We start from the raw sequence: 113,213 nt of genomic DNA on the forward strand, positions 1-113,213 counted from the left end.
GACTTCATGACGTTGCGCTTTTCCATCGAGCAGACGCGGTTGTTGCGGGTGCGGGCCAGCTCGAAGGCGACGCCGGCGATGCGCTCGATCTCGTAGGTGTCGTAGACCTGGGTGTCGATGCCACGCTTCTGGCCGTTGCCGAGATCGACGATCTCCTTCGGTTCGCCGAAATAGACGCCACCGGTCAATTCGCGCACGATCAGGATGTCGAGGCCTTCGACCAGTTCCGGCTTGAGTGACGAGGCGGCGGAAAGCGCTGGGTAGCAGATCGCCGGGCGCAGGTTGGCAAAGAGTTCGAGATCCTTGCGCAGACGCAGCAGACCGGCTTCCGGGCGCACCTCGTAGGGCACCGCATCCCACTTCGGACCGCCGACGGCGCCGAACAGCACCGCATCGGCGGCAAGCGCCTTCTTCATGTCCTCTTCCGAGATCGCCTGACCGTGGGCGTCATAGGCCGAACCGCCAACCAGGCCCTCGTCCGTCACGAAGCCGGCACCAAGCTCGGCATTCATGTAGGCGATGATTTTGCGGACTTCCGCCATGGCTTCCGGGCCGATGCCGTCGCCGGGGAGGATGAAAAGTTTGCGGGCCATTGTCGGCACTCCTGTGGTTTTCAGTCGGTGTAAAGCGGCACGGCCGCGTTGATAATGATGCGGGCTAGACCGCTGCCTTCGCGCCTTCGATCTGTCCGATGCGCTCGCGCAGCGTGTTGGCGACAGCCTGCGAGGCCGGAGCGAGGGCGATTTCAAGATTGGCGTTGCCGCCGTCTACCTCGATCGCGAGTTTCGAGACGCTGACGCCGAGCCGGCGAACGATGTCGAGCAGGCGGGAAACGATGTTTTCGAGATCGCCGCTTTCGATGGTGTAACGCATGGTGTCGCTCATCATGCGACCTTTGGCCATGGGCGCTGCTGAGGGCGCATGGTCTCGAAGGCACGCGCGAGGCGCAGCACGCCGATGTCGTCGAACTGTTGGCCGATGATCTGCAGGCCGATCGGCAGTCCGCCTGAGGTGTAGCCGCAGTTGAGCGAGATTGCCGGCTGGCCGCCCATGTTGACGGCGACTGTGAAGGCGATGTGTTCGAACGGCTTCTGCGGGTCGTTGACCGGCGAGGCCCATTCAGCCGGATAGGAGGCCGTCGGTGCTGTCGGCGACAGGATGAAATCATAGCCGGAAAGTGCCGCATGCAGCGCGTTGCGCATGGCGTCGATCTGGGCGAAGCCGGTATAGACCTCGCGGCCGGAGAAATTCTCGGCCGTTTTGATCCAGTCGAAGATATAGGGCAGGATCTGCGCCTGCTTTTCCGGCGAAAGGCGCGACACGTCTTCCCAGCCGCGCGCCCGCCAGAAGCGGTCGAGACCGTCGATCATTTCGCGCGTCAGGAAGGGGCCGATCGGCTCGATGATCGCGCCGGCATCGGCAAAGAGCTGTGCCGCCTTCTTGACCGCCTGTTCCGTTTCTTGCGTGACCGACTGGCCGAAGCCGGCGTCGAGCCAGAGGCCGATCTTCAGACCCTTCAGATCACGATCAAGATCGAGCCAGGGGAGATCGGCATAGGGCAGGGACATCGTGTCCCGGGCGTCTGGCTGCGACAGCACCGACATGTAGAGTGCCGTGTCGGCGACCGTCCGGGTCATCGGGCCGGCAACGCGGCCGATAAAGGGCGGGTTGATCGGCACGCGCCCCGCAGAGGGCTTCAGACCGACGACGCCGCACCAGCCGGCCGGCAGCCGGACCGAGCCGCCGATATCCGTGCCGATGTGCAGAGGGCCATAACCGGCCGCGGCTGCCGCACCCGCGCCGGCGCTCGAGCCGCCCGGATTGGCTGAGAGGTCCCAGGGGTTGCGGGCCAGCTTGTGGAAGCTGGAAAGGCCGGAAGACAGCATGCCGTAGTCCGGCATGGTGGTCTTGGCGAGAAGGATGCCGCCTGCCTCGCGGGTGCGGGCTGCCGGCGGCGCGTCGGCGGTTGCAGGCGTCAGCGACACGGCAGCACAGCCGAGCGGCACGGCGGTGCCCTTGGTTGCGATGTTTTCCTTGATCGTCACCGGCACACCGTCGATTGCGCCCAGAGGTTCACCCTTTGCCCAGCGCTCTTCCGATGCCTTGGCGGCCTTGCGCGCCTCGGCGGGGTCATAGGCCCAAAGCGCGTTCAGCTTTGGCTCGGAAGCGTCGATGCGGGCAATCACCGCTTCGGTGACCTCGACGGGGGAAAGCTTCTTCGAGCGGTAGGCGTCGACGAGATCGACGGCGGAGAGATCGGCGAGTTCGGACATGGGGCACTTCCTAGGCAAAATGGCAGCGGGCGGACCAGGCCGGCGTCACCGGCTTGGCCTCAGGCGTTCGGGTCAGACAGATCTCCTGCCTGCGGGGACAGACGGCAGCATAGGCGCAGCCGGCTGCGGTCGTCGCGGTATGGACGGGCGTTTGCGGCGGCCCAGCGGAGCGCACCCGCTTGCGCCGTCCGGAAAACGGTTTCGGCACGGCAGCGACCAGCGCCTGAGTATAGGGATGGCGCGGGTTGTCGAAGACCTCGGCCGTCGGTCCTTCCTCGACGATGCGGCCGAGATGCATGACGGCAACCCGGTCGGTGATGGCGCGCACGACGCCGAGATCGTGGCTGATGAACAGATAGGAAAGGCCGAGCCTTTCCTGCAGGTCCATCATCAGGTTCAAAACCTGCGCCTGGATCGAGACGTCGAGTGCAGACACTGGCTCGTCAGCGACGATCAGGGCCGGCCGGGTGATCAGCGCGCGGGCGATGGCGATGCGCTGGCGCTGGCCGCCGGAGAATTCGTGCGGATACTTGTCGGCCGACGCCAAGGGTAGGCCGACGGCCTCCAGCACCTCGGCGATGCGCCGGTTGCGCTCCGTGGTGCCCGTTCCACGCTCCAGCGAAACGATCGGCTCGGAGATGATCGTCCGAACCGTGTGGCGCGGATCGAGCGAGCCGTAGGGATCCTGGAAGATCGCCTGAAACCCCTTGCGCGCCTCTCGCAGTCCGGCGCGATCGAGCGCGTAGATATCCTTGCCGGCGATCGACACCTGGCCCGATTGCGGTCGCTCCAGCCCCATCACGGCGCGGGCCAGGGTCGACTTGCCGGAGCCGCTTTCGCCGACGATGCCGAGGCTCTGGCCAGCGGCGAGTGCGACGCTGACACCATGGAGCACGCGCAGGCGGCTCTGCTTCGAGAAGATCGACGGGCGTGGCAGGTCGTATTCGCGCACCAGATCGGTGGTTTTGAGGATCACCTCGCTCACGGTGCCACCATCCTTTCGCGCGGATGAAAGCAGGCGGCGCGATGCTGCACATTTCCATCGGAATTGATCAGGTCGAGTGCCGGGATCGCCTGACGGCAGTCGGCCTCAGCGAAGGAACAGCGGTCCGCAAAGGAGCAGTGGGATGGACGGCCAAAAGGATCCGGAACGATACCGGGGATGGCATTCAGCCGCGGGCGCCCATCGCCTTGATGGCGGGAGCCAAGGGCTGCGCCATGCGGCGACGCGGCGAAAAGGCCGCGGGCATAGGGATGCGCCATGCGCGCAAAGACATCGTCCGTGCGCCCGGTTTCGATGATGCGGCCGGCATACATGACCGCGATGCGGTCGGTCATCTCGGAGACGACGCCGAGATCGTGGGTTATCAGCATCAGCGCTGTGCCGGTGTCTTCGATCAGCTCGTCGAGCAGATCGAGGATCTGCGCCTGCACCGTAACGTCGAGCGCCGTCGTGGGCTCGTCCGCAATCAGTAGATCCGGTTCGCAGGCGATCGCCATCGCGATCATCACGCGCTGCCGCTGGCCGCCGGAGAGCTGGTGCGGGTAGAGATCGAGGTCGAAGCGCGGTGCCGGCAGGCCGACGCGGTCGAGCAGCGCACGCGCTTTCTTCTCCGCATCGGCTTTCGTTTCGCCGAGATGCAGCCGCCGTCCCTCGGCGATCTGCGCGCCGATCGATTTGACGGGATTGAGCGCCGTCATCGGCTCCTGGAAGATCATCGCCGTGCGCCGGCCGCGATAGCCGCAATAGTCGGCTTCGCCCAAGCCCGCGAGATTGCGGCCGTCGAAGGAAAGTTCGCCGCGCACCCGCATGCGCTGCGGAAGCAGGCCCATGACGGCAAGGGCTGTCATCGACTTGCCGCTGCCGGACTCACCGACGATCCCAAGCCGTTCGCCGCGGTTGAGTTCGAGATCGATGTCGCAGACGATATCGACCGTGCTTTTGCCCGCGGTGAGTTCGACCGACATGCCGGCCATGTGAAGCAAGGGTTTGGTCATCGTTGCCGCCTCACGCGCGGGTCGAGAATGTCGCGCAGGCCATCGCCGAGCAGGTTGAGGCCGAGCACGGCGAAGGTGATCGCCAGTCCCGGGAAGATCGCGAGCCAGGGCGCCTGATAGATGAAGGTCTGGGCGTCGTTCAGCATCTTGCCCCAGCTCGGCATCGGCGGCTGCGTGCCGAGGCCGACATAGGAAAGGCCGGCTTCGGCGACGATCGCCAAAGCGAACTGGATCGTCACCTGAACGAGCAGCACGTGGTTGATGTTGGGCAGGATGTGCAGAAACGTGATCGCGACGTCGCCGCGGCCAGCGCAGCGCGCGGCCTGCACATATTCGCGTTTCCAGAGGCCCATCGAGGCACCGCGGGTGACGCGGGCAAAGACGGGTATGTTGAAGATGCCGATCGCGATCATCGCGTTGGTAGCGCCCGGACCGAAGATCGCGGTGATGATGACGGCGGTCAGAAGCGCCGGGAAGGCGAAGGCGAGGTCGCTCATGCGCATGACGAGACCATCGACAAAGCCGCCGCGAGCAGCCGCCCAAGCGCCAAGCGGCACGCCGATGCCGGCACCGACGAGAACCGCGACGATCGAGACGCTGATCGAGTTGCGGGCGCCGACCATGATCATCGACAGGATGTCGCGGCCGAAGTTGTCGGTGCCGAACCAATGGGCAAGGCTCGGTCCCTGCAGCTTGTCGCGGAAATTCATCGCCGTCGGCGAATAGGGCGTCCAGACATAGGAGACGAGCGCCATCGCCACGAGGATGACGGTGACGGTGGCGCCGATCGTCAGATTTCGGCTGCCGATAAGCTTGGAGATGAGGCTGGGTTGCGCGGCGGCTGCAGGAGCGGACATCAGTGGCCTCCCCTCGACAGGCGCGGATCCAGATAGCCGTAGACCAGATCGACGAGGAAATTGATGGTGATGACGGAGGCGGCAAGCAGGGTCACCAGCGTCTGCACCGTCACGAGATCGCGCTGCGCGATCGCCTGGAAGACGAGGCGGCCGATACCCGGCAGGTTGAAGACATTTTCGATGATGATCGTGCCGGCAAGCAGGAAGGAAAATTGCAGGCCGATAATGGTGACGACCGGAATGAGCGCATTGGGCACCGCATGCTTCCAGAGAGCGCCCGAACGGCTAAGCCCCTTGGCGCGCGCGGTGCGGATGAAATCCTCGCCGAGCGTCTCGATGACGGCCGAGCGCGTGACGCGTCCGAGAATGGCCGCAAGTGGCAGCCCGAGTGCGAGCGCCGGCAGGATGAGCGAATGCAGGCCGTTCCAGATGCCGCCTTCCCAGCCGGCAAAGCCGGAGGCCGGGAACCAGGCGAGCTTCAGCGCGAAGAGCAGGATGAAGAGAAGCGCCAGCCAGAAGTTTGGGATGGCGACGCCCACCTGGGCGATGCCCATGACGACGGTGTCGCCGGCCTTGCCGCGGTTGGCGGCGGCATAGACGCCGATGGCGATGGCGACGGCGACCGAGATTGCCATGGAGAGCAGCGCCAGCGGCAGCGTCACCAGGATGCGCGGGCCAAGCAGCTCCCGGATCGGAACCGAATAGGTGAGGCTCATGCCGAAATCGCCGACGACGAAGCCGCCGATCCAGTGGAGGTAGCGGATCCAGATCGGCTGATCGAGGCCGAGCTGCCGGTGCAGCGCCGCGATCGCATCTGCGTCGGCATTCATGCCGAGCATCAGCACGGCCGGGTCGCCGGGCAGCACCTGCATCAGCAGAAAGACGATGACTGAGGCGACCAGCGTCGTCAGCAAGAGCGACACGAGGCGACCGCCAATGAAGGAAATCACATCAACCTCCCGGAAAGAGCGAGCGTTGACCGGCGCCGGGTGCGTCAATCAACGGCAGATCTGCGTCCGCCCCAACGAGGGGCAGATGCTGGAGCGGGGTGCGGATTTCCGTCCGCATCCCGCTCAATGAAAGTCGATCAGTTTTCCCAATAGGTCTGGGTCTGGTCGTCGGCCGGCACCGGCATGTTCTTCCAGAGACCCTTCACCTTCTTGTTCCAGACGCCGATCTTCGGCAGCGCGTAGAGGAAGACGTTCGGTTCGTCCGCTGCGAGCTTGCGCTGGAGCTGGCCGATCAGGTCCATCTGCTCGGCCTCGGTCGCAGCCAGCGTGTAGGACTTGTAGAGCGCCTTGTATTCCGGGTTCTGGTAGTTGAAGTAGTACTTGTCGCGCGCATAGATATCGAGGTCGCGGGCTTCCGCATGGGCGATGATCGTTGCGTCGAAGTTCGAGTTCTTGAAGACCTGATCCAGCCATTGTGCGAACTCGATCGGAACGAGGTTCACCTTGATGCCGACTTCGCTGAGCATGGCCGCGATGATCTCGCCGCCGCGGCGGGCATAGGCCGGCGGCGGCAGCATGATGGTGATTTCGAGGTTCTGAACGCCCGCTTCCTGCAGCAGTTGCTGCGCCTTGCCGGGGTCATAGGGGTAGGTCTCGTTCAGATCGACATAACCGGGTTCGACCGGCGAATAATGCGAGCCGATGGTCGTGCCGAAGCCCGAGTAAGTGCCTTCGACCAGCGTCTTGCGGTCGATCGCATGGGCAAGCGCCTGCCGCACGCGCACGTCGTCGAAGGGCTTCTTCGCATTGTTGAGCGCAAGCACCACCTTGCCCGAGGTGCTGCCGACCTCAACCTGCAGGTTCGGGTCGCTCTGGAACTGGCTGACCAGTTCTGCGGCCTGGAACATCGGGAAGGCATCGACGTTGCCGGCAAGAACGGCGGCCGCTGCAGCCGAGGGGTCACTGATGAACTTGAAGGTCACTTCGCTGAGCTTGGCCGGTTCGCCCCAATAGTCGGCGTTCTTTTCCAGCACCACCTTGTCGCCCTTCGCCCATTCCTTGAACTTGAACGGGCCGGTACCGACCGGCTTGGTCTTGTTGTCGGCGGCCGACGACGGCGCGATCATGACCGCGTCGCCCCAGGCCATGTTGAAGAGGAAGTTGGAGGCCGGGCGCTTCAACGTCACGACCGCGGTTGCCGGATCCGGGCATTCGGTCTTTTCGATCGGCTCGAACAGGCCCTTCTGCGCATTGGTGGAATCGGCCGAGACGGCGCGCTCATAGGAGAATTTCACCACCGAACAGTCGAAAGCCGCGCCGTCATGGAACTTGACGCCCTGGCGGAGCTTGAAGCTGTAGGTCTTCTGGTCGTCGGAGATCGTCCAGCTCTCGGCGAGCAGCGGCTTCACCGTGCCGTCTTCCACCACCCGGACGAGACCTTCGAAAAGGTTGCCGTAGGTGATGTAGCGGATGGGTGCGGCGGCGCCCGCGGTCGGGTCGAGGCCCGGCGGCTCGAGCACCTGGCCGACGGTGATCGTATCCTTGGCCATCGCCGGCGTCAGCGACGCGGCAATGAAGCACGAGGCAAGCGCCAGTTTCGTCAAATTCATCATGGTTCCCCCGCTTTGCGGTTTCGTTGTTTATGGTCCCAGAAATCAGGTCGAAATAATCAGATCGAGCGGCCGCCGTCGACGTCGAGCGCCACGCCGGTGATCATCGACGCCTGCGGCGAGGCGACGAAGAAGGCGGCCTCCGCAAGGTCTTCCGGCTTCAGCAGGCGTCCGAGCGGAATGGAATCGCGGAACTTCTTGCGGATTTCGTCGGAGTCCTCGCCCATGAAGGTGGTCAGCAGCGGCGTTTCGCCGGCAACCGGGTTGAGCGCGACGACGCGGATGTTGAAGGGCGCGAGCTCGATCGCGAGCGCCTTGGTGGCAGAAACGACCCAGCCCTTGGTCGCATTGTACCAGGCAAGGTTCGGACGCGGCCGGTTGGCGCCGGTCGAAGCGATGTTGACGATAACGCCCGCCTTGTTTTCCTTCATGTGCGCCAGCAGCGCCCGCGTCATCAGGTAGACGCCGCGCACATTGACGCCGAGGATACGGTCGAATTCGTCGGGCTCGACCAGTTCGGCGTTCTGCGGCTTGTGGCCGATGCCGGCATTGTTGATCAGGATATCGACGCGCCCGAACTGCTTGAGACCCGCCGCAACGGCCGCATTAACGTCGGCTTCCTTGGCGATATCGGCAACCACGGCGATGGCATTGCTGCCGAGTTGCTTGGCGACGCGCTCTGCGCCTGCGGCATCGCGATCGACGACGATGACCTTGGCGCCGCCTTCGACGAAGCGCTTGGCAATGCCTTCGCCGAAACCGGAGCCTGCGCCGGTGATGAGAGCGACTTTACCTTCCAGTGACACTTTGTTGTTCCTCCCAAGGAGACTTAGATCATGGGTTGGAGCGCGATGCGGGTGGAACGCCGCCTGCGGTTTTGCGCGCTCTAGCCGTGGTAGACAGAGATGGTTTTCATGCTGGAAAAGCCGTAGAGGGCCTCAAAACCCTTCTCGCGGCCATGGCCCGATTTCTTGACGCCGCCGAAGGGCAGCTCGACGCCGCCGCCGGCGCCGTAATTGTTGATGAAGACCTGGCCGGCGTGCACGGCGCGCGCCATGCGCAACTGCCGGCCGCCGTCATTGGTCCAGACGCCGCAGACGAGGCCATAGGCGGTGCCGTTGGCAAGTCGAATGGCTTCCTCCTCGCCGTCGAAGGGCATGATCACCTGAACCGGGCCGAAGATCTCTTCCTGCACCGTGCGGTGTTGGTGCGGCACGTCGCGCAGCAACGTCGGCGCGACATAGGCGCCCTCGGCCGGCGCGTCGGCGACGATCTCGCCCTGCGCCGCGACCTTCAGGCCATCCTTGGCGGCGTCGGCAAGGAAGCCCTCGACGATCGCCTTCTGCCGCTGCGAGACGACCGGGCCGACCGAGAGATCGCTGCCAGCAGGACCGACCTTCAGGGCGCGGTACCGTTCGCTCATCCGCGCGACCACTTCTTCATAGACGGCACGCTCGACCAGAATGCGAGACGAGGCCGAGCAGGTCTGACCGGCATTCTGGATGCCGGCATTGACGAGGAAGGGGACCGCGCGGTCGAGATCCGCATCGGCAAAGACGATCTGCGCCGACTTGCCGCCGAGTTCCAGCGTCACCGGCACGGCGTTCTTCGCCGCGGCTGCCTGCACCATCTCGCCGGTGCGGACCGAGCCGGTAAAGGAGATGTGGTTGACATCGGGGTGTTCCGAAAGCGCTGCGCCCGCCTCCGAGCCGAAGCCGGTGACGATGTTGAGCGCGCCCGAGGGCAAGCCCTCTTCTTCGGCGATGCGGGCGAACTCCAAGATGGTGAGGCAGGCCTCTTCGGCCGGCTTGACGACGGCGGCGTTGCCCATGGCAAGGGCCGCGCCGAGGCTGCGGCCGAGGATCTGCATCGGGTAGTTCCAGGGGATGATATGGCCCGTGACGCCATGTGGCTCGTAGACGGTCAGTACGGTGAAGCCGTTCTGATAGGGGATGGTGTCGCCATGAACCTTGTCGGCGGCGCCGCCATAGAATTCGAGATAGCGCGCAAGCGCCACGACATCGGCGCGCGCCTGGGTCAGCGGCTTGCCGACATCGCGTGCTTCGAGCTCCGTCAGAAGGTCGATGTTGCGCAGCACACCGGCCGAAATCCGGGTCAGCACCCGGCCGCGCTCGGTCGGCGTCAGGCGTCCCCACTCACCTGAGAGTGCCGCGCGTGCCGAACGCACGGCGAGATCGATATCGTCCCGAGTGCCCCGGGCGATGCGCGCAAATTCCAGGCCGTTGGAAGGATCCCTGACGGCGATGAACTCGCCGCCCGTTGCGTCCTGCCACTTGTTCGCGATGAAATTGCCGTAGGTCTTCACAGTCATGCCTCTTTGTCAGTCCCGCGCTCTTCAAGCAGCGCCTTCAATCTCATGGCCGTCGCGTTGATGTGGGCGCGGGCCAGTTTCTCGGATTCATCAAGGTTCCGTGCGGCGATCGCCTCGACGATCAGCCCGTGTTCGGCGACCGCAGTGCTCGCCCGCTCGCTCGAAAGCGAAAAGGCTGGGGCAAAAACCTGCGAGGTCATGCGCAGAAGCGGCCCGAGCGGCGCCAGCGACGCATTGCGCGAGGCCGCAACGATCGCCTCGTGAAAGACGACGTTGGACTGTGTGTAGGCGCCTGGATCCCAGTTTTCGACGGTCTTGCGCTGGCGCTCCACCTGCTTTGCCAGATCCTTGATCTCGGCATTTGTCGCCCGCTCGGCGGCGTTGCGGGCCGCCACGCCATCCATCGCCTCACGCACCGCGTAGGCATCCAGCAGTTTCGGCAGGTCGGCGGTTGCGACCCGGACACCGCTGCCCGGCTTGTTGACGACCAGCCCGTCGCGCTCGAGCACGCGCAGCGCCTCGCGCAGCGGCGTGCGGCTGATGCCGAACTCGGCGGCGATCTTTTCCTGGCGCAGCGTCGCGCCCGGCGCATAGACGCCGGCATAAATACGTTCGCGAAGGGCCTGGGCCACTTCGTCGAGCAAGCGTGACTGGCTTCGCCATTCAAAGGATTGGTTCATCGATCCCTCCCAAGATCGAGGCAAATTGTATCCAGGATACAGGCCGAGTCAATCCGGTGATGACACATAAGTCCCAGGGATTGTCAGCAAGTGCTGGCGACGCCGTCGGCTTCGGCAGTCCCGACTTGCGCCGCCGCGTTGACGCGCCGCTCGCCGCGGCTTCTATTAGGAACTGCTATGGTGGGAGGCTGGCCGTGCAGATGCTTGATTGGATTGCGATTATCCTGTTCCTCGTGACCTGGGTGGGACTGGAGCCGATGATGGCGCTTGGTTGGCCGCGCCGGACAGACAGCCTGATGCTGGACATGGTGCGTGTCCGGCAGGCCTGGATGCGCGAGGTGCTGACGCGGGATACCAACTTCATCGGTGACGCCGCCATTCTCGGTCACACGATCAATTCGGCCTCGTTCTTCGGCTCGGCCAATCTCATCGTCATCGTCGCCATGAGCAGTGCGCTTTTCATCCAGCCGACGATTGGCCTTCAGTCGGGCATCATCGCGATGTTCGCGCCGATCGAGCCGTTGTGGCTGTTTCAATGCAAGGTGCTGCTCGTCATGGCGACCTTGCTGCGCGGGCTGTCCGAATTCATCTGGGCGGTGCGGCAGATCAACTATTGCCTCGCAGCGATCGGAGCGAGCCCTTCGCGCGAAGAAGCCCGCGACATCGCCGCATGGGCCCACGCCCTGTCGCTGATGATCAATCCGGCCCTTCGATCCTTCAGCCAGGGTGTCCGCTCCTATTACTTCACCGTTGCCGCCGCGCTCTGGTTCCTGGGGCCGATCGCCTTTCTTATCGCCATCGTCGGCTCGGTCGCGCTTCTCGTCTGGAGACACAGCTGGTCGGATACGGCCAAGGGCGTGATGGAGGTGCGCAAGCTGCTCGACGAGAGCCATCCGACGGCGGCCGCGGTAGAACCCTCAACAGCCGTCCGTTCTCCGGCGGCAAACAGCTGAGGGTTTTTGGCGTGACCGGTTGGAATTGGCCGGCGAGGTAACCACCTAGTATCCGTAACGTTCTGGAGGCGGTCGCCCATGTCAGACAATCCGATCAAGATCCCCGGTCCCGATCATCCGATCACCATCGAGCAAAACCAGGCCCGTGTCGTCGTCACCCTCGGCGGGCGCGTCATTGCCGACACCCGCGATGCGCTGGCTCTGCGCGAGGCAACCTATCCCGCTGTGCAGTACATCCCGCGTGAGGATGTCGACATGTCCTTGCTTGAGCGCACCGATCATTCGTCCCATTGTCCCTATAAGGGTGACGCCTCCTATTTCAGCATCCCCTTGGGCGGCGAGCGGTCGCGCAACGCCGTCTGGACCTATGAAAACCCGCACGCGGCGGTGGCCGCCATCAAGGACCGGTTGGCCTTCTATCCGGATCGGGTGGATAAGATCGAAGAGATCCAGCCCTAGCATCCGCGCTCAAGTGAGGGCTACTGCGCTCGTTCGAACGCACGGTGCCCTGGCCGCGAGGTCACGCGTCGCGAATCCGAAACGTTTCGCGCACGGCCTTCAAGAATTCTGCCACTTTCGGCAGATCGCCGAGTTGCTGGTGGAAGAGATAGTAAAGATGGGTGGATGGCCCCGACCACTCGGGAAGAACCGGAACGAGCCGTCCGGCGGAGACGCCATCGGCGGCGAGCGCATCGCTCAGCATGCCGATGCCGAGGCCCTCGGCGATCAGCCGCTCGCTGATCGCCGGATCGTCGACGACGACCGATGGCGGGCGCTCGAGCGTAAAGTGCCTGTTGCCGTCTGACAGCACCCAATGGGCAAGCTCCCGTCGCATGCGCGTCCGGTGTGCCACCAGGGCGACGTGCATGAGGTCCTCGGGCGAAGACAGCGCCAATCCTGCGCAATAGGCGGGAGAGGCATAGAGGCGCTGCTCGATCGTTCCGATCTTGCGGTAGATCATCTCGCTGTCGACGGGTTCGCCCATCCTTAAGGCCACGTCGACGCCTTCGCCGATCAGATCGACATTTTGGTGGGTGGTCTGCATGTCGACCTGGACTTCTGGGCAGAGTTCCGCATAGCGCTTCAGGATCGGTGGCAGGAAGGTACGGGCAAAGGCGACTGACGTCGCGACCCTTAGGCGCCCGCGCGCCGTACCGTCGGCCGGTTGGAAGCCGGCGATGCCGCGGTCGATGAGCTCGACGGCGCCCCCGACCGATTCCAGCAGATGCTTTCCGGCCTCGGTCAAGGAGACCCGGCGGGTGGAGCGCAGCAGCAGGGCGACGCCAAGCGCTGCCTCAAGCTCGCCCAGGCGCCGGCTGACCGTGCTCGGTGGCAGGTGCAGGCGAAGCGCAGCTGAGGAAAAGCTCTCTGAGCGGGCGACCTCGAGGAAAATCCTGAGGCTGTTGAGATCGGCAGATTGGGGGGATTTCATGCGTTTCCGGAACAATTACTTCCACGATCGCAGGATAATCGACCGACGGTTGAATTGATAGCGTCTCGGCATCCAATCGAAGGAGCCGATCATGACCACTCGCAGACAAGCTTTGGGCCTTCTTGCCGCCGCGGCCCTGTTGCCGCTCGCACCGCGGATCGCCTTTTCCGCCGCGCCATTATCGACCGTCGCCAATGCCGGTTACTATCGCTTCCGCTTCGGAAAGTTCGAAGTCACCGCCTTGTCGGACGGCACCTTGGCGTTGCCGATGACAAAGATCTATCAGAACGAACCGGAAGGCGAGCTGCAGCGCAGGCTGGACGAAAACTTCCTCGGCAAGGAGCCGCATCTGTCGATCAACGCCTATCTCGTCAACGACGGCGAACGGCTGGTGCTGATCGATGCCGGGTCGGGGAGCCTGCTCGGCATTGCCGCCGGCAAGCTCTTGAGGCATCTCACGGCCTCCGGCTATCGCGCCGACCAGGTCGACGCGGTGATCCTGACCCATGTGCACGCCGACCACTCGGGCGGCCTCACCATCGACGGCAAAGCACAATTCCCGAATGCCGAGATCCATCTCGCCGAGCGCGAATACCGCTACTGGATCGAGCGGGAGGGCGTGACGGCGCTGACCGAGGCGCAGAAGACCGACTTTCAGCGAGCGCACGATGCCCTGGCCCCCTATATCGCCGCCGGAAAAGTGAAGCGTTTCGCCGACGACGCGGACGTCTTGCCGAACCTCGGATCGACCCTGCGCGCCGGGCACACGCCCGGGCATTCCGCGATCGTGCTGAAAGCGGATGACGGCCAGCGCCTCGTATTCTGGGGGGACGTCATTCACGGCGACTACATCCAGTTCGACACGCCTGACGTCTTCGTCAGCTTCGACGTCGACGGCACCGCGGCGGCAGCGACGCGTGCCGTGGCGCTGGCGGATGCGGCCGATGGGCGATACCTCGTCGCCGGTGCGCATCTGCCGTTCCCCGGTGTTGGCCATGTGGCGCGCGACGAGACGCTCTATCGCTTCGTCCCCTGGAACTACGTCGAGTAGCGGGTGGCAGCTTAGGCCTTGTCTACGAGATGACGTTGCGGACGAAGGCCACGACGCCGTCGCCGTCATTGATGTAGGCATAGGCCTGCGCCGAGCTGTAGACGGTGCACCAACCTCGCCATTCTCTCGGACTGAGTGGGTGCTTAGCCGTTGATCGCCTGGATCAAGCCGCAGTCGGGCACGACGGCGCTTCTGAAATACGACCTGCCGATGACTTCAGAGGCATTCTGCCTGCAACTGCTACAGCGAACCGGCGTGATGTTCACGCCGGGCAGCGCCATGGACATGGGAGGCTATCTCAGGATCGGCTACGCCAACAACGAAGGCATTCTACGCGGAGGCTTGAGGCGCGTCTCCGCGTTCCTGCGGGAGCACCAGGCGGCGGCCGCCTGAGGGGAGTTTCCGTCAGGGCGCGATATCCAGTTCCGGGTAATTGCGGAAGATGCCGTCTTCATTGAAGGCCAGCCGTCGCGATGAGGCGAGATAGGCGGCGATGTTCGGCCGGGCTTTCACCGAGGCGTGCAGTTTCATGAGATTGGGGTAGTCCTCCTCATAGTGCCGCATCGCTTTGGCAAAGGCATAGCGTAGCCCCTCGATCACCTGGAACAGCGAAAGGTCGACATAGGTGACGGCGTTCCCGACTGCATGGCCGCTGCCATCAGGGTTTTGCGCGAGAATCCGCTCGAAATAACCGAGAAACTTCGGGATGCGGTTGGTGACGAATTCGAATGCGCGGTCCTTCGCCTCCGCCTTCTGCTCCTCATAATATTTCGAAGTCGCGATCGGATGGTGCGTGTCATGCACTTCGGCGATTAAGTCGGTGACGGTGAGCTGCAGGCCATTGGCGAACCACTGCAGCGCCTCACCGTCAGGCGCAAGGCTGAGCTTGGGGCCGAGGTAGAAGAGGATGTTGGCGACATGCGAGATGATCTGGTTGCCATCTTTCAGAAAGGGCGGCGCAAATGGCACGTGCGCCTCGGTGGCGCTCTCCATCAGCTTCATCATTTCACCGGTGCCGCGGCCCGGTTCACGGGTGACATCGATGTAATCGGCGCCGGCATCTTCGAGCGCCAGCCGCACGAACTCGCCGCGGCCCTGAATGCCGTCCCAATAATACAATTCATAAGTCATGGAAGCCTCGATCCGGTTCGATGTCCCGATGCATATAGGTGACGTTGCGACCTTGGCGAGCCCAACTTGAGCCGATGCTCTGTCGAGCGAGCGCTCTCTCGTGCTAAAGCGCTTTGAATATGTGTCGATGCCGAGGATAGGTCTCCGTGAGCAAGCCGAACTACCGAGACATCGCTAAGCTCGCAGGCGTCGGTACCGCGACGGTCGAGCGGGTCTTGAACGGCCGCGGTGGTGTTCGCCCGGACCTCGTCGAAAAAGTCGTCGTTGCGGCGCGCGCGCTGAATTATCCGCGAACCCTTCCCGAGACCCATCGCGGGCTTTTGCGCATCGATGTGCTGATGGTGCGGCCGGAGACGACCTTCTATCGCCGCCTGTCGCAGGCCTTTCAGCGGATCGCCGAGACGCTGGATCCGCTCGTCGTCGTGCATCGCAGCTTTACCGAGGAAATGAAGCCGGAGGAGATCGCCAGGCGCATCCTTTCAGCCGAGGTTAGCCGCGCCGGATTGATCCTGGCCGTGCCCAATCATCCGCTGATCAGCGCCGCTGTCGAAGCCGTGATCGTGCGCGGCGTGCCGGTGGTCCATGTCGTGACAAGGGCCTCGCACGACTTGGGCGAATTCGTCGGCATCGACAATCACGCGGCCGGACGAACGGCGGCACTCTTCATCGCGCGCATGGCGCGCAAGGCGGGGCCCGTCGTCGCGCTCTGCCACCCGATCTATCAGGTCCATCGCGACCGCCTCAGTGGCTTCTCGGACTATTTTGAGGGGCATCCGGGCGACCGCCGGTTCGAGTGGCTGGGTTTTACCCGCGACGAGGAGCACTATGGCGCCGAAGCGTTGCGATGGGCGCTCGACATGTATCCGGATATGGCCGGGCTCTATAATGCCGGCGGCGCGAATGCGGCCCTGATCGACGTGCTTCGCCGACATAAGCGTGGCACCGAAATCTTCTTCGTCGGCCATGAGCTGACCGACTACACCCGCAAGGCGCTTAGCGACGGCATCATGGACGTCGTGCTCGACCAGGCGCCGGAGGCACAGGCCCGTCGCTCGCTTGACCTGATGCTGCGGCGGATCGGGCTTTCCGAGATGGAGCCGGACACCGCCCCCATTCGCTTCATTACCATCACAGCCGAAAGCCTTTGATCTGATTTGATCAAACAAGCTTTCGCCGTTCCGACCGCCTCCTGCTAGATTTTTATCAAGAAGGAGGCGCTCCGACAGACCCGGAAAGCAACCTCCTTCGAAGGATTTAGGGCGGAGCGCATGCGGTCCACCGGGAGGAGAGCGCCATGGACGATCTGAAATATGGAACCCGCAACAAGCGCGGCGACTGGGCGCCGAACGAGCCGATCGAAACGGCGCCGCTGTTTGCCTTCCCGCCAAAACTGCTGGCGCTCGTCAAGTGGCTGCCGCATTACTTCTTTCCTTGGAATGCGATCTTCGCGGCGTCGGCCGTCGTCTATTGGGCCTGGGTGATCCCGCCGGTCGAGGCGATGCAGAGCTTGAGCGTCGGCTGGATCGCCTGGCTCTATGCGGTCAACGCGGTTTGCGTCTTCTTCTTCTACGGCGCTTTCGAGCTGCATCTCTATGTGCTGAAACGGCAGGAAAACCGGTTCAAGTACAACGGCAAGTTTCCGGCCGAGCAGAAGAGCAAAGCCTTCTGGTTCGAAAGCCAGAATCTCGACAACATCCTGCGCACGTTCCTCTCAGGCGTGACGATCTGGACCGCCGTCGAAGTCGCCATGCTCTGGGCCTACGCCAATGGCTATGCGCCGTGGCTGAGCTTCGCGGACAATCCCTGGACGCTCGCGCTCGTCGCATTGGTGGTGCCTGTTATCCACGAGTTCCATTTCTTCTGCATGCACCGGCTCATCCACACGCCGCTGCTCTACAAGTGGGTGCATTCGGTCCACCACAATTCGGTGAACCCGTCGCCCTGGTCGTCGCTGTCGATGCATCCGGTCGAGCACCTGCTCTACTTCGCCACCGCCTTCTATCACCTGATCCTGCCGTCCAACCCGATCCTGATGCTTTACCAGCTGCACTACGCGGGCTTCGGTGCCATTCCCGGCCATGTCGGCTTCGACAAGGTCGAGGTCGGTGAAGAGACGCTCGTCGATAGCCACGCCTATGCGCATTACCTGCACCACAAGTATTTCGAGGTGAATTACGGCGACGCCCTGATCCCGCTCGATCGCTGGTTCGGCACCTGGCACGACGGCTCCAAGGAGGGCGAGGCGCGGATGCAGGAGCGCTACCGCAAACGCAAGGAAAAACTCGCAGCCCGCAAGGCACGCAACACCATCGGGGAGGCAGCAGAATGAGCAACGTGATCACCTGGGTACCAGCCTGCAAGCTGGACGATATCGAACAGGAAGGGGCGATCCGCTTCGACCATGGCGGCCGAACCTACGCCGTCTACCGCGGTCCCGACGATAGCGTCTATTGCACCGCCGGGCTCTGCACCCACGAGGCCGTTCACCTCGCTGATGGCCTCGTCATGGACTACGAGGTGGAATGTCCCAAGCATTCCGGCGCCTTCGATTATCGCACCGGTGAAGCCATCAGGCTTCCGGCCTGCGAGAATCTCAAGACCTATCCCGCCGAAATCGTCGACGGCGAGGTTCGTGTGGCGCTCGGCTAAGGCCACCACGCAAGCATTGATCAGGCCCATCGGGCCTCCGGAATGCGATCGGGTGATCCGGCACCCTCGGGAGGAAATCATGAAATCCATGTACCTGGCGGCTGCGCTTGCCGCCTTGATGGGAAGTGCTGCCTCGGCGGAGACGATCGGCGTCTCGATGCAGAGCTTCGACAACAACTTCCAGACGCTGCTGCGTGAGGGCATCAATGCCCGCGCTGCCGAAGTCAACGGCGCCACCGTTCAGATCGAAGACGCACAGACCGACATCTCCAAGCAGCTCAACCAGGTGAACAATTTCATCGCGGGCGGCGTCGACGCGATCATCATGACGCTGACGGATACCTCGGCCGCCCCCGGCATCAGCGAAGCCGCTGAGAAGGCCGGTATTCCGCTCGTCTATCTCAATCTAGAGCCGGATAACCTCGGCAAGCTGCCGGAAAAGCAGGCCTATGTCGGCTCGAAAGAAACGGACTCCGGCAGATTGGGTGCGGAAGCTGCCTGTTCGCTGCTGAAGGAAAAGGGCAAGGCCAGTGATGCGCAGGTCTATATCCTGATGGGAGACCTTGCTCACCAGGCCTCGCGCGACCGCACCTCGGCGTTCAAGGAAACGCTCGCTGCCGGCGACTGCAAGGGTGCGACGATTGCCGACGAGCAGTCGGCCGCCTGGACGCGCACCAATGCGATGGATCTCACCACCAACTGGATCACCGCCGGACAGCCGATCGACGTGGTCTTTGCCAACAATGACGAAATGGCGATCGGCGCCATCCAGGCGCTGAAGGCCGCCGGTGTATCGATGGACGACGTGATCGTCGTTGGCATCGACGCGACCCAGGACGGGCTTGCCGCCATGGCCGCCGGCGACCTCGACGCAACCGTATTCCAGAACGCCAAGGGGCAATCGGCTAGCGCCGTCGACACGGCCGTCTCGCTGGTGCGCGGTGAAAGCGTCAAAAAGAACGTCTGGGTTCCCTTCGAGCTCGTTACGCCGAAAAACATGGCCGATTACGCGGCGCGCAACTGATCCTCCTCCTGCATGTTTCCTTAATCGTCGCCGATTGAAGCACAGAAACATGCAGGAATTCAGAGTTTTACAGCGACCTTTGCGCGTCTGAACGGATGCGCGGCGCTGTGGGCCGGCGCACTTCTCCTGCCTGCGCCGGCCACCTTTTTGAACGGGCTGACAAATCTTGCGTGCGGTTTTGCGACCGCCCCGCACGTCAACGCATGATCTACGGAGCAAGCCATGGATCGCATCGTCATAATCGGCGCCGGGGAATCCGGCACGCGCGCGGCCTTTGCCCTGCGTGAAACTGGCTTTGCCGGCAGCGTCACGCTCATCGGCACGGAACCGCATCTGCCCTATGAGCGGCCACCGTTGTCGAAGCCGCTCAATGGCGCCGTACAGATGAAGCCGATCTGCGGCGCTGAGGCGCTGGAGGCCGCCGGTATCGACTACCGGCAAGGTGTTTCTGCATCCCGACTGGATGCCGGTGACCGCTCCGTCACCTTGAGCGATGGCCGGACGCTCACCTATGACAAGCTGTTGCTCGCCACCGGCGCCCGTCCGAGGCGCCTCGCTTGCATAGGGACCGAGCGCGCACTGGATTTCCGCACCTACGCCAATGCGGCGGCGATCTTCGCCCGTGCCGAAGCCGGCAGACACGTTGCGATCATCGGCGGTGGACTGATCGGCATGGAGCTTGCGGCGGTGCTGCGCGGCAAGGGCATCATGGTTAGCGTTATCGAAATGGCGCCGAAGCCGCTCGGTCGCGCGGTGCCGCCGCGTTTTGCCGCGAAGCTTCATGCCCGGCATCAGGATGAGGGCGTCACCTTCCATCTGGGGCAGGGGATCGCCGAAATCACCGGTGATGCGGTTGTTCTTTCCGACGGCACTCCGGTGCCGGCCGATATCGCCGTCGCCGCCATCGGCGTCCAGCCGGATACAGCACTCGCGGAGGCGGCGGGGCTTGCCGTCGGCAACGGTATCCTGACGGATGGCTATCTGCGCACCAGCGATCCGAACATCTATGCATCAGGCGATTGCGCCGCCGTGGCCCAGCCGGGTGGCGGGTATGTGCGCTTCGAAAGCTGGCGCAATGCACGCACCCAGGCCGAGGTCGCGGCCCTCAACATGGCCGGCGGCAAGGAGGCTTTTTCTGCCATCCCCTGGTTCTGGACCGATCAATACGATCTCGGCCTGCAGGTGGCGGGCCTGCCCCATCCGGACCATCAAAGCGTGACACGCCAGCTCGATGGTGGCGAACTCGAATTCTACCTCGATGGCGGGCGTCTCGTCGCCGCCGCTGGCCTCGGTTTCGGCAATGGTCTCGCCAAGGATATCAAGCTCTCGGAAATGCTGATTGCTGCCGGCGTCAGTCCCGATCCGGGAGCGCTCGCCGACGCCAGCGTGAACCTCAAGGCGCTGCTCAAAAGTGCCAGGGCCGCCTGATGCAGAAGCTGCTTGTCTTTCAATCGCTCTGGGCGATGGAGCGCCGGCATGCGGACGGCTTTGAGCGCAGTCTCGAAGAGAACATCGCAATGATCGTCGAGGCCGGGTTCGACGGCATCAGCGCGCATTATACCAATCGGCGCGATGTCGAGCACCTCAATGCCGTGATCCGCGGAACGGGCTTGAAGATCGAGGGCGTCTGTTTTCCTCGAAGCGTCGAGGATTTGCGCCTGACGCTGGAACTGGCCTCGGAGTTTCCGGTGAGCCACATCGATCTGCAGGCCGATGTTCGCCCGCGCCGGGTCGAGGATTGCCTGCCGCTGCTTGACGGCTGGGCCAGGCTTGCTGAGGAAATGGATGTTCCCGTCTATATCGAAACCCACCGTCACCGGATCACCAACGACCTCCTCTTCACGCTCGACCTGCTCGACCGGCGGCCCGATCTGCCGCTCTTGGCCGACCTCTCGCACTATCTCGTTGGCCGGGAATTCGCCTTTCCGGTGGAAGACGAAAGCCACGCCCAGATCCAACGCATTCTGCGCAACGCCGGCGCCTTCCACGGCCGTATCGGCTCCTGCCAGCAGATCCAGATCGAGCTTTCCTTTCCCCACCATCTGCCCTGGGTCGCTCTCTTCCGCGAGTGGTGGGACTACGGCTTCCGGCACTGGCGCTCCCACGCTGCCAACGATGCCGAGCTGGTCATGACGTGCGAACTCGGCCCAAGGCCCTATGCCATCACCGACAGGGACGGTAACGATACGACTGATCGCTGGGCCGAGGCGCTTTTGCTTCGCGAGATGGCCTGCGAGATCTGGGCGGAAAGTGCCAATTCCCCGACGGGTGAAGCACGGGATCTGAGGACGCCTGAACTCGTCATTTAACGAAGGACGGCCGGAACGGCAGATTGTGCTCGAGGCCGAGCCAGGGCGGGTTTTCCGCATACATTTCCACGATCAGCGCCTTGATCAGCTCGATGTAACGGGAATTGTCGCCGACCCGATGGTTGAGGATGACGGGTGAGGTCGCCCGCTCGCCCTCGATCATGCGATAGTGCAGATCGGAGCGGACCTGACGCGCAGAGGACGGGACGATACAAAGTCCGGCATCCGAGGCGACGAGGCCAAGCGCACTCTGGATCTCACGCACCTCATGCACCTCGGCCGGGCGCACATCCTGCGCGTGGAGCAGGCTCAACACGTGATCGGCATAGCTCGGGCGCGGTTCCTTCGGGTAGACGATCAGTTTTTGCCCGGCAACCGCACTCAACGGAAGCGGAGATGTGTCATCGGCAAACGGCGTGCCCTGCGGTATCGCCAAGGCGAGGCGCTCTTCCCGCATGAGGATGCCGGCGACATTGGGATCGTTGTGATGCAGCCGCCCGAAGCCGACATCGATCCGGCCTTCCTTCAGCGCCGCGATCTGCTGCACCGACACCATCTCCAACAGCCGGATATCGAGTTCCGGCGCGTTCTGCCTGAGCTTGCGCACCAGCGTCGGCAGCCCGCCATAGAGCGTGGACGCGACGAAGCCGATCGACAGCACGCGGTTCTGGTTGAGACCGACGCGGCGGGTCGCCTCTACCATCTGTTCCACCCGGCCGAGCACTTGCAGCGATTGTTCGTAAAACAATCGCCCCGCTTCCGTCAGCCGCACCGGCCGGCTCTTGCGGATGATCAGCGGCACGCCCAGTTCTTCCTCAAGAAGCTGGATCTGCCGGCTCAAGGGCGGCTGGGCGATGTGCAGCTGCTCGGCAGCGCGGGTGAAGTTGCGCTCGCGGGCGACGGCGACGAAGTAGCGAAGCTGGCGCAGATCCAATGTTACAGCCCCCATTTTCCTACCGTTGCGGTATGTTGCAGTGCGGCAAGCGCATGAATGCGCGTAATCTTTGCCATACTATACCGTCAAGGTATCATAGGTAACCTATTTGGTGTTGGACGTCACCCGCTGCGTGGGCGCACATTCAGGTCATGAACACGACCCTTGCACCCATCGCCCCGACAGCAGCCCTCTTCCCCGTGATCGAACGGGTCGAGACCATGCTGGTCGACCTGCCGACCATCCGGCCGCACAAGCTGTCGGTCGCGACCATGACCGGCCAGACGCTGATGCTGGTGAAGGTCCATTGCAGCGACGGAACGGTCGGCATTGGCGAGGGTACGACGATCGGCGGGCTTGCCTATGGCGGCGAGAGCCCGGAAAGCATGAAGCTTGCGATCGATACCTATTTTGCGCCTGTCATGGTCGGTGAGGACGCGACCCACGTGAAGGCGCTGATGGCGCGCATCGGCAAGGCGATCAAGGAAAACCGTTTCGCCAAGAGCGCGGTGGAAACGGCGCTGCTCGACGCCCATGGAAAGCGCCTGGGTCTGCCGATCAGCGAACTGCTCGGCGGGGCACTGCGCAAGCGCCTGGCGGTCGCCTGGACGCTGGCGTCGGGTGACACGGCCAAGGATATCGCCGAGGCCGAGAAGATGCTCGAGCTACGCCGTCATCGGATCTTCAAGCTGAAGATCGGTGCCAGGCCGCTGAAGGACGATATCGCCCATGTGGCGGCGATCAAGAAGGCGCTCGGCGAGCGCGGCGCGGTGCGCGTCGACGTCAACATGGCCTGGAGCGAATTTGAGGCCGCCTACGGCATGGCAGCGCTCGCCGATGCCGGATGTGAGCTGGTCGAGCAGCCGGTGGCTTCGACCGCAGCGCTCGGTCACCTCGTCCGCCGTTTCCCGCTGGCGCTGATGGCCGACGAGTCCCTCACCGGACCCGAGAGCGCCTTCGAGATCGCCAAGACCAAGGGGGCCGACGTCTTCGCGGTCAAGATCGAACAGAGCGGAGGTCTGTTCAATGCGCAGCGCGTGGCGGTCATCGCCGATGCCGCGGGCATTGAACTCTATGGCGGCACGATGCTGGAAGGTGGTGTCGGCACAGTGGCGTCAGCCCACGTGTTTTCCACCTTCGCCAAGCTGCAATGGGGCACGGAGCTCTTCGGTCCGCTGCTTTTGACCGAGGAAATTCTGGCGACGCCGCTCGACTACAGCGACTTCGAGCTGACGGTGCCGGATGCTCCAGGGCTCGGGATCGAACTCGATGAAGATCGGCTGAACTTCTTCGCGCGCGACGGGCTGCGCAAGACGATCAGCGTTGCGAAGTAAGGACTGAGCCATGCTGTTTCACGTCAGAATGGATGTTCGCATTCCCCACGATCTGCCTGCCGAGCAGGCGGCGGAGATCCTCGCCCGGGAAAAGGCCTATTCGCAACAGCTGCAGCAGAGCGGCAAGTGGCGGCATATCTGGCGGATCGCCGGGCAGTACGCGAACTACAGCGTCTTCGACGTGAAGGACAATGCCGAGCTGCACGAGATCCTCTCGGGGCTGCCGCTGTTCAAGTTCATGCAGATCGAGGTCACGCCGCTGCTTCGGCACCCATCCTCGATCCGCGAGGACGATAGCTGAGAATTTGTGCGTGCCGCGGCCGGGAGGTTTGGCAAGCGGCTTGAGCTTCAAGACAATCCAAGTGGAGGAATTGATATGAACGTGAAGATTTTCGACAAGCCGGAGACTCAAGCTTTCCTGAAGGTTCTGAGCGGCCTCGACAAGGACGGCGGCAACCCGCGTGTCAAAGAGATCGTGCACCGGCTGATGTCTGACCTGTTCAAGGCGATCGACGATCTCGACATCACCCCGGACGAATACTGGACCGGTATTGCCTGGCTGAACGAGATCGGCGCTGCCGGCCAGGCCGGCCTGATCTCGCCCGGCCTCGGCCTCGATCACTTCCTCGATGAACGTCTCGACGCGATCGACGAAGCGCTCGGCATCGAGAATCAGACGCCGCGCACCATCGAAGGTCCGCTCTATGTCGCCGGCGCACCGGCCTCGGAAGGCTTCGCCCGTCTCGACGATGGCCGCGACACCAATGGCCAGACGCTGATCATGCACGGCACCGTCTATGATGCCGACGGCCAGCCGCTGAAGGGCGCGACGGTCGAAGTCTGGCACTGTGACACCCGCGGTTTCTATTCGCACTTCGACCCGACCGGCCTGCAGGCGCCGTTCAACATGCGCCGCACGATCGTCACCGACGCCAAAGGCTGTTACAAGTTTCAAAGCATCGTGCCGCACGGCTACGGCGTGCCTCCGGGAAGCCCGACAGAGCAGCTGCTTTCCGCCCTTGGCCGTCACGGCCAGCGCCCGGCCCACATCCATTTCTTCATCAGCGCCGATGGGCACCGCAAGCTGACGACCCAGATCAACATCGCCGGCGACCCGCTGGTCAACGACGACTTCGCCTATGCGACGAGGGATGGCTTGGTGCCTGACGTCACCGAGCGGACCGACGAGGCGAGCATCAAGGCGAACAACCTCTCCGGCCCCTTCGCCGAGATCGAATTCGACATCCATCTCACCTCACTGGTGAACGGCGTCGACAACCAGATCAACGAGCAGCGTAAGCGCGCCGCCGCCTGATCACCTCTGCGGCGGCCGACTGAGCCGCCGCCCCCTGACATCAGACATTGTTGCAATCGCTAGAGCCGAGCACGGATCAGCCGTTTGCGGGAGAAGAACCATGTCCGCCGTTATCGACAAAGCCCAAGCCCTCGACGACCTGCTCGCCACCGCGGTCGAGGACGATCATGAGGCCGGCACGTTCCGCTGCCGCCGCGACATCTTCACCAACGAAGACCTCTTCGAGCTGGAGATGAAGCACATCTTCGAGAGCAACTGGGTCTATCTCGCCCACGAGAGCCAGATCCCCGAGAACAACGACTATTACACCACCTATATCGGCCGGCAGCCGGTTGTCGTCACCCGTGACAAGACGGGCGAACTGCACGCCGTCATCAATGCCTGTGCCCATCGCGGCGCCATGCTCTGCCGGCGCAAGCACGGCAACAAGGGCAGCTTCACCTGTCCCTTCCACGGCTGGACCTTCTCCAACACCGGCAAGCTCCTGAAGGTGAAGGACGAGAAGACGACGCAGTATCCGCCGCAGTTTGCCAAAGACGGTTCGCACGACCTGAAGCGCGTTGCCCGTTTCGAGAGCTATCGCGGCTTCCTGTTCGGCAGCCTCAATCCTGATGTCACCTCGCTCGAGGACTATCTCGGCGAAACGAAAGTCATCATCGACCAGATCGTCGACCAGGCGCCTGACGGTCTCGAGGTACTGCGCGGCAATTCCTCCTATATCTACGACGGAAACTGGAAGCTGCAGATGGAGAACGGCTGCGACGGCTATCACGTCAGCTCCGTTCACTGGAACTATGCCGCCACTATGGGCCGGCGCAACGAGGAGGGCACAAAGGCGGTCGATGCCTCGAGCTGGAGCCGCTCGATAGCCGGCGTCTACGGTTTCGACAACGGCCACATCCTGCTCTGGACCAACACCATGAACCCGGAGGTCCGGCCGATCTACAGCCACCGCGAGGAGATCAAGGCGCGCGTCGGCGAGGTGCAGGCGGATTTCATCGTCAACCAGACCCGCAATCTCTGCCTCTATCCGAACGTCTTCCTGATGGACCAGTTCAGCACGCAGATCCGCGTCACCCGTCCGATCAGCGTCGACAAGACCGAGATCAGCATCTTCTGCTTCGCGCCGAAGGGTGAAAATGCGGCCGATCGCACGCTGCGCATCCGCCAATACGAAGATTTCTTCAATGTCTCCGGCATGGGCACGGCCGACGATCTCGAGGAGTTCCGCGCCTGCCAGCAGGGTTACGCCGGCATCACCGCGCTCTGGAACGATCTCTCTCGCGGTGCGCCGCTCTGGATCGACGGTCCGGATGAGAACGCCAGGCGCATGGGCATCGCACCGCTGCTCTCGGGCGAGCGCAGCGAAGACGAAGGCCTCTTTGTCCGCCAGCACGAATATTGGGCGAAGGTGATGCGCACAGCACTTGCCTCCGAAAAGCAGGGAGCGGTCGCATGACGATCTCCTATGACACCGCCTGCGCCTTCCTCTATCGCGAAGCGCGCCTGCTCGACGACCGGCAATGGGACGAATGGCTGACCTGCTATGCGCCGGACGTCAGCTACTGGATGCCGGCCTGGGACGACGACGATCAGTTGACCGAAGATCCGCAGTCGCAGATCTCGCTGATCTATTACCCGAGCCGCGATGGCCTGGAAGATCGCGTCTTTCGCATCAAGACCGAACGCTCTGGAGCGTCCACGCCGGAGCCGCGCACAAGCCACAACGTCACCAATGTCGAGCTTGTGGCCGATCGCGGCGAGGAGGCGGACTTCCGCTACAACTTCCACACGCTCAACCACCGCTACAAGGTCACCGACCACTTCTTCGGGACCATGTTCGTCACGCTCCGCAAGAGCGGCAGTGAACTGCTGATCTCACGGAAGAAGATCGTGTTGAAGAACGACTACATCCGCCAGGTCATCGACGTCTACCACATCTGACGGCCGTCGCCTGACAGGAATGGGAGGAACAACCATGGCCAGCTACAGGATCGCTTTGAATTTCGAGGACGGCGTCACCCGCTTCGTCGAATGCAGGGACGATGAGAAGGTGCTCGACGCCGCCTTCCGCAACAAGATCAACCTGCCGATGGACTGTTCGGACGGGGTTTGCGGCACCTGCAAGTGCCGCGCCGAAAGCGGCGCCTACGACCTCGGCGACGACTTCATCGACGATGCGCTGACAGCGGACGAGGCGGCAAGCGGACTGGTGCTGACCTGCCAGATGAAGCCGTCGAGCGACTGCGTCATCGCGGTGCCGACGACAGCAGCGGCCTGTAAGACCGGACAGCAGAAGTTTACGGCGAGTGTGGCAAGCGTCGTCCCGCACAACGATGCGGCGATCGTGCTCGAACTGGATATCGAGGGCGCTGCAGCGCCGGCCTTTCTGCCGGGGCAGTACGTCAACATCGACGTGCCCGGCAGCGGCCAGAGCCGTTCCTATTCCTTCTCCTCGGCATCGGGCGAGACGCGCGTCGGCTTCCTGATCAAGAAGATCCCGGGCGGGCTGATGAGCACGTGGCTGGAACACGCCGAAGTCGGCACGAAACTGGAATTGACCGGGCCGCTCGGCAGTTTCTATCTGCGCGAGGTTCAGCGCCCCCTGCTCTTCCTCGCCGGTGGCACCGGTCTTGCGCCGTTCCTGTCGATGCTTGAGGTTCTGGCCCGCACCAACCCGGAGCAGAAAGTGCATCTGATCTACGGCGTCACCCGCGACCTCGATCTGGTGCTTGTCGACGAGATCGAAGCCTATACCAAGCGGCTTGCCAACTTCACCTTTGACACGGTGGTGGCGGATGTCGCCTCCAGCCATCCGCGCAAGGGCTGGGTGACCCAGCACATGCCCGAGGACGTGCTGAACGGCGGCGATGTCGACGTTTATCTCTGCGGCCCGCCGCCTATGGTGGACGCAGTGCGCAAGCATCTCGACGACACCGGCGTAAGGCCCAACAGTTTCCACTATGAGAAGTTCACGCCCAATGCGGTGGCGAAGGAGGCAGCATGACCTCCGCTCGTTTCGAAGGACGGTTTGCCGGCAAGGCAATCGTCGTCACCGGTGCCGCGCAAGGGATCGGCCGCGCCGTGGCGCTGCGTGCCGTGGCTGAAGGCGGCAAGGTTCTCTTTGTCGACCGTGCCGATTTCGTGTCCGAGGTGGCGGCGGAGGCCGGCAGTGAATGGGCGGCTGCCTTCGTAGCCGATCTTGAAACGCACGAGGGGGCAGCCGCAGCAATGCACTTTGCCGCGGAAAAATTCGGCGGCATCGACATCCTGATCAACAATGTCGGCGGCGCCATCCGCATGCGTCCCTTTGCCGAATTCGAACCGGTGCAGATCGATGCAGAGATCCGCCGCTCGCTGATGCCGACCCTCTACTGTTGCCATGCGGTGCTGCCGCATCTCTTTGCCCGCGGTGGCGGCACCATCGTCAACGTGTCGTCCAATGCCACGCGCGGCATTCACCGCGTGCCCTATTCGGCGGCCAAGGGCGGCGTCAATGCCATCACCCAGTCGCTGGCGATGGAGCTTGCCGACCGCAACATCCGCGTGGTCGCGACAGCACCGGGCGGAACCGAGGCGCCGCCGCGCCGCATCCCGCGCAATGCCGAAGGCGACAATGAGGCCGAGAAGGCCTGGATGGGCGACGTCGTCGCCCAGGTGAAGCAGTCGAGCTTCATGAAACGCTACGGCAGCATCGAAGAGCAAGCGGCGCCGATCCTGTTCCTGGCCTCCGACGAGGCCTCCTACATCACCGGCAGTGTTCTGCCGGTCGCCGGCGGCGATCTCGGCTGACGGACCTTTTTCAACGCGCTAACACCTGGGGAGGAGATGATGCGCACGATCGATGTGAATGAAGCAATTGACGGGAGCCCGCTTGGGAGCTTCCAGTGGATGGTGGTAGTGCTCTCGGCGCTGCTGTTGATCGTCGACGGTTACGACGTCTTCGTCGCCGGCACGGTGCTGCCGACGCTGATTGCCGAATGGGGCCTGAGCAAGCCGCAGGCCGGCGCGCTGCAGGCCTGGGCGCTGTTCGGCATGATGTTCGGGGCGCTGATCTTCGGCCCGCTCGCCGACCGGATCGGCCGCAAGAAGGGAATCGCCATCAGCTTCCTGCTGTTTACGCTCTCAACCCTTTTGACCGGCTTTGCCAATTCGCCGGAGCAATTCAAGATCTTCCGGTTCTTCGCCGGTCTCGGCTGCGGCGGCTTGATGCCGAATGCGGTGGCGCTGATGAACGAATATGCGCCGAAGCGTCTGCGCGGCACGCTGGTGGCGCTGATGTTCTCCGGCTATTCCGTCGGCGGCATGGTCGCTGCCGGCCTCGGTATCGGCCTCATCCCGTCCTATGGCTGGAAGCCGATGTTCTTCATCGCCGCCGTGCCGCTGCTCCTCTTGCCAGTGATCCTCTGGAAGCTGCCGGAATCGCTCGGCTTCCTTATCCGCCAGGGCAAGCAGGAAGAGGCCAAACGCATCTATGCCAAGATCGATCCGAACGCGCGTCTCGGTACCACCGACAGGCTGGTCTTCTCCGAGAGGAAGGGGGCCTCGGCATCGGTGCTGGAACTCTTCCGCCATCAGCGGACCCTGCGCACCGTGATGCTCTGGGTCGCATTCTTCTGCTGCCTACTGCTCGTCTATCTCTTGTCGTCCTGGCTGCCGAAGGTGCTGCAGGAAGCTGGCTATGCCGAGAAGGCGAGCCTGCTCAGCCTGTTCTCGCTGAATTTCGGCGGCATGGTCGGCGCCATTGCCGGCGGTTGGCTCGGTGACCGCTTCGGCTTGCCCAAGGTGGTGGTCGGTTTCTTCGTTGCCGCCGCCTTCTCGATCGCGCTGATCGGCTTCAATCCGCCGACGGGTGTCCTGTTTCTGATGGTCTTTGTTGCCGGCGCCACCACGATCGGCACGCAGATCCTGCTCTATGCCAGCGTGGCGCAGCTCTACAACCTGTCGGTTCGCTCCACCGGTTTGGGCTGGGCCTCCGGTGTCGGTCGCATCGGCGCGATCGTCGGCCCGACGCTCGGCGGCGTGCTCCTGGCACAGGAGCTTCCGCTGCAGCAGAACTTCGCGATCTTCGCCGTACCGGCGGCGATCTCGGCTGTCGCCATGCTGGTCTTCGCGGTCAGCAACGCCCGCCGCGTGGAGATCGCGCGACTGGCGGCGGCATAGATCGAGGCGAGGCGGCCGGGCCGCGAAAGGATCGGTTGCCGCCCCTTGAGCGCGCGCTGTCGATATCTACCTATTGCAGCGCGCGTACCACCCGAGGCGCGATGTTGCGCCAAGAACGACAAAGCCGCCATTGCTGGCGGCTTTCCCGATTGGAGTTCCTGTTTCATGGCCTATCTCGACTTGTCCAGCCATCGCCTTCACTACCGCATCGACGGCGACCAGAACGGCAACGCGCCCTGGCTGCTCTTCTGCAATTCGCTCGGCACCGACCTCTCCATGTGGGACGCGCAGATCGCTGATCTGTCGCCCCACTTCCGCGTGCTGCGCTACGATCGCCGCGGTCATGGCCAGTCCTCGGCGCCGCCGCCGCCCTATGCGCTGTCCGACCTCGGCCAGGATGTGCTCGCGCTCATGGATGGCCTGGGGATCGAGCGGACACATTTCTGCGGCCTGTCGATCGGGGGCCTGACCGGAGAATGGCTAGGTATCCATGCCGGCAAACGTCTCGACAAGATCGTGCTCTGTGCCACGGCGGCGCGGATCGGGACGCCCGAGAGCTGGGCCACCCGCATCGACAGCGTCCGGGCGGACGGTCTCGCAGGGCTCGCCGCGGCCACGGCAGAACGCTGGTTCAGCCCGCATTTTGCAGCCAGCCATGCAGAAGCCGTCGATCGCATTCTGGGCGCCTTCACCGCCACTTCGACGGACGGCTACATCGGTGGCTGCACCGCGCTCGCCGGCGCGGACCTGAAGGAGGAGATCGTAGCGATTGCCAACCCCGTGCTCGCCATCTCCGGCAACGGCGATCCGGTATGCCCGCCGGCGGACCTCGAATATATCGCCGCCCGGGTGCAGCGAGGCCGGCACCTGTCGCTGCCTGGTCGGCATATCGTCAATATCGAGTCGGCAAAGGCCTTCAATTCGGAGCTTCTCGACTTCCTTCGGCCATAGGTGCCGCGCAGATCCGTCACTTGATCGGAACGAGCGGCGACGCCTTCGCCGACGGTGCCAGTCGCAAGCTCAGACGTGGCTCCGAACAATCCTGAAAGCGGTCAATCATGAAGGCGGCGACCAACGTTCAGGCGGGCCGCGTCAGCCATCGAGCCAGGCGGCCAGACTGTCAAGCGTCTGCAGCCCGTACTCCACCGCGCCGAAGTCGATGACCGCTTGGCGGCGCTCGCGACTTGGGTGAAGCTGGCGCAGGGTCAGCACGGTCTTGCCGTCGGCCTGTTCATCGAAAGTAATCGTCATATAGAAGCGATCGGGGTCGTCGGGCTCAGCAGTGCCATAGTCCACCACGATCAATTCGTTGGGCACGATCTTCAGGAAGCGCATCAGACTGGGGAAGCGCTGCTGCCGACCATCAAACTCGCCCACCATGTCGAAGCGCCATACCCCGCCCTCACGGATGTCAGCCTCATGGTTCTCGATGCTGAAGCCAGCCGGGCCATACCATTGTGCCAGCGCTTGCGGGTCCATCCAGGCGGCGAAAACCTTTTGTCGCGGGTGCTTCAGCACCTTGACCAAAACGATTTCGCGGTCGGGCGACCAGGTCTCAAAAATCGGTTCCATTGCCGTTCCCTACGTCTTGTCCAGATAGGCTTCCAATCGGTCGAGCCGTTCGGCCCAACGTCGTCGCTCCGCTTCCATCCAGGTTGCCGCCTCTTCGAAGCGCCCCCGCTCCAGTCGACACCAGCGGCTGCGGCCACGTTTCTCGCTTGCGATAAGTCCGCAATCTTCAAGCACCTTGAGGTGCTGGGCGAAGGAGGGCAGTGCCATGTCGAAGGGCTCGGCAAGGACACTCACGGGCATCTCCCCGTCCGCAAGCCGTGAAACAACGGCGCGGCGCGTCGGGTCGCTGAGTGCGTGGAAGGCAAGGTCAAGCGGGGTCGAATGATAGGGCATGCGCCACACTAAAGCGGACCGCGCACACGCGTCAATGATAATAAGGTACTTGCCTTTGTATTCGGTTGAAATTAATAAGGTATCTACCTTACTATTAGGAGAGGCCAATGGCAGTTCGTGTCGATCTCAACATTTCCCTGGACGGTTTCGCGACAACCACAGATCAGACCCCGGAAAATCCGTTTGGCGCTGATTGGCCGCGTCTGGTTGCGGCCTATGCTGCGACCCGAACGATGCGGGAGCGCGTGTTCAAGGACACGTCCGGAGCGGGCACCACGGGCGTCGATGAGCAATATGCGCAGTCATACTTCTCAAACATCGGTGCTGAGATTATGGGCGCCGCCATGTTTGGATTTCACGCTCACCCAAACGATCCCGACTGGCGCGGCTGGTGGGGGGAAGAACCTCCGTTTCGCGTCCCGGTCTTCGTGCTCACGCACAAGCCGCGGCCTCCGATCGAGATGGCCGGAGGCACCACATTTCATTTTCTGAACACGTCCCTTGCCGATGCACTCCAGCAGGCGACGAGCGCCGCTGACGGTAAGGATGTCCGTATTGGCGGCGGACCCACGGTCGTGCGCGCCTATCTCAAGGCAGGCCTTGTCGATAGCTTGCATGTGGCGATCGCACCCATCCTGCTCGGGCGGGGTATCCGTCTTTGGGACGATCTGCGCGGGTTGGAGGCCGGCTACACCGTCAAGGCAGAAACGGCCGAGAGTGGGACTGTCCACCTCACGTTTCAGCGCTAGCAGCGGACCAGAGCGATGGCAGCTTCTCGTCTCCTCGGACGATGCCATCTCTTAAGACCGAAATCGAACAGACCGAGCGCAGGGCGGCTTGTGTCAACACCCTGCGGCAAAATTGACAATGCTATCGATGCGCCAGTGTTTTCTGCAGGGCCCCGCGGGCAAGCTTGACGATATCCGCATGGATCTCCACGCGAGGGCGTTCGGTCGGTTCGCAGATCGGATCGACCTCGCCGAAGGATTTAAGCAGCTCGGCAGCGCCGTCCTTGCATATCGGCAGGAAGCTGAAGTGGTCCGCTCCGGCGACCGTGGCATAGGAGCCCTTTGGCGTCAGCGCCGCCAGCGCCTCGGAAGCGACCGCAATCGGGATCGTCTCCTTGCTGCCGAGATTGATGAAATGCATCGGGATCGCGATCGCCTTGAGGCTGTCTTCCACATAGGCCTGGGCGAGGCCGGGGTCGACGAGTACGGCGGCTTTGATCCGAGGATCCCGGTTCGACTGCTCGAAACGCGCCTTGTCGACGGTGCGAAGATCGAGCTTGTCGACGTCGACCGGCGTGTCGTCGACATAGCCCCTGCCGCCGACGAACCAGGCACAATCCCACTTGCCGTAGCTGTCGCAGTAGCCGGCATAGGCCTCGAGGCTCGCTCTTGCCCCTGAAATCTCCATGGCGGTCGAGCCGCCGAGAGAGAATCCGAGGACGGCGATCCGCCCGGGGTCGATTGCAGCGCTCCATTGCGGATCCCGGGTGAACGTGTCGATCAATGCCGAGAGGTCGGCCGTCCTTTCCCAAAGCTTCGGCGTGTTGGCAGGCGTCGAGTCGCCGCTGGTGGTGCCGGGATGGTTGGGGCCGGCGACGATGAAGCCGGCCGCCGCGAGCTCGGACGCAAGCCAGCTCATCGCCTCGACGCGGCCGCCCGAACCATGGGACAGAACCACCAGCGGATACCGGCCCTCGCGCAAGGGGGCGTTCTTCGCTGCGGGCGATCCCTCGAAGATGCGATTGTCGCCGACAAGCACCGGCTCACCGCCGGCTTTGGCGGGATACCAGACGGTGACGGCGAGTTGGCGTTCCCGCTTCGGTGCGGCAACGTCGATCTCGCGGACGCCGACGTCATCGGCTTGCGCCGAGGCGGCCAGGCTCAGAAGGAAGGCAGCGGCGGGAATGAACTGGAGGAGGGGCATTGGGCATCTCGCTGTGTTGGAAAAGACGGCCGATCGTCACCGACGCCCCGCTTGTCCGCGTCCTCGATCGCGATTGAGGTCGTCCCGAATCGCGATCTGGGCAATGATCCGCCCATCGAAATGCCTGCTTGCCGCTCGCCTGCCTGCCGTTTGTCTGCCCGCCTTTGTCTGCCCGCCTTTGTCTGAAGGACATGCCTTGATCTTTCTGCCGCTCCCGTTCGTCGTCGCCTTGCTGCTTCTTATCCTGCTTGCGTTCATGCTGCATGGCGACGAGCCAGGGCGACGCAACCGGCCGTTCCTCGCTCTGGTGGCGCTCTGTGCGCTCCAGTCGGTGATCGTCGGGCTGCGCTGGGGCTATGACGTCACTGCGTTGAAGTTTGCGCTGCCGGTGCTTGCGAGCGGTGTGCCGCCGCTGGTGCTTGCGAGTTTCCACAGCCTGATCCGCAGAGACGAGCGCAGTGCTGCTGCGGCGGGGTGGGTCCATGCGGCGCCGACGATCGGTATGTTCGCGCTCGTGCTGTTCGCGCCGCGCTACATCGATTTCGCCTTGATCGTCGAATATGTCGGATACGCGCTGGCGCTCCTGAACCTGGCGCGCGTCGGTACGGATGCGCTGGAGGAAGCGCGCTTCGAAGGTGCGGCCGCGGCGCACCGCGCCTTGCTCATTGCCGCGTTCTCGCTCTGCCTTTCGGCGCTCTTCGATCTTGCGATCCTTCTGGATTTCGAATGGACGAGGGGCGCGAATATCGGCCTCATCGTCAGTAACGCGAACTTGCTGGGCCTGCTCTTCATCGGGCTGACAGCCATGGTCGCGGACCGTGCGCGTGCGCTTCCGGCCGCCGGCGCGGTCACCGACGAGGATCCTGTTGCAAAGCCGCAGGACCGCGAAATCCTCGACAGGATCGATCAACTGCTCGTCAGTCAGAAACTGGCCCGCGACGAAAACCTCACCTTGTCACGTCTGGCGCGGCGCGCGGGCCTGCCCGCCCGGCAGATATCGACCGCCGTCAATCGGCTGGCGGGCAAGAACGTCTCGCAATACATCAACGATATCCGGATTGCTGAGGCCTGCCGGCTGTTGCGCGAAACCGACATGTCGGTGACCGCGGCCATGCTGGAATCCGGCTTTCAGACGAAATCGAATTTTAATCGCGAGTTTCGCCGCGTCACCGACTTGAGCCCCGTCGCCTGGCGCGAGCAGAACCGGACCGGAGCGCTTGCCGCCTGACTGATGCCATGGCGATGCCCGGCCGCGGTGCGGCCGGGCTGGTTGGAGGCAACGTGTGCGGTGACGTACTTGCGACGGTTACTGCTGGTCTGCGGCATTGTCGCCGATCGTGATCGCAACATCCTTCGTCTTGCCGGTCCGCCATAGGCTCAGGTTCTTCGAGGTGCCGGGCGAGAGGTCGGCGACCATGCGCGACAGGTCACGCGGCGACTTCACCGGGTTGCCGCCAAGCGCGATGATGATGTCGCCGGCCTTGATGCCGGCCTTGGCGGCGGGCGTTCCGCCATTGACGCCGGCAACGAGCGCGCCCTCAGGCTGGGCAAGGCCGATGGCGTCGGCGATATCAGCCGTGACCGGCTGTATCTGCACGCCGATGAAGCCGTGCTGGATCGAACCATCCTTCATCAACTCAGTGACGACCTTTTGCGCCTGGTCCGAGGGGATGGCGAAGCCGACGCCGACGCTACCGCCGTTCGGCGAATAGATCGCCGTGTTGATGCCGACCACCTGGCCCTTTGCATCGACCAGCGGTCCGCCGGAATTGCCGTGGTTGATCGGGGCGTCAATCTGGATGAAATCGTCATAGGGACCGCTGTGCAGGTCGCGGCCGCGCGCCGAGACGATCCCCGACGTGACCGTCGTGCCGATGCCGAACGGGTTGCCGATCGCCAGCACCTGGTCGCCAACCCGCAAGGTGTCGGAATCGCCCCAGGCAACTGTTGCGAGCGGCTTCGGCGCCGTGATCTTCAGGACTGCGAGGTCGTTCTTCGGGTCAGCGCCGACAAGCTTGGCCGGCACTTGCGTGCCGTCGTCGAGCGTCACCATGATGCTCGATGCCTTGTCGATGACGTGGTTGTTGGTGACGACGTAGCCGTCCGCGGTCACGATGAAACCGGAGCCGAGCGCTTCGGCCCGTTGAGGCTGACGCTGCTCAGGCGCCTGGTCCGGCAAGGGGATGCCCTGATCGTGGAAGAATTGGCGGAATTGTTCGTCGAAGGGCGAATTTCCGCCCGGTTGCGACGGTTCGCTCGCACCGGCGTTGTCGGCCTTGATCACGGTCGTCACGGTGACGACCGCCGGCTTGTCTGCCGACACGACCGGCGCGAAGGATCCGCCGGATGTGGCCGGGACTGCAACGGCCGGACTGGCCGCCGCAGCGGCCACGTCATGGCCTGTGAAGGCTGCTACGGACAAGGGCGCAATGATGACGGCTGCGCCAAGGAGGGCGGCAGCTCGATACCTCGTGAGAATGTTTGACATGATCCTGTTCCTTTCGCTGCCTGTTTGCCGGACGAACTTGGCCGGACGCAGCCCGAGGCAGGTCGGGTCTGCGGGCACCGTCGGCCGGCATTGGATTAAGGGGCGGTCTGGTTGCCGAAGGACCAGGCCCTTGAGCGGGCCCGGCCCCATCGGTTACGGCTCACCCGAAGACGGGTGAGCCTCAACGTGTCGGTCAAGCCATTCGGGCGATGTCGCGGTCGAGATGGCGAACGTCACCCTGGAGCCGGGCGTAGGACTGGGCCGGCAGCATGCCGTGATGGGCGGCGGCGGTCTTGACGGCGTCGGCGCGCACAGCACCGTCTTCGCGTTCAAGCTTCCGGTAGTTTGCTGCCGTCAGCTTGCCCTGTTCGCGGTCGGCTTTGATGCGGTGGTTGTCGACCCGGAGTTCATGCACGACGTGATCGAGCCGCGTCGATGCCATGTGGGTCGGTGTCCGGTAGACCGGCATGGCCGGGGTTGCCATGTCGTCCTGGGCGAAAATGCCCTGGTAGTAATCGCCGGTATAGGCACCCTTGTCGTTGTCGCGGCCGAAATCGTGGTGATCGGCAGCAAAGGCGGCACCGCTTAAGAGAACGAGGGCGACGGTTGCGATGGTGGTGGTCTTGAAAGGCGAGCGCATGACTGCATCTCCTGAATTGAAGGAAGCGCCGCGCGCTTCCGTTCGAGGCTGTCTCCTATTGTCGCGTCACGGCCGAAGCGGTCGCCGGCAATATTCAGTCTCGAAAATGAAGGTATTACTTCCATGCGCCGCCGTCATGTTAATAACGCGTAATATTTCGGCAGACATCTCCGGAAATCCGCTTCATTAACATTATTTAATAAAGGCCAATTCGCTCCCGATTGACGGATATTCTTTCCCCAGGCGCGTATTGTGGCCCTTTTGCGGCCGCCCGCCCGCGCCTTTTCTAGTCAATCGAGCCTAGGGCTGAGGGCGCGGAGGAGGAGCTACGATCCGGCATAGTGGGCGCGCGGCCGGATCAGATCGCCGCTGACGACCTGTTCCATCGCGTGCGCGAGCCAGCCGACGGTGCGTGCAAGGGCGAATATCACCATCGGCGCGTCATCGGGTAAATCATAGGCGGCAGCGAGCGCCGCCAGAGAGAAGTCGAGATTGGCCGGTTCTCCGAGCAGTTCCTCGCCGGCCTCGGCCAGCGCGGCATAGAGCGGCGGCACGTCGAAGCTCGACATGATGGCCTTCGCGCGCGGGTCGCCGTCCGGATAGAGCCTGTGGCCGAAAGCCCGGACCACGCCGTCCGAAGACAGCATGGTACGGATCGCCTCGCGCACCCCGCCCACGGCCGCCTGTTCGGCAAGCCGCGTGACGCTCAGCCAGGCGCCGCCGTGCCTGGGGCCGGTGAGGGTGGCGAGACCCGAAAGTGTGGCGGCGGAAAGTGCGGCGCCGGACGACGCGGTGACCCGTGCTGCAAAGGCGGAAACGTTGAGCTCGTGTTCCGCCGTCAGCACCAGGCATCGACGGATCGGCTCCGCCACCTCCGGCCGCTCCCAGCCCTGCGCCAGGCGCTCGTGCAGCGGCACGGTTTCCCGCGACGGCGCAAGCCCGGCGGCAACGGTCGCCAGCACCTCGGCGGCCTCGGCCTTCAGGATGGCGGGCCTGCGTCCGAGCGCCGGCAGGTCGGCTTCGATGCGCCCGGCGAGAAGCGTAAAGGTCGTTGCTAGCCGCGATTGGCTGCTGCCGGGATCGTGCGCTGGAACAACAACCGCCGCCGGTGTCAGCCAGAGCAGGGCGGCGACCTCCTCCAGGGTTGCTGTGGTGGCAAGTTCGATCGCGTTGCTGCCGCGGTAGGAGAGTTGCCCTCCGGCGATGCTGGAGATCGTCGTTGGCAGTACCGGCTCGCCCCAGCGGATCGTCTCGGCCGCCACGACCGCCGCCTGCCGCCTGCCGGCGTGGCGCTCGGCCAGCCGGTGCACGTCGTCGGCCTGGTAGAGGCTGCGGCGCGGGTCGGCGGGGTCGGGCTTGGCGCGAATGCGGCCGCGGCTGACATTGGCATAGAGCGTCTGCCGTTTGCTGCCGAGCTTGGCGAGCGCCTCTTCGGCGGTGATCCAGAGTGTATTCATGTTGATCAATTGCATCAAGATTGACGTCAATAGGTCTAGGTCGGATCATCCTCGGCGTAAAGGAGAAACTTGATGATGAAGAACGGACTTGAAGACGTCGTCGCCGCCGAAACGCAGCTCTCCCATGTTGACGGCGAGGCGGGTCAGTTGATCATCCGCGGCGTCTCGCTCGATCACCTGGCCGGCCACGCAAGCTATGAGGATGTCGTGGCGCTGTTGTTCGAGGGGCTGCTGGGGCCGATGCCGGACCGGGTTGAACTCGCGAAGCGTCTGGGTGAGAAGCGAGCGGAAGTGTTCGCCCATGTTGGCGCCATCGACGATGCGTTGCTGGAACTGCCGCCGGTCGACATCATGCGCGCGCTCATCGCCCGGCTCCCGGATGGGGAGGACCTCGATACGGCCCTACGTCTGCTCGCCGCGCCGGCCGTCTTCCTGCCGGCGGCGCTGCGCATGAAGAGCGGTGAAGCTCCGGTCGCGCCGACGCCGGCGCTGTCGCACGCCGCCGATATCCTGGCGATGCTCTGTGCCAAGGTGCCGAGCAGACAAGAAGTGGCGGCGCTCGACGCCTATCTGGTGACGATCTCGGACCACGGCCTCAACGCCTCGACCTTCGCCTCGCGCGTGGTCGCCTCCACCAAGGCCGGTCTCACCTCTTCGGTGCTTGCCGCCATCGGGGCGCTCAAGGGGCCGCTCCATGGCGGTGCGCCTGGTCCGGTGCTCGACATGCTGGACGCGATCGGAACGCCTGAGAATGCGGAGGCCTGGCTTTCCGACGCGCTTGACCACGGCGAACGGCTGATGGGCTTTGGCCACCGTGTCTATCGTGTCCGCGACCCCCGCGCCGATGCGCTGAAGGGCGCGCTGAAACGACTGATCGCTGCGCATCCGGCCAACCGCGATCGCATTCAACTGGCAGAAGAGGTCGAACAATCGGCGCTCGCCGTCCTGAAGGTGCGCAAGCCCGACCGCCCGCTCGACGTCAACGTCGAGTTCTACACGGCGCTGCTGCTCGATGCGCTGAGCTTCCCGCGCGACGCCTTCACCGGCGTGTTCGCGATCGGTCGCACCGTCGGCTGGATCGCCCATGCCCGCGAGCAGGCGTTGGAAGGCCGCCTTATCCGGCCGCGTTCGCTCTATGTCGGGCCGCTGCCGCAACAGGCCGCGTGAGTGTTCTATGCTGAGGCGGAGACCATCGGCGCATTTCGCAGGTGTTGTTGAAAGAACGCCTTCAGGTCGCGGAAGTCATCGAAACCAAGGACGGTCGCAAAACGGGCGACCGTCGTCGGCGAGACGGCGCAGGCAAGCGCGATCGAGCGGGCGCTGCCAAAGGCGACGAGGTCCGGCTTTGCCAGCGCGACCAGGGCGATCTGTTCGAGCTGCCGCGGAAGTCTGAGCGCCCTGGACGCAAACATCCTCTTTAGCTCCCCCATGTCGCCGGGGCGCCTTTGCGCCGCGTTCGTTTCGGCAACCGCATTTCCATGGCTTGTCGACACGGTGGTGCTCTCCATCACATTCCTCCTCAACTCGCCTCGCAGGCAGGGTGGGTGCATCCTCTCGAAAACGGCCGGATGCGGGCTGTTTCCCCACCCTCCTGCTCGCCTCCATGTTTTTTCGCTTTACTGTACCGTCCGGACGGTATAGTAAATCAATCATCGCTGATCGCAACAACACGTTTTCTGGGGAGGAGACGAGAATGCGTTGGATGAAGTGCTTCAAGGCGGCCGCCATGGCCGGTGTCGCTTTTGCCGCCATGCCGGCGGCTGCGGCCGAAGTCTCGATTTTCTGCAGCTCGGCCGGCGCCGAGCTCGAGCTTTGCCAGTCGGCCTCCGAGGCCTGGGCCAAGGAAACCGGCAACACCGTCAAGATCAACAAGATGCCAGCCAACTGGGGCGAGGCGCTGCCGCTCTACCAGCAGCTGCTCGCCGGCAAGTCCGGCGACGTCGACGTTCTCACGCTCGACAACATCTGGGTCGGAACGCTGGCGCCGCATCTGGTCGACCTGCGCGAAAAGGTTCCGGCCGACGAAGTCTCCGCCCATTTCGAATCCTCGCTCGCCGACGCCACCATTGGCGGCAAGCTTCTGGCAATGCCCTGGTTCGTCGATGCCGGCCTGATGTTCTACCGCAAGGATCTTCTTGAAAAGTACGGCAAGGGCGAACCGAAGACCTGGCAGGAGTTGACCGAGACGGCGAAGTTCATCCAGGACAAGGAACGCGCCGGCGGTAGCCCCGATATGTGGGGCTATGTCTGGCAGGGCCGCGCCTATGAGGGGCTGACCTGCGACGCGCTTGAATGGGTCGCTTCCTTCGGCGGCGGCAATTTCATCTCGCCGGACGGCACCATCACCGCGAACAATCCCGAGGCCGTGAAGGCGCTTGATCTCGCCCGTTCCTGGATCGGCAACATCAGCCCTGAGGGCGTGCTGAACTATGACGAGGAAGGCTCGCGCGGCGTCTTTGAAGCCGGCAATTCCGTCTTCCACCGTAACTGGAGCTATGTCTGGGGCACGACCCAGGCTGAGGACTCCTCGCTGCGCGGCAAGATCGGCGTCATGGCGCTGCCTGTCGGAGCGGAAGGCCAGAAGTCGAGTGGCTGCTACGGTGCCGGCCTGCTTGGCGTTTCCAAATATGCCGACGATGTCGATGCGGCTGTCAGCCTGGTGCGTTACCTGACTGGCGCGAAAGAACAGAAGCGCCGCGCGCTTCAGGCCTATAGCCCGACCTTGAAGGCGCTTTACGAGGACAAGGACATCCTCGCCGCCAATCCGTCGCTCGCGTTTGCCGAAAAGGCCTATGCCGAAAGCGCCTCGCGGCCGTCACAGGTGACCGGCGCTTCCTACAACCGCGTTTCGCAGCGGATCTTCAATGGCGTGCACAATGTGCTGAGCGGCAAGGAAAGTGCTGCGGATGCACTCGTCAAGGTCAGCAGCGATCTGGAGCGGCTGAAGGCGCGGGGCTGGTAAGCCCGCCTCGACGATACGGGGTCCGGCGTGACGGACCCCGCCACCACAGGATCTGAGGAAACTAACGTGAATATTGCGATCGCACCGTGCTGCTGGGGCATCTACTGGCCCCAGGGGAATGATCTCGGCTGGACCGATTATCTCGGCCGCATCCATGCGGCCGGCTACCGGCACACCGAACTCGGCCCTTACGGCTACTTCTCCACGGATGCCAAGGTGCTTTCGTCCGAGCTGGCGCGCCGCGACCTCAAGGTCATCGCGGCCGCGCATGTGCATACGCTTGCCGATGCATCCACCTGGCCGGTGCTTGAGGAAAAGGCGCAGGCGATCTGCAAGTTGCTCGCCGAAAACGGCGGCACGCATTTCATCCTGATGGACGAATCGGAGTTCTATCGGAAGGATCGCATGGGGGTCGTCGACGGGGCCGGCTGGCGCGCGATGATCGACCAGACGAACCGGGCGGCTGAGATCGCCCGCAGCCACGGGCTGCAGTTCAGCTTCCACCCGCATGTCGGCACCTGTGTCGAGCTAGAGGAGCAGATCGAGCGGCTGCTTGCCGATACTGATCCCGATCTCGTCGGGCTCTGCCTCGATACCGGCCATCACGCCTATTGGAAGGCCGACCCGATCGCCTTCTATCGACGCCACCGCGACCGCATCAATTCGGTGCATCTGAAGAATGTCGACGGTACCTTCCGCGAGCGCGTGCTTTCCGAAGGCATCCACTCGGACCGCGCCTTCGAAGAGGGCATAATGACCGATCTCGATCGCGGCGTCGTCGATATCGTCGCCTTCCTGTCGGTGTTGCGCGAGACCGGATACGACGGCCCGCTGGTGGTCGAGCAGGATCTGGCACTGAACCATCCCGATACGCCGGAAACGATCGCCCGGCGCAACCATGACTTCGTCTCGAAGCTTCTTGTGAACGGGGCCGGCGCATGAAGGTCGAAATCCACGATACGCCCGCTGCCATCGGCGATCGCCTTGCGGAGCGGATCATTGCCGGTATCCGGCAAGCGAGTGTTGCGGGACGAAGCTACGTTCTCGGCTGCCCGGGTGGGCGCAGTCCGCTGCCGATCTATGAGGCGCTCGGACGCCGTCTTGCCGGCGAGCCCGTCGATTGCTCGCGGCTGATCATCGTCATGATGGACGAGTATCTCCGCCCCGCAGAGGGTGGCAGTTTCGCTCCGCCGCCGTCGGAGGCGCATTACTCCTGCCGTGGCTTCGGCGAACGCGAGATCGTCGGCCGCATCAATGCGTCCCTGCCGGACCACTTCCGCATTCCATCCGAAAACTTCTGGATGCCGGATATCGCGGCACCTGGCGGCTACGATCAGCGCATCGCTGCCGCCGGCGGTATCGATCTTTTCCTGCTCGCCTCCGGCGCCGGTGATGGTCATATCGCCTTCAACCCGCCGGGCTCTGCCCGCGACAGCGGCACCCGCATCGTTGCCCTTGCCGAACAGACGCGGCGCGACAATCTCGCGACCTTCCCGGATTTTTCAGGCATCGACGACGTGCCCTCCCATGGCGTGACGATCGGCATCGGCTCGATCGCCGAACAGTCGAATGCCGTCGCGATGATCGTCTGGGGTCAGGGAAAGCGCCACGCCTTCTATCGCCTGACCAGTGCGCGTGCCTACGATCCAAGCTGGCCGGCCACCATCGCCGTCGAATGCCGGAGCGCCGAACTCTACGCCGATGCCGACGCTGCCGGTGAGTGGGGAGCGCGGTGATGGGCCAGCATGCCATCGGCATCGATGTCGGGGGAACGAAGACCAAGGCCTGCCTTGTTCGTCTCGCCGACGGCGCCGTGATCGCCGAGCGCACCGAGCCGACCCGCTGCCAGGAGGGCGGTGCCGCCGTGCTGGAACTGGTGGCCGCGCTCGCCGAGACCATTCGCCACGAAGGCGAAGCGCGTGATGTCGAGACGACCGGTCTCGGCGTCTGCTTGCCGGAACTGGTGACCGGCGCCGGCGAGCCGGCCTCCGCCTGGAACTTCGACTGGCGCGGCCTCGACTATCACGGTCGTCTCAGCGGTTTCGGGCGGCTGCATATCGACAGCGACGTGCGCGCCGCCGCCTTCGCCGAAGGCTGGATTGGCGCAGGCCGCGGTATCGATCCGTTCGTCTACGTGACCATCTCCACCGGGCTTTCCCATTCGCTGGTGATCGGCGGCGCGCCCTATGCAGGAGCCCGTGGCTTCGCCATCCATTTCTCGGGCAGCGATCTCGTCGCCTTCTCGGGCGAAGGGCAGGACCAGGCGGTTCGCCACAACCTCGAGCTTTTTGCGAGCGGCAAGGCCTTGGGCGAGCGTTATGGCCGTATGATTGGCCGACCGGACGCAAGCGCGCTGCAGCTCTTCGAAGCCGAAGCTCAGGACCCGCGGGCCGCACAGATGGTGGCCGACGGCCTCCTGTCGCTCGCCTCCTATCTTGGCCAGCTCGTCAACACGCTCGATCCGGCCGTGCTCATTCTCGGCGGCGGCATCGGCGGCGACCCGTCGGTCAATGCGCGGCTCGCCACGCTGACGCGGCCATTCATCTGGGCCGATGGCGCGCGCGACATGCCGATCGTTCCAAGCCTCCTCGGTGATGCGGCCTGCGCCATCGGCGTGGCTGCGCTTGCAAACAGGACTGCCAACCAGACGGTGCGCCAATGAGTGGAATTGCCCTTACCAATGTCGTCAAGCGTTTTGGTGCGCTGACCGTGATCGACAAGGTCAACCTTTCGGTCGCAGAAGGCGAGTTCGTCGTCTTCGTCGGTCCCTCCGGATGCGGGAAGTCGACGCTTTTGCGCATGATCGCTGGGCTCGAGGAAATTACCGACGGCGAGTTGCAGATCGGCGGCGCGCGCATGAACGAGACGGCGCCGGCACGTCGCGGCATCGCCATGGTGTTCCAGTCCTACGCGCTCTATCCGCATATGAGCGTCGAGCGCAATCTCGGCTTCGCGTTGGAAACGGCGCGGCTTGCCGGCGGCGAAATCAAGGAGCGGGTAGCGAAGGTTGCCCGGTTCCTCAAGATCGAACATCTGCTCGCGCGTCGTCCGGCGCAACTTTCGGGCGGCCAGCAGCAGCGCGTCGCCATCGGCCGCGCGCTCGTCCGCTCGCAAAAGCTGTTCCTGTTCGATGAGCCGCTGTCCAATCTCGATGCCGATCTGCGCATGGAGATGCGGGTGGAGATCGCTCGCATCCATCGCGAGCTCAAAGCCACCACCGTCTACGTCACCCACGACCAGCTCGAAGCGATGACGCTGGCGGACCGCATCGTCGTCCTGAAGGACGGTCGCATCTCGCAGGTCGGCACGCCAATGGAACTTTACGAGCGGCCGGCCAACAAGTTCGTTGCCAGCTTCATTGGCGCGCCGCGCATGAATTTTCTTGCCGGGACGCTTGCCAATGACGCCGGGGGAAGCCGCCTCGACGTGCTCGACGCCCGCCATGGGCTTGGGCACCTTGGCTATGAAGGCGAAGTCAGCGTCGGCATCCGGCCCGAAGACTTGATCCTCGGCGGCGGCGATGTCCGCCTGCCGGCGACCGTGCAGCTTGTCGAGCCGCTGGGCGGCGAGGCGCTGGTTCACGCGCGTCTCGGCAACGGCCAGTCGCTGGTCGTCAAGGCGCAGGGCAAGCCCGATCTGAAGCCGAATGCCCACATCACCGTCGGTTGGCTGACGTCGAAGGCGCATATTTTCGGTGCCGACGACATGGCGCTCTCGGCCAAGGGAGCGTGAGGCCATGATGGCGGGTTCACGATCAACAGGACTGCGGCAGGCGCGGGTTCGCACCGCCTGGCTCTTTCTCGCGCCAAGCCTGCTCGTCCTGACCGGTGTGGCGCTCTGGCCGCTCGGCCGCACCTTCCTCTTTTCCTTCACCGACGCCCTGCTCACCGAGCCGGACTTCTATAGCTATGTCGGCTTCGACAACTACTATGCGCTGTTCGAGGATCCGCTCTGGTGGCAGTCGGTGCGCAACACGCTCTATTTCACCGTCATTTCCGTTTCGATCGAGACGGTACTTGGCCTGACGATCGCGCTGCTCCTCAATTCCCATATTGCCGGGCGCGGCATGATGCGAGCGATTATCCTGATCCCCTGGTCGATCCCGGTCGTCGTCAGCGCGCGCATGTGGCAATGGATGCTGCACGACCAGTTCGGCATCGTGAACCACGTTTTGAAGCTTGCCGGCGTGATTGAAAGTGGGGTTGCGTGGACTGCCAATTCGGCGCTGGTGATGCCCGTGATCATCGCCGTCGACGTCTGGATCACCACGCCCTTCATGGTGCTCCTCATTCTCGCGGGGCTGTCGATGCTGCCGCGCGGCATCTACGAGGCAGCGTCGATCGATGGCGTGCCGGCATGGAAGCAGTTCACCTCACTGACCCTGCCGCTGCTTGCCCCCAGCATCGCGGTCGCTGTGCTCTTCCGCCTGCTCGACGCGCTGCGCATGTTCGACCTGAGCTATGTGCTCTCCTCCAACAGCGACGACACCAAGACGGTCTCGATCTACGCCCGCGAAGTGCTCGTCAACTTCCAGGACATGGGCGTCGGCTCGGCCGCCAGCACCGCCGTCTTCCTGATGATCGCGCTGGTGACCGCCATCTACGTCACTGTCTTCCGTCTCAATCGCCGCCTCATGGGAGTTTGACATGGTCAGGAGCAACACCGGCAAACGCCTGCGCAGAATAGCGATCTACTCCCTCTTCGGGATCGTCGCGCTCTATACGCTGTTCCCGTTCTACTGGATGATCGCCTCGTCGATGAAGTCGGGCCAAGCGATCTTCGACGTGACCTTCTTGCCCGACCTGAAGTTCAACAATTACGCGGCGATCCTTTCGGACGGCGTCTTCCTGCGCTCGCTGCTCAATTCGCTGATCGTCGCCTTCTCGGTCGTGGCGCTGTCGCTGATGCTGGCGGTCGGTGCGGCCTACGCGCTCGGCCGCATCGATTTCCGTGGCCGCTCGCCGATCATGCTGCTCGTGCTGGGCGTTTCGATGTTTCCGCAGATCGCGTTGCTCTCCGGCCTCTTCGAGATGATCCGCTGGCTCGGGCTCTACAACACGATCGGCTCTCTGATTTTCGCCTATATGATCTTCACGCTGCCCTTCAACATCTGGGTGCTGACGACCTTCATGCGCGACCTGCCGAAACAGATCGAGGAGGCGGCGATCATGGACGGTTGCTCGCCGCTGCGGATCGTGCGCTGCATCTTCCTGCCGATGATGGGGCCGGCGCTGATCTCGACCGGGCTGCTTGCCTTCATCGCTTCGTGGAACGAGTTCATGTTCGCGCTGACCTTCATCCTCACCGACGAGAACCGCACCGTGCCGGTGGCGATCGCGCTGATCTCCGGGTCGAGCCGCTACGAATTCCCCTATGGGGCGATCATGGCCGCCTCGACCATCGTCACGGTGCCGCTGATCATTCTCGCGCTGATATTCCAGAAACATATCGTCTCCGGCCTGACGGCCGGTGCGGTCAAGGGTTGAAATGGCCTCCATTCGAGGCGGAAAGGGTACTCACATGCGTGTCGTTCGTGTTGGTTTGATCGGGCTTGGCGAAGTCAGCCAGCTCATGCATCTGCCGATCCTGGCCGATCATCGCCATCTGTTCGAAATCGCCGGCGTCTATGACGTGTCGCCGAGCCTGACGGCCTATTGTTCGGCCCGTTATCCGGGGGCGAAGACGTATGAAACCGCGGAAGCGCTCGTCTCCGCGCCTGATATCGATGCCGTCTTCATCCTGACGCCGGACCAGACGCACAGCTTCTATCTGGCTATGGCGCTGAAGGCGAAGAAACACGTCTTCCTGGAAAAGCCCGCCTGCCTGACGCTCGGCGAAATCGACGCGGTCGCGCCGCTGGCCGACGCCACGGACCGGCTCCTCTTCGTCGCCTATATGCGCCGCTATTCGCCAAGCTTCCTGCGCGCCAAGGCGATGATGCCGGCTGAGAGCGATGTGCGTTACGTCCGCGTCCGCGACATCATCTGCGAAGGTCCCTTCTTCATCCGCCAGACCCGCAATATCTTCTACCCCACGGATCTCGACCAGGCGTTCCTGGCGGAATCGCGCGCCCAGACGACGGCGCTTTTGAAGCAGGTGGTTGGCGAGGATGCGCCCGCCGATCTGATGCGTGCCTATCAGGTGCTGACAGGGCTTTCGTCGCACAGCCTTTCGGCGATGCGCGAACTGATCGGCCTGCCGAAGCGGGTCATTGCTGCGCATCACAAATGCAACGGCGAATCCATTGTCGCTCTGTTCGACTACGGCCACTTCACCGCGATCTACGAAGCCATGATCGACAACGTCGCCCGTTTCGATGCCCGAATAGAGGTGCTTTCCGATCGCCGGCAGCTGCGCGTCAGCTACGACACGCCCTATATCCGCAACCTGCCGACTGCGCTCGAAGTGATCGACAGCACCGACACCGAGACCGAAACGCGCACCTTCGGCCCTGATTACACCGACCCCTTCGCCCTGGAGCTGCGCGCCTTCCACGACCATCTCGTCAACGGCACCAAGCCGAAGACGACACTCTCGGATTCGCGTCAGGATCTGGCGCTGATGGCCGAGATCGTCGGTCGCCTGCGCGAGAGTTCGGGGCTATAGCAGGACACGTTTCACACACTTGAGTTGTATCGACATGGCAAAACGCGAAACCGCACGTGACCGTATCCTCACCGCCGCCGAAGCGATCGTCGTCGGCAAGGGCGTGTCGTCCCTCACCTTCGACGAAGTGGCGGAGCAGACCGGCCTCAGCAAGGGCGGCATCCTCTACCATTTCGCCAGCAAAGACGCGCTGGTGCGGGCGATGGTCGAACGTTTCGTCTACCGTTTTGAGACCGGTCTCTCCGGCCTCGAAACCGAGGACGAGGACCCGCATGGCCGCTATACACGCGCCTATGTGCGCGCCACGCTCGGCGAGGCCACAAGCACCGGCGATCAGTACGACCGCCTCGGTGCCAGCATCACCGCGGCGCTGTCGAACTTCCCCGACCTTCTGGAGATCGTGCGCCAGCAGAACATCCGCTGCCAGGCATCCGTCGAAAATGACGGCCTCGACCCTGTCGAGGCGACGATCACGCGACTGGCGGTCGAGGGCATGTGGCTTGCGGAAGTCTTCAACGTCATGCACCTCGACCCCGAGATGAAGCGCGCCGTCACCGCCCGGCTTTTGGAGCGGACGCACGCGCAAGCCCCGCCGAAATAGCGCGTTTCGCGCGCTGACATCCCCCCACATCGGCGCGCCGCTTCGCGCCCAGAACCAAGGAGTTTTCCGATGGGATACAAGCCGTCTCCCCGTCCTGTCTTCGATCGTCCTAGCCACATCCCCTATGCCGGCGTCACGCGGCATCTCTGGGGCGAGGAAAATGCCGGTCTCGTCGACGACTGGATCTACGCCTCGACGGAAAGCATTCACCAGATCGTCTTCGGCATGCAGCCCGGCGGCTGCTTCAAGCATACGGAGGCCTTCCGCACGATCTTTGGGGCCGACGAGGTACTCTACGTGCTGAGCGGTACACTCGGCCTTGCCAACCCCGAGACGGGTGAATTCTGCGTCGCGAAGGAAGGCGAGGCGCTGTTCTTCCGCAAGGACACCTGGCACCACGGTTTCAACCTTGGCAACGAGCAGGTCCGCGTGCTGGAGTTCTTCGCGCCGCCGCCGGCCAAGGGCACGTCGGGCCCCTATGCGCGCACCAAACCCTATATCGAGATCGAGCAATCGCGCTATGGCCAGAGCGAGTTCATCGGTCGCTGGCCGATGGACGCCGACGCCCAGCGGAAGGCCAGGACAATCCATCCGATGCGCGATGCCGATCTGCTCTTAAGCCTCGATCGGCAAACGCAGGGCGCCTATACCGGCCTCTATTGCGCGACCGATCAGCTCACCGTCGGCAAGACGACGCTGCTTTCGGGAAAACGCACCGGCATGGAGCGCCACAAGGGGGACGAATGCCTCTACGTGGTGTCGGGTATCTTGAACATCCATGTGCCCGATGCCGAAGGCCAGGTCTGGTTCGAGCTCAACCCGCGCGACGGCTTCTATATTCCGGCGGGTTTCGATCACCAGTATTTCAACATGACGGGCGACAAGGTGGAGTTCGTCTTCGGTGTCGCCCCGGAGTACTGATCTCAGACAAAAAATACGGCAGTACCCGCTGGATGCTGCCGTATCTGAAAACAGGAAGTCGGCCGAGAGGAACGTTGCTTCCCAAACAAGTTGGCGGCCCTTAGGCCGCCTTCTTTGCGTCGAAGGGGATCTCGATATCGACGGCGAGCGTCGAGACCTGGGGACCGCGCTCCATCGTTACGCGGACCTTGTCGTCGTCGATCTGCATGTGCTTGGAGATCGCCTGGAGGATTTCGTCGCGCAGTTTGGTGACGAGATCGCTATCGCCGGCGGATGCGCGCTCATGGGCGAGCAGTACCTGCAGCCGTTCGCGGGCCGCCGGCGCTGACTGTGGGCGGGAGAAGAAACGGAAAAGGTTCATGCCGCTTTCCTTCCGAAGATCTTGCCGAGGAAGCTGCGCTTCTCGCCGGGGATGTTGATCGGCAGGGCCTCGCCCTTCAGTCGGCGAGCCGCCTCGAAATAGGCGAGCGCCGGGGCCGAGCGGGTGTCGGCCAGCGTGACCGGCGAGCCGACGTTGGACGCGCGCAGCACGTCGGCGCTTTCCGGGATGATGCCCATCAGCGGGATCGACAGGATTTCGAGCACGTCGTCGACCTTCAGCATGTCGCCGCGCTCGGCGCGTACCGGGTCGTAGCGGGTGAGCAGCAGGTGCTTTTCCATGCGCTCGCCGTTTTCCGCCTTGAGCGTCTTGGAATCGAGCAGGCCGATGATGCGATCGGAATCGCGCACCGACGAGACTTCCGGATTGGTCACGACGATCGCGATGTCGGCGTGGCGCATGGCCAGCGTCGCGCCGCGCTCGATGCCGGCGGGGCTATCGCAGATGACCCAGTCGAAGGCGCTCTGAAGGGCGGCGATGACCTTCTCGACACCTTCCGGCGTCAAGTTGTCCTTGTCGCGGGTCTGGGAGGCTGGCAGCAGATAGAGCGTTTCCAAGCGCTTGTCGCGGATCAGCGCCTGCGACAGCTTGGCCTCGCCCTGGATCACGTTGACCAGATCATAGACCACGCGGCGTTCCGCGCCCATGACGAGGTCGAGATTGCGCAGACCGACGTCAAAGTCCACGACGACGACTTTCTCGCCGTTCTGAGCGAGTGCGGCGCCCAGTGCGGCGCTGGACGTCGTCTTGCCGACGCCGCCCTTGCCCGATGTAACTACGACTACCTTGCCCATTCGTCTCTCCAAGTATCTAAGAATTCGCCTTCGCCTACGTCCTCGTGACACCGGCCGGATCGACCTGAATCACCAGATGCGGATGGTAAGCATCCACACCTTTCCTTGCCTCGGCCTAACCGAGCGTTCCCGATTTCAGCTCTTCGCCGTCGAGCCAGATCTGCACGGCCTTGCCACGCAGGTTCTGCTCCATGTCGTCGGCCGTCTTGTAGAAGCCGTCGATCGCAATCAGTTCCGCTTCGAGCTTGCGGCAGAAGATCCGCGCCGAAGCATTGCCCGTGGTGCCGGCCATCGCCCGGCCGCGCAGCGCGCCGTAAATGTGGATCGAGCCGCCGGCGACGACTTCGGCGCCCGAGGCGACCGACCCGATGATCGTCACGTCCCCTTCGGGGAAGAACAGCGACTGGCCGGAGCGCACCGGCTGGGTAACGACGATCGATGGCGTCGCCTTGGTGGCAAGCGGTTCTGCCGTGATCACGGTTTCCGCGGCTGCTTCCGCTTCCGGCGTCTCGCTCTTTTCGGCCTGTTCCGCCATCTTGGCTTCGTAGTCCGCCGCCGGGCGACCGTCGGTCATCGCGGGAGGAAGGTCAGCGCCGAGCAGAGACTGGCGCGCGCCTTCGATGCCCATGATGCGCACATTGCGCTTGCCGAGCTGGTCGACGAGTTCGCGCAGTTGCGACCGGTCGATATCAAGGCCGTCGACATCAAGCACGACCGGGCGCCGCAGGAAGAAACCGGCGGAGCGGGAGGCGAGATGGTCGAGGCGGGTGAGCCAATCCTCGAGCGGAAGCTCGGGGGTCAGCGCTAGCGCAAGGAAGGATCGCCCCTTGAGGCGGATCGGCCGGGATTCGGTTAACACATCATTCATCTTGGTAAATTTTCCGTTGCTTCGGTGTATCGATCAAATGGTTAACAAATGGTTAATTCGGCAATGCGAAGCTTAATGAGGCGGCGCTGAGGACCGGTCGCCGGCCGCTGGAAAACAAGGAAAATCGGGTGGCCGAAAAAGCCGCTCTTTTGCCCATCGTCGCCTTGGCTTCGGCCGATCAGACCCTGCGCCCGGCGCCGAGCGACGCAGAAAGCCTCGATACGGCAAGAGCGATTCGTCCGGGCTCATGAGGGGAGTTGACATTGGAACGCTAAAATAAGAACATAACAAGAACAAAGCGGAGGTTCCCATGAGTCGGATGGAGACCATGACCCACACGGAAGAAGTGATCGAACGCGCCATGGCCGCCGTTGCGGCCGCCCGAAAGAAGCGGGAACGCGAGGCCGAATGGCGCAAGCGCACCTTCGGCCGCATCGACATGGCGCCGCCGTTGCCGCGGCTGAAGCGTGGCGGTGTCCAGCTTTCGCTTCGGCTCGACGGTTCCGCACGCTGATGAAGGAGCGGGCCGCTCAAGGCCCGGCAGCTGGATGACGGGCGAAGCGAGTCGAAGCTTCGAGAGGAATGAACATGAGGCATCGTCGAAGCATCGACCTGATGCCGCGCGAAGACGCCGCCGATGACGGGGCGACCCTGGAACTCTTGCCGGAATGGTACGTGCTCGTGGCGAAATGCGGGAAATGCCGCCACCGGGGGCGGATCGATCGCCGGCTTGTTGCAAACAGGCGCGGATGGGGCGTCTCTCTCAATTCCATCGGGCCGGCGCTGAAATGCGTACGCTGCGGCAACAGGGAAGGGAACAAACTGCTTCTTGGCCGGTTGCCCCGGGACTAATGGTGGTGCGGGCAGAAAGCGTGGCGGGGGCAGATGGGTTTGCCGTGAGTGCACGAAGTGCGCTCTTAGTCACATAGAGGGTGAATCTCCGTTCTTTGTAGTATAGAATCGGTATTTGTCGATACGTCGTGGATTTGCATGGCGTTGATGTCGATCATATATTGATTGTTAATGAAATTTATCAAGCGTGATGCGCTGAAATTAGCGTGGATTCGGAACAAATTATTATTCCTTTCGTTGATGTGGTGATCAAACGAAAGGACTAGATCATGAAGAAGCTTATAATCGCCGCGGCTGTTGTTTCTTTGATGGCAGGATCCGCATTTGCTGAGGATGCCAACCAGAAAGCCGGCACGGCCGCAGGTATCGTTGGCGGCGCGACGGCGGGTGCCGTCGTCGGCGGGCCGATCGGTGCCGGTGTGGGTGCCGTGGTCGGTGGCGCGCTCGGTGGAGCGCTGACGCCGCCGCCGCCGGAAGTCATCACCTATGTCGAACAGCAACCCGCACCGCCTTCGGTCGTCGTGCAGGAGCAGGTGGTGATCGGTAAACCCATCCCGCAAGCCGTCGTCCTGACGCCCGTACCCGATAATCCGCGCTACGCCTATGCGGTCGTAAACGAGCACCGCGTGATCGTCGAGCCGCAGTCGAGAACGGTGGTCCAGGTCATCAACTGACCGTAGGCGGTCTTCATACCGTAGTCTCTCAGGGAGGGGTGGCGTTCCGCGCCGCCCCTTGCTTTTGCCCAGCTATCGTAAGGCGAGGCATCAAGTGCCCTTGAGCGCTTCATACAGCGGGATCGGTCGTGTCGATTGGTTCAACCTGATAAACTGCTGGCCGGATTTCATCGGCGGGGAGCACGTCATGGGAGCTGTCGCGCATGAAGACTGGCCGATCGAGATGTGGCGCCCGGGGGTTGAGACCCGCATGCTCATCTCCGCGCTCAATGGCGCTTCCGGATTGTGCCTGTTCGAACAATGGATCGCGCCCGGCGCCGGCGCGCCCACCCATAGCCATCCCGTCGAAGAGGTGCTGACGGTGGTGGCGGGGCAGGCGGAAATGTGGATCGACGACGAACGTTTCATCCTCACCAGCAATCAATCGCTGATCGTGCCGAAATTGCGTCGGCACGGGTTTGCAAATGTCGGCGGCGAAACGCTCCACATTCGCGCTGTGCTCGCATCCGCAGCCTTCGAGGCAAGCTTTGACGATGCAGCGGAAGCGACCAGGCGCTGGGCAGCCGCGCCGGTGCAGGGATAGGTCGGCACCTCCCATAAGCCACCACCCGAACTTCGGGCAAAGCCGTCGTGTCCGGCAGCGACCGGCTATCGAGGCTCGTGGCCTTCTTTCCCGAAAAGCTCGCACGCGTGTTTCTCACGCCGAGGGACGCACGGCGCCGAGGATGAAAATATACGCGCGAAACAACTAATATAAATCTCGAATTATATTGCCAGTATTTCGAGTATTTATTCGGTATTGCTTTACGAGTTTATATAAATACAGTCCGCATAGAAGTGTCGATATTTCCGTGGCAAAGTATTCTTGAAAATTGTTTGAAGGGGAGTGATCGCATGGCGAGGATCGTAGGTTCCTATGGGAACGACGTTTTGAAGGGTACCGCGGAAAGCGACCGCATCTGGGGGCTTTTCGGCGCCGACACGATCGACGGCGGCGCTGGCGATGATTTCGTCAGCGGCGGCGGCGGGCGCGATACCCTGATAAGCTCGAGCGGCTACGATCGGCTCGACGGCGGTGCCGACGACGACCAGATCGTGCTGAACGGGACCGGCGGTGCGGTCACCGGAGGGGCCGGCTATGATGGTCTCGTGGTCGATTTCTCACAAACCTCCGAGCGCATGGTGTTCAACGGCGGGTCCGGCCACGGTTATGTCGGAGATCCTGCGCTCGCCGGGCGCCACGTCTTCTTCCACGATATCGAGTGGTTGCGGGTGCTTGCCGGCAGCGGCGACGACCGGATCGCCGGCACCGCCTCAGGCGACAACATCTCGACGGGCGCCGGCAACGATGTCGTCTACGCCGGTGGCGGAAACGATCTCATAACCAACAGCGGCGGTCACGATCGTCTCAATGGCGGCGCCGGCAACGACCGCTTCGTTCTCATCGGTACCGGCAGCACCGTCTCCGGCGGCAGCGGCACCGATACGCTGGCTATCGATCTCGTCGCCGCCAAAGCCCCCGTCGTCTTCAACCTGCAAAACGGCCACGGCATCATCGGTCATCAGACATCGGGCGAGCGCCATATCTTCGTCACCTATGACGGCATCGAAAAGATCGAAGTGACGACGGGAAGCGGCAACGACCGGATCCTGGGGAGTACGCTTTCCGATGTCATCCAGACCGGCGGCGGCAACGACTTCGTCGACGCGGGTGTCGGCGACGATACGATCATCGACGGGCTCGGCGCCAATCGCCTGTTTGGCGGCGACGGCCGCGATCAGATCACCTCGACGCTGTATTCGGCAGAAATCGACGGTGGGGCGGGCCAGGACTGGTTATGGATCAAGGAAACGCAGCGCACGAGCGACCTGACGGTCGACTTCTCCGCCGGAGGGGCCTCGACCGGCACCGTCATTAGCGGCATCGAGGAGGCGAGCCTCATGCTCGGCAGCGGCAACGATCGGGTGATCGCCGGCGATCTGACCTATCTCGTGGTCGAGGCCGGCGCTGGAAACGATCACCTCGAGGGCGGCGCCGGAGGGGATGCGCTCTATGGCGAAGACGGCAATGATTACATTCACGGGGGTGCCGGAAACGACTCGATCGTCACGGGCGCCGGTGACGATGTGGCCTATGGCGGCGACGGAATGGACACGCTAGCCAATACCGGCGGCAGCGACGTGCTCGATGGCGGCGCCGGAGACGACTGGCTGCAGGACACCTTCCCCGGCGGTGGCAGCCTCGGTGTTGCGTCGATCCTGCGCGGCGGCGCGGGCAACGACACGATCAATGCCCGCTACGTCGGCGAGGTCGATGGCGGTGAAGGCCGGGACCTCCTGAACCTCAACTATGGCGGCCTGCCGGAGGCGATGGACTTCGACGCGGCACGGGGTGTCACCCATACCGGCCTGACGTTCACCGGTATCGAATATTTCAACGTTTCGAGCGGGGGCTACGACGACGTACTGCGCGGCGGCGACGACAACGACACTTTTTACGCCTCGAGCGGCAACGATATCCTCGAGGGGCGCGGCGGGGATGACAAGCTGACGGGCGCGTCGGAAAACGACCAGCTCTTCGGCGGCGACGGGGCGGATTTCCTCGATGGAGGGTCCGAGAACGACCTATTGAGCGGCGGTAACGGCAGTGATGTGCTGACGGGGGGCCGCGGCGCGGACACCTTTTACTGGTCGTCGGAAACCTCCGGCGAGGTGGGCCTCGATCGCATTCTCGATTTCGATGGCCGGCAGGGTGACCGCATCGCCTTTTCCCACGAGGCCCAGGACACAACGGGTATTCACAGCTATGCGGATTTCCTTGCCGCAGCGCGCGACACGGCCGATGGCGTGTTCGTCTCCTTCAATGGCTCGGAAACCGAAGGCATTCTGATCGAGGATAGCTCGCTCTCGGTTCTCTCCGAAAGCGATCTCGTCTTCGGCTGAGGCCTCGTTCGTCAGGCCTCCGGAGCTGCGCCTTCGTCTTGGCGCGCGGCATTGATCGTCTCCGTGGTCAGGTGCCCATCGATGAGATGAAGGCGCCGGTCCATGCGCGCGGCCATATCCAGGTCATGAGTGACCGCGACCACGGTCTTGCCCTCTTCGCGCACCAGCGTTTCCAGGATCCTGAAGACCTGCTCGGAGCTCGTGCTGTCGAGACTGCCGGTCGGTTCGTCGGCGAGGATCAGCGGCGGGTCGTTGGCGAGTGCACGGGCGACCGCCACGCGCTGGCGCTGGCCGCCCGAGAGCTGATCGGGCCGCTTGTCGAGGTGATCGGCAAGCCCGAGTGCCGCAAGCAGCTCGCTTGCCTTCCCACGCATCTCGCTCCGGCCGAGGCGGCCGAGCTTGCGCATGGGAATTTCGACGTTCTCGCGGGCGGTAAATTCGGGCAACAGGAAGTGGAACTGGAAGACGAATCCGATATTGGCGAGCCGCGTGGCTGCCCGTTCGTTCTCGTCCATTCGCTCCGTGTCGCGACCGCGGATCATAAGCGTGCCACCCGTCGGCCGGTCGAGCAGGCCGAGCAGATAGAGGAGCGACGACTTGCCGGAACCGGAGGGGCCGGTGACAGCGACGAATTCCCGCTCGCCGATGGTGAGCGATATGTCCTTCACCAGCGTGACAGGTACGGTCTCCCTGAGGATCCGCGTCAAATCCTTGGTTTCGATCAGCGTGCTCATGTCGCGCCCCGGATGATATCGACGGGATTTGCCCGGGCCGCGCGCCGCGCCGGCAGGTAGCCGGCAACCGCTGCCGATCCGAGCGCGAAAGCGGCGGCGATCAGATAGTGCAACATGCTCCAGGCGATCGGTAGCCGGGTCATCTCCTGGCCGGTGGCGGCGAGCTCGAAGCGGACGAGCGAAAGGCCATAGATCATTGCCAAGCCGAACGCCCAGCCGACAAGCGTGCCGACTGTCGCGATCGCCACGCCTTCGAGCACGAAGAGGATGCGCATGTCGGTCTCGGTGAAGCCGAGCGATTTCATGATGGCGATGTCGCGCGCCTTCTCGTGCGTGATCGTCGAGATGATGTTGAAGATACCGAAGCCGGCGACCAGCATGATCGCAGCGACGACCGTGTACATGATGACGTTGCGCACGACGAGCGCCTCGAGGATCGACTCGTTGGCCTCCTGCCAGGCGATCGCCTTGTAGCCGAGTTCCGCCTCGATACGCCGGGCGACGGTCGGGGCGGCGTTCGGATCGTCGAGCTTGATGTTGATCACGTTGATCGCGTTGGGCCGGGCTGAGAGGATTTGGGCGTTTTTCTGCAGCACATAGGCCTCGCCCTCGTCGCGCGCCGTCGTGCCGGTGTGGAAGAGGCCGACGATCTTGAAGCGGCGGCTGAGCCCTTCCGAAGAGACGGCGGTGATCGTGTCGCCGATCTTGGCACCGAGCCGGGAGGCCATGGTATCGCCGATCACCACATTGTTGCCGCCGGCGGCAAGGGCGGCGAAGCTGCCCGCCCTGAAATCTCCGATGATCGGCGAGACCCGCGGCTCCGCCTGCGGATCGATGCCGATGACGGCGGCGCCGACCTCCTGACCGGAATAGCGAAGGACGCCCTGCGCCCTGAGGGTGGCTGCAAAGCGGCCGGGGATCCAGCCGTCGAGCCAGGAGAGCGCTGCCGTTGGGTTGATGATGCCGCGGCGGTCGTCGCGTGGCCTGAGGCCGGAAATGGCCGCGGCACTAAACAGGTCTTCCGCCGGCTGGCGGCGCGCCGTGCGTTGCTCGTCGGTCACCTGCACATGGGGCATCGTGTCGACGAGCTGGCGAACGAAGTCGTCCTGGCCGCCCTGCATCAGCGCTGCCATGGCGATGGAGAAGCCGACGCCGACCGCCACGCCCAGCATCGCGACGATCGTCTGTCGGCCTCGGCCGGTGATGTGCGTCAGTGCGATGTCGAGGATGAGGCGCATGGCGGGCTCATTTCTCCGGCGAAGGGGTGGCCTTCACCCGCGTGCCATCGGCAAGACCGGTCGGGAAGGGCGAGACGACGCGCGCGTCGTCTTTGAGGCCGGAGAGGACTTCGACGCCGTCGGCGCCGCGGATGCCCGTTTTCAGTTCTCGGATCCGTGCGCGATTGCCGTCGATCACGGCGGCCTTCGCTCCTTCCAGCGCCACGGTCGGGATGATCAAGGCGCCATTGGCGACCCGCACGATGATGTTGACGTCGGTCGACATGCCGATCCGAAGCGGCGTGTCGTCGGGCAGCCGAAAGCGCACGCGATAGGTCTTCGTTACCGGATCACCCTTGGGCGTGATGCTGTCGACCGTCGCTTCCAGCTTGCGGTCGGGGAAGGCATCCGATCGGAGCAGCGCCTTCTGGCCGACTTCGACGCGCGGGATATCCTCTTCGTTGACGTCGGCGGTGACGATCAGCGGTTTCGGCTCTCCGACCCAGAAGAGCACCGTGCCGAGATCCGCGACCTCGCCGATCTCGCCGTCCTGCCTGAGTACCTGGCCGGCGCTCGGTGCGCGCAGCACATAGGTCGCGAGCCGCGCCTGGCGGCCGGCGACGAGCGCTTCGAGCTGGCCGAGTTCGCTGCGCGCCCGGTCGACTTCCTGTTCGCTGATCGTGCTGCGTTCGGCGAGCGCCAGCTTGCGCCGATATTCCTCCTGCGCCAGCGTCAGCCGCGCCTGTAGTTCGCCAAGCGCCGCCCGTGCCTCGGTGTCGTCGAGGCGGGCGAGCACGTCACCCTTGGCGACACGCTGTCCCTCGCAATTGCACTGCTCGACGATGCGCTCGGCGACCGTCGGGGTGACTTTCGCCCAGGTGCGCGGCTCCACCACGCCATCCGCATAGATGATCTCCGCCGCATCGCCGCGTTTCGGCGAAATGACGGAGACGGGAACCGGGCGAAGAAAATACCAGGCGCTTGCCGCACCGACGGCAACGACAACGGCCGCTCCGATTGCATAACGAGTGAGCCGCACGAGACGCTCCTTGAACGCTTCCAATCCGTTCTGTATAAATAGACCGACGGTCGGTTTGTTTCAAGGCTGCCGATTTCCTCGACCTTCAGGAGCATCGTGGACCGCGCCGCAAACCCGTGCTAAGCCGCCGTTCTGGGAGCGCTCATGGTCAGAACGAAGAAATCGCCGGAAGTCCGATCGAACGAGTTGATCGATTGCGCCGAGCGCTTGTTCTTTCTGCACGGCTACGAGAATACGACGGTCAACGACGTCATCCGCGAGGCCAATCTATCCAAGGGCGCCTTCTACCACTATTTCGTCTCGAAGGAGGCCTTGCTGGAGGCGGTCGCGACCCGCCTGGCTGAGCGGAACTTGAAGGAATTGCAGCCGCTTTTCGAAGATCCGTCGCTCGATGCAGTCGGCCAGCTGAATGCTCTTTTTGCCGGCTCGCGGCGGCTGAAGCTCGACATGGCGCCGCAGCTGAAGAACAGCTTCAACGCCCTCTTCAAGCCCGAAAATGTCGCGCTCTATCACCGTATCGACGAGGCGCTGATGGCCGTCAGCCTACCGCTGGTCGCCGAAATGCTGCGGCGTGGGCACGCGGACGGAACGCTCGATGCGCCCGATCCGGAAGCTTCCGCCCTGATGTTGCTGCAACTGCGGCTGAGTGTCGCCAAAGTGATGCACAAGGCCTTGCAGCGACAGGAGGCCGGCGACCTCGACGGCGCGGCTGCGATGCTCGACGGCTGGATGCGAACCTACGGCACCGCCATCGAGCGCTTTCTGAAGCTCCCGGATGGAACGATCGAAGTGACCGAACCGGGTTTCTCCCGCGCTTTCCTTGAGGCATAGCCGACGGTTCGGTAGCCGGCTCGCGCGTCATTGCCTGCCGCGGCGGCAGGGATCAAAGCGCTCCGTCGATCGCGCCGCTGTTGCGCTCGCCTGTGTTCGTCGGAGACGGAAAGAGCTGGGAGCCAAAGGCGCCCTGGCTGCTGATCTCGGGGAAGCTGACGTCTGCGATTTCGAAATCGGGCATGAGCGCAAGCATCGGCAAGATCCGTTCGAAAACCGCGCCGCCCAGCGGTGCTGCATTCCAGCCGGAGGTGCGGAAGCCATAGGTCTCCTTCAGACCCTTGGGCTCGTCGAGCAAAGTGAGAAGCAGATAGCGCGGATTGTCGACGGGAACGACGCCCATGAAGGATGTGATGTTCAGCTCCTTCGAGTAGCGCCCGCTGACCACCTTTTCGGCGGTGCCGGTCTTGCCGCCTATGAAATAGCCTTTGACCTCCGCCTTCTTTGCCGAGCCGGTCTTGGCGTTGAGCCGCAGCAGATAGCGCAGCGCCTCGCCGGTCTCCGGCTTGATCAGATTGCGCGCGATGATGCGTTCGTCGAGCGCCGCACCCTTGATCAGAGTTGGCCTTATAAGGCGCCCACCGTTGACGAGCGCCGCCACCGCGATGCTCGCCTGCAGCGGCGTCACGGCGATGCCGTGGCCGTAGGAGGCGGTCGCCGTTTCGATCTCGCCCCAGCGTCGCGGCAATTGTGGATGGGCGCTTTCGGGCAGTTCCGTCGTCAGCCGCGACATCTGCCCGAAGCGCGTCAGGAATGCCTGCAGGTTCTCCGGGCCGACGGATATCGCCATTTTCGCCATCGAGATGTTTGACGAATAGATGAAGGCCTCCGGCACCGTCAGTGGTCGATGCTGGCCGCGGTAGTCGTTGATGCGGAAGCGGCCGAAGGCGAGCGGCTTGCTGGCGTCGATGACGGAGCGGAGCGTGAACTGGCCGGAATCGAGCGCCATGGCCGTCGTCAGTGCCTTGAAGGTCGAGCCCATCTCGAAGGTGGCGGCGGCGATGCGGTTGATACGGTCGGGCTTCAGCGCGTCCACCGGCAGGTTCGGGTCGAAATCCGGGTAAGAAACGAGCGCCAGGATCTCGCCATTGGTGACGTCGAGCACCAGGCCGGCTCCGGCCTTGGCGCTGAACTTGGCGATCGCCTTGCGCAACTCGACCTCGAGCGCATGCTGGATGCGGATATCGAGCGTCGTGCTCACCGGCTCGAGGTTGCGATGGGAGAGATCCATGCCGCTCTGGCGCAGCACCTCCAGCCCCTGGCCCTCGATCCAGCGCTCGATGCCGGCGATGCCAATATTGTCGATATCGACCGCGCCGAGCACGTGGGCGGCAAGCGTGCCGTTGGGATAGAAGCGCTGTTTCTCGCGCTGGAAGCCGATCGCTGGAAGGCCGGCGTTCCAGACGGCCTGCTCTTCAGCCGGCGTCACCTGCCGCTTGATCCAGGCAAACGCCGCACCGCTCTTCAGCCGACGATAGAGGTCGCGCCCGTCGAGATCAGGGAAGATCGCTGTCAGCTTCTCGACTGCCTCGTCCACATCGACGATCAGTCGAGGCTCGGCGTAGAGCCCGGAACTCGGCACGTCGATCGCCAGCAAATTGCCGTTGCGGTCAAGGATCGAGGGACGGCCGAGCGACGGCGGCGGCGGTATGTAGCCGGTGCGCTCGTAGTCGGCGGCGCCGAGCTGGACGAGACGCGCGAGCATGAGGCCGAAGACGAGCGCGAAGGCGCCGATGACGAGGAGGAGGCGGCCGCGGGGATCCGGCCGGAGCTGAACCTTGCGTGCCATTTCAATAAAGTCCGTTGCTGTTGGTGAGAAGCTTCGCCCGCTGTTCGGGCGTAAGATCCGCATCGGCCCTGGCCGATGTGCTCGCCGTCTCGAAGCCGTCGATGACCGGGCAGCCGCCGGCGCAGGGGGCAGTGCCCGGCTTGAAGGATTCGAGAATGGCACCCGGCGTGCCCGCCGGGACCGGCTGGCCGCTCTTCCGGTCGATCGCCTCGACCATCATGCCTGTTGGCGCGTGGAAATCGGCCGCGGCCCGCCCCGCAAGAGCCACCTTCATGAAATCGATGAAAATGGGTGCGGCGAGGCCGCCGCCGGTTTCGCCGTAGCCCATGGGCTTCGGCGTGTCGTAGCCGAGGAAGACACCGGTGACGATATCGGGCGTGTAGCCGACGAACCAGACGTCCTTCTCGTCATTGGTGGTGCCGGTCTTTCCGGCGATCGGCACGCCGAGCGAGCCGACATTTCGAGCGGTGCCACGTTCGACAACGCCGCGCAGCATCGAAGTGACCTGATAGGCTGTCATCGGATCGAGCACGTAGTCGCGGTCGTCCACGGGCATGGGCTCTTCCTGGCCGGTCCAGTCGGAGGCGTTGCAAGCGTCGCACTTGCGCTGGTCGTGGCGAAAGATCGTGCGGCCGTAACGATCCTGGACGCGATCGACCATCGAAGGCGTGACGGCCCTGCCGCCATTGGCGATGACCGCATAGGCCGAGACCAGCCTGAGCAGCGTCGTTTCGCCGGCGCCGAGCGACATCGGCAGGTAAGGCTTCAGCTCGTCATAGATGCCGAAACGCTTGCCGTAGTCGGCGACCAGATCCATGCCGAGATGGCGGGCAAGGCGCACGGTCATCAGGTTGCGGCTGTTTTCGAGCCCGACGCGCAGCGTCGATGGACCGCTGAAGCGACCGTCGTAGTTCTTCGGTTTCCACACTCGCCCGGCGCCATCGGCAAGGGCGATCGGCGCATCCATCACCAGCGTCGTCGGCGCATAGCCGTTGTCGAGGGCGGCGGCATAGACGAAGGGCTTGAACGACGAGCCCGGCTGGCGATAGGCCTGGGTTGCGCGGTTGAATTCCGACTGGGCATAGGAAAAACCACCGGCGACCGCCAGCACCCGGCCGGTGTTCGGGTCCATGGAAACGAGCGCGCCCTGCACGAGCGGCGGCTGCCGGAGCAAGTAGCCGTCGCCCGCCTTTTCCACATAGACGACGTCGCCGGGCGCCAGAGCCCCGTCGGGTCCCGCGGCGCAGCCCCGCTTTGCCTTGGCCGAGCGGCAGAGCGCCCAGGCCATGCCCGGCCGGCCAAGGCGGATCGTCTCGTTGATGCCGAGAGCACCGCTTCGTGCCGCGGCCGTCGGCCTTAGCCCGATCTCTGCTCCATCCTTGTCGGTCGCCAGCACCACGCCGAGCCGCCATTCCGGCACGTCGGCGAGCGGCTGGAGCCTGGCAAGCGCCGGCGCCCAGTTTCCGCTCGAAGGGAGCCTGGTGACGGGGCCGCGGTAGCCCTTTGCCTGGTCATAGGCGACGAGGCCTTTGCGCAACGCCGTCATGGCGGCGGCCTGCAATCGCGGATCGAGCGTCGTGCGCACGGAGAAGCCGGCCGTATAAAGGGCAGCATCGCCGTATCGGGCGCTGAGCTGGCGGCGGACGTCCTCGGTGAAATAGTCGGAACTGGCGACCGCGGGCGATTGTTGGCGTTGCCTGACGCCGAGTGAGGAAGAGGATGCCTTGGCGGCGGCGGCGGTGTCTATGACGCCGTTCTGCCGCATCTGGTCGATCACCCAGTTGCGGCGGCCGGTTGCCCGCTCCGCCTGGCGGTCCGGGTCGTAATTGTTGGGCGCCTTCGGCAGGGCTGCGAGGAAGGCTGCCTCCGCGACCGAGAGCTCGCTGACCGGCTTGTCGAAATAGGTGAGCGCTGCCTGCGCCACGCCATAGGCACCGCGCCCGAGATAGATGTCGTTGAGATAGAGTTCGAGGATGCGGTCCTTGGAATAGGTCTGGTCGATCCGCAGCGAAAGGATCGCCTCACGCAGCTTGCGCTCCACAGTCCGGTCCGAAGTCAGCAGGAAATTCTTGGCGATCTGCTGCGTGATCGTCGAGCCGCCGATCATGCGGCGACCGGAGCCGTAGTTGGCGAGATTGGCAAAGAGCGCCGTGCCGATGCTCGCAACGTCGATGCCGGGATGGGTGTAGAAGTTCTTGTCCTCGGCGGAGAGGAACGCCTGGCGCACGCGTGCGGGGATGGTGGCGATGGGCAGGAACAGCCGGCGTTCCCGCGCGAGTTCCGCGACCATCGTGCCGTCGGCGGCATAGAGGCGGCTGGTCACCGCCGGCTCCCAGTTGGCGAGCGTGCGGTGATCGGGCAGGTGTCTCGTCAGGGCTGCGACGAGCGAGGCGGCGGCCAGCGCGACGACGACAGTAAGATTGAGGCATGTGCCGAGCAGATTTACGAGGAGCTTCATAACGGGCAGAGCGGACCTTCATGGCAGCAGGCAGCGTCGCCGACACAGGTGTTCGTGCGGCGGGCAGCGCATGCGGAGCGGAGTATTGGGGTGCGCCTACGTCCGCGGACGTTGGCTCGGTGACGGTGCCTGCGGCCGCTAGGGCCAGATGAAACGGCGCATGGATCAGGTCTCCGAAAGCGGTGCGGCTGACCGCGCCTTTCCTGAGTTGGCGACTTCCGGGCAACGGCACGCACCGCCGATAAAGTTCACCGTAAAGGGATTGTGCTTACGCAACAAACCACGTTTATTTGCGAGACCCATTAGGTGAGTTAAGGCATTCATGGTCAGGCCATATCTTCCGCTCAATGCGCTGCGCGCTTTCGAAGCCTCGGCGCGGCATCTGAGCTTTACGCGCGCGGCAATCGAGCTCTGCGTTACGCAAGCCGCGGTCAGCCATCAGGTCAAGCTTCTCGAAAACCGCCTGAACGTGACCCTGTTCAAGCGGCTGCCGCGCGGACTGATGATCACGGCGGAGGGCGAGGCGTTGCTGCCGGTTCTGCGCGATAGCTTCGACCGGATGGCGGACATGCTCGACCGCTTCGAGGCGGGGCATATTCGCGAAGTGCTGATGATCGGCGCCGTCGGCACGTTTGCGGTCGGTTGGCTGCTGCCGCGGCTCGCGGATTTCCAGGCGAAGTATCCCTTTGTCGACGTTCGCCTCTCCACCAACAACAACCGCGTCGACATGGCGGCCGAGGGGCTGGATTTCGCTATCCGCTTCGGCGGCGGCTCCTGGCACAATATCGAGGCGACGCGGCTCTTCGAGGCGCCGCTATCCGTGCTTTGCATCCCCGAGATCGCCGAGCGGCTGAAGACGCCGGCCGATCTGCTCGACGAAACGCTGCTCCGGTCCTATCGGGCCGACGAGTGGGTGACCTGGTTCGATGCAGCCGGCATCGCCTATCCGGCGCCCCTGCTCAAGGGCATCGTCTTCGATAGTTCGCTGGCGATGATGGAGGCAGCGGCCCAGGGGATCGGCGTGGCGCTGGCGCCACCACTGATGTTCTCGCGGCTGCTGTCGAACGGCACGATGCGCCAGCCCTTCGACGTTCACACCTCGATGGGAAGCTACTGGCTGACGCGGCTGAAATCGCGTCCCGTCACGCCGGCGATGACCGCCTTCCACGATTGGCTCGCTGCGGCGGCCGAGCAGGAGGCAGCGGCCTTGCCGGCCACGCCCGACGTTATCGCAGGCTGAACGTCCGCCACAGGGCCGTGCAGCGCAAGCTGCGCCTCAACCGGGTCCCGCGGCGGCGCGTCTTGATGACCAAATAATTCTAATGCCTGCCACCAATTCTAATGATGGCCACGACCCACGGCTTTTATCCGTTCACTCGGACGATTTTGCCGTCGAGCACTCGTACACCGTGCGCCCGCTTTGGGCATCGACGCCGGCGAGGCTCACCTCATAGCCCCAGAGATGGCGGATATGGCGCATCGTCGCGTCGCGGCTGCCCTCGTCGAGCAGGATACCGTGCTTGACATTGTGCTGCAGCCGCAATTGCCGGTCACCGAGCAGATCGACGTCCATCACCTGGATGTCCGGCTGGTTGGCAGCAACGTCGTAGCTGTTGGCGAGCGCCGAACGGACCGCGGAATAGCCGCGCTCGTTGTGGATCGAGGCAACCTCGACGAAACGATCCGACGAGCGATCGGAGAGCTGGAACAGCCGGAACTTGCGCATCACCGCCGGGCTCAGATACTGCAGGATGAAGGACTCGTCGCGATGGTTCGCCCAGGCGTCACGCAGCGTTTCCATCCAGTCGCCGTTGCCGGCGAAAGACGGGAACCAGTCGCGGTCTTCCTCCGTCGGTTCGGTGGCAATCCGCTGGATATCCTGCATCATCGCAAAGCCGAGCGCGTAGGGGTTGATGCCCGGGTAGCGCCGGTCGTTGAAATCCGGCTGGAATACGACGTTGGAATGGCTCTGCAACAGTTCCAGCATGTGACCTTCGCCAATCCTGCCCTGGTCGTAGAGGCGGTTGATGATGGTGTAGTGCACGAAGGTGGCGCAGCCCTCGTTCATGACCTTCGTCTGGCGCTGCGGCGAAAAATATTGCGCGATGACACGCACGATCCTGAGCAGCTCGCGCTGCCAGGGCTCCAGGATCAGGCTGTGTTTTTCGAGAAAATAGAGCAGGTTCTCTTCGGGCAGGTTGAGCACCTTCTTGCGCTCCGAAGCGTCGCGCTCGGCCTCGGCCGGATCACGGCTCTCGGCGACCTGCGGCAGGGTCCGCCAGAGGTCGCTATAGGTCTGCTCCTCATATTCCAGCCGCTCGCGCGCCCTTTCGCGCACCTTTTCAGAGGAGAGGCGTGGCGGGCGGCGGTAGCGGAAGACGCCCTGGTCCATCAGCGCATGGGCGGAATCGAGAATGGCTTCGACGGCGGCAGTGCCGTGCCGCTCCTCGCATTTGGTCACGTATTTCTTGGCGAAATCCATATAGCTCAGGATCGCGCCGGCATCGGTCCACTGGCGAAAGAGATAGTTGTTCTTGAAGAAGTGGTTATGGCCGAAAGCGGCATGCGCGGTCACCAGCGCCTGCATCGCCATGGTGTTTTCTTCCATGAGATAGGTGATGCAGGGATTGGAATTGATCACCAGCTCATAGGCAAGACCGCGGTGGCCCTTACGGTAGTGATGCTCCTCATAGGCAAAGCGCTTGCCGAAGGACCAGTGCTGGTACATGAGCGGCATGCCGACCGAGGAATAGGCGTCGAGCATCTGTTCGGAGGTGATGATCTCCAACTGGTTCGGGTAGACGCTGAGGCCCATTTCTTCGAGCGCGACCTGCTCGATCGCGTCGTAAGCACGCGACAGCGTCGCAAAATTCCAGTCGGACCCCTGGAACAGGAGACCTGAGGTCGTGCGTCGTGCCATCCGGTCTCCCCCTCACTTCCGGGTGCGTGCGGCCGGCTGCCGGGCAAAAAGCCTGCGGAAGACCGGGTAGATGTCGGCGGGCTTGGCGATCCGGGTCATCTGGAAATTCGACTTCTCGCCGTCCACCGTGCGATAGGCGCGCCAGAGCGCGGTGCCGTTGTCCGTCGAGCCGAAGATTTCCGTCTCGCGCTCGTCGATGATCTCGACATAGGCATAGTACTGGCAGAGCTTCGTGAGTTTTTCCCGCAGCAGTGCCGCACAATGTTCGCTGTCGCCAATGATGTTGTCGCCGTCGGAGGCCTGGGCCGCATAGATGTTCCAGATCTGCGAGGGGTAGCGGTCCTCGACGATCCTGATCATCTCTTCGAGCGCGGTCGATACGATCGTGCCGCCGCTCTGGGTGCTGTAGAAGAAGGTCTCCTCGTCGACTTCGCGCGCCTCGTCCGTATGGCGGATGAAGACGATGTCGATGCGTTCGTAGCGCCGTTTCAAAAACAGGTGCAGAAGCACGAAGAAGCGTTTGGCGAGGTCCTTCTCGCGCTCGCCCATGGAGGCCGAGACGTCCATCAGGCAGAACATCACGGCGTTGGCGTTCGGCAGCGGCTGCTGCTCAAAGCGGTTGAAGCGGATGTCGACCGGATCGACGTAAGGGATGCGCCGCCGCTTCTTCTCGATCCTTTCCAGCTCGACCCGCAGTTCCTTGAGCCTCTGTCGGCTCTTCGCCGTCGGCTCCGGCTCCACTTCCAGTTGCGCGATCTCGTCGGTGACCGCGGTCAGTTCCTTCTCCTTCGGCCGGTGCAGCGCCAGGCGCCGGCCAAAACTGTTGCGCATCGTGCGCCCGACATTGATGTTCGTCGGCGTTCCCGCCGTGGCGAAGCCGGCGCGGCGGGGCTTGAAGGTGATCGTTTCCTTGAGGCTGAGCTTGACCATGTCGGGGAGCTCCAGATCCTCGAAAAACAGGTCCAGTACTTCCTCGCGCGACAGGATGAACTGGAAATCATCGTCGCTTTCGCCGGTTCCGGGCTTGCCCTTGCCGCCGCCACCGCCGCCCGCTTCCGGTTTCGGCAGGCGGTCGCCTGCCGAAAACTCCTTGTTGCCGGGAAGCACGTAGTTGCGTTCGCCGGAGCCACGGGACGGCTGGAACGTGGGCTCGCTGGCACCATCAGTCGGCATCGGCACGCCATGCGCGGCGTCGACGTCGATGATCCTGTCCGACTTGACCTGATCCTTGATGACCCGCTTGAGCTCTTCGCGGGCCCGCTTCAGAAAGCGTTGTCGATTGCCGAGGCTCTTATCCTTCGGATTGAGCCGCCGGTCGATGAAATTCGGCATATACCAATCCCCTGCTTCGGCATCGTCAGCCCGCCTTGTTGACCCGCATATACCAATCGACCAGCCGCCGGACCTGACGCTCCGTATAGCCGCGTTCCGTCATGCGTTGGACGAACTCGGCGTGTTGCTTCTCGGATGCGCTGTCCTTCTTCGAGCCGAAGCTGATGACCGGAAGCAGGTCTTCGACCTGGCCGAACATGCGCTTCTCGATCACGTCGCGAAGCTTTTCGTAGCTCGTCCAGGAGGGGTTGCGCCCATGGTTCTTGGCGCGGGCGCGCAGGGTGAACTTGACGACCTCGTTGCGGAAGTCCTTGGGATTGGCGATGCCGGCCGGCTTTTCGATCTGCGACAGTTCGCTGTCGAGGATCTCCCGGTTGAGGATTTGTCCGGTATCCGGGTCCTTGAAGTCCTGATCTTCGAGCCAGGCGTCGGCATAGGCGATGTAACGGTCGAACAGGTTCTGGCCGTATTCGCTGTAGGATTCGAGATAGGCCTTCTGGATTTCGTGGCCGATGAATTCGGCATAGCGCGATGCCAGCTCGGACTTGATGAAGTCGAGGTAGCTCGCTTCGGTCTCCTTCGGGAACTGTTCGCGGCGGATCGCCTGTTCCAGAATGTACATGAGGTGCACGGGATCGGCCGCGACCTCCTTGGTGTCGTAGTTGAAGGTTTCCGACAGAACCTTGAAGGCAAAGCGGGTGCTGATGCCGGTCATACCCTCGTCGACGCCGGCGGCGTCGCGATATTCCTGAACGGACTTCGCCTTGGGATCGGTGTCCTTCAGGTTCTCGCCGTCATAGACCCGCATCTTGGTGTAGAGCGGCGAGTTCTCGTGACGGGCAAGGCGGGTGGAGACGGTGAAGCGGCTGAGGCTTTCCAGCACTTCCGGCGCGCAGGGACTCTTGGTCAGTTCGCTTTCGCGCAGCAGCTTCTCGTAGATCTGCCGCTCTTCGGTGACGCGCAGGCAGTAAGGCACCTTCACCACGAGGATGCGGTCGAGGAAGGCCTCGTTGTTCTTGTTGTTCTTGAACTGCAGCCATTCGGACTCGTTCGAGTGCGCAACAACGATGCCCTGATAGGGGAAACCTCCGAAGCTTTCGGTGCCGTTGTAGTTGCCTTCCTGGGTTGCGGTCAAAAGCGGATGCAGCACCTTGATCGGCGCCTTGAACATCTCGACGAATTCGAGCAAGCCTTGCGTCGTGCGGTTGAGGCCGCCGCTATAGGAATAGGCGTCGGGATCGGCCTGGCTGTAGTTTTCGAGCTGGCGGATGTCGACCTTGCCGACCAGCGAGGAAACGTCCTGATTGTTCTCGTCCCCGGGCTCGGTCTTGGCGATCGCCACCTGGCGCAGGCGCGACGGCATCAGCTTGACGACGCTGAATTTGGAGATGTCGCCATCGACTTCGTCGAGGCGCTTCGTAGCCCAGGGCGAGATCAGGCCGGTCAGACGGCGTCGGCCGATGCCGTATTTGTCTTCGAGCAGGTCGGCCATGCGGTCGGGATGGAAGAGGCCAAGCGGTGATTCAAAGACGGGACTGACCTTGCCGCCGACCGCCAGCGTGTAGATCGGCTGAAGTTCCATCAGTTTTTTCAGGCGCTCGGCGAGCGACGACTTGCCGCCGCCGACCGGGCCGAGCAGGTAGAGGATCTGCTTGCGCTCCTCCAGCCCCTGCGCGGCATAGCGGAAGTAGCCGACGATGCGCTCGATCGTATCTTCCATGCCGTAGAAGTCGGCGAAGGATGGATAGATCTTGACGGTCCGGTTTGAGAAGATGCGGCCGAGACGTTCGTCCGCGCTGGTATCGATGAGGGTTGGATTACCTATGGCTGTAACCATCCGCTCCTGTGCGGTGGCATACATGCTTTTGTCGTCGCGACATGCCAGAAGGTATTCCTGAAGACTGATTTCTTCTTGCGCTGCACTTGTATAGATCTCCGAGAAGAGATCAAAGACGTCGCATTCGCTCTTTTGCATCATGCTCTCCCGCGGCCGCTGGCTGAGACGGGGATCGCTGCTTATCGGCTCGCTCATTCGAATAAACGGCGTCCCATGCGCAATGTTCCTTCAGAGTACTCGCTTTCTCGTGATTCTCGAAGGGGTTGTTTCAATGAATGAAAAATCGTGACTGTGGCATCACGAAAACCTGATCGAAGCGGTGGTTATAAGGCGTTGAACGCAGGGCGTGCGCGATTGGCGCCGCATGCGCCCAGGCGTTTTCTGTGCGAGCGCCATGTTCGGTTGCGTCAGCCGCCGCCGGGTCCGCCGAGGTGGTGGAAAAGAAGGGCCAGAACCGCGTCTCGCATGGTCGCTGTCTCGACATGGCCGATGCCCGGCGCTGCAACCAAAGATAAGTCGTCTTCGACGGCGGCCGCCCGATAGGCAGCCTGCGTCTCGTCACAGGTGCGCTCCACCGCTTGAGGCGGCGTCAGGGAATCATCGAGCCCCACGCAGATCAGTTGGGGTCGGGAGGCGACGAGCTCGGCGCCTCGACAGCGCCGCCACGCGGCGACGCCGGAGAGAAGGAACGAGCCTTTAGGCGAGCCAGGCTGGCAGGCGCACCGAAACGCGGCCGGTGAGCGCCGCCTCGACGCAGTCGGCGAGGTTGCTGAAGCGCACGGCGCGGCCGGAAAGACCGGGACCGTAATGGGCGTATTTACCGGAATTGGTCATCAGCGCCCGGGTCTTGGTCGGAAAGACCGGTTCGGAGATCGAGCACCAGCAAATATCCGGCAGGACCTGGATGCCGCTCTCTTCAAGGCGGGCAAGCAGACCTTCGTCCCGTGCTGCGGCTATCGCGTCTCGCCCGGCGGTGACGATCACGGCGACGTTGCTATCGCGCTTGCGGCCGTCGAAGGCTGTGGCCAGCGCGCGGCACTCCTCGAGCGACGCATGCGGGCTGCCGATGGCGACAAGCTCGACCTCCGCCGGACCGTCGTTCAGGAGCGACCAGGCCGCGGCCATGTCGGCGCGCGTGATCGTCGTGTGGTCGGCATCCTTGGCGGCGGCACCTTCCGCTTCCGGGGTCACGCCCTCCACATGCAGCATCGGGGATGCGGACGTGGTGCCGAAGGCGGCGCAAAGCGCCTTGAGGTCGTCGCGCGAGGGCTTTGCCGATGCAAGACCACGCAAAAGCGGGATGCGGTCGGGTGCTGCCTTGCCGGCGAGATAACCGATCAGCGGCCAGAAGGCATCGTCGATATTCTCAGGCAGTTCCACGTCGATGACGCGCGTCGCCTTGCGCGGCGCGTCGAGATAGACGCCCGAGAGCGGTGCACGACCGGTGAGCGCAATGCAGAGATCGAGAAAGTCGGGGTGTTTGGCCGTGCGCGCGCCGAGCACCGTGTTGGCGAATATGACGGCGTTCGATTCCGCCCAGGCGATGGCTTCGCCGGATTTCGGCGCGCTGTCGAGCAGATAGGGCGAGCAGGTGAAGGTCGGGCGGCAGCCCATGCGCACATAGGCGTCGGCAAGCCTTGCTGCCGGATCGCCGAAGCTCTCCGGCACGCCCTGCGCCTGCCAGTTGGCACGGTCGACCGAGATCGCGTTCATGGTCGTCGGTACGCGAACCTTGGCCCCCATGTCCGCCATCTTCTCGGCGAAGGTGAGGTTTGCCGGGCTCGCATAGATGCAGCCGTCGATATGGCCCTGGACCACGTCGATGAGCTTTTCCGCACCCTGCTGCGCCGCCATCGCCGCGATGATGCGCATCGCCTGTTGCACGGCGATGCCGTCACGACCGTCGAGCATGGCGCGATCGTCGTCGGTGAGATCAAGCGCCGTCATTGCCGGCGGAGCGACCGGAATTGTCAGGCCATCGGCTTCGATTGCCGTATCGCTGATGCGCGCGGTCTTTGCTTGCGCCAGCGCCTTGAAGGCGTCGCGCGAAAGCCGAAGCACCGGCAGGGATTTTCCGAACATTTCGGCCGCGATCAGCGCGCCGAGCGTCAGCACGTCTTCCGCTTCCGAGAAGACCAGGGCCGCCGGCGCACGGCCGGTCAGCGCCATGTCGAGCAGCACGCCCGAACCGGTGCAGGAGCCGCGGCTCGACGGCATCATCAGGATGCCGTCGGTCAGACAGAGGCCGTGCAGCGGATGGTGCACGTCGATCACCCGACCCGTTGCCGGATCGACCCCGCCCCAGAAGCTCAGCGCCTCCTCCGTGGCGATGATGGGGCCATCGGCGGAGCCGGAAAGAATGCTGCGGGCGGAGATCGATTGGGTCATTTTACGACAAATCCATGAGCAAAGGGGTCGCGGTCATCGATGAAGATAGTGTTGATGCCGGTCATGCGGGCCCAGCCGGCAATCGACGGGATGATGGCGTCGCGGTCGGCGACCTTGGTCGCCGCCTCGACACGGCCCTTGAACAGCGAACCGATGATCGATTCATGCACGAACTCGTCACCGACCTTGAGCTTGCCCTTGGCGGCAAGCTGGGCCATGCGCGCCGACGTGCCGGTGCCGCAGGGCGAGCGGTCGATCGCCTTTTCGCCGTAAAAGACGGCGTTGCGCGCATGCGCTTCTGCCTGTGTTGGCTTGCCGGTCCACTGGATGTGGCTGAGGCCCTTGATTTCCGGGTGCTCCGGATGCACGAACTCGTATTTGGCGTTGAGCGCCGCGCGGAGCTTCGGGCTCCAGCCGACAAGTTCTCCGGCCGTATGGTCGGCCATGTCGCGAAAATTCTTCTGCGGTTCGACGATGGCGTAGAAGTTGCCGCCATAGGCGACGTCGACGACGATCTCGCCAAGACCCTCGACTTCAGCCGTCAGCCCCTCGGCGTAGAGGAAGCCCGGAACGTTGGTGAGGCGCACTTCCTCGACGAAGCGGCCTTCCTGGCGATAGGTGATGTCGACCTTGCCGGCCGGCGCGTCGATTGAAAGCTTGCCCGGTTCGCGCGGCGTGATCAGGCCGTTTTCGATCGCCATGGTGATGGTGCCGATCGTGCCGTGGCCGCACATTGGCAGGCAGCCCGACGTTTCGATGAAGAGCACGGCGACATCGCAGTCGGCCCGGGTCGGCGGATAGAGGATAGAGCCCGACATCATGTCGTGGCCGCGCGGCTCGAACATCAGGCCAGTGCGGATCCAGTCGAACTCGCGCAGGAAATGGGCCCGCTTCTCCAGCATGTTGGCGCCTTCGAGTCGTGGCCCGCCGCCGGAAACGAGGCGGACCGGATTGCCGCAGGTGTGGCCGTCGATGCAGGAGAAGGTGTGGTTGGCCATGGTCTAAACTCTGTCAGAAACGTTGGGGCGAGAAGCAACTGATATCGATCGCCGGCCGCCGGCCGGTGAGCAGGTCGGCAACGAGCCGTGCGGTGCCGGCCGATTGCGTGAGACCGAGATGGCCGTGGCCGAAGGCGTAGACGACGCGGCCGGTGGCGCGGGCGCGGCCGATCGCCGGAAGGCTGTCGGGCAGCGACGGGCGGAAGCCCATCCATTGCACGCCGCCCTCGCTCTTGAAGCCCGGCAGGAAGGCTTGCGCCTTCTTCAGCATGGCTTCCGAGCGGCGGAAGTTCGGCGGCAGCTTCAGCCCGCCGAGTTCGACGGCGCCGCCGACGCGGATACCGGTCGAAAGCCTGGTGACGACGAAGCCGTGTCCGCCGAAGGTGATCTGGGTGCGCAGATCGAAGGCATCCTGCGGCAGCGTGGTGTTGTAGCCGCGCTCGGTTTCGAGCGGGATACGCTCGCCGAGCGTACGGGCGACCTGGTGCGAGAACGCGCCGGCTGAAAGCACGACCTGTTCTGCCCGCCGCGTCTTGCCGTCGGCCGTCAGTTCGACGCCACCTTCGATCGGCTTCAGTGCCGTAACTTCGGCACGCTCGATCACACCTCCCTTGGCGCGGAAATGGTCTGCCAGCGCCAGCGTGTAGAGCTTGGGATCGGCGATGGAATACCAACCGGGGGTAAAGGTGCCATGGGTGAAGCGCGATGCGAGACCAGGCTGGATCTCGGCCATCTCGGCCGCGCCCATGTGCCGGAACTCGATGCCGTGTTCGGCTCGCGCGGTCCAGCCGGGAAGAGAGGCCTTCAGCTCGGCTTCGCTTTCATAGACCTGCAGATTGCCTTCCTTGCGCAGCATCGGCAGGGTGCCGGTCTCGGCGAGGAAAGGTTCGAGCTCGGCCTTGGAGAGGTCCATCATCGCCGTCTGGGCGGTCGTCGAATGGGCCACGCGGCTTGCCGAGCAGGCGCGCCAGAAGCTGAACATCCACGGCGCGATCTGTGCCGCATAGGCCGGTGGCACGCTCAAGGGCCCAAGCGGGTCGAGCAGCCACTTCGGCGCCTTCTTCAAGATGCCGGGTGACGCGAGCGGCAGGATGTCGGTGAAGGCGAAGGCCCCGGCGTTGCCCGCCGAGGCACCTGCTGCCGGGCCTTCCCGGTCGAGCACGGTGACGGAAAGTCCCCGTGCCTGGGCGGCGATCGCCGCAGAAAGGCCGACAACGCCGGCGCCGATGACGATGACGTCAGGCTGAACTGCATCCTTCATGATCGGCTCAGTGCGTCGCTGCGAGGAACTTTTGGAGTTCCGGATCCTTCGGCGCGCCGAAGAGCGCTTCCGGTGCGGCGATTTCCGCCATCACGCCCTTGTGGAAGAAGGCGACGCGGTCGGAAACTTCGCGGGCAAACTTCATTTCATGGGTGACGCAGATCATCGTCATGCCCTCGGAGGCCAGCATGCGCAGCGTGTCGAGCACTTCGCCGACGAGCTGCGGATCGAGCGCCGAGGTCACTTCGTCAAACAGCATGTATTCCGGCGACATTGCGAGTGCGCGGGCGATCGCCATGCGCTGCTGCTGGCCCCCCGACATGCGGGTTGGATAGACGCCGAGCTTCTCGCCGAGGCCGACGTGCGTGAGCTGCTTGACGGCGTTCTCCTCGGCCTTTTCCTTGGAGAGGCCGAGCACCTTGCGCGGCGCCAGCATGACGTTTTCAAGCACGGTCAGGTGCGGGAAAGCATTGAACTGCTGGAAGACGATGCCGAGCTTGCTGCGCAGCTTGTTGAGGTTTGTTGATTTCGCGTGGACCTCGGTGCCGTCGACGAGGATGCGGCCGGCATCGATCGGCTCGAGACCGTTGATGCAGGTCAGCAGCGTCGACTTGCCGGAACCGGAGCCGCCAATGATGGTCAGCACCTCGCCCTTGTTGACGGTGAGGTCGATGCCTTTGAGAACCTCCAGCGAGCCGAAGGATTTGCGAACGTTCTGGATCTCAATCATTGGACCACCGTTTTTCAAGGTAACCGCCGAGCCGGGCGATCGGGAAGCTGATAAGGAAGTAGATGGCGCCGCAGATCAGAAGGATCAGCAGCGGTTCCTGCAGGCGGGTGACGAGCACCTGCGAGGCGCGCAAGAGTTCGATCAGGCCGAGCCAGAGGACGAGTGCGGAGTCCTTCATGACGCCGAGCGTCAGGCCGATCCAGGACGGCAGCGAAACGCGGGTCGCAAGCGGCGCCACGATGTAGCGCATGTCCTGCCACCAGGTCATGCCGAGCGAGCGGGCGGCGCGGCGCGTCGTCGGTGGCACGGAAGAGATGCCGCCACGAACGATCTCGGTGCAATAGGCGGCGGTATAGAGCGACAGCACCACGCAGGAGGTCGTGAACGGTGCCCAGCCGAGCTTGGCGATCGCCTGGAAGGCATTGGCAAGAACCAGCTGGATCAGCAGCGGCACCGAACGGAAGATGTCGAGCACGAAGGTGAGCGGGGCGGCCCAATAGGGGCCGACCTGGTTGCGCACGACGCCGAAGATGATGCCGAGCACGGTGCCGGCGGTAACCGAGACGGCGGTGACCGCGAGCGTCATCAAGGCGCCCCGCAGCAGGAAGCCGAGATCAGCGAGGGTGAGGGCGGTATTGAACATCTCTCACCTCTCCTTAGTAGCGGAACATGCGCGCGGCGAGCAGGCGCGCGCCCAGCGTCACGGCCTTGGCGATCAGGTAGTAGATGACCGCCGCGATCGCGAAGAATTCGAAGGTGCGGAACGAACGGGCGTTCAGTTCCTGGGTGATGCCGGCAAGGTCGGTGTTCATGCCGACGGTAACGCCAAGCGAGGTCATCAGGATCGCCCAGACCATCTGGTTGGTGACGGGCAGGAAGGCGATGCGCAGCATCTGCGGCAGCACGATGTAGCGGAAGGCCTGCACCGGGGTCATGCCGAGCGAGCGGCCGGCCCGCGCCTGGGTATCGGGAATGGCCTTGAGGGCGCCGCGGAAGTTTTCCGCGAGATAACCGGCATTGTTGAAGGCGATCCCCGCGAGCAGCGCCGTATAGGGGCTCAGGTGGATACCGAAATTGCCGAGGCCGAAATGGGCCATGTAGATCTGGAACAGCGCCGGCGTGTTGCGGGCGATCTCGACCCAGGCGGTGGCAAAACCACCGAGGATGCGATTGCCCGACAGGCGGCAAGCCGTCAGCGCGAGCGCCAGTGCCAGGCCGATGACCATCGAGAGCAGAGCCACCTGCAGGGTGACCAGCGCTCCGTCGAGCATCTGTGGCAGGGCTTTCAGCGCCTGGTTCCAATGAAAGGTATAGCTGAACATGTTTCGTCTCACCTCTTCGGAAACGAATAGCGGCGCGAAGCTAAACTTCGCGCCGCCAGATAAACGGCATATTAGCGGTAAACGCCCTTAGCCGTAAGGTCCGGAAGTTCGCCGCCGACCCACTTTTCGTAAAGTTCAGCGTAGCGGCCGGTGCGGACCTGCTGGTTGATGAAGAGGTTGAGGAAGTTGATGAAGCCGTATTCTTCGCGGTTGGTGAAGAGCGCGACGTAGTCGGTGTCGAACGGAGCCTTGCCGACGACGGAGATGCCGGCGAACTTGCCGCCCTTCACGTTGGCCTGGGCGACGGTCGAGGTCGAAACCGTAGCGTCGATCTGGCCCTGGCTGAGCGCGAGGAAGACGTCTGCCTGGGTCTGGTACGGACGGAACTCACCGGCGCCCCATTCCTTGACCTGCTTTTCGAGAGCGATCGCTTCGAACGTGCCGGCGGTAGCGCCGACAACCTTGCCCTTCATGTCTTCGAAGGACTTGACGCCCGACTTCTCGTTGGCAGTGACAGCCATTTCGAAGGCGAAGTAGGGGATCGTCATGCCGACGGTCTTGGCGCGCTCAAGCGTGTCCGAGGTCGAGGCAACGCCGACGTCGACGCGGCCTGACATCAGAGCGGGAATGCGCTCCGGGAACGGGGTCTCGACGATTTCGGCGGTGACGCCGAGTGCCTTGGCAAGGTCGTTGCAGTAGTCGACGTCGAAACCGATCGGGTTGTTGTTCTCGTCGCGAGAACCCATCGGCGGGAAGTCGAGCACGACTGCGCAACGCAGCGTACCCGAGCCGATGACGTCATCCAGCTTGTCGGCATGGGCCTGGCTGGTCAGAGCAGCGGCCGCAACGAGGCCGAGCGCGAGCACCGAAGTCTTCATTTTCTCTCTCCCTGAAATGAGTGCCGTTTGACGGCTGAGGCACTATTCCGTTTTAGACAGCACAAATCAATAGAAAAATACAATTAGTATACAAAAAGTATAAGTTCGTAACGCAGAACGCGCGCAGGCATCCCATTTGTTTCGTCAAATGGGATGCCTGCGCAGCGATCTGTCGTGTCTTGCAGCTGCGGGCGGCAGGCGCCCGCAGCTGTCGGCGAGTGCCTTAGCCCTGGAAGTCCTCGGGCAGCAGGCCTTCCGGCATGTTCTGGTAGGCGACCGGGCGCAGGAAACGGCGGATCGACAGGGTACCGACGCTGGTTGCGCCGAAGTTGGTCGAGGCCGGATAGGGTCCGCCATGCACCATCGAATCCACCACCTCGACGCCGGTCGGGAAGCCGTTGACGAGCACCCGGCCTGCCTTGCGCTCAAGGATCGGGCGCAGACGACGGGCGGTCTCGAGATCGGTCGCATCCATGTGGATGGTGGTGGTCAGCTGTCCCTCGAAGCCGCGGGCAAGCTGTTCCATTTCAGAGGTCGAACCGACGCGAACGACGAGGCCGAGCGGACCGAACACCTCTTCGCCGAGCGCATGGTCGGCCAGGAACTGGTCGCCGGTCGTTTCGAACAGGTTCGGCGAGACCGAGCGGCCGGACGATTCGGTCGTCAGCAGCGGCTTCACCGTGTTGCGGCTTTCAAAGCGCGCCTGGCCGTCGTGATAGGCCTTGGCAATGCCGTCCGTCAGCATCGTCTGCGGCGCGACCTTGCCGAGCGCTTCGACGGCGGCCGTGGTGAAGCGATCGGCGTCAGCACCTTCGACAACAACGGCGATGCCGGGGTTGGTGCAGAACTGGCCGGCACCCATGGTCAGCGAACCGGCCCAGCCCTGGCCGAGTGTCTCGGCGCGTGCCTTCAGTGCTTCCGGCAGCAGGAACATCGGGTTGACCGAGCCGAGCTCGCCGAAGAACGGGATCGGCTCCGGACGTGCGGCGCAGAGATTGAAGAGCGCGCGGCCACCGGCGAGCGAACCGGTGAAGCCGACGGCCTTGATCAGCGGATGCTGGACAAGCGCTTCGCCGACCTGGCGGTTGCCGCCTTGGATCAGCGAGAAGACGCCCGGGTGAACGCCGGTCTTGCGGATCGCGGCCTCGACGGCCTGCGCAACGATCTCACCGGTGCCCGGATGGGCCGAGTGGCCCTTGACGACCACGGGGCAGCCGGCAGCAAGGGCGGCAGCCGTGTCGCCGCCGGCGGTCGAGAAGGCCAGCGGGAAGTTCGAGGCGCCGAAGACGGCGACCGGGCCGATCGGGCGCTGGATAAGGCGGATTTCCGGGCGCGGCGCCGGCTGACGCTCGGGCAGGGCCGCATCGAAACGGCGGTCGAGATATTCACCCTTTTCGATGTGGTCGGCAAAGAGACGGAGCTGGCCGGTGGTGCGGCCGCGTTCGCCCTGCAGGCGCGCTTCCGGCAGGCCGGTTTCCTGGGTGCCAATTTCGGTGATCGCTTCGGCGCGTGCCTCGATCTCGTCGGCGATGGCGCGCAGGAAGGCGGCGCGCTCGGTCCGGGTCGAATAGCCATAGCTCAGGAAGGCTTCTTCGGCGGCGTCAGCCGCGCGGTTGACCAGTTCCACGGTGCCTGTGGCGAACTGATGGACCGGACCGTGGGCGGGTGCCGATGCGAAGGTGCCCGCGCCGTCGAGCCATTCGCCGGCGACAAGGTGTTTTCCTTTGGGGGTGAAGGCCATCTGCCGATCCTTTCGTTCGATCCCGGATTGCCTTTTCTGGCAGAGGGGATCATGGCTGAATTGCACTTGTCGGATCTTTGTATACTATATGTATGCAGAACATCAATCGCCTGACTGGCCCTTCCGGATCAGGCGCAGCATTTGAGAGGGAGAGAGATGAGCGAAACCAACACCCTGACGATCGCAGCACTTTTCGAGCGCGTCGAGGCGATCTTCCTGAAGGCGGGGCTCAACGCCATTCAGGCCGGTGCACTGGCCCGCGTGATCGTCGCCGGCGAGCGGGATGCCTGCAAGTCGCATGGCATCTACCGCATCGAAGGAGCGCTTCGCACCGTCAAGGCGGGCAAGGTGAAGCCGGATGCAACACCGGAGCTCGAAGCGGGCGAAGGTTCCGCTATCGTCAAGGTCAACGCCAAGGGCGGTTTTGCCAATCCCGCCTTCGAGCTCGGCCTGCCGGTTCTCGCCGAACGCGCTCGCTCGCTGGGCATCGCCGCGCTCGTCATCAATGATTGCACCCATTTTTCGGCGCTCTGGCCTGAGGTCGAAGGCCTGACCGGCGAGGGACTTGCCGGCCTCGTGATGTGCCCGAGCTATGCGACCGTTGCGCCGACCGGCGGCAACAAGCCGCTGCTCGGCACCAACCCCTTCGCCTTCGGCTGGCCGCGCGAAAACAAGCCGCCTTACGTCTTCGACTTCGCCACCTCGGTTGCCGCCCGCGGTGAGATCGAACTGCACCGCCGTGCCGGCAAGCCGTTGCCGGAGGGCTGGGCGATCGATGCCGAAGGCAATCCGACGACCGATCCGGAAGCAGCGCTTGCCGGCGCCATGCTGCCCTTCGGCGGCCACAAGGGTTCGGCGATCGGCACCATGGTCGAGCTTCTTGCCGGCATCATGATCGGCGACCTGACGAGCCCGGAAGTGCTCGACTATCTCGGCACCACGACGCTTGCACCGTTCCACGGCGAACTGATCGTCGCCTTCTCGCCGGAGAAATTTGCAGCCGGACGCCCGGGCAATCCCTTCGCCCGTGCGGAAGTGCTGTTCGAGGCGATCGTCGGCCAGGGCGCCCGCCTGCCGTCGCAGCGTCGCTTCGTGGCGCGCGCCAAGTCGGAAGCCGAAGGTGTCGTTCTCAACACGGCTGAAATCGAGCAGCTCGAGCGGCTGCTTGCTCTTGGACTGGACGCCGTCGCGTAAGCGACGGCTAACCTTTTCGTCGGTCATCGACCCGTCGAGACTGCCAAACGAAAAAGGCCCTCCAACAGGAGGGCCTTTTCTATTTGAGTGCCGATCGAGCGATCAGGCCTTGTACTTCTGCACCGCGCCCGGGAGCTTGCTCCACTCGGCGTACCAGCTGTTGAACAGCTTGAACTGGGCTTCGACATAGCCGCGCTGGCTGTCGGAGAGAACGTCGCTCTCGTTGAAGTGCAGCGTGTATTCCTTGTCGCCCTTCAGCACCATCATATGCTTGAAGTAGAGAACGAGGTCCGGACCTTCGTCGAAGGACGAGAGAACGGCGAGCGCCTGTTCCAGTTCCAGTGCGCGCAGACGTGCGTCGACGTCGCCTTCGGCGGCGGCACGCGACAGGTTGCACATGTGGATGACTTCCTTCGGCAGAACGCAGCCGATGCCGGTGATGGCACCGGTCGCGCCGCAGTTGACGAAGCCGTGGAAAACGGCCGTGTCGACACCGATCATCAGCGAGACGCCATCGTCACGGCTGGTGATGTTCTCGGCCGCATAGCGCATGTCGGCAGCGCCGCCGAATTCCTTGAAGCCGACGAGGTTCGGATGTTCGGCGCGCAGCGCGAAGAACAGGTCGGCGCGGGTGGCGAAGCCGTAGTACGGGCTGTTGTAGATGACAGCCGGCAGGCTCGGGGCGGCCGAGAGAATGGCCTTGAAGTGGTTCTTCTGGGCAGCGACAACCGAGCCGCGCGAAAGCACGCGCGGGATGACCATCAGGCCCTGGGCGCCGACCTTCTCGGCATGTGCCGCGTGAGCGACGGCCGAAGCAGTGTTGACGGCGCCGGTGCCGACGATAACCGGAATGCCGGCCTTGACGAGGCGCTCGACGCCTTCCATGCGCTGTTCGTCGGTCAGGAGCGGCCAGTCACCCATCGAGCCGCAGTAGACGACGGCGGACATGCCTTGAGCGATCAGCTCCTTGCCCTTGCGCACCAGCGCGTCGAAATCGGGGGTGCGGTCTTCCTTGCAGGGGGTCATCAGCGCCGGGATGACGCCGGTGAAAATCTGAGCCTTCATCTGAAACTCCTCTCGGCTTTGTCTTCAGGGCAGCGGCGCACCTGCGCCCTTGCCTTTGATCCAGACAATAGCCGTTTGTATTTTATTTGTCGACAAGAAAAATACAAAGGTCGCTACAAAGCGATATCGAGCTTGTTGTTGCGGGCAAAAAGCTTCTGCACCTGCTCGACGATCTGCTCAGCATGCGCCTTGCCCAGCCGATCCGCAGCCTCGACGTCGCGCGCGGCGATCGCGGCGATCATGGCCGCATGCTCGTCGACGAAGCGCTGGGGGAACTGCTCGTCATAGGACTGATAATAGAGACGGAGAATGCGCCGCCCTTCGTCCAGCAGCCGGCGGAACAGGCTGGTGAAATAGGGGTTGCGTCCGCTTTCCGCGATTGCCGCATGGAAGGCGGCGTTGGTGGCGATCATCGTGAGCGGGTCGCGCGTCTGCACGGCTGCCGCATAGTCTTCGTGGAAGCCGCGAATGATCGCCAGGTCTTCTGGGCGGTGGTTCTGCGCCGCAAGCCGCGTGGTGACGCGGTACATCAGCACCAGAGCGTCGAAGAACGGATTGAGATTGAGGAAGTCGATGTTCGCGACCATCGTCGAGCGGTTCGGCAGCGTGTCGATCAGCCCTTCGCCGGCAAGACGCACCAGCGCCTCGCGGATCGGCGTGCGCGACATCTTCAGCCGCTCGGCAAGCTGCACTTCGTCGATCGGGCTGCCCGGCGGCAGCACCAGGTCGAGGATCTCGTCGCGCAAGAGGTCATAGACCATCTTCACGCCGGAGCCGCGCTTGCGCTCGGGGATGGGGCTGTTGTCGGTGTCGATATCGGTCATGTCAGATTCCTTTGTCGACAAAAGAAATACTTGTCTCTGTCGCCGGGATCAACAGTTTCCGCTGCCGTCATTGCGCGAAGCTGTTATCCGCATCTGCGTGCACAGGTTGTTGTGGCGACCCATGCGTTTCCCACATGGGAGCGCTGAGTTTTGAGCGCTGCAACTTACGGAAAGCGTGAGCTATAAGGTGTTCATCGAAGCGAAACGAGGCGCCACGGACTGGCAGCCAGGCTTCGAAAGCCCATTGAAAGGGGGATCAAATGAACATCGCACGACTTCGCGACCTCGGCATCGAACGCGCCGACATCGACCGCGTCGCACGTACGGCCTTCGCCCGCTAAGGCGATCTTAAAGACTGAATAATTGCCAAGCGCCTGCATCTCCTGCGGGCGCTTTTGCTTTTTGGCGCCTTCATTGCGCCATTGTCGTCCCACACATCGCTGGCACTGCGATTTGATTAATCGACTACTCCATTAATCGCGCCGCTTGCCGCCGACAGGCGCGGTGTTCGTTCAAGAGACTGAGTGCCATGCCGCCGTTTTCCCCTGAGATTACCGATTTCTGGAACGCGTCCTTTGCGGGCGATGTTCGCGCAAGCGCGGATCGGTTTACCGTCGTGGTCAATCCCGACCTCGACGAGGACAGCCCGGCCATGGTGCTGCACACTGCTGAAAACGGCGTGATCGTGGCCCTGTCCCCGGCGCTCGGCGCCGCGCTGTCGTCAGCGGCGGGTCAGGTGCTCACCGAAGCGACCCTGTTCCAGGGCTCCGCCTCGGAAGAGGATCTCGATGCAGCCTATGTCGAACTGGATCACTGGTTGGTCTACGGAGCCTTCGATGGTGACAGGCTGGTCTGTGCCGCGAGCATGTATCCCTGGCAGGAGCGGCAGATCGCCGATCTCGGTGTGCTGACGCTTGTGTCCGATAGGGGTAAGGGCCACGCCCGCAAGGTCGTGCGCGCAATCAGCAGGGCCGCCCTCGAAAAGGGATACCAACCGCAATATCGCTGCCAACTCGACAACCACGCGTCGGTGGCGCTTGCGGGAGCCGTGGGCGTGACGCTTTTCGGCCAATGGGAAGCGCCCTTCGAAGACGGCTGAGACGCGGCTCGACGGTATGCCGGGCCGTAAAACGATGCTGACAGAATCTGGCAGGGGTCGCGCGTAAAGTGGTCCCAGGATAAGAGATCGAGGGATTGCAGATGTCGGCGCAGGATATGTTTCAGATGGGTGCAGCAAACAGGTCGGGCGAGCGCAATTTCTGGATCGGCGCGGTTTCCGGCGATGACCTGCAGCATGCTGCGGAAGACGGCTTCTCTCGCTTTGGCTACGGCTACGGCAATGTCCAGGCGATGACGCGCATGAAGGCGGGTGACGGCTTCATCGGTTATGCGCCCAACGCCGCCTTCAATGGCAGGGCGGGGCTTGCCTGTTTTGCCGCCATCGGTGTCGTCAAGGAGCGCCCGCCCTACTTCTTTGCCATGGGCGGCGTCGCCCCGCATCGCGGCGACATCGACTGGGCCGACAGCATGGAGGCGCCGGTTCGGCCGTGGCTCGACAGCCTGGAATTTGCCGAAGGCAACCGTAACTGGGACCAGAAGCTTCGTCTTGGTCATCTTGCCATCAGCGAGCGTGACTTCCGCGTGATCGCGCGGGCCATGCATGCAGACCTCGGCATGGTTTTCCCGAGGGTGCCGGCATTTCGCCAGCAGCTTGCCGGCTGATCGTTCGCGTCTTCAACCGGGCAGCAGCACCGTTGCTTCCTCCGCCGTGTCGACCGCTTGCTCCACCGAGCCGGCGGCGATGCTGGCATACATGCCGGTGGTTCTGAATTCCGTCGGGCTCAGACCGAAGGAGCGGCGGAACACCTTGGCGAAATAGTTGGGGTCTTCGAAGCCCGAGAGAATGGCCACTTCCTTGACCGGAAGGCTTGCGGTTTTCGTCAGCAGTTTTACCGCGCGCTGCAGGCGCTTCTGCAGCACATATTCGGCCGGCGCCATGCCTTCGCTGGCGGCGAAGACGCGCGAGAAATGCGCCCGGCTCAATCCCGACACGCGCGCCAGTTCCTCCACCGGAAGCGGGTTCTGCAGGTTGTTCATGATGTGGTCGACGACGCGGTGCATCGTCCTGTGTTCATGGCTGAACACCGGGTGCGAGCCGAAGACGTCGTCGTAGAGTGCCATCGCCGCCTCGTAGGCAATCGCCGAGGCTCTGCCTGGCGTCTCGCCGCCGCGGATCAGCCGCAGACTGCAGTCGGCCAGATGCTCGATCGTTTCCGGTTGCAGCTTCAATACCGGACCGGTGACGGCGAGCAGGGCGCGGTGGATGCGCAGCGCCTCGTCGCCGTTCATCGAGATCCAGAAGAACTCCCAGCGCCCACCGTCTTCCAGCCAGTAGCGATGATTGTGCGGCACGAGCAGGAGCAGCGTCTCGCCCTCGCGCACCCGATAGCTGCGGTTTTCGTAACGAAGGTTCCCGGCACCCGCGATCGTATGCTGGAGCACGGTAAAGGGCGTGTTTCCGCGCTTTCTGCCGTCCCAGTCATAGGTCGCATTGTTGCGGATTTCATAGCCGGTGCTGGTCGGCATCGCGTGCAGGCTCTGGCGTCCCCGCGGCAGCGAAACGGTGCGCATAACCGGGCCGTTGTCGATCAATTCTTGCAGCATAAAATTACCCATGAAAGCACAATACCGCTCTGGCGGGGTTGGCGATTATACACATAATGACCACCAACAGCGCAACAGGCGGTGCTTCTGGCCCGTAAGAAATGAGGGGATGCATCGAAGTTGCGCGCAGAGACGGTGAAAAACCGTGAATTGATTTTACCCTTTGTCAGAGATGCATGCAGTTCTTGAGGAGTGAGGGCATGGCAACATTCAAGATCGCCATCATCGGCGCCGGCAGCATAGGCTTCACCAAGAAGCTCTTCACCGACATTCTCGCCGTCCCGGAATTGCGCGACATCGAGGTTGCGCTGACAGATCTCAGCGCCCGCAATCTGGAGATGATCAAGGCGATCCTCGACCGGATTGTCGAAGTCAACCGCCTGCCGACGAAGGTGACGGCAACCACCGACCGGCTGAAAGCGCTCGAAGGCGCACGCTACATCATCAGCTGCGTCCGTGTCGGTGGACTCGAAGCCTATGCCGACGACATCCGCATCCCCCTTAAATATGGCGTCGACCAATGCGTCGGCGATACGATCTGCGCCGGCGGCATCCTCTACGGCCAGCGCAACATCCCCGTCATCCTCGACTTCTGCCGGGATATCCGCGCGGTCGCCGAACCGGGTGCCAAGTTCCTGAACTATGCCAACCCGATGGCGATGAACACCTGGGCAGCGATCGAATACGGCAAGGTCGATACGGTCGGGCTCTGCCACGGTGTTCAGCACGGCGGCGAGCAGATCGCCGAAATCTTGGGAGCAGGCGAGGCCGAACTCGACTACATCTGCTCCGGTATCAACCATCAGACCTGGTTCGTCGACGTGAGGCTGAAGGGCCGCAGGATCGGCAAGGACGAGTTGGTTGCGGCCTTCGAGGCGCACCCGGTGTTCTCCAAGCAGGAGAAGCTCCGCATCGACGTGCTGAAGCGGTTCGGCGTCTATTCGACCGAGAGCAACGGCCATCTCTCCGAATATCTTCCCTGGTATCGCAAGCGCCCGGAGGAAATTACCCGCTGGATCGATATGTCCGACTGGATCCACGGCGAGACCGGCGGCTATCTCAGGCATTCGACCGAGACGCGCAACTGGTTCGAAACCGAGTTTCCGCAGTTCCTCGAAGCAGCTGGCCGGCCGCTCGACCATCAGAAGCGCTCGAACGAACATGCGAGCCATATTCTCGAGGCCCTGGAAACGGGCCGGGTCTATCGCGGCCATTTCAACGTCAAGAACAATGGCGTGATCACCAACCTGCCTGCCGACGCCATCATCGAATCCCCCGGCTTCGTCGATCGCTTCGGCATCAACATGGTCTCGGGCATCACCCTTCCCGAGGCCTGTGCCGCCACCTGCCTTTCCTCGATCAACGTCCAGCGCATGTCGGTCCATGCGGCCGTGACCGGCGATCTCGATCTTCTAAAGCTGGCGATGCTGCATGATCCGCTGGTCGGCGCCATCTGCACACCGGAGGAGGTTTGGCAGATGGTCGACGAGATGGTGGTCGCTCAAAGCCAGTGGCTGCCGCAATACGCCCATGCCATCGACGGCGCCAAGGAGCGACTTGGCCGCGCAACCGTCAAGACGCGCGAATGGAAGGGCGCTGCGCGGCGTGAGGTGCGTTCGCTCGACGAGTTGCGCGCCGAGCGTCAGGTCCGCGCCGCCGGCTGATCGATTGCAGCGCTGCTTCCGTGAGGAGACGTGGGCAGCGCTGCCTGAAGTGCAGACTTTTCAAGGAGGAGGCCGCGTCCCGGCGCGGCAAAGAGGGAGAATCTAAGCCAATGACCAGCCACAGACTGATGAAAATGGCGAGCCTGCTGCTTGTCGGCATCTCGACCTTTGCCTTGGAGGCGACCGCTTCCGAGCCGACCGTCGTGCCCCAGCAGCCGGCCTTTCCGGCCGAGGGCAAGATCACCTATGTGCCGCGCGACTCGATCGCCGAGTTCAAGGCGCTGCCGGAATACAAGGAACCGACCTGGGTTACCGAGAAATACGTCAAGACCGGCAAGCTGCCGCCGGTCGCCGAACGGCTGCCGAAGGAGCCGATGGTCTTCAAGACCGGCAACATGCCTGATGGCGTCGGTGTCTATGGCGACACGCTGCGCCACGTCATCGGCGGTCGTCCCGAGGGCTGGAACTACTCAGCCGGCCAGAGCCAGGGTTGGGGGGGCATCGATATCGGCATGTCCGAATGCCTGACGCGTACGGCGCCGCTCTTCCAGGTGGAAGCGAAGGACGTCGAGCCTCTGCCGAACCTTGCCAAGAGCTGGGACTGGTCGTCTGACGGCCACAAGCTGACGATGCATCTGGTCGAGGGCGCCAAGTGGTCGGATGGCGACCTCTTCGATGCCGACGACGTAATGTTCTACTGGGAAGACAACGTGCTCGACCCGAGCGTGACGCCGCTGAACGGCGCGACGCCGGAGACCTTCGGCGCCGGCACGACGCTGAAGAAGATCGACCAGTATACCGTCGAGTGGACCTTCAAGGAGGCCTTCCCGCGCCAGCACCTCTATGCCATGGCCTATGGCACCTTCTGCCCCGGCCCGTCGCATATTCTCAAGGCCAAGCATCCGAAATACGCCGGCACCACCTACGACCAATACAAGAACGCCTTCCCGCCCGAGTACATGAACATCCCGGTCATGGGTGCCTGGGTCCCTGTCGCCTATCGCCCCGACGATATCATCGTGCTGCGCCGAAACCCGTACTATTGGAAGGTCGATGAGGCCGGCAACCAGCTGCCTTACATCAACGAGCTGCACTACAAGCTCTCGACCTGGGCCGACCGCGACGTACAGGCGATTGCCGGTTCCGCCGATCTCTCGAACCTCGAGCAGCCGGAAAACTTCGTGGAGTCGCTGAAGCGCGCGGCCCAGGATACGGCCCCCGCCCGGCTTGCCTTCGGCCCCCGCCTCATCGGCTACAATCTGCACATGAACTTCTCGGCCAATGGCTGGGGTGAGCCGGACGAACGCGCCCAGGCCGTGCGTGAACTCAACCGCAACGAGGATTTCCGCAAGGCGGTGACCATGGCGGTCGACCGCAAGAAGCTCGGCGAGGCGCTCGTAAAGGGCCCCTTCACCGCGATCTATCCCGGCGGGCTTTCCTCCGGCACCAGCTTCTACGACCGGCAATCGACCGTCTACTATCCCTTCGACATCGATGGCGCGAAGGCGCTGCTTGAGAAGGCGGGGCTGAAGGACACCGACGGCAACGGCTTCGTCAACTTCGCGGACGGCAAGGCCGGCGGCAAGGACGTGGAGATCGTGCTTCTGATCGACAACAGCTATGCGACCGACCGCAACCTGGCCGAGGGCCTTATCGGCCAGATGGAAAAGCTCGGCCTCCGGGTGGTTCTGAACTCGCTGGACGGCAAGCAGCGGGACGCGACCAATTACGCCGGCAAGTTCGACTGGATGGTTCACCGCAACGCCGCCGAATATGCCTCCGTCGTGCAGAACACGCCGCAGCTGGCGGCCGCCGGTCCGCGCACCAGCTGGCACCACCGTGCACCGGAAGGCGGTCAGCTTGACCTGATGCCCTTCGAACAGGAACTCGTCGACATCATCAACAAGTTCATCGCCACCAACGACAATGCCGAGCGCGCGAACTTGATGAAGCAGTACCAGAAGGTCGCGACGACGAACCTCGATACAGTCGGCCTTACCGAATATCCGGGCGCGCTGATCATCAACAAGCGCTTCGCCAACGTGCCGACAGGAGCGCCGATCTTCATGTTCAACTGGGCCGAGGACACGATCATGCGCGAGCGTCTCTTTGTCCCCGCCGACAAGCAGGGTGACTTCGAGCTCTTCGCCGAGCAGCTCCCGGGCAAGCCCGGCGAGAAGAGCCTGAGCAACTGATCGAAGGCCGCCCCTCCGGCCTCAAGCCGGAGGGGCGGCGCCTCATCTTAACCGACAGAAGGAAACGGCATGTTCAGGTTTCTGCTTGTCCGCATCGCCTCTGCCATTCCGGTGCTGCTTGTCTTGAGCGTGGCGACCTTCGCCATCATCCAGGCGCCGCCCGGAGACTACAGCGATTACATCCGCTCACAGCTGATCAACCAGGGTGGCGCATCCTATGAGGAAGCCGAAGCCCAGGCGCAGGCCTATCGCAAGGAGCATGGCCTCGATAAGCCGCTGCCGGTTCAATACGTCAACTGGATGACCGGCATCCTGACGCGCGGCGATTTCGGCCACAGCCTCTATTACAACAAGCCTGTTGCCGATGTCGTCGGCGAACGCCTGCCGCGCACGCTGGCATTGGCGCTCGTCTGCCACATCCTGGCGTCCATCATCGGCATATCCTTCGGTATCATCGCCGCGACACGGCAATATTCGTGGATCGACAGCCTGCTTTCGACGGTGGCCTTCCTCGGCATGACGGTGCCGCGCTTCCTGATGGCGCTGATCATCGTCTACATCCTCGTCTTCCATTTCAATGTGAGCGAAATCAACAGCTTCCACTCGGCCCGTTATGGCGGTGCGCCCTGGTCCTGGGACAAATTCGTCGACCTCGTCAAACATGTCTGGCCGGTCGTGGCGATCGCCACTTTCGGCGGCCTCGCCTACAATATGCGGGTGATGCGCGGCAATCTGCTCGACACGCTGAACGCGCAATATGTCGAAACCGCCCGGGCGAAGGGCCTGAGCGAAGGCGCGGTGGTCATGCGCCATGCGGTGCCGAATGCCCTGCATCCGCTGATCATGTATCAGGGCGTTGTGCTGCCCTACATGCTGACCGGCGAGATCGAGACGGCGATCATCTTCGCGCTGCCGACCGTCGGTCCGGCCATCGTCGGCTCCATGTGGGTGGGCGACGTCTATGTCACCGCCACCTTCATGCTGGTTCTGTCGGCGACCCTTATCCTCGGCAACATCATCGCCGACATGCTGTTGGCCGCACTCGATCCGCGCGTGCGTCTCGGAGGAGCCCCGGCATGACCGTCGAGATGCAAACAACCCTTCCGCTCGTCGCCGAACCCAAGAACGAACAGCACAACGAAAGCTATCCTGCGCTCGTCTGGCGCCGGCTGAAGCGCTCCTGGACCGGCATGCTCGGCCTCGTGCTCGTTGGCCTGTTGCTCTTCATGGCGGTCTTTGCCGACTTCCTGTCGCCGGTCGATCCGAAGGCCACGGGCGTCGCCTTTGCGCCGCCGCAGGCGATCAGCTTTACCGATAAGGACGGCAACCTCGTTTTCTCGCCGCGCAGCTATCCGCTCAGCGAAGGTACGGAACTCGACCCGATCACCTTTCAGCCGATCATCGGCCCCGACTACGACAATCCGCAGATCCTTGGCTTCTTCGTCAAGGGCGCCCCCTACAGTCTCTTCGGCCTGATCCCGGCCGAGCGCCATTTCTTTGGCGCGGTCGATGGCTCGCCGGTGCATCTGCTCGGTACCGACAAGTTTGGCCGCGACGTGCTGTCACGCATTCTCGTCGGCTCGCGCATCTCGTTGATGATCGCCCTCATCGTCGTCTCGATCGTCACCATCGTCGGCACGACCGTCGGCATGGCGTCGGGCTATTTCGGCGGCCGCTTCGACGTCTGGACTCAGCGCTTCGTCGAACTGGTACTCGCCTTCCCGCAGTTGCCGCTCTACCTGGCGCTGACGTCGCTGATCCCGGTGACGGCGCCGACCAATGTCTTCCTCGCCTTCGTCATTATCGTCATGTCGGCGCTCGGCTGGGCGCAGATGTCGCGCGAGGTGCGCGGTAAGACGCTGGCGCTTGCCCGCATCGACTATGTGCGGGCGGCGATCGCCGTCGGCGCCAGCGACCGGCGCATCATCTTCCAGCACATCCTGCCGAACGTGATGAGCCATGTGATCGTCGCCGTCACGCTGTCGATCCCGCAGGTGGTGCTGCTTGAATCCTTCCTCGGGTTCCTCGGCTTTGCGGTCAAGCCGCCGCTCATTTCCTGGGGGCTGATGCTGCAGGATACCTCCACCTATTCCGTCATCGGGTCCTATCCCTGGATCCTGTCGCCCGTGGCCTTCGTGCTTGTCACGGTCTTCGCCTTCAATGCGCTTGGCGACGGCCTGCGCGACGCCATCGATCCCTATTGAGGAGGACGCATCATGACAGAGACAATCGACGTCCTCACTGCCGCGCCCTTTGAGCGCAGGGACCTTGCCGAACGCGATGGCCGGCCGGTCATCGACGCCCGCAATGTCGCGGTTCGATTCAAGGTCGAACATGGCACGGTGGAGGCGGTGAAGGATGTTTCCTTCCAGCTCTACCGCGGCGAGACCATCGCCATCGTCGGCGAGTCCGGCTCGGGCAAATCGGTTACCGCGCGCTGCGTCATGGGGCTGCTCTCCAAGCGTGCCACGATCGCCCCGCAATCGCGCATCGACTATGACGGCAAGGACGTGCTGAAATTCTCGCCGCGTCAGCGGCGCGGTTTGCGTGGCAATCGCCTTGCGATGATCTTCCAGGAGCCGATGAGTTCGCTCAATCCGGTCTACACGGTCGGCGCGCAGATCATCGAGGCGATCCGGGCGCATCGCAGGATAAGCCGACGCGCCGCGACCGAGCGGGCGCTGGAGCTCCTGCGCCACGTGCGGATCCCGGACCCGGAGCTTCGGATCAATCAGTATCCACACCAGCTCTCCGGCGGCCAGCGCCAGCGGGTGATGATCGCGATGGCACTCGCCAACGATCCGGATGTGCTGATCGCCGACGAGCCGACGACGGCGCTCGACGTCACCGTCCAGGCGCAGATCCTCAACCTCATCCGAGACCTGCAGCGCGAGCTCGGCATGGCGGTGATCCTGATCACCCACGACCTGACGGTGGTTCGGCAGTTCTCGGACTACGTCTACGTCATGCAGTACGGCGAGGTGAAGGAGCACAACACCACGGCCGGGCTCTTCGCCAACCCGTTGCATGCCTATACCAAACGGCTGCTCTCGTCGGAGCCGTCGGGTGCGGCTAAAACGCTACCGGACAACGCCCCGATCATGCTCGACGGGCGGGACGTGAAGGTCTCCTTCATGCTGAAGAAGGGCGGTCTTTTCCGCTCGCAGTTTTCTGAGTTGGTCGCGGTCGACAAGCTCAGCCTTAATCTGCGCAAGCACGAAACGCTGGGGCTCGTCGGCGAATCCGGATCGGGCAAGACGACCTTCGGCCAGGCGCTGATCCGCCTGCTCAACCCCGATGGCGGCGAGATCTACTTCGACGGCATCCCGATCCACGACAAGGACCGGACCCAGATGCGGCCTCTGCGCTCGCGCATCCAGATCGTCTTTCAGGACCCCTTCGCCTCGCTCAACCCGCGCATGTCGATCGGCCAGATCATCGAGGAGGGGCTGGTCGTCAACGGCATCGGTGAGAACCGCAAGGACCGGCTCGACCGGGTGGTGGATGCGCTTAACGCCGCAGGCATGCCGGGCAACATCCTGTCGCGCTTTCCGCATGAGTTCTCCGGCGGCCAGCGCCAGCGCATTGCGATCGCCCGGGCCATCGCGCTTGAGCCTGAATTCATCCTGCTCGACGAGCCGACTTCGGCGCTCGATCTCTCGGTCCAGGCCCAGATCATCGAACTGCTGCGCAAGCTGCAGGACGAGCGGGGCTTGAGCTACCTCTTCATCTCCCATGACCTCAAGGTCGTGCGCGCGCTCTGCCATCGGGTGGTGGTGATGCAGCACGGCAGAATAGTCGAGGAGGGGCCGGTGAGCGAAATTCTGTCCAATCCCAAGACCGCCTACACCGAAAGGCTCGTGAGAGCCGCCTTCGATGTGGCAGCATGACCGCTAGAAAGCAGAGGCAATCCATGACCAGACAACCCAAGATCACCTTCATCGGCGCCGGCTCCACCGTCTTCATGAAGAACATCATCGGCGACGTACTGCAGCGTCCGGCGCTGTCGGCCGCGACGATCGCGCTGATGGACGTGAACCCCGAGCGCCTCGGCGAAAGCGAGGTCGTCGCCGGCAAGCTGGTGCGCACGCTCGGCGTCAAGGCTGATATCGAGACCCATTCCAACCAGAAAAAGGCGCTGGAGGGTGCGGACTTCGTCGTCGTCGCCTTCCAGATCGGCGGCTTTGAGCCCTGCACGGTCACCGATTTCGAGGTGCCGAAGAAGTACGGCCTGCGCCAGACCATTGCCGATACGCTCGGCGTCGGCGGCATCATGCGCGGCCTTCGCACCGTGCCGCATCTCTGGAAGATCTGCGAGGACATGCTGCAGGTCTGCCCGAACGCGATCCTGCTGCAATACGTCAACCCGATGGCGATCAACACCTGGGCGATCTCCGAGAAGTATCCGACGATCCGTCAGGTCGGCCTTTGCCATTCTGTCCAGGGCACGGCCTACGAGCTTTCACGCGATCTCGACATCCCGGTTTCGGAGATCCGCTACCGCGCCGCCGGCATCAACCACATGGCCTTCTTCCTCAAGTTCGAACACAAACAGGCCGACGGCAGCTTCCGCGATCTCTATCCGGATCTGGTGCGCGGCTACCGCGAAGGCCGCTTCCCCAAGCCCAGCCACTGGAACCCGCGCTGCCCCAACAAGGTGCGCTACGAGATGCTGACGCGGCTCGGCTATTTCGTCACCGAAAGCTCCGAGCATTTCGCCGAGTACACGCCCTATTTCATCAAGGACGGCCGTCCCGACCTGATCGAGAAGTTCGGCATCCCGCTCGACGAGTACCCGAAGCGCTGCGTCGAGCAGATCGAGCGCTGGAAGGGGCAGGCGGCTGCCTTCAAGGAAGCCGAGACGATCGAAGTGGCCGAGAGCCACGAATACGCGTCTTCGATCATGAACTCGGTCTGGACCGGCGAACCCTCCGTCATCTACGGCAACCTCAGGAACAACGGCTGCATCACCTCGCTGCCGGAAAATTGCGCCGCTGAAGTTCCCTGCCTGGTCGATGCCTCCGGTATCCAGCCGACCTTCATCGGCGATCTGCCGCCGCAGCTGACGGCGCTGATCCGCACCAACATCAACGTGCAGGAGCTGACGGTTCAGGCGCTCATGACCGAGAACCGCGAGCATCTCTACCACGCCGCAATGATGGATCCGCACACGGCGGCCGAGCTCGATCTCGACCAGATCTGGTCGCTCGTCGACGACCTGCTCGTCGCGCATCGCGACTGGATCCCGGAATGGGCGCGCGTGTCGAAAAAGGTCCAGGCAGCCTGACTTTTTCTCCCGGTCAGGCCGCGTCGAGCCCCGGAACCGCATGTCGTCTTCCCCCATGTCCTAGCCGATTTACGGGGCAAGACCGACAGCGCCGGTTCCGGGGCTTGTTCTTCTCAAGCTGTTACGGCTGCCGCCAGCGGCAACACGATCCGCATGCAGGCGCCGCCGGACGCCGAGCGGGAGACGTCGACGTAGCCGCCATGCAGGTGCACGATCTTCTGCACGAGGTTGAGGCCGAGGCCCGCGCCCTTGCCGTCCTTGCGCAGCCGCTGAAACGGCTCGAAGATCCGGTCGGTTTCGCTGCGCGGAATGCCGTCGCCGTCGTCGCAGACATCGATCACGCCCTGAGGATCGACCTTGACCGTGATTGTGCCGCGCCTTCCGCCGTGGTCGATGGCGTTCTGCACGAGATTGGTGAGCGCTCGCTCCAGCGACGCCTCGTCTCCCGCCACGATGACAGGGTGTTGATCGGCCTCGAATGTCATCTCGTAACCTGCCCCGAAGCCAAGTGGCGCGAGCGCGACGATCACCCGCTCGGCAAGCGCTGCGAGATCGATGGGCCTGAAATCATCCCTCTGGGCGTCGAGACGTTCGAGATCGAGAAGCTGGCCCGCCAGAATGGAAAGGCGCGTCACGTCCTCGTTGAGGCGGGTCTTGTCCGGTCCCGGCGGCAATGAGGCGATGCGAGCGCCGAGAATGGCAACCGGCGTGCGCAACTCATGCGCCGCCTGGGCCAGGAAGCGCTTGTGTCTCGTATAGCCGTCATCGAGCCTTGTCAGCGCATCGTTGACGGCCGTCACCAGCGGCAGAAACTCATTGGGAACACCCGTCACCGGCATCTGGATGCCGCGCTGGTCATATTCGATGTGGGCGGCATGTGAGGCCGCGTGCGACAGGCCCGAGAGCATCCTTCGAACGACGATCGGGGTGACGACCACGGTCGCAAAGGCGAGCAGTAGCAGCATCGGCACGAAGATGCTGAGGAAGGCGCCGGTGGTGCTGAGCAGCAGGCGGCCGAGCGTCAATTGTCCCTCCGTGCCGCTGAAGATCTGGACCATGCCGGCCGGCGACTCGAGCCATTTGACGACCGCTTCCGGACGGGCGTTCTTGTCGGGCGAAAGCCGGAAGCGGGCGTCGTTCATGCGCTCGAGCCCGGCGACCGCAAAGGCGAATTCTTCCGGCACCGTGCCCTCCGAGAGGCTGTGCCCTTGTCTGTCGCGAACGATGAACCAGATCTTTCCCGCCTGTTGGCGCAGCCGCTGCAGCTCCGGCGTTTCCTGAAGTTCGAGCCCGCCATCGGCTTTGCGGGTGATCGCGTCCTTCAAGACGTCAACATTGCCGTTCTCGTAGCCGTCGATGAGATAGCCGGTCACCCAGAGCAGGCCGACCGCAATGGCGATGACGACAAGGGTCGCTACCGTTTCGAACAGCACGAGCCAGCCGACGAGCCGCCATTTGAAGGAATGGGAAGCGCGGCCGCTCATTGGTCTTCTCTGAGAAGATAGCCGACGCCGCGGATGCCGTTGATGGTCACGCCCGCGTCTGCGTCCGCCAGCTTGCGGCGCACGCGCGAGATATGGGTGTCGAGCGCATTGGACTGGATCTCGTCGTCGAGCCCGAACACGGCTTCCATAAGGGCGGCACGCAGCACCATGCGTCCCATGCGACGGGTCAGCGTTTCAAGCACCAGAAGCTCGCGCCGCGGCATCTTCAGCGGCGTGCCGGCCACACTCGCCTCGCAATGGGCGAGATCGAAGGAGAGCCGACCGACGGTGACGACATCGGATTGCACCGGAACCGGGCGACGAGCAAGCGCGCGCAGCCGCGCCAGCAGTTCCTCGAAGGCGAAGGGCTTGCCGATATAGTCGTCGGCGCCGCCATCGAGCCCCGCCACCCGGTCGGCGAGGTCGTCGAGCGCCGTCAGCATCAGCACCGGCACGGTGTTGCCGCGCGCCCGTATCACGGGGATGAGCGAGAGCCCGTCGCCATCGGGCAGCTTGCGATCGAGCACGACCACGTCATAGACGGCGTCGTTGAGGATCAGCGCGGCCTCAGCGAGATCGCGCGCATGATCGGCGATCATCCGGTGATGGCTCAACGCGGCCTTCAGCGCCCCCGCGAGCTCCTTCTCATCTTCGACCAGCAAGACCCGCATGAATGCGCTTTACCCCGTGCAACGTGCCTACGCGCGCGATCCTAGTGCCGCTTGATTGAGGGAACCTGTCATCCCGCCGCAAGGTAATCCCGATCTTTGTCGCCGCACAATCATTCGTTGCGGGCGCCCTGCATGACATGCTGTCTCAATCTTGATCCTTAGGCTGTGCAGCAGTGAAACCTCAAGAACGGGGTTCGCGGACAAAGCCAACCCGGATCACGGCGCATGACATTCAGCAAACGGACGTCGCCTACACTCAGACAACGCAGGGAAAGGCCGGCTGGCTGGCGTGCAGCGCATCCGGTTGCACTTGCGCGCGCAGGTCGGTTCCTGCGTCACGGTATCTTGGCGCTCGCTCTTGCCACCGCCGGCTGCGCCGGCCCGGACGTGACGCCCACAAACAGGCGACTTGAATTGACGACGGGTGCCGTGCCGCTTGCGCAGTCGACGTTTGATGTGAGCGACACCGGCATTATCCTTGCCTTTTCCGGTGGCGGCGCCCGCTCTGCTGCCTTCGGCTACGGCGTCCTGTCGGCGTTGGCCGAGGCGCCGTCCCCGGGCGAGCGAGGGCGCCGGCTTGCCGACGATGTCGCGGTTGTTGCCGGCGTCTCCGGAGGTGCTGTGCTCGCCTCCTATTTTGCCTTGAACGGCCGCGCGGGCCTTGAGGATTTCCGCAAGCGGTTTCTCGGACGCGATGTCGAGGCCTCGCTCAAGACGTCGTTTTCACCGCCCAATATCCTGCGCGGCTATCGCGGCGGGGTGAACGATCTCTCCGGTTTTCCGGCCTGGCTCGACGCCAACCTGTTTAACGGCGCAACGCTCGGCAACATCTCGCGCTCCGGCCATCCGCGCCTGGTGATCCACGCGACCGATCTCTATAACCGCGCACCGTTCATCTTCGACCGCGCCTCGTTCACCGCCATCTGCAGCAGCTACGACGACTATCCGCTCGCCTATGCGGTTGCGGCCTCGGCCGCCGTCCCGGTCGTTTTCGCGCCGCTGACCTTGCAGAACTTCCGAAGCGGTTGCGAGGCGTTGCCGGAAGCGAAAACACAGAAGACAGGGGTTCGCGCGCCGGGCTCGCTCGTTGCGCGCGAATACGCTGGCTCCCTCAGGCGCTATGAAACGGCAAGGGATCTCAACTATCTGAAACTCTACGATGGCGGCCTGGTCGATGGCGTCGGAACGCAAAGCCTGCTGCACCTGATGGGCCGGGGTGCTCCGGAACCCATCCCAGCGGAGCGCGCCTTCCGTCTCAGGCATTTGGTTGTCATCGTCGTCGATGCCTCCACGCGGATCGGCGGGGACATCTCGAAGACAGTCGACAACCCCAAGGCTCCCGATGCGATCGTCGCCGCCATCGACGCGATGATCAATATTCCCAATCTTCAGAGCTTCGATGCGCTGCGCGATCATCTGCCGGCCTGGCGGGAAAGCTTCGTGACTTGGCGGTGCGGCAGCAGCGGCGCCAAGCGGGGCTGCGGCGATCTCGATGTCGATATCATCCGGCTGGCGCTGTCGGATGTATCCGACCCGGTGCTGGCGCGGCGGATCCTCGGGCTGCACAATCGGCTGAGCCTCAACGAAAAGGACGTCGATTTTCTTGCGGATCTCGGCCGGCGCCTGTTGCGCGACAATGCCGGCTATCGGCGGTTCCTCGACCGCGTCAACCATGGCGGGCCGAAGCTGGCCCGCGCGGATTGAGAGGTTGCAGACTGAGAAGGCAGGTTAGCGAGAGCCTGCCGGCTCAGTTCGCCCGTGCCTCCAGCCAGTCGTGCCACTGGTCCTCGCTGCCGTGGAAGACGTTGAGGTCGATCTTGCCATCGACGCCTTGAGAAAGGCCAGAACCGGAATACTGCCAGAACAGCCACTTGCGGTTCGGGTAGACGATCGACGGGTGCTGGGCGACGGCACGCAGCCAGAACGGATAGTTCTTGAAAGCGCCCTGCAGGTTGTCGGCGTAGAAGTCCGGCGCCGTGTAGATGATAGGACGCTGGCCGTAATGGGCCTCGAGCTTGTCCATGAACACCTGCATCTTTTCGCGCACGCGCTCGGGCGACAAGCGACGCTTGCAGCTCGATTCGCCGTTATATTCGACGTCGATGACAGGCGGCAGCGCGCCCGGTTCACGCGGAACGTTGCGGATGAACCAGTCGGCCTGTTCGCCGGCCGTGCGGCACCAGTAGAAGAAGTGATAGGCGCCGCGGCGGATGCCGGCCGCCTTGGCAGCGCGCCAGTTCTTCTTGAACATCGGGTCGAGGTGGTCGCCGCCATCGGTCGCCTTGATGAAGGCGAAGTTCGCCCCTTGTGTACGCAGCCGAGCCCAGTCGATGTCAGCCTGCCAGCGCGAGACGTCGACGCCATGCACGGCCATCTTGCGCGGATTTTTGGCGCGGCCGAAGTTGATCGGCTTGGCGTCACGGAAACGATGACCGTAGATCCGCGAGCGGCCCTGTGGCATCGCCTGGGTCACCGGATTTTCCGGCGCGACGAAAGCGACCGGCCGCGCGTCCGGAACAGGCGCGGCGAGCGTCGTCGTGGTGTTTGCCGCGGGTGCAAAGGCTTCCGGCTCCGGCACCGGTCCGGCCCAGGCGAGCATTTCTTGGGGCGGTGCCGATTGAACGTTCTGCGGCGGCGTCATCTGCGCGACCCGCGCGCCGACATTGGCGGCGGGCACCGGTGCGGCCGACATCGCGACCGAACTCGTCGTTTCGCGCGAGGGCGGCGCGATGGTGTCCAGGCTCGAACTGGAGGAGCAGCCCGAAATGAGGCCGGCAAAAAGGATTGCGGTCGCAGCTGAAAGACGCATGGGCACCCGTACGCAAAACAAGGTCGACGGCGATCGCCGGCCGACAGGTGTGAAATAGCTAACGGAAGCTTACCCAAAAAGTTTGAATCCAATCTTACCAAGCGAACCCAATTTCACGCACTGGAGGTTGCATCGGGCCGGGCACTTTGACGCAGGCGTGGTGGCGCTGTCAGCTGGACGAATGTTCGATGCCGGTGCCTGTCCGTTGCCGGCGGCTGGTGCGGAATTCGAGGTTGCGGGCGATGGTGTCGTCGAGCGCGCCGGACGCGTCGGTGATCATCGTCGGCGCAAAATGCGAACGGAAACCCTCGCCGACCCGGAAGGCTGGTGTGTAGAGCGGGCCGAGCGGCTGTGTCGTCGTCACATAGGTGAGATTTTCGTCGCTTCCCGAGCGCGTCGGCAGGCCGTGGCGATGCAGGACCGAAGGAAGCGCGAGGCGCAGGCTGTTGGCCAGTAGGTGGATCATCTGCCGCCCGGAAAGCGAGTGGCGGTAGTTGCGGTAGAACCCCAGGCAATGGCGCAGGATACGGGCGCGGTTGCCGTCGAGGCGCGACAACTTGCGGGCAAAGAGGGCCACGTCCTCAAGACCATCGAGCGGACGGGTCATCAGGGTGAAGCCATCCATGTCGCGCAGCTTGGCCGAGGGCAGGAAGCGTTCGTCGGCGACGCACTCGTCGAAGAGCGGCGTGCCGAGCAGCGGGATCGTCAGGCTCAGGAACGCCGGCAGAGGCATCGTGGTTTCGCCGGTGATGAAGGCGAGCTCCTCCTGCATAGCCTCGATCGTCTGCGACGACGGATCGAACATCAAGCCATACTGGAAGGCGACGCCGGCGTTGAGGCAGGTCTGGATCGCCTCCAGTTGCGGCACCACCAGGTTCTGCTTTTTCTGGTAGCGTTTCAGTTGCGCTTCGTTCAGCGTTTCGACGCCGCTGAAAAGGCCGAGACAGCCGGCCGCCCGCACGGCTTCCAGATTGGCGGGATCGCGGAAGAAGTCGCCGGTGACGAGCGCAATCCAGCCCTGAAACAGCCCCTCCCGCCACAGCGATCGGATCACGTCGAGCTTGTCATAGAAGACGTCCTTGCTGTTGCCGTAGAAGTTGTTGTCGATGAACAGCACGTATTTCTTCGGCGGGGCGTTGCGCAGCTGCGCCTCGATATAGGCGGGGTCGTAGCTGTGATAGCGTCTGCCTTCGGCGGTTAGCGCACAGAAGCTGCACTTGAAATTGCAGTAGCGGCTCGTCTCGATGTAGCTGACCGGACCGCGCCAATTGGCAAGGTCGAAGCGCGGCAGGATCGTCTCGGAGACGGCCCATTCGCCAAACACCTCCCTGATGACCGCCTGCATCTCCTCGACGTCACCGTCGCAGGCGTAGTCGAAGGTTTCGGCGCTCGAAACCGGCAGATTGCGCACGACCGGCCCGCCCGCGACGACGACGCAACCGGGCGACTTGGTGCGGGCATAGGCCGTCAGGTGCTGCATCCGGTCGAAGGCTGCGGTCACGCCCGTCAACACCAGCATGTCGAGGTCGGCAAAGGCTGCCTCGTCGACGAGCGGTCCGTCATGGAATTCGCTGTAGGCGCGAAGGTCCACGCGGTCGCGGGCAAAGGCGCCCGCCAGGAACAGGTGGCCGGTTCCCTGGGGGATGAAGTCGGGGCGGCCCCTGGGGTTCCGGGTTTCGTCGAAATGGGCTAGCACGATCAGGATGCGGGGAGGACTGGGACGGTTCATGCGCGGCTCCCCTGAGATCTGGCAAACTGGACATGCGGCGCCTGGTCGGTTTGGCCAAGCGGAAGAACCTCGCACCACGTGGCCCGGCGCAGCGAAAACATCGTCTCGAACGCCTGGCGCGCTTCGGCGTCTCTCGGTCCGGCGGCATGCTGCAGGGCGGCCAGCGCGACGGCCGGCATCTCCAGCCGGATCGCCTCCGCGAGGGCATACTGGGTGACGCGCTCGGCGCGGCGTTGTTGGCCGCGGCGCAGATGCAGGGTCGCTTCGCCGAGCGCTGCCACCGGTCGGCCGATCGGGTAAACCCGCGCAAAGCGCTCGAGTTTTCTAAGAACGAGCTGTGCGGCCAGCAGGTCGCCTCCGTCAGGGTCGCTGGCGACATCGAAGAGACGGGCGAGCGCCGGTAGCGTTCGCGTCTTCATCGCCGGGTTGAGCGTCTCGCACCAGGAAAGCGCGCGCTCGAGCCAGCTTGCGGCCTCCGTGCTGTTGCCCCGTCGCCGGGCGGCCTCGCTCAGAAGCGATGCGCCTTCGATCGAATGGACGAGTTCCAGCCCGTCACCCTTTTCGCGAAGGATCTGTTCGAGTTCGTCGAGGTCGGTGTCGATCGCGTTCCAGCGGCCAAGTGCTGCGTGGCCCCTGAGACGGCCGAGCAGGCCGCAGCCGAGCACCTGCATGTCCCCGCGCCGGCGCCCTTCCTCGCAGATCCGCTGCACGAGGATCTCCCAGGGCGCGATGCCCTCGAAGGCGGAGGTCAAAAGCCAAGGGCCGGAAATCGTCTCCAGCCCGACCGCCACTTCGCACCAGCGCCTCAGGTCGCCGACCGTCGCCGCATTGTTCAGGCCGGCCTCGAACGCCCGCTTGCCCGCGTGCCAATGACCGATGCCGATCTGGTACATGCCCGACAGTAAGTCGACCCGCACGCGCGTTCCCAACTGGTCGACGCGTTCGGAAAGTGCTGCCGCCAGCCGACTGTAGTGTTCGGCCTGGCTGTGCAGCGGGATCACGCCGCATATGGCGCCGAGGCTGGCATAATTGGCGGCGGTCGTCGGGGAGACGTATTTGTTTCTTTCGGCAAGGTTCGTCGCCCTCAGCGTCGCATGGATCAGCCGCAGCTTCTCGCTGGTGAAGTAATAGATCCGCGTCAGGTCCTCATGCGCCTTCGCCGCAAGCAGGAAGGGATCGGACGGCGATCGCGAGATTTCGCGCTTCAGGATCCAGTCCGCGTCGCGGTGGATGGTGCGCCGCCACACCTGTTCGGCGAGATCGAGTACGAGATGCAGCGCGAGGCCGGCAGAGGTGCGCGGCAGCGGCAGGCCGGAAAGCCGCAGGCCTTCCTCATAGGCATGGCGGGCCGCTTCGGCGCGGCCAAGATTGAGGCTGGCTTCGCCGAGCAGGAAGCAGGCGGCCGCCCGTCTTGCCGGTAGAATGGTGATCGAAAGGTCGCGCGCTGTCTTGAAGAAGCGCTCGATCAGATCGACGACGGCGGCGTTGTCGAACTGGCGCAGCCGCAGTTCGGCAACGCGGTCCAGATAGTTGAAGGCCTGCGCGGCGTCGCCTGCGCGCTCCCAGTGGCTGAGCACGCGCGGCAGGTTTTCCGCATTGTCCGGCTGCCCGCCTTCCTCCATCGCCTTGGCGATCGCGCGATGCGCTTCATGGCGCTGTTCCGACAGCAGGCTTTCGTAGATCGCCTGGCGGATGACGGCATGGCTGAACATGAACCGGCCCGGGCGGTCGTCGGCGGGCTTGATCAGATGCGCCGCCTGCAGCCGCTCGATGCTCGCCTCGATGTCCAGTGCCGTCTTCCTGATCGGCGGCAGAGCGCCAAGCTCGGCAAGCGAGAAGGTCGCGCCCATGGCGCTTGCGATCTTCAGGAGAACCTGCAGCTCTGCCGGAAGCTGGTCGGTGCGGGCAATCACGGTAACCTTGGCGGTGTTGAGCAGGGTCGCATCGTTCGAGCGGGGCTCGGAGAGCAGCGAGACGGCTGCGGCAGGCTCGGCCGCCTTGGGCAGCCGGCGCTCGCCGATCATCCGGCAGATTTCGCAAATCAGCAGCGGGTTTCCGGCCGACTGCGCATAGACCGCCTCGCCGAAGCCGTCGGCGGGGGAGTTGCTGCCGATCGATGCGCGAACGAGCGCGATCGTGCCCTCGAAGTCGAGCGGCAAAAGATCGAGCGTCTGGGCGCCGTTGTGGTGCAGGCCGGTCCACCGGGTCAGGTCTTCCTGTGTGCGGGTCGTCCGGGTCGATACGACCACCGGCACGGGTGCCGCCCCTGAAACCAGCCGCCCGAGCAGCTGGCCGGACGCCTCGTCGAGCCAGTGCACATCTTCGAGCACGACGAAGCCCTGTCCCCCGGCGAGACTGTCGGCCATGAGCTCGCTCAGCAGCTCGCGCAGCCGATGGGAGCGCCCGTCGCCGGACATGGCCCGGGTCTCCGGCGTGTCCGGCAAGGTGAGGTTGATGGCATCGTTGAGCAGCGGCGCGAGGGAAGCAAGCTCCGGTCTTTCCGCAAAGAAGAGCGCCACCTGGTCCGTGGCCTCGACGCCGCGCAGATCGCCGATACCGAGCAGGTCGCGGATAACCCCACGCCAGGCGAAATAGGGGACGTCGCTTTCGATGTCGTCGGCATTGCCGACGAGCACGCGGTTGCCGCGGTCGCGACAGCGCTCGACGAAGGCGCGCAGAAGGGCCGACTTCCCGACGCCGGAATCGCCCTTGACGATCATGATGCCGGACTGCCCCCTGGGCGCGCTTTCGAGATAGGCGGAAAGGGCCGTCATTTCGGCCGCACGGTTGAGGAGTGCCGGTGACTTGGTGTCGATCGTTGCGACCGTCTCGGCAATCGGCGCGAAGGCAGACACGCCGCCGCGCACGCCCGGTATGGCCAGCGACCACGGTCCGGAGAAGGCGATCTGGCTGGCCGTCTCCTTTGCCGTCGCCTGGTCGACAAGGATGCGCCCGGCGGCAACGCTTGCCAGGCGCGCGGCCATGTTCACGGCGGCGCCGACCACCGTGTAGTCCGCGCGGTGGCTGGCGCCGAGCGCGCCACAGAAGCTTTCGCCGGTGGAGATGCCGGCCGAGAGGCCGATATCGGGATCGTCGAGCTCGCCTGAAAGACGCAGCGCCGCAACGATCGCGCGGCGCGCATTGTCGGCATGTTTGGGGCCGGGCAGACCGAAGACCGCGAAGATCTCGAGACTGTTTGCGTGAAGGGCCGTATGGAGGATTTCCCCGCCGGTGCGGCCGACAACGGCGATCGACCGTGCAACGAGCTGGTTCAGCCGATCGAGATCTTTCTCGAGGTCCGGGCCAACGATATGCACGAACAGGGCCGTAATGGTTCTCAGGTCCGCCAGCCACTCCGAAAGCGGCGAGAGAAGCCGACCGCGCAGCGAAAGCGGCAGGTAGGCTTCAAGCCGCTTGCTGGCGAAGCCCGAAAGGGGGTGGGGCTGCCCGGTTGCGGTCGAATAGGGATCGATGCGTTCGAGGCGGGCGGTGCCCTCCCGGCCGGGCCGGCCGGTTGCCCGCTTGCCGATCAGCTGCCACACGGCGTCGGAGACGAGAATTTCGCCGGCATCGCTCAAAAGGCCGCAATGGTCCGCCTGCGCCAGGCAGTCGCCGCCGACGATCAGCCAGCGCTGGTCGATGCGGGGAACGAGGTGCAGCAGGGTGATGGTGCCGACGCCGACGGCGATGCGCAGCTGCAGCGCGTCCTCCGGCCCGCCCGGGCCGCCGATCTCTTCACGGATGCGGCCGGCACAATAGCAGCTGCGCCAGGCGGCCTGCTCCAGCTCGCTGTCGGTGGCGGCCTGCCAGCCGGCAAGCAGGCTGTCGCCGGCAAAGCTCAACACGGTGCCACCATGTTCCTCGATATGCCGGACGAGCGGCCCCATGTAGCCGTTGAGCAGCCGGCTCACCCGTTCGGCGCCGGCGGCGCGGTCGCTTTCGGACCATTTGGCGGTCAGGCGGGTAAAACCGGAGATGTCGGCGAACAGCAAGGCGCCGGGAAAGTCCTCGCGCGTCGGGCCAGCCGAATCCGTCGCCGCCGGGGCAGACCATCGAACCAGGGCTCCCGACAGGTAACGTTGGAATTCATTCTTGCCGGCGCCACCTACCACGCAAAATTCTCCCCAAGATTTTAGAGTAACATGCCTCCTTTCGCACTTAAAGGCCGCCCGTGTTGACCTATGGGTTTCCAGTAACGGCAAGTAAATATCTGTTCCACGCCGCTTGCGAACGGAGTAATGTTTGCCCGATTGTTCGAGGGGGTCTCGCAACAGGAGGGGATGATGGGGGTCGACTGGGCTGTTCCGGTCGCCGCCGTGACACGCCGCAATGTCTTGCGGCTGTTCTCGGCAGGCGTGATGGCGAATGTGCTTTCCGGGTGTCAACACGACTGGCCACCGGCCGCGGCCTGCGAGCTTCCCTACCCGATCGTCGACGTTCACTGCCATTTCTTCAACGCGGCCGATGTGCCCGTGGAAGGGCTGGTGCGCTATGTGGCGCTGCGGGAGAAACTGCCGGAAGCAAAGCTCTCCGCCGATCCGCTGCAGTCGAAGCGCCTGGAAAATGCCCTGGTGGTCTTCCTCGTGACGGCCCTTGGCGACGTCGCGCCCAAGGCCAAGGCCGAGGACGCTATTCTCAAGAAGCGGGTGCCGCGCCCCTCCGACGCCGAGTTCGAGCGGCAGAAGGACGAGCAGTTGCGCATCGCCGTCAAGCAACTGGTCGCGCTAGCCGGCGAGCAGCGCGCATCGTTGACCGCACGAAGCGGCGCCGAAACGCCGGATTATCAAGGCCTGCTGGAACAGATCGGCGGCACCCCCGGCCTGCCGCAGGGCTTGCAGCGGCGCTCCGGCAGCGTGGAGGAGACGGATGTCGATGCCCTGGCGTCGGCCGCCAAGGCCCACGACCAGATCGGCAACTACCTTTCCTTCGTGCGCCTCATGCAGGACTACCGCGAAAACCTGGCGGAAACCTATGCCCGGATCTTCGCGTCGAAATGCCGGTTTTCCATGATCACGCCGAGCATCCTCGATTTCGAGAAGTCGATCGGCGGCAGGGCATCGCCGCAGCACGACCAGATCGACGTGATGGACGAGATCCAGCAGCTGGTGATCAAGCGGCACGGCATCCACATGCACAGCTTCGTCGGCTTCGATCCGCACCGGGAGGCGCAGAAGCGTGGCTCGTCGCTGGAAAACGTCCGCTACGCGATCATGGAAAAGGGCTTCATCGGCGTGAAGATCTACCCGCCGATGGGCTTCAAGGCATGGGGCAATGCGGATCCGAAGATCGATGCGGCGCTGAAGCGGCTCTACGACTGGTGCCGCGACAACAGCGTGCCGATCATGGCGCATGCGGAAAACAGCATCGGCGCCGGCTGCGGCTATGGCAATATGGCGAGCCCCGCCTACTGGAAGAAGCTGCTCGACACCAACCGTTACAATGACTTGCGGATCAATCTGGCGCATTTCGGCGCTTTCGATGAAGTCATTCGCCCAGGCGCACCGACGGGGGTCATGGTGTCCTGCGCCCAGGACAAATTCTCCGGTCCGCCGACCTGGGAGGACATCATTGGCAAGACGATCGGCCACGGGCGCCGGCCGAACCTGTTTGCCGACCTGAGCTACCTGAGCGAGCTCGTCACCGACAACACGCCCGGGCTGCACGAAAAAATCCGCGCGCTGCTCGACAAATGGCTGCGGGACTACGATCCCGATGCGCGCCATCTGATGTTCGGCACCGACTGGTCGATGATGGCGCTGGAGAAGGACTACAACGCCTACGTCCCGCGGATTGCCCAGCAACTGAAGGAGGCCAATGTCAGCGAGGAGGACCAGCAGAACATCTTCTGGAAGAACGCCTCCCGTTACCTCGGCCTCGACCGGCCGGGGCCGACCCGCCAGCGGCTCGCCACCTATTGTCGCAAGCGTGGCCTGGACGCCTCCTGGCTCTCGCAGCTGGAGATCGCCTGACCGCGGAGGCTGCTACCCGCGGTCCGGCCCGTGCCTATCGCCACGGTGCGGTTCTGGCGATCCATTCGCGCGTCCGGCCTTCCGGGTCGGCGTTGCGGGTGATGTCGGTAACGACGGCGGCGATGTCGGCGCCGTGCTCGAAGACGCCGGCGATCCGCTCGACGTTGAGGCCGCCGATGGCGACCAGCGGCAGCAACCCGACACGGTTCCGCCAGGCGGCAAGGCGCGGCAGTCCCTGCGGCGCCCACTTCATAGCCTTGAGAATGGTCGGGTAAACCGGTCCGAGCGCGACATAGTCGGGCTTGGCAGCAAGTGCTGTCTCCAGTTCCGTCTCGTCATGGGTGCTGAGTCCGAGCTTCAGGCCGGCGGCGCGGATTGCAGTAAGGTCGGCCTCCGCCAGGTCCTCCTGGCCGAGATGGACGAAGTCGCAGCCTTCCGCGATCGCCAGTTGCCAGTAGTCGTTGACGATGAGCTGGCAGCCCTGCTCGTCGCAAACGGCCTTGGCCGCGCGGATCTCGCGGCGGATCTCCGCTTCCGTACGATCCTTGACGCGTAGCTGCACCAGCTTGACGCCGAGCGGCACCAGCCGCTCGATCCAATCCGCGCTGTCGACGATGAGATAGAAGGGGTCAAGTTTCACGCAAACACCGCCTTTCCGATGACGGGGGTGGAAGGGACGGCAAAATCGCGCGGTTCGAGCATGCCCGCCTCGAAGGCCTGCCGGCCGGCATCGATCGCGCCCGCGAACGCAGCGGCCATCAGCGCGGGCTTGGCGGCGCCGGCGACGGCGGTGTTGAGCAGGACGGCATCGAAGCCGAACTCCATCACCCTCGTTGCGTGCGAGGGCCGGCCGATGCCGGCATCGACGATCAGCGGCACATCGGGAAAGTTGGCCCGCATTGCCCTGAGCGCCTGGATGTTCTGCGGGCCCATGGCGCTGCCGATCGGCGCGCACCAGGGCATCAGCACCTTGCAGCCGGCTTCCACGAGCCGTTCGGCAACCACGAGATCATCCGTGGTGTAGGGAAAGACTTCGAACCCTTCGGCCGAGAGGATGCGCGCCGCCTCGACCAGCCCGAAGACATCGGGCTGCAGCGTATCGTGGTGGCCGATCACTTCGAGTTTCAGCCAGTTAGTGCCGAAGACCTCGCGCGCCATCTTGGCCGTCAGCACCGCCTCTGACACCGAGTGGCAGCCGGCGGTGTTCGGCAGCACGTGCACGCCGAGCGCCCGGATCAGTTCGAAGAAGGCGCCGCCCTGGCGGCCTCCGGCGGTTTCGCGCCGGAGCGAGACCGTGACGACCCCAGTGCCTGACGATCGCACCGCATCTTCCAGAACGGCGGGGGAAGGGTAGCGGGCGGTGCCGAGCAACAACCGTGAGCGCAGGTCCTGTCCATAAAGCGTCAGCATGTCTCAGCCTCCTTTCATCGGCGAGAGAATTTCGATCCGGTCCCTGTCGCTGAGCGCATGACCCGAACGGTCGGCCCGGTGCACCAGTTCGCCGTTGACGGCGGTGGCGAGCCAGTCGCCTTCGAAATCGAGGGCGGCCAGAACCTCGGCGAGGGTGGTGACGGCGAGGTCGTGATCCTCGCCATTGACGGTCAGTCTCATGCGGCATCTCCCTTCAGGTCCTGCGCAAGCGCGAGGTCGGCTGCTTCCGCCGCCAGGGCCGGCGAAAGCAGGAAGCCATGGCGGTAAAGTCCGTTGATCGTGATGGTCTGCCCGGTGCGCAGGGCGCGCGGCAGGTTGTTGGCGAAGGCGGGGCGGACGCCGGCGCCGGTTTCGAAGAGGCGCGCTTCGCCGAAGGCCGGATGCAGCGCATAGGCGGCGTTCAGCAGTTCCATGAGGGAGCGGGCGGTGATCGGTCCGCCGTCATCCGTCTCGATCATCGTCGCCCCGCACATGAAGAGGCCGCCGCCGCGCGGCACGACGTAGAGCGGGATGCGGGGATGAATGAGCCTGACCGGCCGCGACAGCTCCACGTCGCTTGTCTGCAGGTAGAGCATTTCACCGCGCACGCCCCGCAGGCCCGGCGTTTCGCCGATGCGTGCCGCGCCGGCGCAGTCGGCGACGAGATCGTGGTGGCCATCGTCGCTCGTCTCATCGAGGAATGTGACGCCGTGATCGACAAGCTTCTGCCGCAACCGGCTCAGCGCCCGGCGCGGGTCGAGATGCGCCTCACCGGGAAAAAACAGCGCCTCGCGGAAACGTCCGGCAAGCGCCGGTTCCAGCCGTTCGATCGCGGCGGCGTCGAGCCATTCGAAGCCGGAGGTGCGTGAGGCAAAGCGCTTGAGTTCGCCCGCATCCCGTGGCGGGGCGACGACAAGCGTGCCGTTTCGGGAAACCTCGCCTGGCAGGGCGTCGTCCCACCAGTCGATGGCGCCGATGCCCTTTGTCAGCACCACCTCTTCGGCGCTTTCGCGTTCGCACCAGGGTGCCAGCATGCCGCCGGCAAACCAGGAGGCCGCGCCGGCAAAGCCTGGCTTTTGCTCGACAACCGTCACCGCGACACCGCGGGCGCTGAGTTCATGCGCCAGACAGAGCCCTGCGACGCCGGCACCTTTGACGAGGATCCGCATGGCTCAGTGTTCCCGCGAGGCGTGGGCGGGCCGTCGTGAGGGAAGCGGGATGGTGTTGGCGGTGTGCATGCCGAGGCTCCGATTGTGGAGACCCAGTTCACGAGCGAAGGAAGGGGAAGGACGCCTTGCCGTTGAATGGTCGCGTGAAGGCGACGTTTGCGGCAGCGATGTCTGCACCGTCCCTACGCCAGTATGAACTGGATCAGGTTCAACGGGTCACTGCGCCGCGCAAACCGCATAGCAGAATCTCAGCCCCTTGGCGGGACACCCCTGGTGAATGCTCCAAGCTGACCGTTCGGGGCGGTTTTTGTCAAGAGCCAGCATTCGTGTGCGATGTGATCTCATCTGCCGAAAAAATTATCTATAATTTGCGACGAGAAAGCGGAAGCGTTGGCGGCGTGATGAAAGGAGGTGGGGCAACCGGGTGGAGCGGGTCGAAAAACACCGGAGAAGCCCAGCCGCGTCCTTGTTTCTCGGGTGCGGTACGCCCGATTTCGGAAATGGGAGATGCGACCGATTGGTTGATGATTGTTGCCCCGTCTCGGCGGTTTCCAGATGCGTTCACGGTCAAAAAACAACCATAAGGGTATGTGCTAACACAAACTCTCCATCTGGGTGCTTGCGAACTTTGTTGGTCGATAAAATTATAGATAATATCAGATTCTATCTATTTCGCGTTTGCGATGACCTGGAGGACGAGCCGAAATGCTGGACGGAACCCTATCAACTGGCGCTAATTTTACCCCGGGCGACGCGGGCGAATCCCGCTGGACCCAAGCGGAAGCTGAAAAAATCTATAATTTGCCGTTCAACGATTTGCTCTACCGCGCACACACGGTCCATCGTGCGCAGTTCGATCCCAACACCATCCAGATGAGCAGGCTGCTCTCGATCAAGACCGGAGGCTGCGCCGAGGATTGCGGCTATTGCAGCCAGTCCGCCCACTATCCGACCGGGCTCAAGGCATCGAAGCTGATGGAGGTCGAGCGTGTGCTTGCCGAGGCGCGACAGGCGCGCGACGGCGGTGCGACGCGCTATTGCATGGGGGCCGCCTGGCGCAGCCCGAAGGACCGCGACATGGACGCGATCGTCGCCATGATCGGCGGTGTGCGGGCGCTTGGCATGGAAACCTGCATGACGCTGGGCATGCTGACGCCGGACCAGTCCGCACGGCTCGCCGAGGCCGGGCTCGACTACTACAACCACAATGTCGATACCTCCGAACGCTTCTACGGCGAGATCATCACCACCCGCAGCTTTGCCGACCGGCTGGAGACGCTCGCGAATGTCCGCGATGCCGGCATCAAGGTCTGCGCCGGAGGCATTCTCGGCATGGGCGAAACCGCCGACGACCGGATCTCCATGCTGGTGACGCTCGCCAATCTGCCGGTGCCGCCCGAAAGCGTGCCGATCAACATGCTGATCCCGATCCCGGGCTCGAAGCTGGCCGATGCAGCGCCCGTCGATCCGATCGATTTCGTCCGCACCATCGCGCTTGCCCGCATCCTGATGCCGCTATCGCATGTCCGGCTTTCGGCCGGCCGGACCGACATGAGCGACGAGACGCAGGCGCTCGGTTTCTTCGCCGGCGCCAATTCGATCTTTGTCGGCGAAACCCTGCTGACCGCCGACAATCCCGGCGAGGACCATGATGCGGCGCTCTTCCGACGCCTGGGGTTGAAGCCGATGGCTCCGGCGGCAAGGCAGGATGCGGCCGAATGACCCTGGGTCTGTTTGCGCGCTATGAGAAGACGCTGGAGGGCCTTGATCGCAAGGGCCGCCGGCGCGCACTTGCCCCCGCTGGCGGCCTCGACTTCACCTCGAACGACTACCTGGCGCTCGCCGCTTCGACGCGGCTGAAGGCGGCGATAACGAGTGCCATCGCGCGCGGCGTGCCGGTCGGCTCCGGCGGCTCACGGCTGTTGCGCGGCAATCACGAAGAACACGAGACGCTTGAGGCGGAAGCGGCCACCCTCTTCGGCGCGGAACGAATGCTCTTCTTCGGCAGCGGCTATGCCGCCAATGCTGCCCTGTTTTCGACGCTGCCGCAGCGCGACGACCTCATCGTCCACGATGCCCTGATCCATGCGAGCGCCCATGAAGGCATCGCTGCGAGCAAGGCCGATTCGGTTGCGGCAGCGCACAACGATATCGACGCCTTTGCCGATGCGATCGGCCAATGGCGCCGCGCCGGCGGCACAGGGCGCCCGTGGATTGCCGTCGAAAGCCTCTATTCGATGGATGGCGATCGGGCGCCGCTCGCCGACCTCTTAGCGCTTGCCGCGCAGCATGACGGCTTTCTCGTCATCGACGAGGCGCACGCGACCGGCGTCTTCGGGCCGGAAGGTCGCGGTCTCGCCGCTGAGCTGGAGGACCGGGAGAACGTCGTCATGCTGCATACTTGCGGCAAGGCGCTCGGTGTTTCCGGCGCACTGGTCGGAGCAAGCGCCGTGCTTTGCGATTATATCGTCAACCGCGCCCGCAATTTCATCTATTCGACCGCGCCCTCGCCACTCATCGCGGCCGCGGTGCGTGAAGCGCTCGCCGCCCTCGTCGACGAGCCGGAACGCCGCGCCGCATTCGACGACCTCAGGTCTTTCGCCAACCGGGCGCTCGCCGAAGTGCTCGGCATCGAAGGCAGCGGCTCGCAGATCCTGCCCATCCCGATCGGTGATAACGGCCGAGCGGTCCGCATCGCCGCCCGTATGCGCGCCGAGGGTTACGATGTCAGGGCAATCCGCCCGCCGACGGTGCCGGAAGGCACCGCGCGTCTTCGGATCGCCATCACCCTCAATGTCGACCGGGCCGCAATCGTGCAGATGCTGCAGCAGTTGAAGATCGCGATCGCGAAGGAGCGGCCATGAAAACCCGTATCGTGGTCACCGGTACCGATACCGGCATCGGCAAGACCATCTTTTCCGCAGCCCTCACCGATGCGCTCGACGGTTGCTACTGGAAGCCTGTGCAGTCAGGGCTCGACGAAGAAACCGACAGCGAGACCGTCGCCCGGCTCGGCCGGTTGTCGTGTGACCGCGTCCTGCCCGAAGCCTACAGGCTCGCAACACCGGCATCGCCGCACCTGTCAGCACGGATCGACGGCGTCACCATCGAGCCGGAGCATCTTTCCCCGCAGGCGGTGGAACGACCGCTGGTGATCGAAGGCGCAGGCGGGCTTCTGGTGCCGCTGACGGAGCACACGGTCTTTGCGGATGTCTTTGCGCGCTGGCTGATCCCGGTGGTTGTCTGCGCTCGCACCGGACTCGGCACGATCAACCACACCCTCTTGTCGCTCGAAGCGCTGCGCCGCCGCGCCATTCCCGTTCTCGGCGTCGCCTTCATTGGCGACGCGCAGGAGGACAGCGAAGCGATCATCACGCGCCTTGGCGGGGTGCACCGGCTCGGGCGGCTACCGCGGCTCGACCCGCTGACGCCCGACCGCCTGCGCCACGCCTTCGCCGAGAATTTCAACATCGCCGATTTTCGAGGGATGCCGGCATGAAGAGCTCCGCCGTCTGGTATCCCTTCACCCAGCATGCCCTCGAACCGGCGATGCGCCGCATCGTCGGCACCGAAGGTGCCTATCTCGT

The 113,213-nt window shown here is 63.7% G+C and carries 104 protein-coding genes, 1 pseudogene and 1 riboswitch (1 of these 106 running past the window's edge); of the genes and pseudogenes, 53 read left to right on the forward strand and 52 right to left on the reverse strand.

From position 1 onward, the window contains the following. The 11 genes from ASD63_RS11800 to ASD63_RS11850 all read right to left on the reverse strand — a co-directional run. A partial coding sequence (locus ASD63_RS11800; protein WP_244497236.1) for an isocitrate/isopropylmalate family dehydrogenase occupies positions 1-593 on the reverse strand: 593 nt, incomplete at its 3' end. Between the two features lie 64 nt (positions 594-657). Continuing rightward, on the reverse strand, positions 658-903 hold the full coding sequence (locus ASD63_RS11805; RefSeq protein WP_034801765.1) for a hypothetical protein: 246 nt from the start codon (positions 901-903) through the stop codon (positions 658-660). Beyond that, complete coding sequence (locus ASD63_RS11810; protein WP_034801763.1) at positions 885-2,273, reverse strand: amidase; 1,389 nt, start codon at positions 2,271-2,273, stop codon at positions 885-887. The genes ASD63_RS11805 and ASD63_RS11810 overlap by 19 nt, the downstream gene beginning before the upstream one ends. A gap of 10 nt (positions 2,274-2,283) precedes the next feature. Next, a complete protein-coding gene (locus tag ASD63_RS11815; protein WP_082566572.1) occupies positions 2,284-3,258 on the reverse strand; it encodes an oligopeptide/dipeptide ABC transporter ATP-binding protein in 975 nt (324 codons plus the stop codon). Further along, on the reverse strand, positions 3,255-4,271 hold the full coding sequence (locus tag ASD63_RS11820) for an ABC transporter ATP-binding protein (protein WP_034801761.1): 1,017 nt from the start codon (positions 4,269-4,271) through the stop codon (positions 3,255-3,257). The genes ASD63_RS11815 and ASD63_RS11820 overlap by 4 nt, the downstream gene beginning before the upstream one ends. Beyond that, positions 4,268-5,128, reverse strand: a complete 861-nt coding sequence (locus tag ASD63_RS11825; RefSeq protein WP_034801759.1) for an ABC transporter permease — start codon at positions 5,126-5,128, stop codon at positions 4,268-4,270. Before ASD63_RS11825 ends, ASD63_RS11820 begins: the two co-directional genes overlap by 4 nt. Beyond that, positions 5,128-6,078, reverse strand: a complete 951-nt coding sequence (locus tag ASD63_RS11830; RefSeq protein WP_034801757.1) for an ABC transporter permease — start codon at positions 6,076-6,078, stop codon at positions 5,128-5,130. The genes ASD63_RS11825 and ASD63_RS11830 overlap by 1 nt, the downstream gene beginning before the upstream one ends. A gap of 137 nt (positions 6,079-6,215) precedes the next feature. Then, positions 6,216-7,691, reverse strand: a complete 1,476-nt coding sequence (locus ASD63_RS11835; RefSeq protein WP_034801755.1) for an ABC transporter substrate-binding protein — start codon at positions 7,689-7,691, stop codon at positions 6,216-6,218. 56 nt (positions 7,692-7,747) lie between these two features. Then, complete coding sequence (locus tag ASD63_RS11840; protein WP_034801753.1) at positions 7,748-8,494, reverse strand: glucose 1-dehydrogenase; 747 nt, start codon at positions 8,492-8,494, stop codon at positions 7,748-7,750. 80 nt (positions 8,495-8,574) lie between these two features. Further along, positions 8,575-10,020, reverse strand: coding sequence for an aldehyde dehydrogenase family protein (locus ASD63_RS11845; RefSeq protein ID WP_060529327.1), 1,446 nt, complete (start codon positions 10,018-10,020; stop codon positions 8,575-8,577). Next, on the reverse strand, positions 10,017-10,700 hold the full coding sequence (locus ASD63_RS11850) for a GntR family transcriptional regulator (protein ID WP_034801749.1): 684 nt from the start codon (positions 10,698-10,700) through the stop codon (positions 10,017-10,019). Before ASD63_RS11850 ends, ASD63_RS11845 begins: the two co-directional genes overlap by 4 nt. Before the next feature lie 194 nt (positions 10,701-10,894). Between ASD63_RS11850 and ASD63_RS11855 the strand changes: the two genes are divergently transcribed. Further along, the gene (locus tag ASD63_RS11855; protein ID WP_090426018.1) at positions 10,895-11,653 is read left to right on the forward strand and encodes a DUF599 family protein; all 759 of its coding nucleotides are present in this window, start codon (positions 10,895-10,897) and stop codon (positions 11,651-11,653) included. Positions 11,654-11,731: 78 nt separating this feature from the next. Next, positions 11,732-12,112 carry a DUF427 domain-containing protein gene (locus tag ASD63_RS11860; protein ID WP_060529328.1) on the forward strand — a complete coding sequence of 127 codons (381 nt, stop codon included), beginning with the start codon at positions 11,732-11,734 and terminating at the stop codon, positions 12,110-12,112. A 61-nt stretch (positions 12,113-12,173) separates the two neighbouring features. Here ASD63_RS11860 and ASD63_RS11865 read toward each other — a convergent pair whose 3' ends face one another. After that, entirely contained in the window at positions 12,174-13,085 is a 912-nt protein-coding gene (locus ASD63_RS11865) for a LysR family transcriptional regulator (RefSeq protein ID WP_060529329.1), read from the reverse strand. Between the two features lie 91 nt (positions 13,086-13,176). Here ASD63_RS11865 and ASD63_RS11870 point away from each other — a divergent pair, with 91 nt between their 5' ends. Beyond that, positions 13,177-14,136, forward strand: a complete 960-nt coding sequence (locus ASD63_RS11870) for an MBL fold metallo-hydrolase (protein WP_060521851.1) — start codon at positions 13,177-13,179, stop codon at positions 14,134-14,136. Positions 14,137-14,286: 150 nt separating this feature from the next. After that, complete coding sequence (locus ASD63_RS11875; RefSeq protein WP_060521852.1) at positions 14,287-14,529, forward strand: hypothetical protein; 243 nt, start codon at positions 14,287-14,289, stop codon at positions 14,527-14,529. 12 nt (positions 14,530-14,541) lie between these two features. Here ASD63_RS11875 and ASD63_RS11880 read toward each other — a convergent pair whose 3' ends face one another. Then, complete coding sequence (locus tag ASD63_RS11880; protein WP_060529330.1) at positions 14,542-15,267, reverse strand: glutathione S-transferase; 726 nt, start codon at positions 15,265-15,267, stop codon at positions 14,542-14,544. Positions 15,268-15,413: 146 nt separating this feature from the next. Between ASD63_RS11880 and ASD63_RS11885 the strand changes: the two genes are divergently transcribed. The 6 genes from ASD63_RS11885 to ASD63_RS11910 all read left to right on the forward strand — a co-directional run bounded on the left by ASD63_RS11885 (position 15,414) and on the right by ASD63_RS11910 (position 21,249). Then, positions 15,414-16,415, forward strand: coding sequence for a LacI family DNA-binding transcriptional regulator (locus ASD63_RS11885; protein ID WP_034801735.1), 1,002 nt, complete (start codon positions 15,414-15,416; stop codon positions 16,413-16,415). Between the two features lie 146 nt (positions 16,416-16,561). Then, positions 16,562-17,596 carry a sterol desaturase family protein gene (locus ASD63_RS11890; RefSeq protein WP_034801733.1) on the forward strand — a complete coding sequence of 345 codons (1,035 nt, stop codon included), beginning with the start codon at positions 16,562-16,564 and terminating at the stop codon, positions 17,594-17,596. An 8-nt stretch (positions 17,597-17,604) separates the two neighbouring features. Further along, positions 17,605-17,916, forward strand: a complete 312-nt coding sequence (locus ASD63_RS11895) for a MocE family 2Fe-2S type ferredoxin (protein WP_034801776.1) — start codon at positions 17,605-17,607, stop codon at positions 17,914-17,916. A gap of 79 nt (positions 17,917-17,995) precedes the next feature. Further along, entirely contained in the window at positions 17,996-18,940 is a 945-nt protein-coding gene (locus ASD63_RS11900) for a substrate-binding domain-containing protein (RefSeq protein ID WP_060529331.1), read from the forward strand. 222 nt (positions 18,941-19,162) lie between these two features. Further along, the gene (locus ASD63_RS11905) at positions 19,163-20,368 is read left to right on the forward strand and encodes an FAD-dependent oxidoreductase (protein ID WP_060529332.1); all 1,206 of its coding nucleotides are present in this window, start codon (positions 19,163-19,165) and stop codon (positions 20,366-20,368) included. Beyond that, positions 20,368-21,249 (forward strand): xylose isomerase, encoded by an 882-nt coding sequence (locus tag ASD63_RS11910; RefSeq protein WP_089042900.1) that lies wholly within the window; start codon positions 20,368-20,370, stop codon positions 21,247-21,249. Before ASD63_RS11905 ends, ASD63_RS11910 begins: the two co-directional genes overlap by 1 nt. Here ASD63_RS11910 and ASD63_RS11915 read toward each other — a convergent pair. Beyond that, the gene (locus ASD63_RS11915; protein WP_034801727.1) at positions 21,242-22,183 is read right to left on the reverse strand and encodes a LysR family transcriptional regulator; all 942 of its coding nucleotides are present in this window, start codon (positions 22,181-22,183) and stop codon (positions 21,242-21,244) included. The two genes, ASD63_RS11910 and ASD63_RS11915, sit on opposite strands and share 8 nt — an antisense overlap. Before the next feature lie 152 nt (positions 22,184-22,335). Between ASD63_RS11915 and ASD63_RS11920 the strand changes: the two genes are divergently transcribed. The 9 genes from ASD63_RS11920 to pcaD all read left to right on the forward strand — a co-directional run bounded on the left by ASD63_RS11920 (position 22,336) and on the right by pcaD (position 30,946). Continuing rightward, positions 22,336-23,517: a muconate/chloromuconate family cycloisomerase gene (locus tag ASD63_RS11920; RefSeq protein ID WP_060529333.1), complete on the forward strand. Its 1,182-nt coding sequence runs from the start codon at positions 22,336-22,338 to the stop codon at positions 23,515-23,517. A 10-nt stretch (positions 23,518-23,527) separates the two neighbouring features. Beyond that, positions 23,528-23,818: a muconolactone Delta-isomerase gene (gene catC / locus ASD63_RS11925; protein WP_034801725.1), complete on the forward strand. Its 291-nt coding sequence runs from the start codon at positions 23,528-23,530 to the stop codon at positions 23,816-23,818. 75 nt (positions 23,819-23,893) lie between these two features. After that, positions 23,894-24,832: a catechol 1,2-dioxygenase gene (catA, locus tag ASD63_RS11930; RefSeq protein WP_034801723.1), complete on the forward strand. Its 939-nt coding sequence runs from the start codon at positions 23,894-23,896 to the stop codon at positions 24,830-24,832. Positions 24,833-24,932: 100 nt separating this feature from the next. Continuing rightward, positions 24,933-26,291 carry a Rieske 2Fe-2S domain-containing protein gene (locus ASD63_RS11935; RefSeq protein WP_060529334.1) on the forward strand — a complete coding sequence of 453 codons (1,359 nt, stop codon included), beginning with the start codon at positions 24,933-24,935 and terminating at the stop codon, positions 26,289-26,291. Next, positions 26,288-26,776: a benzoate 1,2-dioxygenase small subunit gene (gene benB, locus ASD63_RS11940; protein WP_034801721.1), complete on the forward strand. Its 489-nt coding sequence runs from the start codon at positions 26,288-26,290 to the stop codon at positions 26,774-26,776. The genes ASD63_RS11935 and benB overlap by 4 nt, the downstream gene beginning before the upstream one ends. A gap of 34 nt (positions 26,777-26,810) precedes the next feature. After that, positions 26,811-27,839, forward strand: coding sequence for a benzoate 1,2-dioxygenase electron transfer component BenC (benC, locus tag ASD63_RS11945; protein WP_034801720.1), 1,029 nt, complete (start codon positions 26,811-26,813; stop codon positions 27,837-27,839). Further along, entirely contained in the window at positions 27,836-28,624 is a 789-nt protein-coding gene (gene benD, locus ASD63_RS11950; RefSeq protein ID WP_034801719.1) for a benzoate diol dehydrogenase BenD, read from the forward strand. Before benC ends, benD begins: the two co-directional genes overlap by 4 nt. A gap of 36 nt (positions 28,625-28,660) precedes the next feature. Continuing rightward, positions 28,661-29,995: an MFS transporter gene (locus ASD63_RS11955; protein ID WP_082566574.1), complete on the forward strand. Its 1,335-nt coding sequence runs from the start codon at positions 28,661-28,663 to the stop codon at positions 29,993-29,995. 165 nt (positions 29,996-30,160) lie between these two features. Beyond that, entirely contained in the window at positions 30,161-30,946 is a 786-nt protein-coding gene (gene pcaD / locus ASD63_RS11960) for a 3-oxoadipate enol-lactonase (protein ID WP_060529335.1), read from the forward strand. Between the two features lie 141 nt (positions 30,947-31,087). Here pcaD and ASD63_RS11965 read toward each other — a convergent pair whose 3' ends face one another. After that, positions 31,088-31,567 carry an SRPBCC family protein gene (locus ASD63_RS11965; RefSeq protein ID WP_034801716.1) on the reverse strand — a complete coding sequence of 160 codons (480 nt, stop codon included), beginning with the start codon at positions 31,565-31,567 and terminating at the stop codon, positions 31,088-31,090. A 9-nt stretch (positions 31,568-31,576) separates the two neighbouring features. After that, the gene (locus ASD63_RS11970) at positions 31,577-31,900 is read right to left on the reverse strand and encodes a metalloregulator ArsR/SmtB family transcription factor (RefSeq protein WP_060521861.1); all 324 of its coding nucleotides are present in this window, start codon (positions 31,898-31,900) and stop codon (positions 31,577-31,579) included. Positions 31,901-32,007: 107 nt separating this feature from the next. Here ASD63_RS11970 and ASD63_RS11975 point away from each other — a divergent pair, with 107 nt between their 5' ends. Next, entirely contained in the window at positions 32,008-32,649 is a 642-nt protein-coding gene (locus ASD63_RS11975; protein WP_060529336.1) for a dihydrofolate reductase family protein, read from the forward strand. Between the two features lie 121 nt (positions 32,650-32,770). On the opposite strand, the gene ASD63_RS11980 is transcribed toward ASD63_RS11975, so the two are convergent. Then, on the reverse strand, positions 32,771-33,832 hold the full coding sequence (locus ASD63_RS11980) for an alpha/beta fold hydrolase (protein ID WP_060529337.1): 1,062 nt from the start codon (positions 33,830-33,832) through the stop codon (positions 32,771-32,773). 196 nt (positions 33,833-34,028) lie between these two features. Between ASD63_RS11980 and ASD63_RS11985 the strand changes: the two genes are divergently transcribed. Next, a complete protein-coding gene (locus ASD63_RS11985) occupies positions 34,029-35,060 on the forward strand; it encodes an AraC family transcriptional regulator (RefSeq protein WP_034801707.1) in 1,032 nt (343 codons plus the stop codon). Positions 35,061-35,156: 96 nt separating this feature from the next. Here ASD63_RS11985 and ASD63_RS11990 read toward each other — a convergent pair. The 3 genes and pseudogenes from ASD63_RS11990 to ASD63_RS12000 form a co-directional block, all read right to left on the reverse strand. Next, positions 35,157-36,320 (reverse strand): annotated as a pseudogene (locus tag ASD63_RS11990) (Do family serine endopeptidase); the annotation flags it as partial. 193 nt (positions 36,321-36,513) lie between these two features. After that, positions 36,514-36,960 (reverse strand): hypothetical protein, encoded by a 447-nt coding sequence (locus tag ASD63_RS11995; RefSeq protein WP_034801705.1) that lies wholly within the window; start codon positions 36,958-36,960, stop codon positions 36,514-36,516. A gap of 326 nt (positions 36,961-37,286) precedes the next feature. Further along, positions 37,287-38,417, reverse strand: coding sequence for a citrate synthase (locus ASD63_RS12000; RefSeq protein WP_060522062.1), 1,131 nt, complete (start codon positions 38,415-38,417; stop codon positions 37,287-37,289). 75 nt (positions 38,418-38,492) lie between these two features. On the opposite strand from ASD63_RS12000, the gene ASD63_RS12005 reads away from it, so the two are divergent. After that, on the forward strand, positions 38,493-39,584 hold the full coding sequence (locus ASD63_RS12005) for a citrate synthase/methylcitrate synthase (RefSeq protein WP_060529383.1): 1,092 nt from the start codon (positions 38,493-38,495) through the stop codon (positions 39,582-39,584). A 5-nt stretch (positions 39,585-39,589) separates the two neighbouring features. On the opposite strand, the gene ASD63_RS12010 is transcribed toward ASD63_RS12005, so the two are convergent. After that, on the reverse strand, positions 39,590-39,925 hold the full coding sequence (locus tag ASD63_RS12010; protein WP_234824439.1) for a MurR/RpiR family transcriptional regulator: 336 nt from the start codon (positions 39,923-39,925) through the stop codon (positions 39,590-39,592). Between the two features lie 185 nt (positions 39,926-40,110). Here ASD63_RS12010 and ASD63_RS12015 point away from each other — a divergent pair, with 185 nt between their 5' ends. From ASD63_RS12015 to ASD63_RS12060, 10 genes are all read left to right on the forward strand, one after another. Then, positions 40,111-41,379 (forward strand): ABC transporter substrate-binding protein, encoded by a 1,269-nt coding sequence (locus tag ASD63_RS12015; RefSeq protein WP_089042893.1) that lies wholly within the window; start codon positions 40,111-40,113, stop codon positions 41,377-41,379. A gap of 66 nt (positions 41,380-41,445) precedes the next feature. Beyond that, positions 41,446-42,321 carry a sugar phosphate isomerase/epimerase gene (locus ASD63_RS12020; protein WP_060529338.1) on the forward strand — a complete coding sequence of 292 codons (876 nt, stop codon included), beginning with the start codon at positions 41,446-41,448 and terminating at the stop codon, positions 42,319-42,321. Next, positions 42,318-43,115 (forward strand): hypothetical protein, encoded by a 798-nt coding sequence (locus ASD63_RS12025; RefSeq protein ID WP_060521866.1) that lies wholly within the window; start codon positions 42,318-42,320, stop codon positions 43,113-43,115. The genes ASD63_RS12020 and ASD63_RS12025 overlap by 4 nt, the downstream gene beginning before the upstream one ends. Continuing rightward, entirely contained in the window at positions 43,115-44,041 is a 927-nt protein-coding gene (locus tag ASD63_RS12030; RefSeq protein ID WP_060529339.1) for an ROK family protein, read from the forward strand. The genes ASD63_RS12025 and ASD63_RS12030 overlap by 1 nt, the downstream gene beginning before the upstream one ends. Further along, positions 44,038-45,111, forward strand: coding sequence for a sn-glycerol-3-phosphate ABC transporter ATP-binding protein UgpC (gene ugpC / locus ASD63_RS12035; RefSeq protein WP_060529340.1), 1,074 nt, complete (start codon positions 44,038-44,040; stop codon positions 45,109-45,111). Before ASD63_RS12030 ends, ugpC begins: the two co-directional genes overlap by 4 nt. A 7-nt stretch (positions 45,112-45,118) precedes the next feature. Next, positions 45,119-46,024: a sugar ABC transporter permease gene (locus tag ASD63_RS12040; protein WP_090296665.1), complete on the forward strand. Its 906-nt coding sequence runs from the start codon at positions 45,119-45,121 to the stop codon at positions 46,022-46,024. 1 nt (position 46,025) lies between these two features. Then, positions 46,026-46,865 carry a carbohydrate ABC transporter permease gene (locus ASD63_RS12045; protein ID WP_060529341.1) on the forward strand — a complete coding sequence of 280 codons (840 nt, stop codon included), beginning with the start codon at positions 46,026-46,028 and terminating at the stop codon, positions 46,863-46,865. A 34-nt stretch (positions 46,866-46,899) separates the two neighbouring features. Next, positions 46,900-47,985 (forward strand): Gfo/Idh/MocA family oxidoreductase, encoded by a 1,086-nt coding sequence (locus tag ASD63_RS12050; RefSeq protein ID WP_060521871.1) that lies wholly within the window; start codon positions 46,900-46,902, stop codon positions 47,983-47,985. A 34-nt stretch (positions 47,986-48,019) separates the two neighbouring features. Next, positions 48,020-48,586 (forward strand): TetR/AcrR family transcriptional regulator, encoded by a 567-nt coding sequence (locus ASD63_RS12055; RefSeq protein ID WP_043618747.1) that lies wholly within the window; start codon positions 48,020-48,022, stop codon positions 48,584-48,586. A gap of 69 nt (positions 48,587-48,655) precedes the next feature. Then, entirely contained in the window at positions 48,656-49,507 is an 852-nt protein-coding gene (locus ASD63_RS12060; protein ID WP_060521872.1) for a cupin domain-containing protein, read from the forward strand. Positions 49,508-49,607: 100 nt separating this feature from the next. On the opposite strand, the gene minE is transcribed toward ASD63_RS12060, so the two are convergent. From minE to minC, 3 genes are all read right to left on the reverse strand, one after another. Next, positions 49,608-49,868 carry a cell division topological specificity factor MinE gene (minE, locus tag ASD63_RS12065; protein WP_060529342.1) on the reverse strand — a complete coding sequence of 87 codons (261 nt, stop codon included), beginning with the start codon at positions 49,866-49,868 and terminating at the stop codon, positions 49,608-49,610. Beyond that, entirely contained in the window at positions 49,865-50,680 is an 816-nt protein-coding gene (gene minD / locus ASD63_RS12070; RefSeq protein ID WP_034798389.1) for a septum site-determining protein MinD, read from the reverse strand. Before minD ends, minE begins: the two co-directional genes overlap by 4 nt. A 115-nt stretch (positions 50,681-50,795) precedes the next feature. After that, positions 50,796-51,548, reverse strand: coding sequence for a septum site-determining protein MinC (gene minC / locus ASD63_RS12075; RefSeq protein WP_060529343.1), 753 nt, complete (start codon positions 51,546-51,548; stop codon positions 50,796-50,798). Between the two features lie 328 nt (positions 51,549-51,876). Here minC and ASD63_RS12080 point away from each other — a divergent pair, with 328 nt between their 5' ends. The 4 genes from ASD63_RS12080 to ASD63_RS12100 all read left to right on the forward strand — a co-directional run bounded on the left by ASD63_RS12080 (position 51,877) and on the right by ASD63_RS12100 (position 56,017). Further along, on the forward strand, positions 51,877-52,062 hold the full coding sequence (locus ASD63_RS12080; RefSeq protein WP_034798488.1) for a hypothetical protein: 186 nt from the start codon (positions 51,877-51,879) through the stop codon (positions 52,060-52,062). Between the two features lie 607 nt (positions 52,063-52,669). After that, a complete protein-coding gene (locus ASD63_RS12090; RefSeq protein ID WP_060521874.1) occupies positions 52,670-53,074 on the forward strand; it encodes a DUF1236 domain-containing protein in 405 nt (134 codons plus the stop codon). Positions 53,075-53,261: 187 nt separating this feature from the next. Beyond that, positions 53,262-53,657, forward strand: a complete 396-nt coding sequence (locus ASD63_RS12095; protein WP_034798394.1) for a cupin domain-containing protein — start codon at positions 53,262-53,264, stop codon at positions 53,655-53,657. Positions 53,658-53,968: 311 nt separating this feature from the next. Then, entirely contained in the window at positions 53,969-56,017 is a 2,049-nt protein-coding gene (locus tag ASD63_RS12100) for a calcium-binding protein (RefSeq protein ID WP_060521875.1), read from the forward strand. Between the two features lie 11 nt (positions 56,018-56,028). Here the strand turns inward: ASD63_RS12100 and ASD63_RS12105 are convergent, their stop codons facing one another. From ASD63_RS12105 to ASD63_RS12115, 3 genes are read right to left on the reverse strand one after another with little or no spacing between them, the layout of a single operon-like run. Continuing rightward, complete coding sequence (locus ASD63_RS12105) at positions 56,029-56,751, reverse strand: ABC transporter ATP-binding protein (RefSeq protein WP_060521876.1); 723 nt, start codon at positions 56,749-56,751, stop codon at positions 56,029-56,031. Beyond that, positions 56,748-57,989: an ABC transporter permease gene (locus ASD63_RS12110; protein WP_034798398.1), complete on the reverse strand. Its 1,242-nt coding sequence runs from the start codon at positions 57,987-57,989 to the stop codon at positions 56,748-56,750. The genes ASD63_RS12105 and ASD63_RS12110 overlap by 4 nt, the downstream gene beginning before the upstream one ends. Before the next feature lie 7 nt (positions 57,990-57,996). Then, the gene (locus tag ASD63_RS12115; RefSeq protein ID WP_034798492.1) at positions 57,997-59,007 is read right to left on the reverse strand and encodes an efflux RND transporter periplasmic adaptor subunit; all 1,011 of its coding nucleotides are present in this window, start codon (positions 59,005-59,007) and stop codon (positions 57,997-57,999) included. A 144-nt stretch (positions 59,008-59,151) separates the two neighbouring features. Between ASD63_RS12115 and ASD63_RS12120 the strand changes: the two genes are divergently transcribed. Beyond that, entirely contained in the window at positions 59,152-59,838 is a 687-nt protein-coding gene (locus ASD63_RS12120; protein WP_034798399.1) for a TetR/AcrR family transcriptional regulator, read from the forward strand. A 52-nt stretch (positions 59,839-59,890) separates the two neighbouring features. Here ASD63_RS12120 and ASD63_RS12125 read toward each other — a convergent pair whose 3' ends face one another. Together ASD63_RS12125 and ASD63_RS12130 are read right to left on the reverse strand one after the other, a co-directional pair. Then, positions 59,891-61,627 carry a penicillin-binding protein 2 gene (locus tag ASD63_RS12125; RefSeq protein ID WP_060529344.1) on the reverse strand — a complete coding sequence of 579 codons (1,737 nt, stop codon included), beginning with the start codon at positions 61,625-61,627 and terminating at the stop codon, positions 59,891-59,893. Between the two features lies 1 nt (position 61,628). Next, positions 61,629-64,085, reverse strand: a complete 2,457-nt coding sequence (locus tag ASD63_RS12130; RefSeq protein WP_060529345.1) for a penicillin-binding protein 1A — start codon at positions 64,083-64,085, stop codon at positions 61,629-61,631. 322 nt (positions 64,086-64,407) lie between these two features. Between ASD63_RS12130 and ASD63_RS12135 the strand changes: the two genes are divergently transcribed. Next, on the forward strand, positions 64,408-65,325 hold the full coding sequence (locus ASD63_RS12135; RefSeq protein ID WP_051659435.1) for a LysR family transcriptional regulator: 918 nt from the start codon (positions 64,408-64,410) through the stop codon (positions 65,323-65,325). Positions 65,326-65,457: 132 nt separating this feature from the next. Here ASD63_RS12135 and ASD63_RS12140 read toward each other — a convergent pair whose 3' ends face one another. The 11 genes from ASD63_RS12140 to ASD63_RS12190 all read right to left on the reverse strand — a co-directional run bounded on the left by ASD63_RS12140 (position 65,458) and on the right by ASD63_RS12190 (position 79,492). Then, the gene (locus ASD63_RS12140) at positions 65,458-67,005 is read right to left on the reverse strand and encodes a SpoVR family protein (protein WP_034798401.1); all 1,548 of its coding nucleotides are present in this window, start codon (positions 67,003-67,005) and stop codon (positions 65,458-65,460) included. 12 nt (positions 67,006-67,017) lie between these two features. After that, on the reverse strand, positions 67,018-68,337 hold the full coding sequence (locus tag ASD63_RS12145) for a YeaH/YhbH family protein (RefSeq protein ID WP_034798402.1): 1,320 nt from the start codon (positions 68,335-68,337) through the stop codon (positions 67,018-67,020). A gap of 25 nt (positions 68,338-68,362) precedes the next feature. Then, entirely contained in the window at positions 68,363-70,312 is a 1,950-nt protein-coding gene (locus tag ASD63_RS12150; protein ID WP_034798403.1) for a PrkA family serine protein kinase, read from the reverse strand. 558 nt (positions 70,313-70,870) lie between these two features. Beyond that, positions 70,871-72,562 (reverse strand): aconitase X, encoded by a 1,692-nt coding sequence (locus tag ASD63_RS12155; protein WP_060529346.1) that lies wholly within the window; start codon positions 72,560-72,562, stop codon positions 70,871-70,873. Then, positions 72,559-73,560, reverse strand: a complete 1,002-nt coding sequence (locus ASD63_RS12160) for a 4-hydroxyproline epimerase (protein ID WP_060521880.1) — start codon at positions 73,558-73,560, stop codon at positions 72,559-72,561. The genes ASD63_RS12155 and ASD63_RS12160 overlap by 4 nt, the downstream gene beginning before the upstream one ends. A 13-nt stretch (positions 73,561-73,573) precedes the next feature. Next, positions 73,574-74,821, reverse strand: coding sequence for an FAD-binding oxidoreductase (locus tag ASD63_RS12165; RefSeq protein ID WP_060529347.1), 1,248 nt, complete (start codon positions 74,819-74,821; stop codon positions 73,574-73,576). Positions 74,822-74,828: 7 nt separating this feature from the next. Then, on the reverse strand, positions 74,829-75,551 hold the full coding sequence (locus ASD63_RS12170; RefSeq protein WP_034798411.1) for an amino acid ABC transporter ATP-binding protein: 723 nt from the start codon (positions 75,549-75,551) through the stop codon (positions 74,829-74,831). Further along, positions 75,544-76,194, reverse strand: a complete 651-nt coding sequence (locus tag ASD63_RS12175) for an amino acid ABC transporter permease (RefSeq protein WP_060529348.1) — start codon at positions 76,192-76,194, stop codon at positions 75,544-75,546. Before ASD63_RS12175 ends, ASD63_RS12170 begins: the two co-directional genes overlap by 8 nt. A 13-nt stretch (positions 76,195-76,207) precedes the next feature. Beyond that, the gene (locus tag ASD63_RS12180; RefSeq protein WP_060529349.1) at positions 76,208-76,873 is read right to left on the reverse strand and encodes an amino acid ABC transporter permease; all 666 of its coding nucleotides are present in this window, start codon (positions 76,871-76,873) and stop codon (positions 76,208-76,210) included. A gap of 71 nt (positions 76,874-76,944) precedes the next feature. Then, on the reverse strand, positions 76,945-77,751 hold the full coding sequence (locus ASD63_RS12185; protein WP_034798420.1) for a transporter substrate-binding domain-containing protein: 807 nt from the start codon (positions 77,749-77,751) through the stop codon (positions 76,945-76,947). A gap of 223 nt (positions 77,752-77,974) precedes the next feature. Continuing rightward, on the reverse strand, positions 77,975-79,492 hold the full coding sequence (locus tag ASD63_RS12190) for an aldehyde dehydrogenase (NADP(+)) (protein WP_060529350.1): 1,518 nt from the start codon (positions 79,490-79,492) through the stop codon (positions 77,975-77,977). A gap of 156 nt (positions 79,493-79,648) precedes the next feature. On the opposite strand from ASD63_RS12190, the gene ASD63_RS12195 reads away from it, so the two are divergent. Continuing rightward, positions 79,649-80,686, forward strand: coding sequence for an Ldh family oxidoreductase (locus ASD63_RS12195; RefSeq protein WP_060529351.1), 1,038 nt, complete (start codon positions 79,649-79,651; stop codon positions 80,684-80,686). Positions 80,687-80,788: 102 nt separating this feature from the next. Here ASD63_RS12195 and ASD63_RS12200 read toward each other — a convergent pair whose 3' ends face one another. Beyond that, positions 80,789-81,751 (reverse strand): dihydrodipicolinate synthase family protein, encoded by a 963-nt coding sequence (locus tag ASD63_RS12200; RefSeq protein WP_034798428.1) that lies wholly within the window; start codon positions 81,749-81,751, stop codon positions 80,789-80,791. Between the two features lie 113 nt (positions 81,752-81,864). After that, positions 81,865-82,575, reverse strand: coding sequence for a GntR family transcriptional regulator (locus tag ASD63_RS12205; RefSeq protein WP_034798498.1), 711 nt, complete (start codon positions 82,573-82,575; stop codon positions 81,865-81,867). A gap of 529 nt (positions 82,576-83,104) precedes the next feature. Between ASD63_RS12205 and ASD63_RS12210 the strand changes: the two genes are divergently transcribed. Further along, positions 83,105-83,674, forward strand: a complete 570-nt coding sequence (locus ASD63_RS12210) for a GNAT family N-acetyltransferase (RefSeq protein WP_060529352.1) — start codon at positions 83,105-83,107, stop codon at positions 83,672-83,674. A 125-nt stretch (positions 83,675-83,799) separates the two neighbouring features. Continuing rightward, positions 83,800-84,297 (forward strand): EVE domain-containing protein, encoded by a 498-nt coding sequence (locus ASD63_RS12215; protein ID WP_159415747.1) that lies wholly within the window; start codon positions 83,800-83,802, stop codon positions 84,295-84,297. Positions 84,298-84,309: 12 nt separating this feature from the next. Here ASD63_RS12215 and ASD63_RS12220 read toward each other — a convergent pair whose 3' ends face one another. Then, positions 84,310-85,251 (reverse strand): AraC family transcriptional regulator, encoded by a 942-nt coding sequence (locus tag ASD63_RS12220; RefSeq protein WP_060529353.1) that lies wholly within the window; start codon positions 85,249-85,251, stop codon positions 84,310-84,312. Between the two features lie 188 nt (positions 85,252-85,439). Between ASD63_RS12220 and ASD63_RS12225 the strand changes: the two genes are divergently transcribed. The 6 genes from ASD63_RS12225 to ASD63_RS12250 all read left to right on the forward strand — a co-directional run bounded on the left by ASD63_RS12225 (position 85,440) and on the right by ASD63_RS12250 (position 94,385). Then, complete coding sequence (locus ASD63_RS12225; RefSeq protein WP_060529354.1) at positions 85,440-86,903, forward strand: alpha-glucosidase/alpha-galactosidase; 1,464 nt, start codon at positions 85,440-85,442, stop codon at positions 86,901-86,903. Between the two features lie 110 nt (positions 86,904-87,013). Continuing rightward, positions 87,014-89,098: an ABC transporter substrate-binding protein gene (locus ASD63_RS12230; protein WP_060529355.1), complete on the forward strand. Its 2,085-nt coding sequence runs from the start codon at positions 87,014-87,016 to the stop codon at positions 89,096-89,098. Between the two features lie 69 nt (positions 89,099-89,167). Beyond that, the gene (locus ASD63_RS12235; RefSeq protein ID WP_060521888.1) at positions 89,168-90,178 is read left to right on the forward strand and encodes an ABC transporter permease; all 1,011 of its coding nucleotides are present in this window, start codon (positions 89,168-89,170) and stop codon (positions 90,176-90,178) included. Continuing rightward, positions 90,175-91,302: an ABC transporter permease gene (locus ASD63_RS12240; RefSeq protein ID WP_060529356.1), complete on the forward strand. Its 1,128-nt coding sequence runs from the start codon at positions 90,175-90,177 to the stop codon at positions 91,300-91,302. The genes ASD63_RS12235 and ASD63_RS12240 overlap by 4 nt, the downstream gene beginning before the upstream one ends. 12 nt (positions 91,303-91,314) lie before the next feature. Further along, the gene (locus ASD63_RS12245; protein ID WP_060529357.1) at positions 91,315-92,988 is read left to right on the forward strand and encodes an ABC transporter ATP-binding protein; all 1,674 of its coding nucleotides are present in this window, start codon (positions 91,315-91,317) and stop codon (positions 92,986-92,988) included. Positions 92,989-93,011: 23 nt separating this feature from the next. Beyond that, positions 93,012-94,385, forward strand: a complete 1,374-nt coding sequence (locus tag ASD63_RS12250) for an alpha-glucosidase/alpha-galactosidase (protein ID WP_060529358.1) — start codon at positions 93,012-93,014, stop codon at positions 94,383-94,385. A 113-nt stretch (positions 94,386-94,498) separates the two neighbouring features. On the opposite strand, the gene ASD63_RS12255 is transcribed toward ASD63_RS12250, so the two are convergent. Further along, positions 94,499-95,869 (reverse strand): HAMP domain-containing sensor histidine kinase, encoded by a 1,371-nt coding sequence (locus ASD63_RS12255; protein WP_060529359.1) that lies wholly within the window; start codon positions 95,867-95,869, stop codon positions 94,499-94,501. Continuing rightward, positions 95,866-96,540: a response regulator transcription factor gene (locus tag ASD63_RS12260; protein WP_034798445.1), complete on the reverse strand. Its 675-nt coding sequence runs from the start codon at positions 96,538-96,540 to the stop codon at positions 95,866-95,868. Before ASD63_RS12260 ends, ASD63_RS12255 begins: the two co-directional genes overlap by 4 nt. A gap of 414 nt (positions 96,541-96,954) precedes the next feature. On the opposite strand from ASD63_RS12260, the gene ASD63_RS12265 reads away from it, so the two are divergent. Next, positions 96,955-98,244, forward strand: a complete 1,290-nt coding sequence (locus ASD63_RS12265) for a patatin-like phospholipase family protein (RefSeq protein WP_060529360.1) — start codon at positions 96,955-96,957, stop codon at positions 98,242-98,244. A 43-nt stretch (positions 98,245-98,287) separates the two neighbouring features. On the opposite strand, the gene ASD63_RS12270 is transcribed toward ASD63_RS12265, so the two are convergent. The 3 genes from ASD63_RS12270 to ASD63_RS12280 form a co-directional block, all read right to left on the reverse strand. Then, on the reverse strand, positions 98,288-99,349 hold the full coding sequence (locus tag ASD63_RS12270; protein ID WP_034798446.1) for a GH25 family lysozyme: 1,062 nt from the start codon (positions 99,347-99,349) through the stop codon (positions 98,288-98,290). A 169-nt stretch (positions 99,350-99,518) separates the two neighbouring features. Continuing rightward, positions 99,519-101,078, reverse strand: a complete 1,560-nt coding sequence (locus tag ASD63_RS12275; protein WP_060529361.1) for a radical SAM protein — start codon at positions 101,076-101,078, stop codon at positions 99,519-99,521. Further along, positions 101,075-105,190, reverse strand: a complete 4,116-nt coding sequence (locus ASD63_RS12280; protein ID WP_060529362.1) for an adenylate/guanylate cyclase domain-containing protein — start codon at positions 105,188-105,190, stop codon at positions 101,075-101,077. Before ASD63_RS12280 ends, ASD63_RS12275 begins: the two co-directional genes overlap by 4 nt. A 171-nt stretch (positions 105,191-105,361) precedes the next feature. On the opposite strand from ASD63_RS12280, the gene ASD63_RS12285 reads away from it, so the two are divergent. After that, positions 105,362-107,047, forward strand: a complete 1,686-nt coding sequence (locus ASD63_RS12285; RefSeq protein ID WP_060529363.1) for an amidohydrolase family protein — start codon at positions 105,362-105,364, stop codon at positions 107,045-107,047. Positions 107,048-107,081: 34 nt separating this feature from the next. Here ASD63_RS12285 and ASD63_RS12290 read toward each other — a convergent pair whose 3' ends face one another. Genes ASD63_RS12290 through thiO form a run of 4 tightly spaced genes read right to left on the reverse strand, consistent with a single transcriptional unit; the run spans position 107,082 to position 109,626 of the window. Beyond that, positions 107,082-107,687 carry a thiamine phosphate synthase gene (locus ASD63_RS12290; RefSeq protein ID WP_060529364.1) on the reverse strand — a complete coding sequence of 202 codons (606 nt, stop codon included), beginning with the start codon at positions 107,685-107,687 and terminating at the stop codon, positions 107,082-107,084. Beyond that, a complete protein-coding gene (locus tag ASD63_RS12295; protein ID WP_060529365.1) occupies positions 107,684-108,457 on the reverse strand; it encodes a thiazole synthase in 774 nt (257 codons plus the stop codon). Before ASD63_RS12295 ends, ASD63_RS12290 begins: the two co-directional genes overlap by 4 nt. Positions 108,458-108,460: 3 nt before the next feature. After that, complete coding sequence (gene thiS, locus ASD63_RS12300; protein WP_060529366.1) at positions 108,461-108,658, reverse strand: sulfur carrier protein ThiS; 198 nt, start codon at positions 108,656-108,658, stop codon at positions 108,461-108,463. Further along, the gene (gene thiO, locus ASD63_RS12305) at positions 108,655-109,626 is read right to left on the reverse strand and encodes a glycine oxidase ThiO (RefSeq protein ID WP_060529367.1); all 972 of its coding nucleotides are present in this window, start codon (positions 109,624-109,626) and stop codon (positions 108,655-108,657) included. The genes thiS and thiO overlap by 4 nt, the downstream gene beginning before the upstream one ends. A gap of 161 nt (positions 109,627-109,787) precedes the next feature. Further along, a riboswitch (TPP riboswitch) is annotated at positions 109,788-109,908 on the reverse strand. A gap of 423 nt (positions 109,909-110,331) precedes the next feature. Here thiO and bioB point away from each other — a divergent pair. The 4 genes in view from bioB to ASD63_RS12325 are tightly spaced (each overlapping or abutting the next) and all read left to right on the forward strand, a layout consistent with a single transcriptional unit that may run on beyond the window. Then, positions 110,332-111,348 (forward strand): biotin synthase BioB, encoded by a 1,017-nt coding sequence (bioB, locus tag ASD63_RS12310; protein ID WP_060529368.1) that lies wholly within the window; start codon positions 110,332-110,334, stop codon positions 111,346-111,348. Continuing rightward, entirely contained in the window at positions 111,345-112,490 is a 1,146-nt protein-coding gene (locus tag ASD63_RS12315) for an 8-amino-7-oxononanoate synthase (RefSeq protein ID WP_060529369.1), read from the forward strand. The genes bioB and ASD63_RS12315 overlap by 4 nt, the downstream gene beginning before the upstream one ends. Next, entirely contained in the window at positions 112,487-113,125 is a 639-nt protein-coding gene (gene bioD / locus ASD63_RS12320; protein ID WP_060529370.1) for a dethiobiotin synthase, read from the forward strand. The genes ASD63_RS12315 and bioD overlap by 4 nt, the downstream gene beginning before the upstream one ends. Further along, positions 113,122-113,213, forward strand: the start of a protein-coding gene (locus ASD63_RS12325) for an adenosylmethionine--8-amino-7-oxononanoate transaminase (RefSeq protein WP_060529371.1). It continues 1,177 nt past the right edge of the window; only the first 92 of its 1,269 coding nucleotides appear in the window; it begins with the start codon at positions 113,122-113,124; its stop codon lies off the right edge, out of view. The genes bioD and ASD63_RS12325 overlap by 4 nt, the downstream gene beginning before the upstream one ends.

This window comes from Ensifer sp. Root558 (assembly GCF_001427045.1).
Lineage (GTDB): Bacteria > Pseudomonadota > Alphaproteobacteria > Rhizobiales > Rhizobiaceae > Ensifer > Ensifer adhaerens.

What these genes read in the sequence shown, in the direction of transcription:
- ASD63_RS11805 (WP_034801765.1), bottom strand. Translation starts at nt 903, where the DNA reads ATGGCCAAAGGTCGCATGATGAGCGACACCATGCGTTACACCATCGAA.
- ASD63_RS11810 (WP_034801763.1), bottom strand. Translation starts at nt 2,273, where the DNA reads ATGTCCGAACTCGCCGATCTCTCCGCCGTCGATCTCGTCGACGCCTAC.
- ASD63_RS11820 (WP_034801761.1), bottom strand. Translation starts at nt 4,271, where the DNA reads ATGACCAAACCCTTGCTTCACATGGCCGGCATGTCGGTCGAACTCACC.
- ASD63_RS11825 (WP_034801759.1), bottom strand. Translation starts at nt 5,128, where the DNA reads ATGTCCGCTCCTGCAGCCGCCGCGCAACCCAGCCTCATCTCCAAGCTT.
- ASD63_RS11835 (WP_034801755.1), bottom strand. Translation starts at nt 7,691, where the DNA reads ATGATGAATTTGACGAAACTGGCGCTTGCCTCGTGCTTCATTGCCGCG.
- ASD63_RS11845 (WP_060529327.1), bottom strand. Translation starts at nt 10,020, where the DNA reads ATGACTGTGAAGACCTACGGCAATTTCATCGCGAACAAGTGGCAGGAC.
- ASD63_RS11850 (WP_034801749.1), bottom strand. Translation starts at nt 10,700, where the DNA reads ATGAACCAATCCTTTGAATGGCGAAGCCAGTCACGCTTGCTCGACGAA.
- ASD63_RS11860 (WP_060529328.1), top strand. Translation starts at nt 11,732, where the DNA reads ATGTCAGACAATCCGATCAAGATCCCCGGTCCCGATCATCCGATCACC.
- ASD63_RS11865 (WP_060529329.1), bottom strand. Translation starts at nt 13,085, where the DNA reads ATGAAATCCCCCCAATCTGCCGATCTCAACAGCCTCAGGATTTTCCTC.
- ASD63_RS11870 (WP_060521851.1), top strand. Translation starts at nt 13,177, where the DNA reads ATGACCACTCGCAGACAAGCTTTGGGCCTTCTTGCCGCCGCGGCCCTG.
- ASD63_RS11880 (WP_060529330.1), bottom strand. Translation starts at nt 15,267, where the DNA reads ATGACTTATGAATTGTATTATTGGGACGGCATTCAGGGCCGCGGCGAG.
- ASD63_RS11890 (WP_034801733.1), top strand. Translation starts at nt 16,562, where the DNA reads ATGGACGATCTGAAATATGGAACCCGCAACAAGCGCGGCGACTGGGCG.
- ASD63_RS11900 (WP_060529331.1), top strand. Translation starts at nt 17,996, where the DNA reads ATGAAATCCATGTACCTGGCGGCTGCGCTTGCCGCCTTGATGGGAAGT.
- ASD63_RS11905 (WP_060529332.1), top strand. Translation starts at nt 19,163, where the DNA reads ATGGATCGCATCGTCATAATCGGCGCCGGGGAATCCGGCACGCGCGCG.
- ASD63_RS11910 (WP_089042900.1), top strand. Translation starts at nt 20,368, where the DNA reads ATGCAGAAGCTGCTTGTCTTTCAATCGCTCTGGGCGATGGAGCGCCGG.
- ASD63_RS11920 (WP_060529333.1), top strand. Translation starts at nt 22,336, where the DNA reads ATGAACACGACCCTTGCACCCATCGCCCCGACAGCAGCCCTCTTCCCC.
- catC (WP_034801725.1), top strand. Translation starts at nt 23,528, where the DNA reads ATGCTGTTTCACGTCAGAATGGATGTTCGCATTCCCCACGATCTGCCT.
- catA (WP_034801723.1), top strand. Translation starts at nt 23,894, where the DNA reads ATGAACGTGAAGATTTTCGACAAGCCGGAGACTCAAGCTTTCCTGAAG.
- ASD63_RS11935 (WP_060529334.1), top strand. Translation starts at nt 24,933, where the DNA reads ATGTCCGCCGTTATCGACAAAGCCCAAGCCCTCGACGACCTGCTCGCC.
- benB (WP_034801721.1), top strand. Translation starts at nt 26,288, where the DNA reads ATGACGATCTCCTATGACACCGCCTGCGCCTTCCTCTATCGCGAAGCG.
- benC (WP_034801720.1), top strand. Translation starts at nt 26,811, where the DNA reads ATGGCCAGCTACAGGATCGCTTTGAATTTCGAGGACGGCGTCACCCGC.
- benD (WP_034801719.1), top strand. Translation starts at nt 27,836, where the DNA reads ATGACCTCCGCTCGTTTCGAAGGACGGTTTGCCGGCAAGGCAATCGTC.
- ASD63_RS11955 (WP_082566574.1), top strand. Translation starts at nt 28,661, where the DNA reads ATGATGCGCACGATCGATGTGAATGAAGCAATTGACGGGAGCCCGCTT.
- pcaD (WP_060529335.1), top strand. Translation starts at nt 30,161, where the DNA reads ATGGCCTATCTCGACTTGTCCAGCCATCGCCTTCACTACCGCATCGAC.
- ASD63_RS11965 (WP_034801716.1), bottom strand. Translation starts at nt 31,567, where the DNA reads ATGGAACCGATTTTTGAGACCTGGTCGCCCGACCGCGAAATCGTTTTG.
- ASD63_RS11970 (WP_060521861.1), bottom strand. Translation starts at nt 31,900, where the DNA reads ATGCCCTATCATTCGACCCCGCTTGACCTTGCCTTCCACGCACTCAGC.
- ASD63_RS11975 (WP_060529336.1), top strand. Translation starts at nt 32,008, where the DNA reads ATGGCAGTTCGTGTCGATCTCAACATTTCCCTGGACGGTTTCGCGACA.
- ASD63_RS11980 (WP_060529337.1), bottom strand. Translation starts at nt 33,832, where the DNA reads ATGCCCCTCCTCCAGTTCATTCCCGCCGCTGCCTTCCTTCTGAGCCTG.
- ASD63_RS11995 (WP_034801705.1), bottom strand. Translation starts at nt 36,960, where the DNA reads ATGCGCTCGCCTTTCAAGACCACCACCATCGCAACCGTCGCCCTCGTT.
- ASD63_RS12000 (WP_060522062.1), bottom strand. Translation starts at nt 38,417, where the DNA reads ATGAATACACTCTGGATCACCGCCGAAGAGGCGCTCGCCAAGCTCGGC.
- ASD63_RS12005 (WP_060529383.1), top strand. Translation starts at nt 38,493, where the DNA reads ATGAAGAACGGACTTGAAGACGTCGTCGCCGCCGAAACGCAGCTCTCC.
- ASD63_RS12010 (WP_234824439.1), bottom strand. Translation starts at nt 39,925, where the DNA reads ATGGAGAGCACCACCGTGTCGACAAGCCATGGAAATGCGGTTGCCGAA.
- ASD63_RS12015 (WP_089042893.1), top strand. Translation starts at nt 40,111, where the DNA reads ATGCGTTGGATGAAGTGCTTCAAGGCGGCCGCCATGGCCGGTGTCGCT.
- ASD63_RS12025 (WP_060521866.1), top strand. Translation starts at nt 42,318, where the DNA reads ATGAAGGTCGAAATCCACGATACGCCCGCTGCCATCGGCGATCGCCTT.
- ASD63_RS12030 (WP_060529339.1), top strand. Translation starts at nt 43,115, where the DNA reads ATGGGCCAGCATGCCATCGGCATCGATGTCGGGGGAACGAAGACCAAG.
- ugpC (WP_060529340.1), top strand. Translation starts at nt 44,038, where the DNA reads ATGAGTGGAATTGCCCTTACCAATGTCGTCAAGCGTTTTGGTGCGCTG.
- ASD63_RS12040 (WP_090296665.1), top strand. Translation starts at nt 45,119, where the DNA reads ATGGCGGGTTCACGATCAACAGGACTGCGGCAGGCGCGGGTTCGCACC.
- ASD63_RS12045 (WP_060529341.1), top strand. Translation starts at nt 46,026, where the DNA reads ATGGTCAGGAGCAACACCGGCAAACGCCTGCGCAGAATAGCGATCTAC.
- ASD63_RS12050 (WP_060521871.1), top strand. Translation starts at nt 46,900, where the DNA reads ATGCGTGTCGTTCGTGTTGGTTTGATCGGGCTTGGCGAAGTCAGCCAG.
- ASD63_RS12055 (WP_043618747.1), top strand. Translation starts at nt 48,020, where the DNA reads ATGGCAAAACGCGAAACCGCACGTGACCGTATCCTCACCGCCGCCGAA.
- ASD63_RS12060 (WP_060521872.1), top strand. Translation starts at nt 48,656, where the DNA reads ATGGGATACAAGCCGTCTCCCCGTCCTGTCTTCGATCGTCCTAGCCAC.
- minE (WP_060529342.1), bottom strand. Translation starts at nt 49,868, where the DNA reads ATGAACCTTTTCCGTTTCTTCTCCCGCCCACAGTCAGCGCCGGCGGCC.
- minD (WP_034798389.1), bottom strand. Translation starts at nt 50,680, where the DNA reads ATGGGCAAGGTAGTCGTAGTTACATCGGGCAAGGGCGGCGTCGGCAAG.
- minC (WP_060529343.1), bottom strand. Translation starts at nt 51,548, where the DNA reads ATGAATGATGTGTTAACCGAATCCCGGCCGATCCGCCTCAAGGGGCGA.
- ASD63_RS12080 (WP_034798488.1), top strand. Translation starts at nt 51,877, where the DNA reads ATGACCCACACGGAAGAAGTGATCGAACGCGCCATGGCCGCCGTTGCG.
- ASD63_RS12090 (WP_060521874.1), top strand. Translation starts at nt 52,670, where the DNA reads ATGAAGAAGCTTATAATCGCCGCGGCTGTTGTTTCTTTGATGGCAGGA.
- ASD63_RS12095 (WP_034798394.1), top strand. Translation starts at nt 53,262, where the DNA reads ATGGGAGCTGTCGCGCATGAAGACTGGCCGATCGAGATGTGGCGCCCG.
- ASD63_RS12100 (WP_060521875.1), top strand. Translation starts at nt 53,969, where the DNA reads ATGGCGAGGATCGTAGGTTCCTATGGGAACGACGTTTTGAAGGGTACC.
- ASD63_RS12105 (WP_060521876.1), bottom strand. Translation starts at nt 56,751, where the DNA reads ATGAGCACGCTGATCGAAACCAAGGATTTGACGCGGATCCTCAGGGAG.
- ASD63_RS12110 (WP_034798398.1), bottom strand. Translation starts at nt 57,989, where the DNA reads ATGCGCCTCATCCTCGACATCGCACTGACGCACATCACCGGCCGAGGC.
- ASD63_RS12120 (WP_034798399.1), top strand. Translation starts at nt 59,152, where the DNA reads ATGGTCAGAACGAAGAAATCGCCGGAAGTCCGATCGAACGAGTTGATC.
- ASD63_RS12125 (WP_060529344.1), bottom strand. Translation starts at nt 61,627, where the DNA reads ATGGCACGCAAGGTTCAGCTCCGGCCGGATCCCCGCGGCCGCCTCCTC.
- ASD63_RS12130 (WP_060529345.1), bottom strand. Translation starts at nt 64,085, where the DNA reads ATGAAGCTCCTCGTAAATCTGCTCGGCACATGCCTCAATCTTACTGTC.
- ASD63_RS12135 (WP_051659435.1), top strand. Translation starts at nt 64,408, where the DNA reads ATGGTCAGGCCATATCTTCCGCTCAATGCGCTGCGCGCTTTCGAAGCC.
- ASD63_RS12140 (WP_034798401.1), bottom strand. Translation starts at nt 67,005, where the DNA reads ATGGCACGACGCACGACCTCAGGTCTCCTGTTCCAGGGGTCCGACTGG.
- ASD63_RS12145 (WP_034798402.1), bottom strand. Translation starts at nt 68,337, where the DNA reads ATGCCGAATTTCATCGACCGGCGGCTCAATCCGAAGGATAAGAGCCTC.
- ASD63_RS12150 (WP_034798403.1), bottom strand. Translation starts at nt 70,312, where the DNA reads ATGCAAAAGAGCGAATGCGACGTCTTTGATCTCTTCTCGGAGATCTAT.
- ASD63_RS12155 (WP_060529346.1), bottom strand. Translation starts at nt 72,562, where the DNA reads ATGACCCAATCGATCTCCGCCCGCAGCATTCTTTCCGGCTCCGCCGAT.
- ASD63_RS12160 (WP_060521880.1), bottom strand. Translation starts at nt 73,560, where the DNA reads ATGGCCAACCACACCTTCTCCTGCATCGACGGCCACACCTGCGGCAAT.
- ASD63_RS12165 (WP_060529347.1), bottom strand. Translation starts at nt 74,821, where the DNA reads ATGAAGGATGCAGTTCAGCCTGACGTCATCGTCATCGGCGCCGGCGTT.
- ASD63_RS12170 (WP_034798411.1), bottom strand. Translation starts at nt 75,551, where the DNA reads ATGATTGAGATCCAGAACGTTCGCAAATCCTTCGGCTCGCTGGAGGTT.
- ASD63_RS12175 (WP_060529348.1), bottom strand. Translation starts at nt 76,194, where the DNA reads ATGTTCAATACCGCCCTCACCCTCGCTGATCTCGGCTTCCTGCTGCGG.
- ASD63_RS12180 (WP_060529349.1), bottom strand. Translation starts at nt 76,873, where the DNA reads ATGTTCAGCTATACCTTTCATTGGAACCAGGCGCTGAAAGCCCTGCCA.
- ASD63_RS12185 (WP_034798420.1), bottom strand. Translation starts at nt 77,751, where the DNA reads ATGAAGACTTCGGTGCTCGCGCTCGGCCTCGTTGCGGCCGCTGCTCTG.
- ASD63_RS12190 (WP_060529350.1), bottom strand. Translation starts at nt 79,492, where the DNA reads ATGGCCTTCACCCCCAAAGGAAAACACCTTGTCGCCGGCGAATGGCTC.
- ASD63_RS12195 (WP_060529351.1), top strand. Translation starts at nt 79,649, where the DNA reads ATGAGCGAAACCAACACCCTGACGATCGCAGCACTTTTCGAGCGCGTC.
- ASD63_RS12200 (WP_034798428.1), bottom strand. Translation starts at nt 81,751, where the DNA reads ATGAAGGCTCAGATTTTCACCGGCGTCATCCCGGCGCTGATGACCCCC.
- ASD63_RS12205 (WP_034798498.1), bottom strand. Translation starts at nt 82,575, where the DNA reads ATGACCGATATCGACACCGACAACAGCCCCATCCCCGAGCGCAAGCGC.
- ASD63_RS12210 (WP_060529352.1), top strand. Translation starts at nt 83,105, where the DNA reads ATGCCGCCGTTTTCCCCTGAGATTACCGATTTCTGGAACGCGTCCTTT.
- ASD63_RS12215 (WP_159415747.1), top strand. Translation starts at nt 83,800, where the DNA reads ATGGGTGCAGCAAACAGGTCGGGCGAGCGCAATTTCTGGATCGGCGCG.
- ASD63_RS12220 (WP_060529353.1), bottom strand. Translation starts at nt 85,251, where the DNA reads ATGGGTAATTTTATGCTGCAAGAATTGATCGACAACGGCCCGGTTATG.
- ASD63_RS12225 (WP_060529354.1), top strand. Translation starts at nt 85,440, where the DNA reads ATGGCAACATTCAAGATCGCCATCATCGGCGCCGGCAGCATAGGCTTC.
- ASD63_RS12230 (WP_060529355.1), top strand. Translation starts at nt 87,014, where the DNA reads ATGACCAGCCACAGACTGATGAAAATGGCGAGCCTGCTGCTTGTCGGC.
- ASD63_RS12235 (WP_060521888.1), top strand. Translation starts at nt 89,168, where the DNA reads ATGTTCAGGTTTCTGCTTGTCCGCATCGCCTCTGCCATTCCGGTGCTG.
- ASD63_RS12240 (WP_060529356.1), top strand. Translation starts at nt 90,175, where the DNA reads ATGACCGTCGAGATGCAAACAACCCTTCCGCTCGTCGCCGAACCCAAG.
- ASD63_RS12245 (WP_060529357.1), top strand. Translation starts at nt 91,315, where the DNA reads ATGACAGAGACAATCGACGTCCTCACTGCCGCGCCCTTTGAGCGCAGG.
- ASD63_RS12250 (WP_060529358.1), top strand. Translation starts at nt 93,012, where the DNA reads ATGACCAGACAACCCAAGATCACCTTCATCGGCGCCGGCTCCACCGTC.
- ASD63_RS12255 (WP_060529359.1), bottom strand. Translation starts at nt 95,869, where the DNA reads ATGAGCGGCCGCGCTTCCCATTCCTTCAAATGGCGGCTCGTCGGCTGG.
- ASD63_RS12260 (WP_034798445.1), bottom strand. Translation starts at nt 96,540, where the DNA reads ATGCGGGTCTTGCTGGTCGAAGATGAGAAGGAGCTCGCGGGGGCGCTG.
- ASD63_RS12270 (WP_034798446.1), bottom strand. Translation starts at nt 99,349, where the DNA reads ATGCGTCTTTCAGCTGCGACCGCAATCCTTTTTGCCGGCCTCATTTCG.
- ASD63_RS12275 (WP_060529361.1), bottom strand. Translation starts at nt 101,078, where the DNA reads ATGAACCGTCCCAGTCCTCCCCGCATCCTGATCGTGCTAGCCCATTTC.
- ASD63_RS12285 (WP_060529363.1), top strand. Translation starts at nt 105,362, where the DNA reads ATGGGGGTCGACTGGGCTGTTCCGGTCGCCGCCGTGACACGCCGCAAT.
- ASD63_RS12295 (WP_060529365.1), bottom strand. Translation starts at nt 108,457, where the DNA reads ATGCTGACGCTTTATGGACAGGACCTGCGCTCACGGTTGTTGCTCGGC.
- thiS (WP_060529366.1), bottom strand. Translation starts at nt 108,658, where the DNA reads ATGAGACTGACCGTCAATGGCGAGGATCACGACCTCGCCGTCACCACC.
- thiO (WP_060529367.1), bottom strand. Translation starts at nt 109,626, where the DNA reads ATGCGGATCCTCGTCAAAGGTGCCGGCGTCGCAGGGCTCTGTCTGGCG.
- bioB (WP_060529368.1), top strand. Translation starts at nt 110,332, where the DNA reads ATGCTGGACGGAACCCTATCAACTGGCGCTAATTTTACCCCGGGCGAC.
- ASD63_RS12315 (WP_060529369.1), top strand. Translation starts at nt 111,345, where the DNA reads ATGACCCTGGGTCTGTTTGCGCGCTATGAGAAGACGCTGGAGGGCCTT.
- bioD (WP_060529370.1), top strand. Translation starts at nt 112,487, where the DNA reads ATGAAAACCCGTATCGTGGTCACCGGTACCGATACCGGCATCGGCAAG.